The organism is Leptospira weilii serovar Ranarum str. ICFT, from assembly GCF_000332415.1.
GTDB classification, from domain to species: domain Bacteria; phylum Spirochaetota; class Leptospiria; order Leptospirales; family Leptospiraceae; genus Leptospira; species Leptospira weilii_A.
This window is the reverse complement of sequence record NZ_AOHC02000026.1, coordinates 1-115,343: the sequence shown is the minus strand read 5'-3', so window position 1 is coordinate 115,343 and position 115,343 is coordinate 1. Positions and strand designations below refer to the sequence as shown.

The following is a 115,343-nucleotide window of genomic DNA, read 5'->3' as shown; positions in this document are numbered from 1 at the left end:
ACGGCGAACGTCCCCGCTTCTTTTTGAACCTTATCGAAAATTCCCTCTTCGATATGCCCCGTAACGAGGATGGAAGGGATTCCGGGATATTTTTTATGCACCTTGATTAAGAACTCGTCTCCGTTCGTAATCGGCATCAGCCAGTCCGAAACGATTAAGACCACTTTCGTTCCGTTTGAAAACAACTCGTCTATCACTTCCAAACCTTCGATCGCGTCCTGGGCCGTTTCGAAAATAAACTCGTGACCGAGTTTATTTTTCAATTCCTGCACCAATGAAATCAAAATGATCGGTTCGTCGTCCACACAGAGGATCACGTTCGGTTCGTTTGTTAAATCCAATTCCGTATCTTCCCCTAACACGTGTTATGCGGCTCTAAGCCATACGCTGAATTTTGTTCGACCGGGTGCGGATTGGAACTCGATTTTGCCGCCGAAATTTTCGATGATTTTTTTACAAATGTCAAGTCCGAGCCCCATACCTTCTCCGTGTTTTTTGGTCGTAAAAAAAGGATCGAAAATTTTGTCTTGAATCGCTTCCGGAATTCCCGCTCCCGAGTCCGTCCAGGAAACCACGATCCAAGAGTCCCGTTCTTCCGTCGTAATTTCTATTTTTCCCTTGTAGTTCATGGATTGAAGGGCGTTGTTGAGAAGATTGATCCATACTTGATTCAATTTGTCCGCTTCGCCTAAACATCGTTTGTCGGTTCCGTAATTTTTTACGACCTCGATTCCGTAGTGCAATTTATGATGGTACAGTATGAGGATGTTTTCGATTTCGGTCCGAATGTCGACGGCGGAAAGTTCTCCGTCCGTGGTTTCCGTTTCCGGACGCAGATAACTCTTAAGAGCGCTTACGACTCTGGAAGCCTTATCCGTCGCGATTCCAATTACGTTGTTTACTCGAACGATGGTGATAAAGGAAGTTACCGCCGTGAGAATTTCGGCGATTTTTTCCGATTGTAATAAAGGAATCAAATCATCTCCTAATTTGTGTATACCCAGATCCGTTACCGTACGAGAGATCAGGTTCGGATTTTTAATTCCGGACTTTTCCAGATCGGCCGCCAACTCCCGCCAAATTCCTCGATTGGAAAGAATTGAAGATTCGGATATGTGTTTCAAACTTTCTTCCAAGATCGTAGTGAAACGTTCCGAATCTTCCGGGCTTAAACTCGAAAGTAAGGAAGGAACGTTTTTCAATTCGTGATTTACTACTTCCGATACGGTTCTTGAGGACGAAGAAATCGCACCGAGAGGAGTGTTCAACTCGTGGCTGACTCCGGCAGCTAACTGACCTAAGGCGGCTAATTTTTCGGAAAACACAAGCTGATTTTGAGTATCCCGGAGATTTCGCATTAATTTTTCGAGACTATCCACCGCGTTTACGAGATCCTCGTTTGATTTTGCAAGTTCCGCCGTTCTAGTCTTCACTTTTTGTTCCAAGTTTGCATTGAGTTCCAGGATCATGGTTTCGTTTTCTTTGTTTCTCGTATGATTGACGATGAAAATCGTTCCGAGTCCGATCAGAATCGCTACTGTGGAAAATAAGATCATGTCTGCGCCGCTTTCGGTTTTTTTGACCGGCATACCGATTTCGAGAATTCCCCTGACGTCTCCGACCTTCCAATCCTTTTTCGGAGATTCGGGATGTGTGTTGTGACATTGAATACAAGAGGTTTGCATTCGATCCGCAAGCGCGTATCGAACGTAAGGAATCGAATCGATCGTTTGAAACGTGTAGTAGGGAATTTCCGGGTCCTTTTGCAAACGGATCAGGGCTTCTTTTTGAAAATCGTCGAGACCTCCTTTTTTGCCTCGAGTGGGAAACGGATAGTCGCTGTATAACTCGACTCGGATTCCCGCAAATTGATGCGTTAGGTGTTCTCCGAATTCTTTCACGATCGTCGCCGGGAGAGGAATGCTTTTCGGTACGGTTTTGTATTTGTAAGTGACTTCCGTTCCTTCCTGTAACGCTTTGTTTACGATGTTATCCGAATAATAAATCCGAAGCGCCAACATCTGTTCGGCGACGGTTTTTACGTTTCGTATCGCGGTCGTATCCGTATTCTTTTTTTGATAGTAGAAGAGTAAAATTCCGAGGAGAAGGATCAGTAAGATGCAGCCCAAAAGAAAAGGTAGAAAGATACGAGTTTCTATTTTTAGAAAATTAAAGTTCATTCCCAGAAAGAACGGTTTTTTTGAACTCATGATTTCTGCCTATTTTTCTTTTACGATTCGATTCTACGACCGCAAACCAGCGTTTATATCCGATTGATTTCGTTTTAGCTTTTTTGTTAAAACGAATGGAAGTGCGAGTTCCAAAGAACTCTTATCCATTCAATAGACGAATAAAATTCAAAAAATGAATTCGCGTTTCAAGGGGTTAGGGGTTTCAAGTGGCTAGGAGTTAGGGATTAGGGATTAGGTTTTTAAATCAAAATCTATCCTGTTTTCCATCCGACCCTACTGTTTCAAGGGGTTAGGGATTAGGAACTAGGGGGTTAGGTTTTTAAATCAAAATCTATCCTGTTTTCCATCCGACCCACGTGTGTGTTTCAAGGGGTTAGGGATTAGGAATTAGGGGTTAGGTTTTTAAATCAAAATCTATCCTGTTTTCCATCCGACCCCACGTGTGTGGGGAATAGGGAACGTTTAGTTTGTTCTCTCCTATAGAACAACGGTTCAACCCCACGTGTGTGGGGAATAGTGCATAGTTTGGATTTGCAACTTTTCTAATCTCGGTTCAACCCCACGTGTGCGTTTTAGGGATTAGCAATTAGGAATTAGCGGTTAGGTTTTTAAATCAAAATCTATCCTGTTTTCCATCCGACCCCACGTGTGTGGGGAATAGACGTTCGAGTTGTGCGTCTCTAAACGTCGGCTCGGTTCAACCCCACGTGTGTGTTTTAGGGATTAGCAATTAGGAATTAGGGGTTAGGTTTTTAAATCAAAATCCATCCTATTTTCCATCTGACCCTACGTGTGTGGGGAATAGAACGAACCTCGATTTTTTTCGTGAGAGGTTTTCCATCTGACCCCACGTGTGTGGGGAATAGGACGCTTTAAAAATATATCTTTTTTTCGCTCACGGTTCAACCCCACGTGTGTGGGGAATAGGTTCGCTGCGTCGCGGATTAGAACGGACACGGCGGTTCAACCCCACGTGTGTGGGGAATAGGATCCCTCTGGTTTGATTAATTCCTCGGCCATCGGTTCAACCCCACGTGTGCGTTTTAGGGATTAGCAATTAGGAATTAGCGGTTAGGTTTTTAAATCAAAATCTATCCTGTTTTCCATCCGACCCCACGTGTGTGGGGAATAGACGTTCGAGTTGTGCGTCTCTAAACGTCGGCTCGGTTCAACCCCACGTGTGTGTTTCAAGGGGTTAGGGATTAGGAACTAGGGGTTAGGTTTTTAAATCAAAATCCATCCTGTTTTCCATCCGACCCTACGTGTGTGGGGAATAGTTTCACGAGATAGGAGCATAACGCACTTGTCGCGGTTCAACCCCACGTGTGTGTTTTAGGGATTAGCAATTAGGAATTAGCGGTTAGGTTTTTAAATCAAAATCTATCCTGTTTTCCATCCGACCCCACGTGTGTGGGGAATAGTTTTGGAGTGTCCATTTTTATAACCTCTGGGGCGGTTCAACCCCACGTGTGTGGGGAATAGTAGAACAGCAAGCCACAAACGAAGTTGGATTTCGGTTCAACCCCACGTGTGTGGGGAATAGCCCGAGACCATGCGTCTATCAGGTGAACATTTCGGTTCAACCCCACGTGTGCGTTTCAAGGGGTTAGCAATTAGGAATTAGTGGTTAGGTTTTTAAATCAAAATCTATCCTATTTTCCATCTGACCCCACGTGTGTGGGGAATAGGACGCGGTGCAGAGGGATATAACCATTAATCACGGTTCAACCCCACGTGTGTGGGGAATAGAAGATATTACACCCGAACTCGCTGAAGTAATCCGGTTCAACCCCACGTGTGTGGGGAATAGACCGATCGCCTTGATTTCCATCAGGAGCTTGACGGTTCAACCCCACGTGTGTGGGGAATAGCACTCACTAAATTTTTCCTTACAAATACTCGCCGGTTCAACCCCACGTGTGTGGGGAATAGTACGCATGGAACACACAAAGGCGCGTCACGCTCGGTTCAACCCCACGTGTGTGGGGAATAGATCAAACTACTGATAAGAAAACGAAACTTTCTCGGTTCAACCCCACGTGTGTGGGGAATAGCTTGCCGACTCGGATTCGGCTTCCGTTTTATTCGGTTCAACCCCACGTGTGTGTTTCAAGGGATTAGCAATTAGGAATTAGCAGTTAGGTTTTTAAATCAAAATCTATCCTATTTTCCATCTGACCCTACGTGTGTGTTTCAAGGGGTTAGGGATTAGGAACTAGGGGGTTAGGTTTTTAAATCAAAATCTATCCTATTTTCCATCTGACCCCACGGTTTCAAGGGGTTAGGGATTAGGAATTAGGGGTTAGGTTTTTAAATCAAAATCTATCCTGTTTTCCATCCGACCCCACGGTTTCAAGGGGTTAGGGATTAGGAATTAGGGGTTAGGTTTTTAAATCAAAATCTATCCTGTTTTCCATCCGACCCTACGTGTGTGTTTCAAGGGGTTAGGGATTAGGAATTAGGGGTTAGGTTTTTAAATCAAAATCCATCCTGTTTTCCATCCGACCCCACGGTTTCAAGGGGTTAGGGATTAGAAATTAGCGGTTAGGTTTTTAAATCAAAATCTATCCTGTTTTCCATCCGACCCTACGTGTGTGTTTCAAGGGATTAGGGGTTAGGAACTAGGGGTTAGGTTTTTAAATCAAAATCTATCCTATTTTCCATCTGACCCTACGTGTGTGGGGAATAGTTCCTGAATTTGTGGTTTAAGCCAATTTAAGACGGTTCAACCCCACGTGTGTGGGGAATAGTCGACTGGATCTGTAACACCAAAAACACAAGACGGTTCAACCCCACGTGTGTGGGGAATAGGTGCGCTGGATGCGGCGAATGCGGAGATCAAACGGTTCAACCCCACGTGTGTGGGGAATAGGGGCTTCGAAGGCAAACATAAACTAACCTTAGCGGTTCAACCCCACGTGTGTGGGGAATAGCCTATGATCGCACGAGTAGCTTTCCCTTCTACGGTTCAACCCCACGTGTGTGGGGAATAGAATCCGCGGATCGAGCGATTGTTCGGGCAATACGGTTCAACCCCACGTGTGTGGGGAATAGCAAGAAGTGCTCGACAAATCCAAGAACGTGTTCGGTTCAACCCCACGTGTGTGGGGAATAGAGCATGGATATAGAAATAGGAATCCGCGCGAGCGGTTCAACCCCACGTGTGTGGGGAATAGCAATCTTCTTACACAGCCGCAAGGGCAGCATTCGGTTCAACCCCACGTGTGTGGGGAATAGAAGCTCGCCTTTTTGCACGAATTGTGTTATCGCGGTTCAACCCCACGTGTGTGGGGAATAGAATGTCGGCATACTAAAAACGGGTTTACCAGTCGGTTCAACCCCACGTGTGTGGGGAATAGATTTTTGTAACCCTGGGAGGCAACATCAATTGCGGTTCAACCCCACGTGTGTGGGGAATAGCAGATATTCTTCTCCCGATTCGCGCCAACTACGGTTCAACCCCACGTGTACGTTTTAGGGATTAGCAATTAGGAATTAGCGGTTAGGTTTTTAAATCAAAATCTATCCTGTTTTCCATCCGACCCCACGGTTTCAAGGGGTTAGGGGTTAGGTTTTTAAATCAAAATCTATCCTATTTTCCATCTGACCCTACGTGTGTGGGGAATAGTTCCTGAATTTGTGGTTTAAGCCAATTTAATACGGTTCAACCCCCACGTGTGTGGGGAATAGCTATTACGGTGTTTTCTTGTATTTGTTTCAGACGGTTCAACCCCACGTGTGTGGGGAATAGAACGAGGTGAGCTACAGCGCGGAAGGATTTTCGGTTCAACCCCACGTGTGTGGGGAATAGAGGATCAAGTGGAGAGATGTGTAAAAGTCCGTCGGTTCAACCCCACGTGTGTGGGGAAAATAGGAGATAAGATTCGTTATAATTCGATTCAAGAGCGGTTCAACCCCACGTGTGTGGGGAATAGTTCCCGCGATTTCGTGATAAATTTCTTCGGCTCGGTTCAACCCCACGTGTGTGGGGAATAGCGGAGATTGCGCCGGAATCTTTCGCGGCCTTCGCGGTTCAACCCCACGTGTGTGGGGAATAGGGCAAGAACGTAGGCGGCGCTTCGGTTCATTATGGTTCAACCCCACGTGTGTGGGGAATAGTTTTTTAATCTGAGAATCGAGCTTTTTCCACTCGGTTCAACCCCACGTGTGTGGGGAATAGGAATGTTCGCGAACTTTCGTAGGATCACCGTCCGGTTCAACCCCACGTGTGTGGGGAATAGCGCGGGCCGCCTTCCCCGACCGGTTCAACCCCACGTGTGTGGGGAATAGTAAAACTACTTCCCCGTAGAGGACTTCTTCGCCGGTTCAACCCCACGTGTGTGGGGAATAGAAATCTTAGTGAACGTGAAAGAGCCTACGATGCGGTTCAACCCCACGTGTGTGGGGAATAGTAAGATTCACCGGTTCGAATTTGATCGCCCAGCGGTTCAACCCCACGTGTGTGGGGAATAGGCGGACATACGGCGGGCGCGCACGGTAAAAACGGTTCAACCCCACGTGTGTGGGGAATAGACCCGAAGACTTTCGACAATACCTTAAACGAACGGTTCAACCCCACGTGTGTGGGGAATAGTAACCAGTCCGGCCTCCCGGACTGACAAATCTCGGTTCAACCCCACGTGTGTGGGGAATAGGATTTCCTCACCACCTACTCCCAGAAATTCATCGGTTCAACCCCACGTGTGTGGGGAATAGTCTGGATTGCTGATGCAAGAGCTTGCAAGGTTCGGTTCAACCCCACGTGTGTGGGGAATAGCTAACGGAACGATTTATTTTATCGTAACAAAACGGTTCAACCCCACGTGTGTGGGGAATAGAAATGTCTGATACCGCGAATAGTGCAGGTTCACGGTTCAACCCCACGTGTGTGGGGAATAGTGATAGATTGCAATCCATTCGGAAGCATGTTTCGGTTCAACCCCACGTGTGTGGGGAATAGTGAAAAAGATAAACGTTTTGACCGGATGTTTCCGGTTCAACCCCACGTGTGTGGGGAATAGTAGGAAAAACCGGCAAAATTTTGTCATTCTGTCGGTTCAACCCCACGTGTGCGTTTTAGGGATTAGCAATTAGGAATTAGCGGTTAGGTTTTTAAATCAAAATCTATCCTGTTTTCCATCCGACCCCACGTGTGTGGGGAATAGTTTTCGACTTCCGATCTGGACATCCCCATAGTCGGTTCAACCCCACGTGTGGGGAATAGCCGGTTATCCAAGTGACCTCTACGCAGATCGTCGGTTCAACCCCACGTGGGTGGGGAATAGTTGTTGGAATAATCAGAATCGGCTTTTTTCCCGGTTCAACCCCACGTGTGTGGGGAATAGGAGGAAACAAAACAAGAACAGTCTTCTTCGATCGGTTCAACCCCACGTGTGTGGGGAATAGGAATAATCTGTGAAGCGCGCCGCGGTTTGATTTGGTTCAACCCCACGTGTGTGGGGAATAGCAGAATGGGTCTGGTTGGAAAATTCCCCACTGCGGTTCAACCCCACGTGTGTGGGGAATAGCAGAAAGGTTTGGTCAAAAATACGCAATCTGCCGGTTCAACCCCACGTGTGTGGGGAATAGTATTAACTATCGAACGGGGGTAAAAATTGGCACGGTTCAACCCCACGTGTGTGGGGAATAGGATCTCGGAGAAGGTGTTACTCGCATAGGATCCGGTTCAACCCCACGTGTGTGGGGAATAGTCAGACCCGCAGTTCGGAGCGGATTCAAATCACGGTTCAACCCCACGTGTGTGGGGAATAGTCGCAGCATCGTGAGCACTGCGGCGCCATTGGCGGTTCAACCCCACGTGTGTGGGGAATAGAACTTCCGAAACTTGGTTTCGGATCATTTGGACGGTTCAACCCCACGTGTGTGGGGAATAGAACGAGGTGAGCTACAGCGCGGAAGGATTTTCGGTTCAACCCCACGTGTGTGGGGAATAGTTGTGACCAATCCGATACGCACGGTTATTGTCCGGTTCAACCCCACGTGTGTGGGGAATAGTCTTTTAGGAGTATGATCATATTCCCCCCACTCGGTTCAACCCCACGTGTGTGGGGAATAGGCGCCCGTGAAAATGTCCACGCCATTCAAAACCGGTTCAACCCCACGTGTGTGGGGAATAGGCTTTCTGACAGCGAGTGCGACAACGGCAAATCGGTTCAACCCCACGTGTGTGGGGAATAGTTTTTATTCGACTGTTTGGAAGAATCAGCGTTCGGTTCAACCCCACGTGTGTGGGGAATAGTTCCTAAAATGAATCGAAAAGGTCCTATAATACGGTTCAACCCCACGTGTGTGGGGAATAGAACATCCTCATTCGGTCCGAAGCAAGCCGGATCGGTTCAACCCCACGTGTGTGGGGAATAGAATCGTTGGGTTATAATGCAAGGCGAAAACCACGGTTCAACCCCACGTGTGTGGGGAATAGTTCTAAGTTTACTTTTCGTTTCTGCATTTGGTCGGTTCAACCCCACGTGTGTGGGGAATAGGAGGTCAACTCTGATACTCAATCGTCTGAGAACGGTTCAACCCCACGTGTGTGGGGAATAGGCTAAAGACTTGTATAGTAAAATTGAATATTATGTCTAAGGAATATTGTCGTTTGATCCATTTTCCTTAGGAATGATTTTGTTTTTCGCAAAAAAAAATCGAAGTTTAGGAAGGGACAAGCGCCGTTATCGGGTTCCAAATCAAAACATACTTCGTTTCCCCGGTCCAAACAAGGAGCATCGACTGTCCAAAATTCTTTTAATACCCAATATGTAATGTTGGTTCCCGGACCTAATAAAAGAAGACGATTGTCTACCGAATTGGATAATTCTTGGAGATTTCGGTTTCGCATAACATGTATAAAATCGGGACTGAGAGATCGGAATATTAGAAAAAAATGTATTTCAAAATCGTTTTTATTTTTCAGAGATAATTCGAAAATTTCATCTTCGGATAAAATTTAACTCCGCCAAACAAACTTGCTTTTACTTTTTTACAAATCGAACCATAGGATTCATTTGGCAAAATATTAAATTAACGTGAATTCGGTATAAGAAAGTTTGGGCGAATCCGGCCTTGGCAGGCCGGACCGCGCTTTCAGCTATAGTCAATAAATTGCATGAAAGAAACGTTATACGATATATCGTCTTCAGTTTCAATTTATTGACTCCGCTTCAATCGCTTTCGCATTGGTTACGCAGAATTCAAGTTAAATTAAAAAATTATAATTTTCTACTTTGAAAGAGATAAAAATGAAATGTTCAAATTGCAACAAGATACAATCGACTATTATCTCAATTCTTACTTACGAAAAAAAACCGAATTTCTGTGTTCGGAATGTTAAATCCAAAGAATGCCGCAGCTAAACGATATTGCAAAAATTGACAAACAATTAACCGCATTACAAAAACAAGAAAACGAATTCGAGGAAATAGTACAAGTTTCCGAGGAGCCGGATCTAAGCCGATTCGGCACCGTGTCTTCGATGATGTTTACCCCTAAAAAACGATTGGATTCAATTCAACCAATTCATAAAAATCCAATAGATCAAAAGCAAAAACGATTCGATTCGTTTACCAAAAGAGAAAAGTTCATTTATCAACGGAACTACGGGAGGAAAATTATGAACTCGCCTCTAAACTACACGCCCCGTTGAATCCATTGGAAAATCAGAGTCTGCCCTAAAACTCAAAACAATCGCAGCGATTCTGATAAAATCGGATAATTTTGAAACAAGCTCTTAGACTCTCGCCAAAAGTAACATCCCGCAACCGAACGCCTTACCCGAACCGATCCCTTGGGCGTAGGCTCTTTTAAAGTCGCCCGGATTTGTGACTCGTAAAACGCCCGAAAAAGCGACCGTATGAATTTTGATATCGTGTATGATTCCGGCTTCGTCTTTTTTTTGCGTTATCTGAAACCGCGAAATTTCTTGACCGTGGGTAAACGCCGAATTCCAATAATCGGTTTCTCCCTTTTGATTTTTGACTTCAGTCTGAATGAGTTCGAAACCGGCGCTATAGTCCGCCGAGCGCGGATTGTTTCCCTGTCTTTTCAGCCATTCGATCTGCTCTTGTTCCTCATAAATTCCTACTTTTTTCATATTTTTTAACTGTTTCTTTTTCTTTTCCAAACGGAATGAGTCTTTCTTTTCTTGAGGAAGTGCGGCGACCAATTCTTCTAATTTTCTCTTACCTACCATATATTCCTTATGTTTGGCTCGGGAATATTCTTTGGGATAATCTTTGAGTTCCTCTTCAAAAAGCGCCCGATAGTTGAGAATTTTTTTAGTAGGATTTGCAATCAGAGAAAAACGGAAAATCGCACCTTCTTGAATAAAAGAATTCGGATCAATATTATCTTTTACTTGCGGAATACCTAATAAAACCGGTCGATCTGCAAACGCGTCGTTCCAGTCGGGTTTTATTTTAGAAAATACTAATATTCTAGGTTGGATCGACGTTTCATTTCGATTCAGATCGAATCTGTACAAAAAAGGGGCTTCTTGTTTTTGTGCCGGGTCGCTCGGGAAAGCTTTCCATAAATCTTTATGTACATTATAAGGGTTTCGGAGCCAGTCGGCGGTTTTTCGGGATTTGACGTTCAGCTCGAGTTTGGTCAGGAACATTTAGGTAGATCTCCTAATTTTTTAGAATCAAATTGCACGTATCTGGAAGCGAACTTTCTTTCGGCAAAAGAAGATATTAATTGATCCATCCTAATTGAGCCTTCCATTGTTTTCGCCTCTAACACATAACGAAATCTTTCCGGGATTTTAATTTTGTCTTTTTCATCACTCTCGATCGTTGGTAAATAGGGATATGCCGCCAATGCTTCTTCCAGTGATTTATTTTTGACCAAGCCATCTTTTAAATAAACTCCGGGTGAAGGCACAAATGCTTTTCTGCCTAAAGATAAAGTCCATACAGGATTTAAGAAAGAATGATGAATCTTTTCTAGTAAACTATCGTCTCCTTCCAAGCCGACTAAAAACATAGCATCGGCCAGATAATACCTCTTAGTCACAGCCGTACTATGAATTTTAGATTCGTCGGCGGAAATGATTTCTTGTGCCGTATGATAATCATAGCGCAGGATGCCCGGTTTATCAATACGAACCCCCATTCGTAATTTGGTAAGAGGTTCTAAATTTTTTTCCCAATCCGTTCTTTCAATACCTAACGACGCACTGACTAATCCAAGAACGCCGGACTTGGAAGGTTCTAAGTCCGTGTCTCTTTCATCAAAACGACTTCGTGTTCCCCAGGATTGTAAGGGACCGGCAAGTCTCAATAGAAGTGTCGACATTCTTATCCTCTTATATTTTTCTTAACTTCTGCAATGGTCTGTTGGATTAGATGATCAAGACTATCTACCGATGTCCCCACTTTTGATTTTGTATCATCGGCTAAATTGAGAATAAATGTTTTGCCTGCTTGCCCGTAAGCTTTGTCGAGTTTTTCCCACTTAGTTTCAAACCTGTTAATAGAGACCTCCGTTAAAGACTTATCCGTTAAATCGTTTTTCCCAATCGGTTTTTCAAAAGCATTAGCCAAATTTCGCGGATCGGCATTTTGACGAACGGTAAACACAACGTAGTCCGGATCATTATGCGCTGCGAATGTGTTTTGTTTGCCCGTAGGCTTTGATTTAACGAAAGCTTTTAGAAATGCTTCGATACCTCGAATCGGAAGGTCGTCGTCTTTTTCGTGGTTGAGATTGTAGAATAATTTATCGATATCAAGCGACGAATAACGGTAATAACACGATGAATTGAATTCGACCGTACCCATCATACCTGCGCCGCTGTCGTCTTGATTCAATTCATCGACTGCCGTAAAAAAATCAAACTCTCTTTTAATTGCGTTAGTTGAAATAGCGTGAGACACCTGGCAGGCCGCATTGTCTCGATCCGCATTCTCCGGTTTCAGTTCGGCAAGCATTCTACCAAAAAGGGCTATATCCACCGATCTTCTTGCCGATCCAATTACTTTACTAAATTCTTTCTTAATTTCAGCCGGGACTTCGGTTTTTCCCGCGTCTTTCTTTTTTTTCTTTAATTCTTCTTGTAACTCTTTTAAATCTTTTTTTAGTTTTTCTTTCTCTTTTTCATCTTCCGCATTTTCGCTTTCTTTTTTAATATCTTCAATTCTTTCTTCTACTTCTTGAATTTCATTCATAGCTTTTAGTTTTGTTTCGGAAGCAAACTCGGTCAATTGATCCTTATTTTCGTTACAAATCCTTGCAAATTCCCGGCCTTCGTTTTGAGAAATAAAAACAAGAGTTTTCGAAAGGTGGGGTTTTTTAGGATCGGATTTTAGAATACAATTAATCGCAAGTTGACCCATCGGAATCGCTTCTTCCCGCTTAAAAGAATAATTATCTACCAGACAGTCTTCAACGATTTTGGAAAGTCTTTTCGTTCGGGTAGCAAGTTCTTCCTTAGATAATAACTGAAACTCGCTTATATATTTTCTAACCGATCTTTTCCAAGATTGACTGCTTACTCGCCCTCGGAGGAATTCTCCGAACATTGTGTCCTTCGGTGCGCCCGTATCGTCCCTATTCAAATTTGCCGGTGCAAAGTTTTGTAATATATGAATCTCTAATAAATTTTTCATTCTCATCTCCTTTGATTATCTTATGATTCTGATTTTGTCATTGAAAAGTTTTTGTAAAAACTTCTACTCCATTTTTGTTGAACCCATTTATCCGTCCGGTTCCAATACTTGACGTGGTACAACAGTAAAGTCCAGTTGATTGATTTTCCCTTGAGTAGAGAAATCATTTGTCGAAGTCTATAAGCTAATTCTTCTTCGTCGCTCTCTAAAAGGTTAATGAATCTTTGTTCGATACTTTTGGATTCGTCGTTTTCTTTATACAGCTGAAAGATTGTAGCGCCTAAATTCCGTTTGGTTGAGAGGCTACCGTCTTCAATCTTGTGAAGTGCAAAAAGGCCGGCTACTAGGTAGTAAGCTTTTCTTTTCCATTCTCCTAAATTTTCAACAGCCCATTCAACGTAAGGATACGACTTCGGATAAGTAGTCAAATCGTAGGAAAGACTTCTTCTCAGTTCAGCCATTGCCTTTGTGTTTTCTTCGGAAAGCTTTTGTAACACTTTGATAAATTTTATTTCATTTTCAAATTTTTCCTCAGACATTTTCTTCTCCATTGATTAATTTGCTTAGATACAAACAATGTATGTCGATTGTTCGTTGGGCGATTGCTATCGCTTTCATCGAATCGACGTTAATACCAATGCTATCGCAAGTTTTTTGCCAAGAGATATTGACCGTCTCGATAAGTTTTTGTAACCACCAGTTTTCATTGTCCTCAGGAGTTAAATGGGTGAACTGCGAAAGGAAAGTTGAGAATTGAGATTCTAGCGTAGACCAATAAGTTATCGTAGATGGAAGTTTTTGGATAGTCGCTCTTAATTTAGTTATGAGCGGTTGTTCTTTAGGAGGCGGAGGATTTGATACTTTCTTCCATAAAAGATTTTTTTTATTTTCTTTTTCATCTTTTAATAAAGGCTCAGTTAATATCAATAAATCAAAGGTTGCCTTTTTAAGAAAGGAGAACGTTTTTTCCGAATCTATTAATATTTTATTGAGAGATTCGACATATCTGCGGTTCTTTATGATTATATTTGATATATTATAATGTTCGCTTCTGTATAATTCAATTTTTCCTTTATTTGAAACTTGACCATAAAATGATAATTTTATAGGTTCTTTACTTTGTATATCCGATACCAACTCGGATGAATGGTTTAATACTTTTGAGACTAAATCGCCGTTATTCGCTTGAGGGAGAATGGAGTTAAAGTCCCTCCATAACGCCTTATCTTTATTTAGGTTAATACTTATTAACCCTTTCTTAATGCTTTTTTTATAGGAAACCATCGGATCAAAGAGAATGTTCGTTTCTCTGTTAATTGAAATTCCGGAAGCATACAAAATATTTTTAATTATGATTCGATCATCGACTTTTTCAGGTAGGACTTTTATAGAACGGCTTATCCAAGTATATAAATTTGTGAATCCAAGAATGGATTCTTTGGCTCCCTGACAATCCTCTTTCTCTTCTCCTTTTTTTCCTTTTGTTATTGTGACTTTTCCTTTCATATATTTTAAATTCATTTTTTGACTATCTCGTTCCCAAACAGGCGTATCAATGTCCGCTTCTTTGTTATTGTAAGTCACAAGGTTTAGACAAAAGGTCTCATGTAAATCCTTTCCTTTAGAAATCATAATTGCGGAAGTAGCGGAAGGTGCGCTACCCTGAGAATATTGTATTTTACGGATGAGACCGCCTAAAGTGAAGTTCTGATGTTCTAAAATTTTCTTAACGATTAACGAGGGGGAGGCTATTTCTTCGCATTCCGCAAAATTCTTTCTATTATTATGATTATATAATGTACTCGTCGAACCGCTTCCGGATTCGGCGGTAAGAATGTGCCAATGTTTCATAAACTCATTCGGTAAATCCGCAACCTGATAGAACGGATACTTCGGATGAAACAAATCAAATCGATCTTTCCACTTTTCGAGATAGTCTAGGATTTCTTTTTCAGGAAATCCGTTTTCGAACCAATTTACATTTTGACTCACTTCCGTGGGACCTTTTAAGGCTCGGTGTAAAACGGCTAGCAGGAATCGGTATAACGAGGCGACAACCAAAGGAGAAGGATCTTCAATTTTTTTATAGTCCCTCGCTTTTAGAAGAGCGTCGGTTAAACTGACTTCTTTGATATCGCCGGATACTGTTTTTACTGGAATCCATTTTTCAGTGATTAGATTAAAGCTGAACATGAGTTCTCCTAAGTATTACTTTTATACACAATTCCAAGTTCTTTATGATAACTAATTTCTAACGAACCGATCGTAGTTTTATTATTTTCTAAGATTAATGGATAACAATTTCTAAGAAGTGCGTTTTCCTTCCAATTCTCGGGGATCTTTTTATTTGATATTTCTTTTACGATATCTTTTCTGCTTAAATTCAAAGAGCGCATAAATATTTTCTTAGCTAAATCAGATTGAATTTCAGAAATAAAATCGATTTCCGTTTTGTAATCTAAATGGATTTTATTTTCTTTCTGAAAAATCGGAATCACCGTTATACTCCGATCACCTTTTCGCGTCTTTGCGATAAATAGAGGATGAACGTTTAAATCATCGTCTTCTTCTTGTTTCAATTGTGGTGGAGTTTTCCAGGAACCGTCAAAAGGAGAACCGATGACCGTGTGAATGGCATTTGATTTGTCCTCGTCCGAAGTTTTATTCATTTTCTCTTTACTTTTTTCTAATTCATTTAAAAGTTCTTTGGGAACTTTGAATTCCAATGTTTCACCATAAACGGTTTCCACTAACGAATCTATTTCATCCGGTAAATGAATCGTTGTTTCGTTCTGCAAAATCCACCAAGTTTTCAAAAGGATGTGTCTTTCGTAAACGTAATCCCAATATAAAGGTTTTCCGAAACCAAGTGAGCCTATTTGAATGTTTAGTCCGGAAATATAAAGAGTCGGGATAGAATGTGAAAATCTATTCTCTCTTTTGTGTCTATGCAATCTACCGGCACGTTGTAAAATTAAATCGATGGGCGCAAGATCGGAAACCATTACATCGAAATCTATATCCAAACTTTGTTCAACTACCTGTGTTGCTATCAGTATCGCTTTCTTTGGTCTTTGTTCGAATGAATCCTTCCCGAAGTTTTTTAAAATATCGTTTTCTTTTCCTGTTCTTTCCTCTGCCGGAAATCGCGCGTGGAATAAAAATAGCTCGATATCGGATGATTTCATTTCACTTAAACATGAGTAGATATCCTGTGCTCGTTGAACTGTATTTACAATACACACGGCACAACCCCCGTCTCCGACAAGTTTTAATAAAAGGTCGGATAAATCGTTTATATCGGTAGGCGCCGATTTAAGTTGCAGTTCCATTTTTCGATCCGGGTTTTTGGGGATAGAGATGGAATGGGATTCGGTTTCTCCGTTATTCAGATAAGTTATTCTTGGATATTCCGCATAATTCATATTCTCCGCTCCGAAAGAGCGTAACAAAGAATCCTTTTTATTCTTTGGCAGCGTGGCGCTCATAAGAATAACAGAAGAACCTAATGCAAAAAACCATTCGATTAAAGCTTCAATTAGAGTTGAGGTGTACATATCGTAGGCGTGAATTTCGTCTAAAACAATTATCCGATTTCCTAAACCCCAAATTCTGACAAATTGATGTTTAACATTCATTACGGATAATAAAGCTTGGTCGACGGTGCCGACGCCGTAATCGGAAAGCAGCGCGCGTTTTTTATGAGTAAACCATTCCTCTGCCAAAACATTAGCCGACTTAGAATTTGTAGAATAAATACCTCTCATTTTTAATTTTGTGAAGTTATCATTTAAAAACGATGCGCCATGTAGCAGTTGTAGATCCAAAGGATGTGGATGTTTCATACTTTCTAAAAATTCCGAAACCCTCCTGAACATGGAATTGCCTGTGGCTTGTGTAGGAAGAGCAACATATAAACCTCTATGTTGGAGTTGCTCTTGTAATCTTAGATGTGCGTATAACGCAGCTTCCGTTTTTCCTTCGCCCATAGGAGCTTCGATCAAAATGAGAATCGGTTTTTTTACGTTATCTACGATAGTCGCCATTAGCGATTGGAGCGGACGAGGCGGAAAAGAAAAAACATCTTCAAATTTTATCGTCGTCTTTTGTAAAGAAACTCTGTTGTGCCAACCAATGGAGTCCAATGCCGTTTTGACTTTCTCTATTCGTGCATTCGCATAGTATTCACTTAAACTTTTATCCGAACTTCTATCGTACTTAAAATAGTCCGTATTGGAACCGATCCAGTCCGAAAAACAGGCTAACCCGGCTAATCGCATAAAACCGCCCGGATGTAAGGATTCAAGCGCCGGTATGGAATCCAAATTTACTTGGAACACATCCAATAAAGATTGAATTAAAACGTTTCTAATTTCCAGCCAGTTTGCTTCACCTTCTTCTTCAAGGGAAATTCCGCGTAGTTTATTTGCGTTTGTTCTATGACCATGATGGATACCGACGGCCTCCGCAATCAATTTAGCGGCTTCAAACTTCCAACCATAATTTAACAAAGTCTCTTTAAGTAATTTTACAGATAATTCACCATGTGAGATCGGAGATTTTGTTTTCCATCTTAGTAGAGTATTTTTACCGATTGTTAAATTTATTTTCTCCAGTTGAGGTAATCGTTCTTCAACTTTATACTGAAAAGCCGGAGTCGCTTTTCCTAAATCATGAAGGCCGACAAAAAATAGAATCCATCTTTTTGCATCTTCCCACGAAAGACAGTAATCCTCCGCATAAAGTTGTCGTGTTCTTTCCGGTTCTCGTTCTAAAACCTCTTCCGCCACCGCGGCGACATCCAACATATGATATGCCAAAGGATGCCAGTCGGATGCGTCGCGCCTCGCCGCTTTTCCCCAGAGTTGTAGATGCGGAAAAGAATTTGTCATACGATCTTTTGGAAGAAATCGTTTTTCATTGTGCTCATATTTTTCGTTTCTATCCTACGAACGGGCATTGCTTCAAAGAGGAATTTCCATTCTAACCTTTCTTTTATTCTTGAAATTTTCATTTATAAGATATTTCTTTTACCCATGCACGTATTGACGGTCGTGCGGACCGCCAATACAATTTTTCGCATATTCGTAAAAGCCAGGTGGTTACTCCATCTGGCTTTCTAACCACGCTTGTTTGTTGTCGTTTGATTCGAATCGATTCGTAATATAACGTGAGTTTGATGTAAGAAAATTTGGGCGAATCCAGCCCTTGCATGCCAGGGCTGGACCGCGCTTTTCGCTCCAATTCCTTCGGAATTTCCACTACAATCGCTTTCGCATTGGTTATACCGAACTCACGTTAATATACGGTTACACACGATGTGAATCCGAACGATACGATACTCGACGTTTTAACGTAAATTGACATTCCAGAACCATCTCCTCAATGACCTCTGAAGTTGCGTTCGGCGACGACCAGTTATCATTCGGATTGCAGGGCCCCAGGATTTCTCCATTGCTGCTGCCTTTTTTGGTTTTCGTAATTTTTTTGGTCATATGACCTCCATTGGACCAAATATATGGAGTAAGATTTCTTCGTCAATAAAAACAAAGAGTGTAGCTGTGCCAAAATTTTAATATTAATTTGAAAAATAAAAGAAGGCTGCTTCCATTGGATTGTTTTTTAAGTTGGGTTCAGGGAATCCGACAGGGTTGGGCAATATATTTTCCCTCATTTTAGGGGGGTTGGACCGAGTGTGGCTGTACCAGAAATGCTCGAAAACTCATTTTCCCCACATACGCGGGGTTTCTTTTGTCTGCCTGTCGGATGGTTCCCGGTTTTTTAATCATAGTTTTTTCACTGTAGTAAAATCTCATTCCATTTCCGTAATTCTTTCCGAGTGATATTGAACTTTGCAAAGAATCGGAGAATTGAAAAGTCACAATTTCCTTCCCCCGCAAATTCGCAGAAATATATTTAGAACATTAATAAAATTGCAAATCGACGTCGGCTCATTGACTTTTTCCGTCTTCCGTATATCGAGATTGAAATCGACTTGGATTGGATTTTACTGAAGGAAATAATTAAAAAATAGAATATATGAATTTTCGAAAAGTAAAAATTACGAATTTAGTAAATTCTACTATACTGATAGATTTAAAAATTTTTAGCGATTGAATCTTGCCGTTGGCTCAAAAGTAGGATTGGATTGAATAAAATCCGTTGCGAATTTATTTCAAGTTATAGGTTGATTCTCAAGTCATCGTTACTGTGAGCGCTTTCACAAAGGATCTCGTTGCAGGTCGCTCTGCGGGTCACAAATAACAATCGCTTTCGCATTGGTTACGCCGAACTCGCGTTAAATTAAATTGCAATCGGACGGAGGATCCCTGCAAACTAAAATTGGAGAATTATTTTTTAGCGAAGATGGAACTCTGCGTTTGCACTTTTGATTTGGAAAGTTTGCAGGGAGCTTTTCTACAATGTGCAATTCAAGTTTTGTGATAGTTCCCATATTTTACGGAAGAACTCAAGGTCTGTGATAGTTCTCACTTTTAAAGAACTTGTGGATAAGGTTATAACATCGCATTGAAAGCCGAAAGTTCTTAGGAATTTTTGCTACGGCGCTATCGGGGATTATGGAAGGAAAAAGAATATTAAGGATCGTACCAAGGGTTTTTACAATTCGGTCCTTCGTAGTAGGCGCAGGCAAGATTTTTAGAAAAATTTCCGAACATTTGAAACGGAAACGTAAGGACATCTAGAATCAAAGCGGGAGGAATCAGTAAAACAAGCCCGCCGTTGAATAAAAACCGAGAAGGATAATAAATTTTTTTTTCTTTCGTATGCAATTCAATCTCTCTGAGTTTTGAATTTTGATTCATAAATAAAGGAGTAAAGTCCGTAAGAAAAACGGGGCGAGCGCCGCCGTTCAAATTTACTTCTACAATCCTTTCCGAATTGAATGGTATTTTATTTAGTTTTCTGATCGGTTTTGAATTGGCGGAGTTAACGCCCGTCCATTGAAAGTTTCTTTTTTCTTGAGCGTAGAAAAATTCCGTAATGAGTTCTTCTCCCAGATAAACTAAGATGGATTGATTGTCCGATTCAAAATACGAAAACCTGTCAAAATTCTTGAGAATCTTTTCTTCGAACGATTTTTTTGAGTAGTAGGGATCGAAATGATAGTCGCTGAATATTAAGTTTCCTTCATTTCTTTTTGATGTTAGGTTTTCTAAAAAAGAATTTTGTAAATCCAGGTAATCGTATTTAGGCGAATATTTTTTTTGTAATTCTTTATCGTAAACGAGAAAATAACTTTTAAGAACGGATCTTATAATCGGAATCTTCTTGAATATTTTATCTTTCTCTAATTCGCAGGTATCTTTTAATTCTAAAACCTTATGTTCATAAGAATTTTCAAACGGATCCTGAAAACAATACGTTTTCGCAATCATTTCTCCGTTACAGAAATCGAACTCCGCATGCAGTATTAGAGTCGAATTTTGATAGGACCATTGACGCGGATTGAATCTACAAACTTCCGTTTCTTTCGTATCCGAAACAGAAGTTATCCTCTTGATAATTCCGTAACTAAAACAGGAATTGAAAATTAAAACCCAGAGGATCAAACGAAGTTTCATTCTTTCAAATTGCCAAATAAATTCATTGAATCAAGCTTTTTAAAGACGGAAGTTTTTTAAACGTACGAAATCGTAAATAGACTTGTTGAAAAAATTTACAATTTTTATTATCAAATCGTTTGAATGAAATAGGAATCGTAAAAAATTAATTTTCCGATAATTCTAAAGATGTTTAGAGTTTGTCCGCCAACCGTCCGATTTTATCGGAATGGCCGCGAATCTCTGCGATTGTTTTGAGTTTTGGGACAGGCTCTGATTTCATTCCAAGATTGGTTTTATTTTAAAAGTTCGTTTGAAAAATCAAATTGCGAAACCGACCGGGAATAAGATCGTGGTTTCGAGATTTTGTCGGAAACTCCGATTGCTAAAAGGACAGACGTAAAAAACGTTCGAGAGCGAATCTTTCTCTTCTCTTCAAATCTATAAAAGAATAACTTTTTTGGAGAAAAAAATGTTCAAGAAATTTTGTTTCCTAATCGCGATCCTCTTGATTCTACCGTTGTATGCGGAAGATATCGACCAGACCAATAAGATGATCGTAAAAGTTGTGGATCCCTCGCAACAAAAGGAAGGTGATAAGATACAGTTTGAAGCTCTATCGTTTAGCCATGGAGTATCCATGCCCCTTACTTCGGACGGACCTAGTTACCGTCCGGTTTACCAAGATTACACTCTTACAAAGTATTTGGATCTACACTCCGCCTATTGGATGGAACGTTGTGCGGGCGGCGGTTTGATTCCCGAAGTCATTTTAACCTACTATCGAAGAAATAAGGCTGCGACGAATTACAAAGCGATGGAGGTTCATCTCACGAACGTAATCGTGTCGAGCTTTAGCACAGGCGGGGGCGGCGATCAGCCGTTGGAAACGGTGACATTTAGTTTTGAATCGATTCGGTATTCGGTGAGCGTTCCATCCTCAACCGGAAAATTGGATACGAAAACGTTTGTAGGCAAGGTTCCGAAAAACTGAATCGGAATTAAGAACGAACTTCATCGAATGCGAGCGGGTTCCACTGGATTTGGATTCGCTCACTTCATCATACGAGACCGTACGAATTACAAAAATCTTTAACGGATCGATGAAATCGCTCGGGATATCCGAACCGGGATCGTTGCAAGTTGAGTCTCACGTTTATGAGAAATCGTTACGTCGTCTCTTCTCCGGAACTTTCCTCTTCGATCACTTCCGATTCTTTGAGAGAAAATTCCGCTTTACTTAATCCGCGTTTTCTTCTGTCCACGATCCAGTATAAATAAAGAATCACGGCAAACACACTCTGTAAAATGAACTGCGCGAGATGTACGGTCGTCGCATAGAACAAACCTTCGGAGGCTTTTCTACCCATGAGAACGAAGGAAGAAGTGACCGAAGCGTGAAACACACCCGCGCCCGAAGGAGCGGAAGGAACCATCACGCCGACCGCGCCCGCAAACATGATGAGTACGATCCCGGCGTAACTCATCTCAATGCCGACTAACTTGAGTAGAATTCCGTAACTGAGAGCGTATCCGATCGACCAAGTAAACGCGGTCAGAACGGCGGGAAGAATGAATCTTTTGAGAACTAAAAAACTTCCGAGGTCGCGGATATAATGCGAAAGTTTGTGCAAGAACCATTCTTTTTTACCGAAAAGACCCGCGGCCCAAGCAAGAATGGAAATGATCGTATCGTTTAAAAATCGAACGGCGATCAACCCTAAAAAAATTCCGGCGAGCACAAGAGAGGACACGATCAGGAAAGAATCGCTGCTTTCGTCCTTGATTCCCAAAAACATCAGAGCGCAGATTCCCGCGGAAAATATAAAAGAAAAATCCAATACTTTTTCGATAAAAAGCGCCGTAACGAGCGTGGGATATGGAAGCGACGATTCTTTTTTACAAAAGTATAAACGGAAGATGTCTCCGCCTCTCGCGGGAAGAAACATATTCGCTCCCACTCCGATAAAGGAGGAAAGGAGCGCATAACGGAAGCGGATTTGTTTTCCCATAAGAAGATGCCATCTCCAGGAAAAAAGGATCAAACCCCAAGCGGAAGAGAGACAAAACGGAATGAGATAGACGGGTTCCCAACGTTCCCGAATCCGTGCGAACTCGCTCAGATCCAATTTTGAAAATAAAAATCCGAGGGCGGCTACGCTGACTACGGTTCCGAATAAAATTCGTTTCAATGAAAAACTCCTGGTTCAACCCGGCGGCCAACGCAGTTGGCGTTCCGCTAAAAGATGAAAGTGAATGTGAAAGACGGTTTGTCCTCCGTTTTTTCCCGTGTTGTTCACGACCCTGTATCCGTTATCGGAAAATCCGAGATTCTTTGCGGTGTCTCTGATTTGAAGCAGAACGTTTCCGAGCAAAGAGGAATCTTCGTTTCCGATTTCGGCGAGAGACGTTATGTGTTTTTTGGGAATAAATACGATATGGACCGGAGCCTGAGGAGAAATATCATGAAACGCTAATATTTCATCGTTTTCAAACGCGATCTTAGAGGGGATTTCCTTACGGACGATCTTGCAGAAAATACAATTGTGTTCGCTCATTCTTGATTCTCCATACAAAACGCAGCCGCGCCTAACGTCCCGGAAACGTTACCTCCGGGCAGAATTTGTGTATAAGTTCTGAAAATCGGAAAGATGATTTCCCGGATTCTTTCTTTCAAAGGATTTCCGAAAAGATCCCAGGACTTTACAAGTCCGCCCGTGAACACGATCTTTTCGGGATTGATCGTATGGATCAGTCCTCTACAAAGTTGAGCGAGGGCTTCGATTCCTTCGTTTAACAAAGTCGAGGCGGCGGATTCTCCTTTTCGATTTTTATCAAAAAATTCTTCCGCGGAACTCAAACCGGTTCCCGTTTTTTCCCGGTATCGATTTAAAAATCCGCTCGCGCTAAAATACGCTTCGGTGCAACCTCTTTGTCCGCAGCCGCAGAGGGAACCGTTGGGAAGATACGTAACGTGTCCCGCTTCCATTCCGCTTCCTTTGTAACCCTGGAACAATTTTCCTTGATAGACCCAACCGCCTCCGAGTCCCGTTCCCAAAGTCAAAATCACCAAACTGGGAGATCCCTTTCCGAGACCGAAACGATATTCGCCTAACGCGGCGAGGTTCGCGTCGTTATTGTAATATACTGGAATTTGAAAGTTCCTTTTTAAAGGAGCGACTAACGCAACATTCTTGAGTAGGGGAAGATTGGCCGATTGGATCAAAATTCCGTTTTCGGAATCGATCGGTCCGGGGCTACCGATCCCAATCGCGGCGAGAGAAGAATCTTTCATCTCGACGACGATGTCACAAAGAGAATCCAAAAATTGTTGTTCGTTCGTTTCCACTCCCGTAGTCCGAGAAGCGCTTTTCAAAACGGTTCCGTCGGGATCTACGAGATTTGCTTTGATACTTCCGGCTCCGATATCGATTCCCAGATAGGATTTCACTTTACCACCCGGGTAAATTCTCCCTCTCTCATTTCATAGATCGTTTTTGCGTCGAATGCCAAATTCATATCATGAGTTACTAATAGAATCGTAAGTCCTCTCGAATTGAAATCGTAGAGTAGGTTGCGTACGAGTTCGCTGTTTTCCGGATCCAAATCCCCGGAAGGTTCGTCCGCGAGTAGAAGTTCGGGTTCGTTGATAAGCGACCTGGCGATCGCGGTCATCTGAATCTGACCGCCGGAAAGTTTACTCGGATAACTTTTGCGAATGGATTCGAGATGAAGACTTTGAATCAGGTATTCGCATTTTTCTTGATATTCTTTTTGACTGAATTTTCCCACGAGAAGCGCGGGGAGCAGAATATTTTCCTCGACGTCCAAGTGAGGAAGTAATTCCGAAAACTGAAAGATGAGACCGATGTTTCTCGCGCGGAAGTTTGCGAGTTCTCCGTTGCTCATATCGCTGACCTTGGTCGTGTCGAAGTAAACTTCTCCCGAGGTGCTGGAAAGCATTCCGGTGATCATGGAAAGTAATGTCGTTTTTCCGGAGCCGGAAGGACCTACGATCGCGACGTAGTCGGATTGATTCATGTCGAAGGAGACTCCGTTTACGGCCCTCGATTTTCCGTATTCTCGGGAAAGATCGTTGATGCGAAGAATCATTTTCCCCTCCGAATCGATCGGTACGGATCCAAATAGGTGAGAATCAAGGACAGAATCGATCCGATTCCGGAGATGAGAGCGATACAAATCGAAAACGCTTTCGCATAATCGAATAAACTCGAACCTTCGGCCACCCAGGGAGGAAAAAAAACGGTTGTGAGCATACTCAAGAAAAATCCGATTCCGTGTAAAATCCAGAGTTCGGCGACTAAAAGGCGAATCGTTCCGACTCGATTTCCCCCGACAGCCATCATAATTCCGGCATCCGAAGTTCTGAGGAGGGTTCTCGTAATCGCCATAAATATCAATCCGGCGGAGCTGAGCCATAAAACCAACTGAGGATAATTCCGGAAGAGTTCGATACTAGAAGAGTTGGAAGGGGCCTTATCCATCCTGAGTAGAAAGATCCCGAAAATCAGAAAAAAACAAAATAAAGCGGAAAATCCTATATGAAGTACACTGATCGTAATATCGCGTTTTACAATGGAGTACGCAAATCTGAAGTAGGTAAGTTTTCCCATCTGGTTTTTGTTTCTACAAAAGGATTGATTTTATCCTAAAATTGGATCCTGCCCGGACCAATTTCCAGGATTTTATCCATTTACCAACCGGAACCTGAAAGAAAAACAAAAAAAATGATCTTCGTCATTCTTGTTGCCATTGGAATCATTCTGATCGTTGCGTTTGGATCCTTTCTGATTCAGACCAAGAAAGACTCTTATGAAAAGGCCCTAGCCCTGGCCGCGATGGGAAATTACGTCGACGCCCGAGCGGTCATTCGGGATGTTTTGGACAATTCTCCCTCGAACGTCCGGGCCCATTATGTGATCGCAAAAATCTACGCGATGGAAGGGGATACGATCAACGAGGCCCGTCATCTTGAGAAAATCAAAAAGATCGGGACTTACGAAAAGGGAATCAACCAGGTCGCCGTTTCCAACCGAATCGCGGATATCTACTACCAACAGGATTTATTCGAAGAAGCTCTGTTTCATTATTTGGATACCGTTACGGTCGATCCGGAAAATCCGGAAGCCAACGTTCGAATCGGGTTTATGGCCCTAGGACAAAAAGAATTTATGATCGCGGATCGGTTCTTAGGTAAGATTGCGGACGATAAAATCAAAATCGCTTCCCTCTTTATCGGTAAGGGTGTGATCTCCGCGATTCTTAGAAAAGGAAACCCGGTCGAATTTTTTGCAAAGGCGTACGATCTCGATCCCTCTTCTCCGGTCGGAGGTTTTTTATACGCTCTCAGTTTGACAAGAGACGGTAAATACGACGAGGCCGTCAAGGTTGCAAACTCCGTTGCGGATCTGGTCGAAGACGATTACATACGTTATACGGTCTTTCAGTTTTTGATGTGTTGTTTTATCCTTCAAAAGAATTTGGGAGAAGGTCTCAAACACGCGAGACTTTGTATGGAGATGGCGAGGACCGGCGGTTGGAAACAGGAGATGATAGACTCCGACGTTCACTTTTCTCTTTTGGCGGTCAAACTCGGTAAACTCGAAGAAGCGAGCGAGTATCTCATCGAAGCGGAGTCCGAAAGAATCGACGACCAAAGAATTTTGGAACTTGCGAACTACAAATTCCAATTGGAAACCAAACGAACCGATCCGAATAAGGCGGCCCAGAATCATTTTTCCTTGGACGACGAGATCGCTAGGATTTTCGGGGAACTTTTTCCCGTGGAACGTTTTTATGAACTCTCCGGACTCAAGTCTTCCAAGTCCTTTCATATCAAGGGGATCTTGGACGATCAAGGGAATAAACTTCTTTCGGACGTTTCTAAAATCGGCGTCGGGGTTATGGATCACTTTCGTCAACTCAAAGGGGTCGAGTTCAAGAATCTCTGCGTTCGAATCGTGACGGCTCTGAATTATACCGTGAGTCGCGAGGTGCCCAACAAAGAAGGGGACGGTCTCAATCTTACGGGTCTGAACAAAGCGGACAAGGAAACTCGCGCTTTATTCAAATTTCGTAAATGGAAGGACGCGAAAATTTCGGATATTTTTCTTCGGGATACGATCGGTCAGTTGAATGAGTTGGGTGTGGATAAGGCTTTTATCATCGGCGACGCGGAGTTTACGGAAGGCGCCAAACGTTTTCTTACGGAGAATGTTTCCTTACTCAATGTGATCGGCGGTAAGGATCTGGAAGAACTTTTGAAAAAAACGCTTCGTCAGGAAACGAAAGGCGGGTAATGTTAGGGTTCAGTGGACAGAATTCAGAAGAATTTTCCTAATAGATGGATTAGACTTTATCAAAGCATGATTTTTCTCTTCTGTAAATTTTCTGAAATCTAATCCCTAAAACCTAACCACTAAAACGGACTGACGCAGAAAAACAAAACTTTGATTCGACTTTCGGATTGATTTTCAGAGATTGGGCGCGTTCCCTGTTTGAGAACCTGGAAATCCGAATGAACCTTCTTTGCAAACGATCCTTTTTCCGAAAAATATGCGGGATCTCCCTCGTTTTCGGACTGATTTTGACCTTTACCTGTAAATCGAGTTCGGAAAGGGAAATGTTCCTTACCGAAACGGACCTAAAATCCCCGGAAATTCGGGCCGGAAAGGTATTTCTTGCGGGTCACACGGGCGATCACTCCAAGGACACGCCCGAAATTCTACAATTGATCAAAACCTTGGTGGAAGATACGATCGGGAAGGATTTTTCCAAACTACCGGATCGGGTTTCTCCGAAAGACGGATTGTTATTGGATCTGAAAGGAATTTGGACCCGGGAAGAAATCAAAAAGGAACTCTCCCAAAAAGGAAATTATTTCGAGACGTATTTTTTCGATCGGGAACTTCTGAAAAAACAAAAGAACTCCGAAAACGTAAGAACGGTTCGGGATTTGTTTTTACTTTCGGGCGGGATCGAGGTCGAGTTTTATTATGAAAGTATGACGGAATGCGAATTGAAACTCGGATTTAAAAATAACATAGAACTGGGAAAGGAGCTTCTCAATCCATACTTTAAGAAAGTGCAGGGGAAATGGTATCTTCACAGAATGTTTTAAAAAATCCGAAAGAAGAATCGTTTTTTGAAAACGAATTCTTCTCTGAGCTAAAAATTTTTCCGAATTCGTATCGGAACGGGATCGGGACGCTCAAGTCCGGGGATCATTCCAAGTTTCGAATATTCTTTTTTGGAAAGTCCGAAAATTGCGACATCCGCAATCTTAGGTTCAAACCCGGAAGGTTCGTAAATGTACTTTTCCTATTCGGTTTTCTCGGATTTGTTTTCCCGCCTTCTCCGATTTATACGGAAGTGATTCCTCTGGAATCCGGGGCCGTCGAGGAAAAGAAAAAGTCGTTCAACGAAAAAAAATCGCAAGGAGACCGAACGCCGACCGGGTTCGACGAAAAGAATTCTTCGATTTTCCAAGAAGAGAAAACACAATCGTCGCAAACGCAAACACAATCGCAATCGTCGCAAACGCAAACGCAAACACAACCGTCGCAAACGCAAACACAATCGCAAAACACGACTAACGCGAATCCGATTTCCTTTACCGGAAAGATCATAGACTGGGACGTGGAAAAGCTGACGGAGTATGCGGTCGCAAACAATCCGCTTTATCTCGCGGAAAAACAAAATATGGGAATCGAAAGGGGAAAGGTGATCACCGCCTCTCTTTATAAAAACCCGGTCGTACAATTCCAACAGCAGTTTATCGGAGTACCGGGAGGAGGACCGTCCGATCCTAATTTTCTCGGCGCCAACAGATCGCAAGGCGGAAGTATGGAACTCGCTCCCGGGCTCTATCAGGATTTGGACATATACGGAGTGGTTTCTCTCAGGTCCAAGGTGGCGAAAAAATCATTCGAAGCGGTTTGGGTAGAATTCGATAATTTCGACAGGCTCTTTCGGCTCAGACTTAGACAGAACTATTGGGCTTATTTATTTCTTACTAATTTAGTAGATTATAATAAAGAATTTTACGAAAATTACAGCGACCTTTTGGAGCTTACGAAATTTCGGGTCGAAAAAGGGGACATCTCTCCTCTGGAATTTGAAAGACTTGAATTGGAAAGGATCCAGGTCGAAAAATTCTATCGGGACGCTCTCGTTCGCAGACAATTCGTGGAAAAGGAACTTCGAATACTTTCCGGAATCCGGGAGGCGGAAGGAATTTTCGCTTTTAAAACGGAAATGAAATTCAAGTCCTTGGAGGATCTCGGACTGAAATTGAAGGAGACGGCTCCCGTCAATCGTCCCGATATCGCCGCACTTGAGGAAAGAGTCAAAGAAAAGAAACTCAACATCGATCTCCAAAGAAGGGAAGCCCTCGGTTATTTACAAGTCGGGGGGGAATGGAGGATCAAGGGCAACGAACACTACGCGGGGGTTTTTGCGACGATCCCTCTTCCCGTAAACGACAGAGGTCAGGGAAAGGTTCTGTCCGCAAAGGAAGAATACAAGAAGTTCGAACTCGCTCTCGAAGCCAAAAAAAGGGAAGTCAACGAAGAGATAGAGGCTTCCAAAAAAGAACTTCTCGCAAGAGAGGAGCTTCTCGCAAAATACGAAAGAATCGATCTATTACAAAAAAATAAACAGTTGGAACAAAAGTCCAGGATCGCCTACGTGCGAGGCGCGTCCGATCAAGTAACCTTCCTACAGGCCGAAAAAAATTACCTTATAGTTCTCAGGGATTACTACGAAGTATTGTATCTTTATTACAACGCGGTCGAAATCTATAAGGCTGCGGTCGGAAAAAAAACGGAGAGGGATTAAACCCCGGAGATTCGTATGATCCATTTCATAAAACGATATAAAACCACATTCGTTCTTCTCGCGATTTTAAGCGCGGGATACTTCGGTTACAAAAAATTCTTTTCCAAAAAGCCGGACGAAAAAAAACAAACCGTCGTCGATAAAAAGAGGTTCAGCGTATCCGAAGAAATATTAAAAAGACATCCGTTGACGTTAGTCGAGCTTAAAGAGGTTTCCGCGTTCGACGAGGTCGCGCTTCCGGGAAGAATTTCCTACGATCCCGAAAGTATGGCGAGAGCCGGTTCCACCGTGGAAGCGAGAGTCAAAAAAGTTCTCGTGAGAGAGGGCGATCGAGTCAGCCAGGGTTCTCCGCTTGCGATTCTTTCCTCCGTGATGCTCGGAGAAGTCGAGGCTTCCTACGTAAAAGCGAGAGCCAGCTTGGAAGCATTGAAATTGCAGGCCGATCGCGCCAAAGAACTCTTCGATATGAAAGTGACTTCCGCGAAAGACTACGAGTTCGCGAACATGCAATACAAAACCGCTAAGACCGAAGTCGAAACGACCCGGATCAAACTCGAAAACTACGGACTCACTCCCGGAGAAATCGCGGGGATTGAAAGAGGCGTTTACGTTTCCTCCAATCTTGTTCTCCGAAGTCCGATCAACGGAGAAGTCACCGAAAGAAAAGCGGTGCAAGGACAACAGGTAACCAGAAACGAGGACTTGTTCACCATCGCCAATCTTACCAATCTGATGGTTTTGCTTGAAGTTTACGAAAAGGATATCGGTTCCATTTCGGAAGGTGCGGATGCGATCGTGTATCCTTTGGGAGATGAAAAATCTCCGGGGATACGAGGAGAGGTCGCGTATGTAGGAACGATTTTGGATAACGTCAAAAGGACCGCAAAACTGAGAATCATGGTTTCCAATCGAAACGGAAAGTTAAAACCCGGCCAGTCCGTGACCGCAAAGGTAAAAGGAATCGTCGCCAATTCGGGGGGAGAACCGAGACACACCGTTCCTCTCGAAGCCGTTCATGAGATAGAAGGAAAGTCCGTCGTGTTTCTTCAAAACGAAGACGGAAGTTTTGAAGCGACCGAAGTGATCACGGCGGATACCGTGGGAGAAGAGATCGTCATCAAGGCCGGTCTCAAAGAAGGGGCTAAGGTCGTTTCGAGAGGATCGTTCATTCTCAAAAGCGAATATTTGAAGTTGTGAAGTTAAACGCAATATAGCCGTTGCATAATATTAAAAATTTATTATGTCTTCCGCAAAAAAGATAAAGTATTGCGATGCTCTTGATTTTTTGCAAAATCATCTTCCGGAAGAATTTACGTTTGAGGAATCCAAAATTTCTACTGGAGGTCACTCCTAAACCCTAGTTCCTAACCCCTAACACCTCGAAGGGAACTCCTGCAAATTTTCTTTCAGGTTTTAGAACTTCCTCTATTTTAGAAACAGATGAAAGAGCCATCGTCGTTAAAACGATGCGCGCGATCTCGCTTCAATCCGATAAAAAACGGGTGGCTCCGAAGTTGATCCCGATCGAATTGAGGGCTTGGCCGCTGTAAGAATATCCCGTTAAGTTTTTTTGGTCGGGTCCGTAAGTTCCGTGGGTGATCGCCCAGTCCGTACCTTTACCGCCTTCGATTTGTTTTCCGGGAAGAAAGTAAGTGGCGCCAAAATCAAAACTCCAGGGTCCGGGCGAGTAACTAAAACCGCCTGCGATCACGTGATTGAGAGTCAACACGATACCCTGCGCTCCGTTCAAACCGTTACCGGAAACCACCGGAGAATTATAACTGTATCCCAAACGATAGATCCATTCCGGCGTGATTTTATGTTCGAGACCGATCAATGCGGCCCATTGATCCCTGTAATTCAAATGTGCGGTAACGTTTGAATTTCTTCCTTGCAGATTCGGATACCAAGGATCCGCCAAATCCTGCCGAATGTTTTTCAAATAAGAACCGTAATTCGTATAAACGAAATCGATCGCTACTTTTAGATTTTCAGGACCGATTGCAAATCCAAGGCCGTGTTTCTCCGGAGTACTGAACTGATAGGACACTCCCGTGGATCGATAACGAGGATCGTCTACGCCGAAAGTATAACTGCCGTCCAATGGAAAACTCGTTTTCGATTGGTATATGTAGGCGATTCTGAGCCAATCCGTAACCGTATAATTCGAACCTAAAATCCCACTCAGTGCGAGAGCGTTTTTTCTACTGTCATAACGAAATCCTTGGCCCGGAATCTCAAAGGTTCCCGAAGCGTCGTAATATTTTACGGTACGACTTTGAGTTCCGTAGTTCAACTCTAACGTAGCGCCTAAGGAAAGATCTCCAAACTTGACGGAAAAACCGTTCACTGCCTTTACGAAAGTCGCTTTGTTTTGGGTGGTTTCTTTGATTCTTTTACCGCTTCCTAAGGCTCCGGGTAGATTGAGTTCACTCCATTGGTTCACCGAATCTCCCGTGGGAGTATTCCGATCGATCTTTTCCGCGGCCCCGTCCACCGCCCCGGATATGTACGTCGCAAATCCATAATCGACTTTATCGGTCACCGGGAGTTTTACCGCAAAGTAGGGCGCGGGGCCTCCTCCGGATCTTGATTTGGAATTCGAGTAATCCAAACTCGGATCCGGATCCAGAAACCGATCTTTGAATTTCACTTGGCCGTAACTGGCTCCTAAACCGAATTCTATTTTTTTTCCTTTTGTTAGGTATAAATTTGCGGGATTGAGGGCGACGTCCATGGGAGAACCGCCTAACGCAAAGTTAACGCCCGCTAAACCTTCGTATCTTGCATTGATCGCGTTTCTGTTGTTACTGGCAACGGCCCAAAGCGAGTGTGAGTGAGTGAGAATTACCAATCCGAGGAAGGTAATTCGATTGAATACGGTTTTCATGGATCTCCTTGGAACTAGCCCTTTGTCGGATCATATGCTTTTTAACGTGAGTTCGATGGTTGAAAATTTGGGCGAATCCAGCCCCGGCGCTGCGATCCATAGAGAGCGGCGGCGCTCGGGTTTTTGGGCTGGACCGCGCTTTTCGCTCCAATTCCTTCGGAATTAAAACTCAATATTTCTCCCTATGGGTCGAAATATATAATCGCTTTCGCATTTGTTATACCGAACTCACGTTTTTCAGAGAGATTTAATCTCAATTAGAGCAGCTTTTTATCTGCTATAACAAACAATGAATAAGCATAAACAGAAAGTGCTTCTGCAAATCAACCTATATTTCTTATATTTGATTATTTTTGTATGCTATAATGGAAATTGATTGCATTTTGTCCTCTGCGTTCTCAGAATGTCCCTGATTTCTCGCTGGGAACGGTTCTTTCCGTCGGAGGAAAGTTGTAGGCGAGATTAGAAACGGAGAATCGAATGAGGAAAAATTTCCTGAAGTCAGTTACTTTTGTCGGGATCGCGTTTGTTTTTGCGATCAATGCTTGGAAGGAAGGTTGGATCGGAGCGCCTTCCCATCCTAAAGTGGATTCTGCAATACGAGCGGATTCGGCTGAAAAATCGTCTCGGGAAAAACAAATCTTATTCGGCGACTTACACGTACATACCACGTATTCCATGGATGCGTATGCGATCAGTTTACCGATGCTCAACGGAGAAGGAGCCCATCCGCCCAAGGACGCCTGCGACTTTGCAAGGTATTGTTCTTCTTTGGATTTTTGGTCCATCAACGATCACGCGGAAGGTTTAACTCCGAAACAATGGCAGGAAGAAAAAGATCTGATCCGCCGGTGTAATGCAAGCGCGGGGGATCCTAAAAATCCGGATTTGGTTTCCTTCTTAGGTTGGGAATGGACTCAGATGGGAACCACCGTACAGGATCACTACGGACATAGAAACGTAATCCTGAAAGACACAGAAGAAGACAAGGTTCCCGCAAGGCCGATCGCCGCGTCCGGTCCGTATACGGATCTTTTTTCGGGCCCTCCGTTTATTATGAGAAACGTTTTAAAAATCATAGCTCCCGGAGGAAATAGACAAGCCTATTACGATTTTGCGGATTTTGTAACCGATCGTCTTTCTTACAAACATTGTCCGTCCGGAGTTCCCGTAAAGGAATTGCCGAAGGATTGTACGGAATGGGCGGCGACTCCTTCCGAACTTTTTGAAAAATTACAACAATGGAATATACCTTCTTTGGTGATTCCACACGGAACCGTTTGGGGGTTTTATACTCCTCCCGGAATCACGTTCGATAAACAATTAAAAGGAAAAGATCATAACGAAGACCTGCAAAAGTTAGTCGAAATCTATTCCGGTCACGGTAACGCGGAAGAATACCGCCCTTGGCAGGAAGTCGGTTTTGATCCAAACGGAAAACCGGTTTGTAACGAACCTCACTTCGGTTATGAACCTTCCTGTTGGAGAGCGGGAGAAATCATCCGAAAAAGATGTTTTAAGGAAGGTGAATCTCCGAGAGAATGCGAGTTAAGAGCCGCACAGGCCAGAGAAAATCACGCGGTCGCCGGCGTTTCCGGTTTTGCAACCGTACCGGGAGCCGACTTGGATGATTGGGGAAATTCGGGACAATGCCCCGATTGTTTTTTACCCGCTTTCAATCACAGGCCCGGTAATTCCGTTCAATATGCATTAGCAATTACTAATTTTGATAATCCTCATAAACCTAGAAACTTTCGTTTCGGTTTTATCGGTTCGAGCGATTCCCACACCGCGAGGGCGGGCAACGGTTATAAGGAATACTGGAGAAAATCCCTGACCGAAACGGCGGGGCCTGAAAAACCGAACGCGTTCGGAATGATGGAACCCGCGAAAAACAGAAAGAAACCGGTCGCCTATTCCAAACCTTTTAGTCCGAAGGGTTTGACTCCTTTCGAAATCATGGATAACGAAAGACAGGCTTCTTTTTTTCTCACGGGAGGACTCGTCGCCGTACATTCCAACGGTAGAGACAGGGATTCCATCTGGGATTCTTTGAATCGAAAAGAAGTCTACGCAACATCGGGAGATAGAATTCTACTTTGGTTCGATTTAAAAAACGATTCGGGTAAAAAATCGGAAACCGTCGCTTCGATGGGTTCGGAGGTTCGTTTATCCAAAAATCCCACTTTCAAAGTTCGCGCGGTCGGAGCGTTCAAACAGAAACCGGGTTGTCCCGATAGCGGCATCTCCGGAATCGGAGCCGAACGTCTGCAAAGACTTTGTAAGGGGGAATGTTATCATCCTTCTTCCGAAAGAAAAAAGATCGTAAGAATAGAAGTGGTTCGTATTCTTCCTCAAATTTCTCCGAACGAACCCGTCGCGAAGTTGATTCAAGATCCTTGGAAGACCTTACCTTGTAAATCGGATCCCTCCGGTTGTGAGGCGGAATTTCAAGACACGAGTTATGCCGATTTGGGAAGAGACGCCGTTTATTACGTAAGAGCGATCGAAGAAAAGTCCCCCGCGATCAACGGAGGACAACTCCGATGCGAATACGACGATCAAGGACGTTGTATCAAAGTAAAACCTTGTTACGGAGACTATCGCACCGATCCGAATGACGACTGTTTGGCGAATGTGGAAGAGAGGGCTTGGTCTTCTCCCATCTATTTGATCGCGTCGAAACAAAAATAAGATGTTCACTTGGAAAGCCGGCAGTTTGGAGCCTAAATATTTTTTAGGAGCGGGGGCGTTTTTCGGTTTTTTACTAGCGTTAGTCGGTTTGTTGTTCCCCGAAAAGGAAATTTTTCTTTCCGACACGATCGCGGAAGTGAACGGAACATATATTAGCAAAGATGAATATTTTCGCGTTTTATCCGGTTATGCTTCCGACAGTAAAAATCCGATTACGGAGGAAGTGAGAGCCGGAATACTGGAAAGATTGATCGAAGAGGAATTATTGGTGCAAAGAGGATTGGAATTGGGTTTTGCGCAAAGGGATCGTTCGATCCGAGGTTCGATCGTTAGAACGGTCATTCAATCCGTACTTTCCGAAAACGTTTCCGAAAAACCGAACGTTGCCGAACTGAGGACTTATTTTCTATCCAATCGGGAAAAATTTCTAAAAACCTCCCGTTATAAAATAGTTGTGTACGAACAATCAAACGAGGAATCCGCCCGTCAAATTTCAAAACAATTGAAAGAAACCGGGAAAACGGAAGCGCCTAACGTGTCGGATATTCCGAATTCCTTATTACCCTTGCGTAAACTTCTAGACTATCTGGGTCCGGACTTAGTTGGAGCCTTAAAGGATTTAAAATCGGGAGAAGTATCCGATCCGATAAGGTTCGGAGAAAAATTCTTAATCGTCAAAGTACTCGCTCGACAACCGGGTCAAATTCCCGATTTCGATTCCGTAAGAGAAGAAGTCGAAGCGTCTTTTTTACAAGAGAACGGGGATCGGGCGCTTAGGGAATATTTGGATCGATTGAAAACAAAATCCAAAATCGAAAGAAATTTGCCGATTTCCGAGGAAGGACGAGGATGAAACGGTTAATTTATATCCTTATAATATTCCTTTTTTCGAATGAACTTTTTTCCCACAATAGAAGCGAATCCTTTTCCGTTTGGAAGGTCGCGGCCAATACCCTCGGCGGGGTTATAACGATTCCCGCAAGGGAAGCGACTCGTATTCCGTTCACGGACGGAGAAACGGGCGATTTATCCGATCATTTCGCTTCCTATATTCGATCCCACGTTTTCGTTCGTTCGGGAGACAAGGATTGTTCGCTTTCCGATCCTCCTCGTTCTCTTAGATCCAATTCCGCATTTCTGAAATTGGAGATCGTTTTCCGGTGCGAAAATTCCTCTCCGGATTTTATGATTTATACGGGGTTATTCGAATACGCTCCTTCTCATCTTCATTATTCTCGTTTGAGTTTGGAGGATGGAAACTTGGTCGAAAATTTATTTCAATCCAAAAGAACCGAATGGAATTTTCAAAACAAAGCGGCTTCTAAAATTTCCGGATTTTTTCCGTTCGTAACCGCGGGAATCGAACATATCGGCACCGGAATCGATCATATCGTCTTTTTACTGGCGATCCTATTGGCGAGTAAACATTGGAAGGAGGTTTTGGTTTCCATCACCGGTTTTACCCTCGGTCATAGTTTCACTCTTTCGATCGCGGTGTTGGGAAGAATCAAACCGGATATTGCCGGAATCGAAGCTTTCATCGGCCTTACCATACTGATCGTAGCCGCAGAATCGGTGTTAGTCGGAGAAAAACATCGCAATCGAATTTCAATCCTGATCGCGTCCGTTCCTTGGATCGTCGGATTACTCGCTTGGCGGGTTCGGATCCTTGAAGGTCACGTATTGTTTGCGTATTTCGGTATGTCCCTTTTTGCGGCGTGTTATCTATTTCTCAATCCGTATGTGACCGATTTGAAATCGAGAGGTTTGTATTCGGGAATCACAACTCTTGCCTTCGGTATGATTCACGGTTTCGGTTTTGCCGGATTTTTACTGGAAACCGGACTGGATCGGGATCGTTTATTGGCCCCGCTTTTCGGCTTCAATTTGGGAGTGGAAATCGGTCAAATGATTTTGGTCGGTTTCGCGCTTTCGATCGTTTGGTGCGTAAATCGGCGGTTGTTTCCCAAGATAAAACCCGAATTTCGAGAGATCGTCCCCTTATTTCTATTATTCCTGCTCGCGACGTTAGGAACGTATTGGTTTATACGACGCAGCTTTCAAATCGATTGATCCGGAATGAATTTCGAAACTTAATGTGGATTTGGATCGGGTTTTTAATATTAGGAATATTGAATTCGATTGGGGCGCAAGAACGGCATCAAGACAAAGAAGAAACGAAAAAGAAAGAAATCGTCGTAACGGGAAGGGCGGATTTTACGACCGCAAGTGCAGCCAGCGAAGGCGCCGTTCGATCCGAACAGATTCGGTCCAGACCGATTTCAAGAACGGGAGAGATTGCGGAATTTGTTCCCGGAATGATCGCCACTCAACACAGCGGATCCGGCAAAGCAAATCAATATTTTCTGCGCGGTTTTAACTTGGATCACGGAACCGATTTCGCTTCCAACGTAAACGGAATTCCGGTTAACAATCCTTCTCACGGACACGGTCAGGGTTATTCCGATATCGGCTTTCTCATCCCGGAACTTATAGAAGAGATCAAATTTAAAAAGGGAGTTTATTCGGCGGAGGAAGGGAACTTCTCTTCCGCGGGTTCCATGAATGTGTCTTATTTTCGTTCTCTCAAAAAAGGAATCGCTTCCTTAGAAGGAGGAACTTTCGGTTACGGAAGGACGGTCGTCGCAAAGTCGCATTCGATCGGTACCGGAAATTTACTCTACGCATTCGAAGGCGCGCATTCCGACGGACCTTGGACCGTTAAAGAAGATTATAAAAAAGTAAACGGAGTGTTGAGTTACGGCGGCGGAGACGAACAAAACGGATATCGTTTATTAGCAATGGGTTATAGAGGGAATTGGCATACGACTCATCAGATTCCGAAAAGAGCGATCGAAACAGGGATGTCTTGGTTGGAACCGGAGAAAGAAAGAATCGGAAGATTCGATACGATCGATCCGACAGACGGAGGCTCTACGAATCGGGTTTCTTTTTCGGGAGAGGCCAATCATACGGATAAAAATTCGCATGCAAAAATTCTAATCTATGGTTTGTATAACGATCTTTCCCTTTTTTCGAACACCACCTATTACCTTGAGGATCCGGAACGAGGGGATCAGATAGAACAAACGGACAAAAGAACCGTATCCGGTCTCAAGTCGAGTTATAAAATTCGATCCGCATGGAACGAGATCAAATTTGAAAATTCAGTCGGGATTCAGGTCCGAAGGGATTTTATCGACAACGCCCTTTATCATACGGAAAAAAGGGCGGAACTCGAAACCGTTCAATCGAATCGGATCATTGAAACCAATCTTTCCGTCTATTACGAAAATAGAATTCAATGGAATTCTAAAATCAGAACCGTACTTGGAATCAGGGCGGATCAATTTCAATTTCACGTCGACGATCGCAATTCGGAACAGAACGACCGAAAACGCGCTTCGATCGCAAATCCAAAAGCGGGAATGATTTTCGGGCCTTGGTTGAATACGGAACTTTACTTAAACGCAGGCAGAGGATTTCATACGAACGACGCAAGAGGACTTACGGAAAACAAACATTCTTTCACACCGATCGTAATGTCTCGCGGAGGAGAATTCGGAGTCAGAAACGTACTGTTAGAACGTTGGAAAACCGCATTGAGTTTATGGCAGTTGGATTTGGATTCCGAGCTCGTATTCGAAGGAGACGCAGCTACAACCGCAGCGAGCCGATCCAGTACAAGAAGAGGACTGGAATGGTCCAATCGTTTCGAACCGATTGAAAATCTGATCTTGGACGCGGACGTATCGATTTCAAGATCCAGATTCAGGGGGGACGAAAAAACCGGGAACTTCATCCCGGGCTCCATCGAACACGTTTACTCGGGTGGAATCACAATTAAGGAAACAAACGGTTTTTTCGGTTCGGTCCGAGGCAGATACTTCGGACCTCGGGCTTTGATAGAAGACAATAGCGTGAGGTCCTCTCCAACCGCCCTATTCAATCTGCAAGTCGGAAAAAAGTTCGACGAAGTATGGAGTATAACATTCGAAATATTGAATATTCAAAATGCAAGAGTGAGCGATATAGATTATTATTACGCTTCCCGATTAAAATCCGAAGCGGAGGCTCCGGACCAAGGAGGAACCAACGATATTCACACTCGACCTGCTTCTCCGCGATCGATTCGTCTTTCCGTCCGAGCCTTATTTTAACGCGAGTTCGGCTTAAGAAAATCCGGGCGAAATCCACTTTGGGTTTGCTCAAGCGCCCGGGCCGCGTTTGCAAAACTCCTTTTTACTATTTTTGTGTTGACTTAGCATTTATTCACTACTAAGTTGTTTAGTATGAAAGACCTGACAGACAAGCAACAGGCTGTCCTTACGTTTATAGCCGCCATCATCAAGGAACGCGGTTTCCCTCCTACAATTCGAGAAATCGGAGACGAGTTCGGAATTACCGCGAAAGGCGCCTACGATCATCTCAAAGCGATTGAAAAAAAGGGTTATCTCAAAACCGCTAAAAATCAATCCAGGGCCATAGAACTCATTCGTCAGAGCCCGATGGAATCTCTTCCCGTTCAGGCTACGAGTATTCCGGTCATAGGAAGGGTAGCGGCCGGTCTTCCGATCTTTGCCGAGGAAAATATCGAATCGTACATTCCGGTTCCGGACGAGATGGCAAAGGGGAACGTTCCCATGTATGCCCTTCGTGTTCAGGGAGATTCCATGATCGAAGTCGGGATCAACGACGGAGACATTGCGATCATCGAAAAGAGAGACATCGCTCGGAACGGAGAGATCGTAGTCGCTCTCATCGAAGACGAAGCGACTTTGAAAGTATATTACAAAGAGCAGGATCAGATTCGTCTTGAAGCGAGAAACCCGAAATACAAACCGATCAAAACTAAGAAAGCGACTGTGATGGGAAAGTTGATCGGTTTGTATCGAATTTACTGATTGACAGAGGAAGAAACTCGCCTGAAACTTCGGACAGAGTGTTCCCACGAAATTTCTTTCTTTTTATCATTCTTCTTTTCGTTTTCCAATGCAGCCCTTCTAAAAAAGAAATCACCGAAGGTGATTTAAAAAGGGTATTGGAAAGAATCAGCATCGCACGGATCAATGCCAATCTCAAAGCGTCTTCTGAAAAACCCGCACCCGACGATCTTGCATTTTTTCTGGAAGCCTGTTCCGTGTATCGATTGGATCCCGATCGTGTACTGGAGAGTTTGAAACAAAAAAGCCCCGCTTTGCACGAGGCATTGATCAAAAAATATGAAAAATAAAGAAAGAATGGTCTGGATCGGAATCGTTTCCTTTCTCAGCTTTGCGCTCATTCTTCCCACCGGAACCGTAAAAGGGATTTCAAAATCCGGAGAATCGTATCTTCAAATTTTTCACGAAGTATTGTCTTACATTCATTCCGATTACGTGGAATCCGTGGACGAGGAAAAACTCTATCTGGGAGCGATCCGCGGACTCATTTCCTCCTTGGGAGATCCACATTCCCGTTTTATGGACAAGGACGATTTTTCCCAACTCCAAGAGGAAACCCGGGGCAGTTTCGGCGGACTGGGAATGGAAGTTTCCTTTGCGGACGGGGCCATCGTCGTCATTTCTCCGATCGAAGATACACCCGCGATGAAAGCGGGAATTCTGCCTCAGGATAGAATCATAGAGATCGACGGAAAAAATACACACGACCTTTCTCTTTCCGATTCCATCAAACTGATGCGAGGTAAAGTCGGAACATCGGTTTCGATCAAACTCGAAAGAAAAAATCAGAAAGAACCGTTCGTTCTCACCTTAGTCAGGGAAATGATCAAGATCCGTTACGTTCGTTCTTCTTTTTTGGAAAAAGAAAAACTGGGATATATCAAACTCAATCAGTTCATGGGAAAGGATAACACCCTTTCCGAGTTTAAAAGAGAATTGAATTCCCTCAAAGAAAAAGGCGCCGAAGGACTTATCATAGATCTGAGAATGAATCCGGGCGGACTTCTCGATCTAGCGATCGCTCTTTCCGACTTATTTTTAAAACCGGATTTGGATATCGTATCCGTAAGGGGAAGAGGTGGGGAACTCGTGCGCGTTTTTCGTTCCACCGCCGGAAACGATAAGTTCACCAATCTTCCGTTAGTCGTTCTTATCAACGAAGGTTCCGCCAGCGCCTCCGAAATTTTTGCGGGGGCCATGCAGGATCACGGAAGGGGAAAAATTCTCGGGACGGTTTCTTTCGGAAAGGGTTCCGTTCAGAACATATATCCTCTTTCGCATAACACCGGAATTGCGCTCACGATTCAGAAGTATTTCACCCCGAGCGGAAAGTCCATTCACGGAAAAGGAATTCAACCCGACGTAATCGTAAAATCCGTAGAACCTACCGAGGACGATCGTTTTTACATCCGCAAAATGGCGGAAAAGAAAATGCTCGAAACCTTTCTTGCAAAAAATCCGAATTATTCCGAAGCGAGTTTCGCTCTTTTTGAAAAGTATCTTTCCGAAAAAGGAATCAAACTCACCACGGAAGTAGCCAGATTTTTATACAAAAGCAGAACCCGTCAGGAAGGACAAAACGCGATTTTGGATTTGGAACTCGACCCGCAACTTCGTAAGGCGATCGAAACCCTGAATACTTCCAAAGACGGAGAAAAGAAATCTTAAATCCATGATCGGAATGGGAATCGAAACCAGTTGCGACGAGACTTCTATCGGAATCGTCCGCGACGGAAGAGAGTTGCTCAGCCTCGGAATTTTCAGCCAGATCGATCTGCACAAACCTTACGGAGGGATCGTGCCGGAAATCGCGTCCCGAGCCCATTTGGAAAAAATCAATCTTCTCTTGGAAGAAACGATGGAAGAGGCCAAGATTCGGTTCGAAGATCTTTCTTACGTCGCGGTCACATCTTCCCCGGGTTTGACCGGGTCCTTGATGGTCGGGGCTCAGATGGCTCGTTGTATCCATATGGTGTACGGAACTCCGATTTTACCGGTTTGTCATCTACAGTCCCATTTTGCAGCGTTACATCTGGAGGGAGTTCCCACAGAATTTCCGGTTCTCGGTTTATTACTTTCCGGGGGAAATTCCGCCATTTATACATTAAAAGAATTCGGTAGAATGGAACTCGTCGGAGATACGATGGACGACGCTTTGGGAGAAGCCTTTGATAAGGTTGCGGGTCTTTTGGATCTTCCGTATCCGGGAGGGCCGCCTATAGAAGCGAAGGCGAAAGAATACGTTCCTTCCCCGAACGAAAAAGCGATTCTTCCTCCTCTCCTACGAAACCTTCCGCAGGATCAGGTTTCTTTTTCCTTCAGCGGACTCAAAACCGCCGTGATGGTTCTACTGGAAAAACAGAAGGAACTTTCCAAGGAACAAATTTGTTGGAATTTTCAGAATTCCGCGTTCGATCTCGTGGAAAGAAATTTGAAACGTGCCGTCGCAAAAACCGGAATCCGAAGGATCTTTGCGGCGGGCGGGGTGCTCGCAAATTCCACTCTCCAGGAACGATTGAAGTTTTGGGCCGAGAAAAATTCCGTGGAACTTTTTGCTCCCCGAAAAAAAATTTATTGTACCGATAACGGCGCCATGGTAGCTTCACTGGGATACTATTTGTTCCGAAAAGGTTACAAAAGAGACATCGATTTTACGGTCAGTCCGTCCAGACAGGAGATTTTTTTATGAAACTCAAACTCAGTTGGGTTCCTAACACTCTTACACTCGGAAATCTCACGATGGGATTTAGCGCGATGCTTATAGCGTCGGAAGCGGAATCCAGGGGAGGAAGCGAATTGCAGGCTTATACGCTTGCAGGTTTTTTTATATTGCTCGCCGCTCTTTGCGACGGATTGGACGGAATGGCTGCAAGGGCCTTGAACGCAACTTCCGAGTTGGGCGCGGACCTCGACAGTCTGGCGGATCTGACCGCGTTCGGAATCGCTCCCGGTTATTTGATGTATCAGATGGTTCTCTGCGAATATAAGATCGACGTTTTCGGAAAGGAAGATCTTTTTCCGATCGGAATGCTCGTCGCGGCGATTTTCCCGATCTGCGCCGCGTATCGACTTGCAAGATTCAACGTGGCGCACGACCCGAAATCTTTTACCGGATTGCCCTCTCCCGTTGCGGGAGTTACGGTCGGATTTTTTCCGATCTTTTTGAACGCGAGTTCCGCGCCTCATTGGATCACGATCGCAGCCTTCGTGTTGATCGCCGTATTGATGGTTTCCAACATACGTTATTCGAAACCGCAGGCGGCGATCCGATCCAAACTCAATCCGACCCGATTGTTTTTACTGCTCGCGGGGGGTACGATTTTACTCGCTCTCATCGGACTCAACCGTTGGCCTTGGCTCATCTACGGGCTGATTTTTTTCTATATCTTTTCCGGGATTATAACCTTCCTCATCCATCTGATCCAAGAATTTAGGGTGAAGTTGGACTAAAATTTCCGAAAAAGAGGGGATCGAACCCTAAAAGAAGGAATCGCGGCGGGAATTTCGAATAAAACCGGATTGAAAAAACCCTAAAAGACGGGATTCGAGTCCTGGTTCGTCTTTGAAAAACAAAGTCGCTCGGTTTTTCAGCGGAAAACGTCCTATAAAGAAAAAACTATAATTTTTGAATATTCAAAAAAATTAAAACGGAAATTGCGCTTGTAAGTTGATCCAGATCCCGTCGTTTTTATTTTCCTTTTTTCTGGAATGACTGACCGTAAAAGCGACGTAAGGCGATAACAACCTCAGACGAAACGAAGAAGGACGATCCGTAAAAATCAAACTCGTTTCGTCTCTCGCGGTCCTCGCTTCAAAAAGAGAGTCCGTTCGATTTCCTTCCTTCTGAAATAAAAAAGCGCCTTCGACATTCCAGGATTCGCTCAAACGAAAGGACCATTTTCCTTCGGTGATATTGTCCCCGTTGATTCTCCATTCTTGGCCCGCTTCGATCGTAAATCGTTTTCGATAGAGTCCGTAGTAAATTCCGCGACCGAGAGTTTCGTTCGTATAATTCCTAAGAGAAAGAAAAATCCCGCCCCAGGACGGATCGTAAATGATCGGAGCCTTGCCCGCGATGATCTCCTTCGGAGTGTTTTCGGAAAAACTCGGATTAACCGGTTGATCTCCCGAAAAACCCGAGTTGGTTTGTGCGGACTCTTTGGATCCGAAATCGGATTGTTTACTTTCGTTTTGCAAAGGACGATTCCAAGCGCGAATCCATTCCAGAGAAAAGGTCGAGTGGGAAACGATTCCCAAACGGGCGAGTTCCGCCTTACCTTTCAGTTCTCTTCGATCCGGATCGAGAGCGAAAATATCCTCGCTTTTACCGCGATAACCCGTGAGTTTCCATTCTGAATTTAGTTTTTCCGAAAAAACGGAAGTGTAGAAGGTTCCGTCCGTTTCTTTTTTTTCGCCGAAGGTTTGAATCCGGGAAACGATCGTAGGACCGGAAAGTGTGAACGCCCTCGATTGGAAGTTTACGGAAACGTAATGTTTTTTCATTTCGGGAGAATACGCGAATTCGAACAAATTCATCGGAGATACGAGATAGATTCCCGGTTTCCGTTTGGCCTCCTGTTCGGAAAAATACGTTCCCAAGGACCAATCGTTTCGTTTGAAAGCGAAGAACCCGGCTTTATGAATCGCCTGATCGATCTCCGGAAGAGCGGTATAAAAATCGTTGTCCCTTAAAAAATAAAAATTTTCCAAAGGACGAAACCGATGGCCGAAACTCGCCCTGAAAAACTTTTGATCGATTTTTCCGGATAAAAAAGGGGTTCCGTTTCTCGTTTCCGCAAAACCTGTCAAACAATTCGATTGAGAAACCTGATTTTTCAAAATCGAATCCCGCTCGGTCGAAACGATTTGTCGTTTTACGTCGATTGGAATTCGCGACCGAATCGAATGATCCGATAAAAATCCGGTTTGTTTTTCATCGTCTTGCCGCGGTTTATCGATCAAAGCCGTCCGGCTCGTTTCGTTTTTTATCTTACAATTCGAGGTTTTGAAAAACCAATTCTCTTTCGAAGTATGAAAATATCTAGATTCGTAAGTTTCGAACGTCGCTCCGATTCTGGATTCCACGCCGAAAAGCGAGGAGGTCCCCAAAAAAAAGATCAACTTTAGGAAGAACGTAAATTTAAAAGATAAGGAATATTCAAAAAAACTAATTTTATATGAGGTCGTAAAATACGGGGATTTGTTTTTGAGGCGTAGGTTTGAAAAAACGGTTTTCGTTTTGCTCCGTAATTTCTTTTCTAAAAACCGACTTTCAACCCCCGAAATTCGGATTTGTCCAAACCTTCTTACATCGAATTCACGTAAAATTAAACTCTTCCAAAATCGACTTTTCGGTTTCGTAAACCGAAAATAAGAACGCGCCAAAACCGCACATAACTTAGAGACCGCAAAGAACAACGCCGGAACGGAACTCATCGTTTCTCCTCGGAAGGAAACGAATTCACCCGCTTCGGTTTCGGATTTTTCTTTTTTAAAAGAACGAACAACTTGGTTTGTTCCTTTTCGGAAAGGGAATCGAAAAGATCCGAAAATTCCTCCCGGGAACGGGAACTTGCCCTATGGATTTTTAACGCGGAAGAAAGCGGAAAACCGGCGGATAACAATTCTTGAATGGAAAAAGAAAAGATCGTATAACGACGGATTGGCGAGGGGCCTTTCGTTTTGTCTTTCTCCCAGTCTTGAGAAGCGGAGAGATCGGATTTGTGTTTTGATTTTGTGTCGTCGGAACCTTTCGACGGATCCGAATTTTTGGATCCGAAGAACGAACGCGACTCGAAGTTGTTTGCGGATTCGAAGCGGGCGTTCGGCTCTAAACCGTCCTGGGAGACGTGATTCACTCCGAATTTTCCGGTTAAAAAAGATTCTTCTTCTCCGATTCGATTTCCGAAAAAGGAAGAGGAAAATTTTTCCCAGGAAATTCCGATTCCCAGAGTCCATTGATCCTCCGTTTGAGAACCGTTCCAAGTTCTCGTAACTCCTAAAAACAAACGAAACTCTTGGGAAAAGGGGGAATGAAGAAAGAAAGATGCGGTTTTGAAATTTTCTCCGGCCTTTCCGAAAACTTGGATCGTTTGTTTGTCCGGAATTTCCAGATAAACCCCGAAAACACACAGATCTTTTTCTCCTCTTTCCCAGCCTACAAAAAAGGAAGGACGAAGAAAATTCTCCCCGGAAAAAAAAGAACCCTGAAGACCCGCGTAGGTTCGATGAACGGCGGAAATCTCAGTCGGTACAACTCTGTGATTTTCATACAAAAAAGAGGTTTTCCAGAAATGTTTGCGGTCTCGTTTCCAAAACGGAAACTCAAACCAAGCTCCGTACGAAGGAGGAAAATTCTTTCGGGTTGTAAACAAACCTCCCCAAGAAAGTCCGGAGTTTTCTCGAACCGCAAAAAACGTCGGGTCGAGTTCGGATCTGTAAACTCCGGACTGATCCTCCGCATCCCAAGAACCAAAACTCAAAAGAAAAACGCAGAAACAAAACGGGACTTGAAACTTTCGGAAAGAATTTTCCGGTCTTAAAAAATTGAATTTGGATTTCCCCACTCCCGAAGCGGTTCGGAGAAATCGTTTCTCGGAGTGGAGATTTGAAAAAAAACGCAATTCTTTCGAAAAAAAATCCAAAACTCAAACTTTTTGTCCGGGGGAATCGTTACTATAAGGAACAGAAACGGAGAAAAACCGGGGATTTTAAATTCAAAAGATTCTCAGCCTAAAATTTATGATTTTTAAAAAAAGAATGGTTTTGGGTTGACATTTACTACTATTTTGATTAGTATATACATATCTGTTTAGTGAATTATCCTGTTATTTTATCTGTTTATGTCGTCTAATTTATTAAGAATGGAGAGAAGACTATGATCATTCGATCTCTGCAAGAATCAGCAAATTACCAGAGAAAACGTGGCGGTCTCGCCGGATCCGGTCCGAACTGGAAGGAACGGACTCGTGCCGGAGAATCGAATCTAAAATCCTTCGCGGATTATCTGGAAGAAGCGTTTGAAGGGGAAGTCGTTCAAAAAGGAATTTGGTTTTCAGATTCTCTTTCTGAGCTGAGTAAAAACAATCTGAAGCGGATTTGAAGTCTAGCGGAAAACTCTCTGAAAAGTTGAGTCCTTTTCCCGATCCCAGAACGCGGATCGCGTACGAAGCCGAGGCCCTGGAAGACTGGGAGCTTTTGGCTGTACTTCTGGGAAGAGGGAATCGGGCTCAACCGATCGAAGAACTTAGCCGCGAAATTTTGCACCAAAGCAAAGGATTGGGCGGCCTACTTCAAAAGCAGGTTGTCGATCTTCGTAAAATTCCAGGGGTAGGAAATGCCAAAGCGACTACCTTACTCGCTGCCATAGAAATCGCGAGACGTCTCAAATGGGAGGCTTTGAAAGGCAGGCGGTATTCTTCCGAACAACTTCTCAATTTTCTCGCTACCAGTTTAATCCCTAAGAACCGAGAATGTTTCGTTCTGATCACTCTTTCTCCGGAAGGTGCGGTTTTACGAGCCGAGATCGTTGCGGTGGGAGGTTTGGAGGAGGTGGGAGTTCAAACCAGAGATCTTTTGAAAATTATTTTAAACGACGCGGCTTCTTCCGTAATCATCGCACACAATCATCCCGAATCCAGTTCCAAACCCAGCGAAGAAGATCTTTGGATCTATGAAAACTTCGGAGGACTTTTGGAAACTCTCGGTCTGGAGCTTTTGGATCAATGGATTTTTGGAATTGACGGGATCTATTCTTGCAAGAAAGGTAAGGTTCTCCAGGCGAAAACGAAGTGTTGAAAAGTTTACCGATTCTTTGGATTTTAGTGAGGAGAGATTACGCCTTACAATTCGCAGGAAGCGTTCTCGGTATCTCTTGGATGCTCGTTCAAAATTTCAGCCTGATTTTGATCTACACCGTCGTCTTTTTATTCCTTCATTTAAAGGGAAATCCGGAATCGGCTTCGGATTTTATCGGATACGCATTCAGCGGACTTTTATTTTGGATCCCACTCCAGGAATACATGATCCGCGGAACCTCGATTCTTACGGAGAATCGGCAGTTGATCAAAAGATCCCCTCTGGGTCCGGAGATTTTTCTCTGGATTCCTTACGTTCAGATGCTCGTTCACTTTGCGGTGACCGCCGTTCCCGTTCTGATCGTTCTAATCGTTTTAAAAAAATTGAATGTATTTCTTTTTCCGCTTTCGATTTTTGTAATGTTTTCCGTCGGATATTTACTTTCTTTCATTCAAGGATATTTGGCGAGGGCAAACGTGATCCTGCGGGACATTACCCCTCTCATTCGGTTGATCTCTCAATTCTTTTTTTGGTCCCTACCGATCCTGTACTTGTCCACGGGTTTTTTACATTCCGTCAACGTTTGGAATCCCCTTAACTTTCCTCTCGAGTTGTTTCGGTTTTTTTTGTTAAACGACTTTGTTCCCGTTTTTCATTGGAAGGAATTTCTTCCATCCTTGGTTCTTTTTCCTTTGATCGGAACATTAAGTCGTTCTAAATTTCATTCCGTCATTTTGGATCATCTTTGAGTTTAAAAGTAGAAAATCTAAATAAGGTTTACGCCGGTTATAGCGGTCCTTTTCAAAGAATTTTAAACGTCCTTTCTCTCGGGTTTTTAGGAAACGACGTCAAATTCGACGCGCTTAAAAACGTAAGTTTTCAAGTTTCTTCGGGAGAAATCGTAGGTTTGATCGGAAGAAACGGGGCCGGAAAATCCACTCTTTTAAAAGTTCTCACCGGTGTGTCGTCTTACGCGTCCGGAAAAATTTTAAAAACGGGATCGTTGCGTTCCATCTTGGAACTCGGGGTGGGATTCAATCCCGAACTTTCGGGAGAGGAAAATCTCTATTACAACGGGCTCGTCTGGGGTCTGAGTCCGAACGAAATCCGATCCTCCATGAACGAAATTTTCGAATTCTCCGGTCTACAAGAATTTAAGAATATTCCAATTAAACAATATTCTTCCGGAATGGTGATGCGCCTCGGATTTGCGCTCGCCACTTTTTCGAGACCCGATATTCTCATCGTGGACGAGGCTCTCGCGGTGGGCGACGCGAGTTTTCAACAAAAATGTCTCCATCGTTTTCGTTCCTTCCAAGAACAAGGGACCATGACCTTGATCGTTAGTCACGATCTTGAACTTTTAAAATCCGTTTGTTCCCGGGTTTTGATTTTGGAAAAAGGAAAATTGGTTTTTGACGGAGATCCGGTGGATGGTTTTCGGGAATACATGCAAATTATCGCGGAAAGCGGACAGGAAACGATCCTTCCGTTTCAAAAAGATTCGATTGTGGAAAGTCTTTCCGTGGATTTAGATCTTATCGTATATTCAAAAAATTCACCGACCCAAGATTTACAACAAACTTCGGGCCGAACCGATCGGAACCCTGTAAGGGGTTTGAAATACAAGGACCCGACGAACCCACAAATTTTTCCAGTGGGTTCCGAAGTGGAAATTTCAGTTCACGTAATATTCAAAAAGGATATTCCGGATCTCACCGTAGGTTTTCACATCGACGACGCTCGGGGAATTCGCGCCTTCGGGACGAACACGTTTCATCTCGGACATTCCTTAAAAAACATTCTCGCGGGGGAATCCGTGTCGGCGATCTTTCGACTTCCTTTGAATTTTTCCGCGGGCCAATATTCTCTCGGCCTTGCCTTACACGAAGGCGACAATCACGCAGGAAAGAGTTATCTCTGGAAGGACGGAATTCTTTCCTTCGAACTGGAACGTCTGGATCTGCCTAAATTTGAGGGCGCGGCCTGGCTCCCGGTGCAATGTCACCTCAAAAAAGACGCCCCTTCCTGATTTATTTTTCTTTCTCAGCGCGGAAACGTCTGAATTCTGGTTCTCAATATGAAAGTTTGTGTGATCGGAAGCGGGTATGTAGGTCTTGTTGCGGGCGCTTGTTTTGCGGAGTACGGAAATCAAGTGATTTGTGTCGATAAGGACGAAACGAAAATCGCAAATCTTAAAAAAGGAATCATTCCTATCTACGAACCGGGTCTTTCCGAACTGGTCCTAAACAACTGGAAGGAAAAAAGGCTCGAGTTTACCGTTTCTCTGAGAGAAGGGGTGGAAAAGTCGGATCTCATTTTTATCGCTGTGGGAACTCCCACTTTACCGGACGGTTCTTCGGATCTTTCGGCGGTATTTGCAGTCGCCAAAGAAATCGGTAAATCGATCAACGGTTACAAGGTCGTGGTAGACAAGTCCACGGTTCCGGTCGGAACTGCGGCCCAGGTCAAAGCGATCATCGCAAACGAAACCAAGGAAGAATTCGACGTCGTTTCCAATCCCGAATTTTTGAAAGAGGGCGCCGCGATCGACGACTTTATGCGCCCCGAAAGAGTTGTGATCGGAGCCGAAACCCGAAAAGCCGGAGACTTGGTCGCACAACTCTACGCTCCTTTCGTTCTGAACGGAAATCCGATTCTTAGAATGGGAGTCGTTTCCGCCGAACTCACGAAATATGCGTGTAACGCGTTTCTCGCGACTAAGATTTCATTTTCCAACGAGATCGCCAATCTCTGCGAAGTCGTGGGCGCAAACTACGAAGACGTCCGTAAAGGGATGGGAACCGATTCCAGAATCGGTAGGCAGTTTTTATACGCGGGAATCGGTTACGGAGGTTCTTGTTTTCCAAAGGACGTTCGCGCTCTGATCAAAACCTCGGAAGACGAGGGCGCTCCTCTTCGGATCATTCGCAAAGTGGAAGAGGTTAACGAGGCGCAAAAACTCAGACTCTATGAGAAAATCGTTAAGTTCTACGGAGAGTCGAACCTTTCCGGAAAGACGTTCGCGGTTTGGGGACTTTCTTTCAAACCCGGCACCGACGATATGAGAGAGGCCCCTTCGATTCCTCTGCTGTTGAAATTACATGATAAAAACGTAAAATTACAGGTTTACGATCCGGTCTCCAAAGAAACCTCGAGCGTTTACTTTGAAGGTAAAGTGGAATACTCGGTCGACGCTTATTCCGCTTTGAAAGGCGCGGACGCTTTGTTGCTCTTAACCGAATGGAGAGAATTCAGAGAGCCCGATTTTTCAAAGATCAAGGGTCTTTTGAAAAACAAGGTGATCTTCGACGGAAGAAATCAATATTCCCCGGAGCTGCTGAAAAAAGAAGGGTTTCAATACTTTTCGATCGGTAAGCCGAGCCCCTGAAACGCGACCCTTAGAGAGCGTTTCACTTACTTCTGAGAACGATTCATTGCAATAGGTGCCATTCACTATGGATCATTCGGCAGGAAGCGAGGTTGAGTTTAGTCAAGCCTCTTCGCGCCGGAATCCTTTTTCGGAATGGTGCATAAGAAAAACAGAATATTCTAAAATTATAGTTAAAAATCGACTCCACTTTAAGAATTGATTTTTAATGTCGACGATCCTCTCCGGTCGTTTGTTTGAAAATTCAATCCCAGTCTAAAAAAGCGGATTTCGGATCGGGACCGGAATAGTTCCAATGTCCCATCTTCCTCCCGTTTCGAGTTTCGGTTTTACCGTAGAGGTGGAGGTGATAATAAGGATTTTCTAATGCGTTATTCCAAAGGGGAGAACCGGGTTTGTAATCTTCGCCTAAAATATTTTTCATCACAACCGATTTTGCCGGAATGTTTTCGGGCGCCGGAAGGTCGCAAAGAGTTCTCAACTGAAGGGAAAATTGGGAAAGAGTTCCCGAGTTTTGACTGAAATGCCCCGAGTTATGCGGTCTGGGAGCGAATTCGTTACAAAGAATTTCCTCGTCTTTGATGAAAAATTCAATCCCGAAAACCCCCACGTAATCGATCGTCTCCGCTAATTTTTTCGCGTAGTTTACGAGTTTGTCTCGAATCGTATCCGAAAAATTTCCGGGATAAAACGTGAGATCCAAAATATGATTCTTATGAATGTTTTCGGACGGAAGAAAGTTTAAAATTTTGCCGTCTTGAAATCTTGCAAGAATCACCGAAGCCTCGGAAGTGAACGGAAAAAATTCCTCAACGATATGATTGAGTTCCTTGAGAGAGGAAAACGCCGCAATCAGATCGTCTTTCGTTTTGCACTGAATTTGACCTTTTCCGTCGTAACCCATCGTGTTCGTTTTTAAGATACAAGGAAATCTCACGTTGGAAAGAACAGAAAGTTTATCCTCTTCCGTAAAAACGGGATAAAAATTTACGGTCGGAATTCCCGCTTTTTGAAAGGAAGTTTTTTCCTTCCATCGATTTTGTGCGATTCGGATACAATTCGGGGAAGGACGAACTTTGAGTCCGGTTCGTCTTGAGAAATTTTCTATCGTAGTAAGTGCAATTTCAGGAATATTCTCAAATTCGAATGTAAGGGCGTCTATGTTTTCCAAAAAAAAAGTCAGAGCGTTTTCGTCTTCGTATGCGGATACGTATTCCTTGGCCCCGGCTCCCGCAGCGGGAGAATTTTTTTCCGGAGAATAAACGGAAACCTCGTATCCGAAAGGGATCGCTTCCAAGCAGAACATTCTAGCGAGTTGTCCGCCCCCCATAACTCCGAGTCGAGAGCCGGGACGAAGAGATTTGTCGTCTTTCACAAAAGATCCTTGTTTTTGGAAAGAGCTTCCTCTCGAATTTGATTTCGATATTGTTCTAGTTTTTCGGAAAGTTTAGAATCCTGAAGGGAAAGAATTCTCGCCGCGAGGAGGCCGGCGTTTTTTGCACCCGCGGTTCCGATCGCAAGAGTTCCGACGGGAACTCCGCCGGGCATCTGAACGATGGACAGGAGACTGTCCAAGCCGTTTAACGTTTTGCTTGGAACGGGAACGCCTAAAACGGGAAGAGTGGTCATCGAGGCGACCATCCCGGGGAGATGAGCGGCTCCTCCGGCTCCCGCGATGATGACGGAATAACCGTTTTGTTTCGCCGATTTAGAAAATTCCAACATAAGCTCCGGCGATCTATGCGCGGAGACGATTTCTTTGTGCACCGATACGCCGAGTTCTTTCAAGATGGATTCGGCTTCTTTCATCGTTTCCCAGTCGGAATGACTTCCCATGATGATTGCAACTTTTGCGCTCAAGATTTTTCTCCTGCTAAAAGATGTTTCCTTCGATTCAAACCCTTGCAAGTATTAAACCGAAAGAGCGTTTACGAAACGTTCCAATTGAATTCCACGCGAAGCCTTCGCCAAAACGACGGAACCTTCCGGCACCGTTTGCAAAAATTTCCGAATCAGTTCTGCGAGTCCTTCTTCGGTCCCCGCAAAATGTTCACAAAACCGAGGAAGGATCGTTCGTTTCACAAATTCTTCCCGGATCCAAAAAGCGTCCGTTCCGAACGTAAAAAGTCCTTTCAGATTTTGAAATTCGGCGCATTTTTTTCCGAGTTTCTTATGAAACTCTTGGGAATGTTTTCCCAGCTCCCTCATGTCGCCTAACACCGCGTAGAACTCCTTTCCGTCCGCGAGTTGATCGGCAACTTCCAAAGAGGAAAGCATGGATTCGTAATTTGCGTTATACGTATCGTTGATGAGGGAATATTTTCCCTTTTTAAGATCCAATCTTTTATCGCCGGATCTAAAAGTGGAGATTCCTTCTTGGATCCATTCCGTGGGTGTGGAGATCGTTTCCAAACAAACGATTGCGACCGCCAAGTTTTCCAGAAGTTTATTTCCGGGAAGAACCCATTCGATTTCTTTTCCCTTATATTCCAATAAAAATCCGGAAGTTTTTTTTCGAAGAATCGAAAACGTATGTTTCGGATTTGCAAGAACCAACTTGCCTCCGTGTCGATGGAGTTTTCTTTTTAGTATTTTAGAATATTCTCCGGTACTTGGATAAAAGAGTTTCCCTCCCTTTACCAAACCTTCCGCCACTTCCGCCTTCGCCTTTGCGACGTTTTTTTGACTTCCTAAAAATTCGATATGAGCGGTTCCGATCGTGGTAATGACCGCAAAATCCGGTTTGGCAATTTGAGAGAGTCTTGAAATTTCCCCTTTGTGATTCATTCCGAGTTCGCATACCACGATTCGAGTTCGATCGGAGATTCTAAAAAGTGTGAACGGAAGTCCGATTTCGTTGTTATAATTTTTTTCCGTCACGACCAACGCGGATTCTTCCAGATTTTTTAGACAATTTCCCAGAAGTTCCTTTGTCGTTGTTTTTCCGCTGGAGCCGGTGACCGCAATTACGATCGGATCAAAACGAGATCTATGAAAGGCCGCGAGTTTTCCAAGCGCGACTAACGTGTCCTTTACGGGAATCGCTTTGGAATTCTCCTCTAAGTTAAAGTTGTTTCGGATCGGATGATCTTCCTCGACCAAAAAATAAGTCGCCCCTCGGGAAAGCGCGTCCCTGATAAATTCGTGTCCGTCCCTGTTGCCTCGAAGGGGAACAAAAAGAGAATTGTTTTCCGCCTCGGTGGAAGAGGTAGTAATCGTCGTAATCGACGGTTCCTTATTAAACCAGGTCTTCGACTGAGATCCCAATAGTTTACGGATCGTTTCCGGGTCGTAGGAGAAGGGCGCTTTCATGAGTCCAACTTGTAGGGAGAGAATGTTTTGAAAATTCTAAAATAAACGAATGCGCGTCGTAAAAAGTTTCTCTCAAAAGCCGAATCAAAAAGGTCGATTTAAAGTTGGATTTGTAAATCGACAATTCGCGTTTTAAATCGATTCGGGTTCGACCGGATTTGTCGGAATACCGCCTTGACAACCTCCATTCTTATATTTTTGATTCTATTAAAGCCGAAGAAAATATGACTGCGAGAAAACCGAATTCCCCGAAAAAAAATTTCCACCTAATCGATAAATGGTGGCAAAAGACCACGATTTATCAGATCTATCCTCGTTCCTTTGCCGATAGCAATCGGGACGGAATCGGGGATATTCCGGGTATCATTTCCAAGTTGGATTATCTTCGCGATCTCGGGTTCGAAACTTTATGGGTATCACCTTTGTACAAAAGCCCTCAGATGGATCACGGCTACGACGTTAGCGACTATTACTCGATCTCTCCCGAGTACGGAACCGTTAAGGATGCGGAAAAACTAATCAAGGAAGTTCATAAACGGGGAATGAAAATCGTTTTTGATATGGTGATGAACCACACTTCCATCGAACACGATTGGTTTAGACAATCCCGTTCGAGTAAAGATAATCCGAAGAGGGATTGGTACATTTGGAGGGACGGAAGAGGAAAGAATAAACCTCCCAATAACTGGAGTTCGTTCGTAACTCCCAAGGCTTGGCATTACGATCCCGATACCGATCAGTGGTATCTCGCGAGTTTTTTGGACTTTCAACCGGATTTGAATTACTACAACCCCGAAGTCAAAAAGGCGATGTTCGAGGTTCTACGTTTTTGGCTTAAGAAGGGAGTGGACGGATTTCGTTTGGATATCTTTCACGCGATTTACAAGGACAAACACTTTCGGGACAATCCGTTTCGATTTAAATACATCGTCTCGGAAAACGATCACGACGGTTATTTTCAGAGTAGGGTTCATACCGTAAATCATCCGAATAACTTCGCTTTTGCGAAAGAACTCAGGGCCGTTTTGGATGAGTTCGACGGGGATCGTTTTGCGGTCGGCGAGGTTGCCGGCGACGACCATATCATCAAACGCTATTTAGGCGAAAAAAAAGACGGCCTGAATCTCATCTTTCTATTTGAAACTCTTTTGTTAAAGTTCAAGACGAACTTTTTTAAGGGGATCGTCAAAAAAATGGAACAAGTGTATCCGTATCCGAACATTCCCACGTATGTTTTCGGCAATCACGATCAAAGGCGTTATATGATGAAAATCAATAACAATCTTGAAAAAGGGAAATTGATCGCGCTGTTTCAATTTACCGCAAGGGGAGTTCCGGTTACTTATTACGGGGAAGAAATCGGTATGACCAACGAGACGATCAAATTGACCGAGGCTCAAGATCCCCTCGCGAGAATCTATCGTTGGTTAGGCGACTGGCTTTCGGAATTACTCGGACTTGCGGACATTATCATCCGGGATAGGGCGAGGTCCCCGATGCAGTGGGATGATTCTCCGAATGCCGGTTTTACGACTCGGGAAGCGAAACCTTGGATTCGAGTGCACGGGAATTATAGGGAACGCAACGTATCGGTCGAGTCGGAGGATAGGGATTCTCTTTTGAATACGTATAAAGGTGTTCTCCACCTTCGAAACGAAAGTTCCGCGTTAAAAGAAGGAACTTTGACGTTGCTCGAAGAAAACGTTCCGAAGGATATGTTGGTTTATTTGAGAGAATTCGGTAAGGAACGTAAGCTCGTCGTTTTCAATTTCGGGAAAAAGAACAGGTTTTTCGTCAATCCGACCGATTGTAGAAAGTATTTTTTTTCCACGGTTTCTTTCGATCACAACGAATTTGATCGGTTTAAGGTTCCTCCTTGTTCCGGAGTTATATTAGGAAACGAATATATTCCAAAAATATAAAATTTGATTTTAACGCGAGTTCGACGGTTGAAATCTTGGGCGAATCGGAGACTCAGGTGCGTTCACCGATTTTCCCGAGCGACCGTAGAAGCGAAACGCTGAGTTGTTCGCTTGAACTAAAGCGCCGCTCCTGTCGAGCGAGGCATTCTAACTCTTATATCACTCTAAACTCAGCAGAACGGCTTCCTAAACTTATGGATCGTGAGATTGGTCGTGATTTTCCCAACTTCGTTGGGAGCAAAAGATAACGCTCCGCTATCTTTTTGCTATCTCACTCCCTCCTATGTTCCTTGTGTCAAGCCCCTCCGCTATTTTTTTTACATAAGACCATATTGAGCTAACTTACGATTCAGAACATTTTCGGGCATAGAGTCGAAGAGTTGCCCTGTTCGAATCATAGAAAAAAGAACTTCGATCATTTTACGTGAAGTAGCAATGATCGATTTCTTTGCTCCTTTTTTAGCATATAACCTTTCGTAGAACTCTTTAATCTTACCGCCATGCTGACAACGGACCAGGCTCCAAGCTGCTTGAACAATCACTCTTCGGATCGAATGACAACCGCGGGAAACAATTCTACCATATCGAACCGTATCTCCTGAGATGTCAACTCTGGGAACTAAACCAGCGTAGTAGGCGGCTTGTTTACCGGAAGAGAATCTTTTGCAGTCCCCCATGTAACTCATAATCGCCAGAGACGTAATCATCCCGATACCAGGCATGGACATGATCGTTTGAACGTAGACCTGATTGATTTTCAGAGCGCCTTTAATATCTTCTTCAATGAGTTTTAGATTTAGTTCGACTAAATCTAAAACTTTTAAGATTCGTTCCGCTTCCTTATGATATCATACTAGACACCTAGTATAAAGTTACAGAAGTTTCTCTGGATGCTTTTGTCCGTAAATGTTTTTTGGTGATCTCAGTCAGACCGGCTTGAGTGAATAAACTGTGAAGCCGATTCTTTCCTTGCGTTAGTTGTCTTGTCCAATTCTCATGCTCGGTACACAATCGACGATTGTCTTCCTCTTCGTCCGGAGAAACTCAACACAACGCATCCCTATGGGTCGCGTTGTGGGAATTGGAACAACCGGTAATTCTTCCTTTGGATAACGTTGAATGAGTTTAGCTATCTTAAGAGAATCTTCTTTATCAGTCTTTTTCAAAGATTGATAAATTGTTGCTAAGTCTCCGGGATTCAAAACAATTACTTGAACTCCTTTGTTTAGTATTGATTTTGCAATTCTAAAAGATTGAGATCCTGCTTCCAGGCCTACGATATCGTTCGACGTTAACCATTTTAATAAACCGTTAATTCCGCTTTCCGTTGTGCTGAATTGTCGACGTTCGAGCGAGTTCTCCGAATTGATTCGAACTACCTCTAAACTTTTTTTACCACAATCAATTCCTACATACTTGACTTCTTGACTGTTCATTTCTTTTCTCCTAAAATGACAGAGGCGGAAGGTCTTAACAAAGCCGGGTGATATCACCAGCACTCCTATTCGCGGTCGACTTTGTTTAAGCCGCCACACTTTGGTTTGCGGTGGCCGATTTAGATTCATCTATGGGTCGGGGTCTAAACCCCAAGGGAGCGATCAATCTGCCACCGGCCTTCTTGACTCCGTCGAATCAAGAATATCACACTTCGAACTGCCTTACGTCCAAGAATCATACTAATCTATGGGTCGTGAGATAGGTCGCAACATAATCGCTTTCGCATGGGTTATACCGAACTCACGATATTTTATGATAATTCCCGGAGTTCTTGTCGTAAAATCCCAGTCTGATATTTAGAATCCGTCCTAAAACATACAAGGAAATTTGGAGGAGTTCCTACGTTTTAGGAGTCAGGGGTTGATGACAAATTTTTTTAAGCGGGTACATCTTATAAATTGTACGGTTTTGCTCACAGAAAATTACCGATTTTGTCAATATCCGATATTGTGTTTTTAAATTTTTTTGTGGAATATCTTCTATGTTGCGTTTGTTTTATGTTCCGTTTTTTCTTTTTAGTTTATTGTCGTTCGATTGTTCGGATCGGAACTCAAACGCCTTCGAACCCGAAAAAGCAAAAGGAGGAATTTTAGATCTTTCTCAATGGGATTTTCAAAATCGTAAAACCCTCCCACTTGCGGGGGAATGGAAATTCTTTTGGAAACAATGGATAGATCCGAATTTTACGGATTTGACGACGGTTTCTAAAAATCGATTCGTTTTTGTAAACGCTCCGGCGGTTTGGAACGGGATTCCTTTTTACGAAGAAAAAATAGAAAGCCACGGTTTTGCTTCCTATGAACTTGATGTTCTTCTTCCCAAAGGAATTTCTAATTTAGCGCTTGCGATTCCGGACGAAGGCACTTCTTACAATCTGTTTGCAAACGGACAACTCATAGCAAATGCGGGAACCGTCGGAAACACTCCGGAATCTTCCAAGGCGAGATATAAACCTCAGATCGCGGTGCTTTCCGATTCGGAAAACATACGTTTGGTTCTTCACGTTTCCAATTTTCAAAATCGATGGGGAGGATATTGGTATCCGATTCGAATCGGAAATTTAAAAAATATTCTTTTGGAAAAGCAGATCCAAGAAGGAATCGATTTCGCCGTTTGTCTCTCTGCGGCGATCATGGGGATCTACAATCTTTTGTTTTTTCTGTTCAGAAAAAAAGATCCGGCCCCTCTTTGGTTTTCCATTTACTGTATCTTAACTTTAATCCGCACCCTTGCAACCGGAGAACGTTTGGGACATCTCTTTTTTCCCAGTCTTTCCTGGGAACTTTGGAATCGTTTGGAATACTCCTCCATCTATTTGGCTGGTCCGGCTTCATACGCTTTTTTTAATCGACTCTGTCCCACGAAATTTTGGGAAAGGTTCGGTATTTTTGTGAATCTTCCGTATTTTATTTTCGCGTCGATCGTTCTGATTTTTCCGAATCCAATTTATACCCTTACTCTTAATCCCGTTCTTTTTTACGCTTTTTTTGTGACCGTTCCCGGCTGGTTGATCTTACTCGTCTATGGAATTTATAAAAAATACGAAGGGGCTTGGATTTTATGTTTGAGTTATGTATGGGCATTCTTTTGCACCGAGCACGATATTCTTTATTCGATGGGCTTTTTCGAGAGTAGGTATCTGATTCAATTCGGGTTGATCGCGCTGATCGCTTCTTATTCAATCTTGATTTCGAAACGTTTTTCCAATTCTCTGAATCGATCCGAAAATCTTTCGGAGAAAATGAAAAGCCTCGTTTCCTCCACTCGTGAAATTATGACCTCTCCTTCGTTTACTTCCGCCGCACAAACCGCACTGGAAATTCTTTCTAAAAATGCGCAGGATCATTCCAAAATCTCTTCTTCCATTTTTAAAAAAAATGAAAACAAACGGATTTCCGATTTTTTTTCATACGGTTTGTTTCAAAATTTAAATTTATTTTATCAAAAAGATCGAGCTGCAAAAAACTATCCGGGTTTCGGGACGGATTCTTATACAAGTCGGGGTTTGTTTGTCTACTTGCCGGAAGCGAATTCATCCCGATGGAAACAATATTCCATCGATACGGAAAACGATCTGTGCATCCGGGAAGTTCCCTGTCTTCTTTCCAAAGAATCTTTGGAAATCGATCTCAATACTTTAGATTCTCCCACCGTTGCGGGAGATCGCCTTCTTTTACCCGTTCAAAACAATCGGGTGAGTTTTGTGATTTTGGATCTTCCGATCGGACATTTTTTAGATTCGGATTCGAACATGGATTGGGTGCAGGGGATCGCGTATGCGTTGGCTCTTTCCATACAAAATCTTATCAGGCAGGATCGCGAAAAACTCGCGATTATCGGAGAATTGTCCGCCGAGATCGCACACGATATAGGTCATCACGTGTTATTGATTCAAAAAGTACTGAAGAACTTGATTTCCGATAAAAGCGCAAGTACGGCAAGTACGGAATCGGATCTGGCACGCGCTAAAAAAGAAACGGACGCACTGGCAAATCTTTCCTTAGATATATTAGAATTTTCTAAAAAACGAATTATCCTGGACTTGAAATCGGTGGACATTCGGGAATATTTTCGGGAAATCCAGGAGGATTTGGAACTTTTTTTCGAAGGAACGGGAGTCAGTTTTTCCTGCGAAATTTCCGCGGAAGGACGAATACGTTTGGACCCTCATCGGATGCAAAGATTGATTTTAAATATCGCAAAAAACTCGATCGAAGCGGCGGGAGAAAGGGGAAACTTTTCTCTTCGGGTGGAAAAAGAAGCGGAAACACTTTATATGATTTTTAAGGACGACGGTCCCGGAGTCAGCGAAGAACTCAAAAAAGCATTTTATAATTCTATGATGGAAACGAAAAAACCGCAAGGATCCGGTCTCGGACTTTCTATCGTTCGAAAGATCGTAATTGCACACGGTGGAGAAGTTTTCATGGATTCCGAATTGGGACAGGGCAGTCGATTTACCGTTCTATTACCCTGTCCTTCTCTTTGAATGGAACTTTATTGAATTTTTATAGAACCACAATGCGAAAGCTAAAGTAACGTGAGTTCGGCGTAACCAATGCGAAGGCGATTCTTACTTCGACCAATCGAACGACCCATCGGGAGTGAGATTGAGTTAAACCTCGAACGACCCATCGGGAGTGAGATTGAGTTTCTTCAGAGCGAGCTATCGAACGACCTGGGTAACGAAAGTGGCACTGCTCCCTAAGGGTCGCAGCACCAGGGAGAAATCGTGAGTTAGCAAAAAAAACGCGAACCCTCATCCGTTTTTTCCGAAGAAAAAACGAATGAGGGTCGCTCAAATTCGAATCACATTTGTGTACTTTCTTAAAAGAAAAACGCTGCCGGTTTCTGAAAGAAATCGACGATTGATTCTTAATCGCAGATTTCCAAGGAACCGCTGTTGACTGCTATCGTATCCATTCCGAAGCCGCTCATTTTAGTGCCCCATCCTTTGGAATCATAGGTATACGTAAAGGCACCGTCTGCGGAAGTCGTAGGAATTTTACTACCGGCCGTATACGTATAAGTTATATTCCTTCCCGCGGAATTTGATTGAGGAAATCCGTTGGTATCATAATTGGAATAAGTTGTTACGGCCGGACTCGCCACCGAAACTAATTGATTCGAACTATCATAAGTATATGTAGTAGCGCCGCCGTCGCTGCTGGCCAATCCTCTTTGCGCGTGCGCATTTCCGGTTCCTGGCGGATCGATGACTCCTAATTTTGCTCCGGCTGCGGAAGCGTAGGTTCTTACGATCGAATTGCCGCCGTCCGACGGAACACAAGTATATACCTTTCCGGAAACGCTACAGTTGTAAGTTACAGTGGGTCCTCCGGCCGTAACCTCAACTTTCTGAGGTAGGTTAAAACAACTCACCTGCGCAGCAGTGGAAGTCGTCGGTGTCGAAGCGACCAATGCAAGGGCCCCAAGCGTCCCTGAATCGTCCGATTCCTCTTTTTTACAATCCATTCCGGAAAATAGAACCATCGTCAAATGGATTGACACAATTATTTTCTTCATTCAAATTACTCCCGAATACTTTCGAAATTTTATTTCGGATCTTCTTTTGAAGATTCCTGAATTCAGATTAACAAAGAAAAAAGTTTATGTCCATTTCGGGAAATACAGATAAATCGTAGAATTTCCGGTAAAATCCGAAGGTTTGAAATTTAAATACCTCTGAATTTAAGTTGAATCAGAATTCTTCCTAATTCTATAATATTCTCGATTTCTAATTTTCTAAATAGGGAAGCCCTGTGTGTTTCCACGGTTCTTATGCTCAATTCGAGCTTTTCCGCGATTTCACGGTTCATTTTTCCTTCAGCGAGAAGATTCAGGATTTCCTTTTCCCGTTTTGTAAGTCGGTCGATTTTACTTCCCAACTCTTGATCGACTTCCGTTGCGGGTCTGAAGTTTTGAATTTCTTCCGGGAAAACTTTTCCGCCGTTCAAGACGATTTTAATCGAGGAAAAAATGGTATTCATCGTTTCATTTTTAAGAAGGTAGCCGTCTGCGCCGAGGGCGAACGCTTTTTGGAGATAAGACCAGTCTCTGTGTACGGTCAAAAATACGATTTTCAGATTCGGAAATTTAAGTTTTAGGGTTTCCAGTTCTTGAATTCCATTCTCTTCTTGAAGTGAAATATCGCAGATCAGTAGATCGGCCTTTGTAAAAGGAATTTTACGAATCGCTTCCTTGATGGAATTCGCCGATCCCGCAAAACGAAATTCCGGATCCGATTCCACTTCCGCCTGCAAACCGGCGCGTACAACCGGATGATCATCGACTAAGAAAATTCCTTTTTTTGAAGATCCGGTCATGGTTTGAATTTATCCGTTTTGGAAGTTCTGTAAAATCAAATCAAAACTTCCATCCATAAGTGTACAACGGAATCGTAAAAATGGAATGCGAACCCCAGTGAATCGAAAAAACATTTTCATTTCAGCCGTTTGTTTTTCAACCCGACTAAAAGACGGAGAGGATTGACGCAAGCAAAAGATAAGAATCTATTTTTTTTTATCCTATCTACTGACTGCTCGAATACCGATCTCTATAAAATCGAGTACCGTTATTCTTATCGCAAAATACCGTTACAATACAATCTATTAGGTACTTTATTATAAGTTACGAGTAAATCTAGAACATTTCAAAGAATGCTTAAAAAATTGTAATCGGCGAGCTAAACCCGCCAATGAAATCGATGGTAAAAACGGAAACGCGAAGAAGATTTTAATAACGGAGAACGGCCCGAAAAACGGATGTTTGAATCTTGATTTATATTTTTATCTGAAAAATTCGACAGATCTTAGTTATCGGTTATTTTTGGCAACGGCAAGAATCATCTGATAAATCAGATTGCGGGTTTCTTGCGGAATATCGTCATAGAATGAAATCATCGTATCTTCCGCCTTATCATTTGAGATCTTGTTCCACAAGTAATCGCGTTTTTTCATTTTTTTGACGGTTCCGGAATTTTCATTCATGGATGAATTCACTTCGGCGCTGCCCTTCCCGCTAGTGAGCCAAAGACCGGAAATACCGTGTGTTTTTTCGATATCCGCCGCTAGTTTATCCAACAAAGGGCGCTTATCGTTGCAAATATAACTGATATAGTTTTGAGACTTACCGATCGAAGTCGCAAAGTCTTCATCATTCATTGCTAATATGTTTTTGATCGCATACCGGAGCCGTTTTCCAGGCGTGGAAAAGTCAATGTTTTCCAGAGGAATTGTAATAATTTTATTTGCCATGCCTTATACGTACTCAATATTTAAATAGAGATCCTTTTTTATAAATTTACTAAAATATCTAACTTATGCCCTTTTTATTACAACCTTTAAAATGATTTCGATTTGCCGAAATATAAGTTTTTTGAAGAATTTAAGTAAGTATTCATATCTTTGAGATTCGAGACCCGATAAAGCTCGTTCCCAAAATCCAATCTGTATACAAATGGACCGAGACGGGTTTTTATTTCCTATTGGGTTGGGAAAGTTGGTGGATTGCGAAATTTTTGGTCTCCCTGTCCGTAACCCCAAACCGAACGTGAACTCAAAGAAAAATCGTTATTTTAGCCCGAAAACTCGGAATCAAATTCAGTTTTTGATTGGATGCCGAGCCGTCGTTTTTTTATCGGTTTGTAAGGACTTTGGGGGGCTTCCTAAAATTATAATTATAAAATATAATGGAACCGTTATGTGGGGTTTGCGTTTGCGGTTTTCGATCTTAAAATTTGTATTGGTAACGGATAAGGATCGATGGTATCCTATTGAATCGATCGAGTTTAGGCAATGAATCATCCCAATGATATTCCCGAGGAAATTCTTTCCAAACTGCGCCTCTTATGCTTTGATTTTCCGGAAGTATATGAGGAACGAGCCTGGGTCGGAACGCGTTGGTGTGTGAAAAAGAAAAATTTTGCTCATATACTGATGCTTCGGGAAGGTTGGCCGCCAGCCTACGCGCAAGCGGTCGGAATGAATGGACCGGCCTATCTTTTGACGTTTCGATTTTCTTTACACAAAATCGATACTTCTCGATTCACACAATATCCTTTTTTTAACCCCGTATGGTGGCCGAATATCGCCGGGCTTGTAATAGACGACAAGGTTGATTGGGAGGAGGTGAACGAACTCTTGATTCAAAGTTATTGTGAGATCGCGCCGAAAAAATTAGCCGCTCTGGTGAAAGGCCGCTGATTTGATTGATTGTAAATTTTTTGAATTTCCAAAAGAAAAGACGAAAAACGGAGCGGATTTTATTTGATCTCCAAGTTTTCGATTCCCGATTCGGTAAAGATTTCTTCGTACTTCAAAATGAAAGGCGCTTCTTTTTCGATTCTTTCTTCGATTGCCATTCCTTTGATTTCGGATTCGTTATAAGTTCTCATAAAGTCTCTCGCCGCGAGTCTTTGAATGAGTTCATCCCAAAAAATACTGTCCTGATATTCGACTATAAGTTCGGAGATATCCGTCTTTTCTTCGAATTCCCTGGTAAGATAGTGAAGCTCCTCTTCGTTATCGTATGCTACAAGATGGGAAACTTCCAACGCCTTTGCATAAGACAAAACTTGTTGCTCCATGTCTTCGAAAATATCGTACGAATCCAATCGATCCGCCGTGGGTTCTTCTTCATCAAGAATGGAATGATATAAAAATCGAGTGATCGCTAAAGATTTAAGAAGCGCTTCGTATTGTTCCCGAGAAAGTTCGATATTCATTGCAATTCCCATTTCAGGAGGATACGCTCGGATTGCCAAATCTATTTCTCCATGAATTGGAGCGAATCTCGATTATATTCCGAGATTGAAATAGGAATGTCTCGTTTTCCATTTTGCGTTTAGCGCCACCTTTTCGAAGCCGCAACTTCCGATCCGAAACCGGAAAATCCCAATCGAAATTCTCAATTTTAATTCCGGAAAATTTCCTCGATTTTTTTGAGATTTAAAAGTTCGAAAGTCTTTTATTTCGACGGCGGGTTGGAATTCCAAACGAAATATCAGATTTTCTTAAATCAGTTTTAGAATTTTAAGGGAAACTCATTCGAGTGAGTCGTATTTTTCTAAATCCATTCGAAAAATACTTGATTTCTAAGACAAACTAAAAATAAACATGTAAGTAATTGCTTACTATTGGATATTCGGTATGCACCCTTTCCTTCCGATTTATGATCTGAATGAAAAAATAAAATTTCGTACCGGAAAAAATCGGTTTTATTTCGAACTAGAACGGGGTGTTTTTTGTTTTCTTTTTTCAGACAAAAATTGAGTGATTTTCATTTTTTCGTTTCCAGACCCGAATTCAGGCTTTTTTTCATTTCACTCGTGCCGTCCTTGATCTTATTTATGGATCTCGGGTTACGTTGGAAGGTTCTCAGTCAAATGGAGGCTTTACAATGGTATTATTATATTCTTTCTTTCCTATATTCTATTTTGATTTATTCCCTGATTCTTTTTTCCCTGGGTCGTCTTTTTTCGGCGTCAAAGAAAAAATCATATTGGATTGTTTTAATATTCTCGGCTTTCGGTTATTCGATTTGTATGGTCGGATCCTACGGATATTTTTTATACGCGGGAATCATGCCGAACTTCTTCGTCTTTTCCTATATCTTTCAAGAACCGTTCAACAGTTGGACCATTCTCAAGGGCGGGCTCACGATTTCGAGTTTGATCGGCTTCGTTTTTCTTTTTATCCTGTTATTTCTTAGTTTGAAAGTTGTGTCGGGCGGTTTTAAACCGGTTCGATTTAAGAAAAGTATCTATTCCGGACTTATTTTTGGAGTTCTGATTCTTACCGCTTTTTTTCACAACAACACTCGTTTTAACGATCAGATTTACGTTTCGGATACGAATTCGATTTCGTTTATCAATCGGAACATCTACAACCTTGTTACGGGAGACAGGCTGGGTTCTGCGGGACTTCAATCTAGAAATAAGCCGATTTTGAGCAAAAGTTCCAGTCCGTTTCGTAAAAACGTTCTGATCATCCTGAGCGAAAGCCTTCGTAGAAAGAGTATGGCTCTTTACGGTTACGAAAAGGATACGACTCCGTTTTTAAAACGTTGGACACAAAATGCTCCGAACGGATCGGTTGTGGTTTTTCAAAAGGCGTTTTCGAATTCAAGTTCCACTTTGATTTCTGTCCCGAGTTTGTTATCGGGAGTTTCGCCGATTCAACCCGTTTCCATGACTCATAGTTTTCCATTGTTTTGGGAATACGGAAAGGCTGCGGGTCTTTCCACCTTTTTCATTTCGAGCCACAGTTTTCGTTGGAATAATTTTTCCGGTTTTTTTAGGAACGCCGGGATCGATTTTTTATGGAATAAGGAAATCAGCGGACTACGAGTTTTTAACGACATCGGAGTCGACGATCGTAAAACGATAATCGAATTTCAAACTCATGTAAAACATCTCAAAAATAAGGGTCGTAACTTCGCCGGGGTTCTACATTTAAACACGAATCATTTTCCGTACATCATTCCCGAAGAATCGGCCCACTTTCCGATAGGCAAGGATACACGCGCGCCCTATGATAATTCGGTCCGTTATTTGGATCGTCTTTTGGAAAACGTATTCGATTTTTTGAATCAAGAAAACTTGACCGAAAATACTCTTGTGATTTTCACTTCCGATCACGGAGAGGCCCTTTTCGAACACGACTACATCGGTCATATAGAAAGTAATCATATAGAAACTTTGGCGATTCCTATGTTGATCTTTCTGCCGAATTCCCTGAAAAACCGCTTCCAGGATCGTTTGCAAAAAAATGCGGATAAAAACGTTTCCAATACGGATCTAATTCCGACCGTTGCGGAACTGTTAGGCGTTTCCAATCAACCCGAGGTGAAGAGTTATCTTTCGAAGTTGGAAGGTTGTTCCCTTCTTTCCGATCTTCCCGAAGACCGTCGTATTTTTATCGCGAATAACAACGAAACCTCCCTGTATCGAGTGGGAATGAGTTATATCAAAGGGAATTTGCATTATATGCTTCGTATCAATTCTTTTCCGCCGGACGAGGAAGCCTATAATATTCAAGAAGATCCGTATGAGAAAAAAAATCTCTGGCCCGGTTTGAACTTGGAGAAAAAACGGGAGATCCGCGGGCAATTGGAAGAATGTAGCCTTTGTCACGATCTTTATGCGGCTTCCGGAATTAAACTCTGACGATTTTTAAATCGAAATTTGCCGTATAGAAGAAACATTAAAGAATTATAATTTACTTTATAAAGTTTTCCTGATCTTATTTTAAGGCGGGTTTTTCGCCGTCGAGTTGCAGGGTTGGGAAAAACCGAAAAACGTTTGTTTTTAGATTAACGCGAGTTCGGTATAACAAATGCGAAAGCGATTGTAGTGGAAATTCCGAAGGAATTGGAACATTATGTTGCGACCGCAGGCAGCAACATTGAGTTCAAGCGCGGTCCAGCCCTTGTGTGCAAGGGCTGGATTCGCCCAGATTTTCTTATATCGAACTCACGTTAGATTAGAGTTGTATAAAAATTCAATAGTCGCGATTAACAAAACTGCGTCCGTTTCCATGGAACGGAAACAAATGGAGGATTAATTTTTCAACAACTCCATGTAGAATATCATCGGACAAACCCTAACGCGGGTTTGGTGAAAACCAATACAAAAGCGATGATTAGGTTGCGATTCCTAGAGAACCCACAAGTTGGCTTCGAGTGGCGAGGTTTTAGGGTTCAACTAAGGAGAAAAATCTTTTTTCAGTTCCGCGTCCGAGGGGAAAACGATATTCTGATTCAACAATTCGTAACTCAAGTTTAGATACGCCTTTGCCTTTTTACTCATTTCGTCGCAAACGGCGGGATCCTGATCGCAGAAATTGTTCTTTTCGCGGGGCGGATTGATATTGTAGGAAAGGTCTTCTTTCCCGTCGAAAAATCTTAAATAAAAAAGTTCGTTCTCTATCCAACCGAATAAATTCCCGTAAGCGAAGTAGGCGGTCTTAGTTCTTCCCGGAGCCAATAGATTTCTTCCCATCGCGGAAAATACCGCCCTTTTGCCGACAAGTCCTAAAATCGTAGGAATTACGTCCAGTTGGGAAGCGATAGTTTCGTCTAACGCAGGCGCGACTTTTCCGGGAGCGTAAATCAGAAAAGGAACGTTTCTATCCTCGTAATAATCCAAGTATCTGTGGTGGGTATGATCCGCAACGAAAACGAAAATCGTATTCTTGAAATATCCCGATTTCTCCGCCTGAACGATAAAGTTGTGAACGGCCCAATCCGCGTAATTGTAGACGTTTAGAAAATCGTAGTCTCTTGTGGAAGGATCGAAAATTTTGAATTTTTCCGAAGGGGTTCTGTAAGGATAGTGAGTCGTCAGCGTGAGGGCCAAGCCGAGAATCGGCTTTTTGGAGACGGAAATTCGTTCATGCAATAATTGTAATACGTCAGCGTCGTCGTATCCCCAGGCTCCTAGTTTGAATCTCCCGAGTTTTGTTATTTCCTTTTCTCCGAGTACGGTATCAAAACCCCAGTGAGGCATAAGAGTACTTTTGTTGTCGAAACTCAGGTCTCCTCCGGTTACAAAATAAGTATCGTAACCCATTCTTTTGAAAATGTTTCCGATTCCCGAAAAATTTCCGAGGACCTGATGGGTTCTTACCACGGTCAAACCGGGCCGGTCGGGAATGCCTGTAAGGATCGACATCATTCCGTTAGTCGTCCTTCCCCCCGACGCGATAAAACGATTGTAAAATCTTCCTTTTTTGACGAGTTGATTGAAATACGGAGTGATTTCCTTTCCTTCCACGAGTCCGTCGGAAATCGGTTTGATAAACTTTCCGGTCCAGTTTTCGAGTAGGATTAAAACTACGTTCGGGGGAGTTCCGGGATCGGTTTCCTTTTGAACTCGTAGGATCGGATATTTATCGCTGATAAATTCCGCACCCGGATAGGAAATTTCTTTTCGAACGACCGAGACCGCTTCTTCCGTTTCCAATTTTAAAAATTCGGGGATGGACCGGCTTTTTAAATCCATGATCGAAGTAAAAACCCCGTTGAGCGCGATGTTGTTTACGAAGTTGTTTCCGGAAACGATCGCGTTAGTCGCTCTTATCGGAGATTCTTGAATACCTCCTCGGATCGCTACGACCGCCGTGATCAAAACGACCACAATCTGAATGAATGTGGATTTCCAGGATTCCTTCTTATATCGGTACGGATTGTATTTCAAAAATAACCACGTGGATAAGGGGAGAAAGGTCAGCAAAAATACGATTCCTGTCAAAAACATAATCGTGTTTTGCTCCAGGGCCGATTTCAGAATTACACCTAAGTCTTTTCCGATGAATACGAACCCTTCATAACCGATATGTTTGTTCGCGTTTTCAAAATAAATGATGTCCGCGATCAGGTGCGCGATCATCCAAATTCCCAAAAGGATCGGCGTGTATCCCCAGAAAAAACGGTATAACTGAAATCGATTTAAGTACGGCAATACGGAAAGAAGGGCAAACGATCCCAAGATCATTCCGATCACTACGAGATCGAAACGAAATCCTAAAACGAACGCAAACGCAACTTCTTGGAAAGGAACCCCCTGAAGTCTGTACGAATAGACCGCAAGAAACGCGATCTTGTATAGGAGGAGAATGAGAGCGAAGTAGAGAACATAACCTAAGACGAGTTTTAAGTGGGCGGGGATACGTTGAAACATTCTGACTCTTTTCATGTATGATAGGCGGGAATTCGAACGACATTGAATTCTCAAAACATATAGTAGGCCGAAGTGGAAGCGGAGGCTCAAGTCAAAAATAAGGAAATTTTAAAGGCAATTTAGTTGCCGAAAAACAGAGAAGATCGTCGGAATCGAGAACGATCCAAGATTTCGTATGAGTTCCCGCGCTCCGAGATATGAGCAGTTCGGAATGAGTAGAATCCTGACCAACTCGCCGCTCCAAACGTTCATTTGGAAGACAATCTAAGAGCGGGAATGAATTGATTTCGGAAAAAATTTTATTTTTCCGAAAAGTCGGAACCAAAAAGGAATTTGGACCTTGACAGATTTCTCTTCCGAAAAATATTAAGTGAGTAATCACTCACTATGAATCTACCCATACAAGAAATGCAAGAAAGTATCGAGCTGGACTCGAATTGGCCGGAAGGACAAAAAAAAATCTTTTTGGCGGCGATTGAAATTTTCGCTCAAAAAGGTTTTTCCGCCACAACCACGGTGGAAATCGCCAAAAAGGCGGGAGTCGCGGAGGGCCTGATTTTCAAACACTTTAAGAGCAAAAAAGAACTGCTTCTAAGTTTGGTGTTGCCTATTTTGGAAAGTTTTTTTGCGCCGATCACGCTCAAAAGACTCGGGATAATTTTTTCCCAGGAGTTTTCGACCCTTGAACAATTTCTGATGGCGGTTTTCCGAGAGAGAATCACATTCATCGGAAAAAACAGGAATCTGGTTCGAATCGTTCTTCAGGAAGCTTTTATCACGACCGAAATTCGAGCGGTTTTGGAGCGGGTTTTTAAGGAAAGATTGGTGCCCTTGTTCCAAGAACGTCTTAAAAACTTTCAAGAAAGAGGGATGATTTCGGAGATGCCGATCGAGTCCGCGTTTCGTTTGATCGGAGTCAACCTGTCCGGATACGTTTTACTGACGGAAGTTTTTTACCAACCTATGGCCGAAGACGGCTGGGACCAGGAAGCGGAGTTGAATCGAACGATCGCGTTTATTGCAAACGGACTGGCTCCTAAAAAACAAGAGGTTTCGGTTTTAAAATCCCAACCTAAGAAAAAACCGCCGATTCGTAAAACAGCGGCCAAGGCTAAGAAGAAAAAAAAGAAATCTTAAAATCGAAACCTATTTTTATCAGGAGTTTGTATGAATGTTTTAATCGATAAAATAAAATCTTTGTTTGTGATATACCGATCCTTACGTCTACCGTTTCGAATTCTTTTGCCGCTTCTGCCTATTTTGATTTTGTTTTTATTCTTATCCATGAAGGGAAAAAATCAGGCCGAGGATGTCGCGGTCCTCGGTTCGATTGCGGAGAAGGCGTACGGACTTGGGACCGTTCATTCTTTGGATACGTTTCGATTCAGGGTCGGAGTTCCGACTAAGATCACTAAGGTTTTCGTTTTGGAAGGGGACGAAGTGGTTCCGGGTCAGGGTTTACTTCAGCTCGAAGGAATAACCGTCGTTCGTTCTCCGATTCACGGGATCGTTTCCGAAGTCGGTTATCACGAGGGCGAGGTCGCGTTTCAGAATTTTCTAGCGATCGAAGTTTTGGGAGTGGGTTCCAAATATCTCATCGTCGCGCTCGACGAACAAATTCTTCTTTCGGTTCGTAAAGGCCAAAACGTAATCGTTCGTTTTGAAGGAAAACAGAACGAGGTCGTTCAAGGGCGCGTTCAGGGAACTTTTTCGCACGCGGGACAGTTTTTTGCAAGAATTGAAGCGGCGCGTTTTCCGGAAGGTGTTCTTCCCGGAATGAGCGCGGACGTCGCGATCGAAATCGGAAATAGGGAAAACGTCGTTCTTATCCCGAGAAAATACGAAAAGAAACATAAAATTATAATATTCAGAAACGGTAAATCAATTCCGGTTTCCTTTAAGTCCGGACTGAAATCGGAGCGGTTTATAGAAGTAAAAGAAGGAGATATCCAAGCCGGAGACAAACTCTCGGAGGTTCCGTAATGTTGTTCATCGCAATCAGACAAATGTTCGCCAGGGGAAAACAAACTCTGACGACACTTTCCGGGATCGTTTTGGGTACGGCCGCCTTTATCATCATCTCCGGCGTTCTTCTCGGATTTAGGGGTTATCTCGTCGATCAGTTGATCAACGCGGACTGTCACGTTCGGATCAGCCCTAGACAGGAAATCATTCAGCCGGATTCTATGGACGATTTGTTTCCCGGAGAAAACGTATTTTGGCTTTCTCCTCCTTCCGGAAAACGCGGTTCCACTTATCTAAACAAAGCGACTCTCTGGTACGAACGATTGGAGCAGGACAAGGACGTGGAGGCGTATTCTCCGCAGGTGAGCGGCCGAGTATTTCTTTTTTCCGGTTCCAATCACGAAACCGGAAAGGTCATAGGAATCATTCCTTCCAGGCAGATTCGGATCACACCTCTCGCGGATTACGTCACGGAAGGAAGTGTGGAGTCCCTTTCCGCAGGAAATAGAATCGTCTTAGGAGACGGACTTGCGAAACTTCTCGGACTGGGACTGGGCAAAACGGTTTGGGTTTCTTCCGGTTTTCAGGAAAAAACTCCGTTTCGAATTTCGGGAATTTTTCGCTCGGGAAACAAGGCGCTCGACGATAGCGTCGCCTACGGACTGTTATCCGAAGTTCAACTTTTGACCGCTCAACCTGGAATGATCACGGATATCGCCGTTCGTCTAAAGGACGTAAACCTTTCTTTTCAGAAAGCGGAAGAATGGAAAAAAATGGGAGACGAAAAAGTTTTAAGCTGGCAGGAAGCGAACACCAGTTTTTTTGCCATCTTTAAACTCCAGGACGCGATCCGCTATTCCATGACAGCCGCGATTTTGACGGTTGCCGGATTTGGAATATACAATATATTGAATGTGATTATCAATCAGAAAAAAAGGGAAATCGCGATTCTTCGTTCCATCGGTTATAGACCCAACGAAGTGTTGATGATTTTTTTATTACAGGGGGTGATTTTGGGCGTTTCCGGAGGAGTGATCGGGTTGTTGGTCGGATTTTTGATTTGTTTAAGAATCGAAACGCTTCCGTTTACCAATCCTCTTTTTTCGGCCAAAGCTTCGACGATGGTGGTCTCTTTTGCGCCCGCGATTTACGCGCAGGCGTTCGCACAATCCATGTTTGCGACTTTGATCGCGAGTTGGATTCCCGCAAGATCCGCCGGAAAACTTTCACCAATCGAAATCATACGAGGAGAATAGGATGCAAAGTCGTATCGGAATCTCCGTAAACGGTCTTAGAAAAACTTTCGGTATTTCGGAAATCATCAAAGGAGTCAGCCTGGATATCGAGGACGGGGACTATGTTTCTCTTACGGGAAAGTCCGGCTCCGGTAAAAGCACTCTTTTGTATATGATCAGTTCCTTGGATCCTCCGAGTTCCGGTTCGATCGAAATCGACGGGAAGGATATCTATCAAATGGACGAAGAGGAAATCCACGAGTTTAGAAATAAAAAAATGGGATTTATCTTTCAGTTTCATTATCTATTGCCCGAGTTCACCGCGCTCGAAAACGTTTTGATGCCCGCAAGAAAGGCGGGGCTTTTAAAGGAATGTCAGGGTTATGCGGAACATCTTTTGGAAGAATTCGATCTGACGGATAGGATGGACTATCGGATCAATCGTTTATCCGGAGGTCAGGCGCAGAGGGTTGCGATCGCACGCGCGCTCGTGATGAATCCGAAATACATCTTTGCGGACGAACCCACTGGAGCCTTGGATTCGACGAATAGCAAGGCGGTTATGAACATTCTCGAAAAGGTCAATCGGGAAATCAAAACGACGATTCTTGTGGTTACGCACGACTCCGACTTCGCTTCCAAGACGAAAAGACAAATTCATCTTGTGGACGGCCGGATCTTATCTTTAAAAGAGTTCGAATCGCTCGAAAAAAAAGGAAAAAGAACGCATTGAATCTTTGAGAACGAAAATTTTCGGATAGGCTTCACAAGTCCCGTCTTTCATTCTACGTTTTATGCGTTGGAAATTTCCCAAGTTTAAATCGGGTCAGTCGAAAAGATGGGAGTATCTGCTTCCGACTGGATCTTCCAAGGAAACCGAACAGATCGCAAAGAAGATTATCTCGGACTCTTATCTTCCCAAAACACAGGTTCCGTTTTTGAAAATTCAACCCGGAAAAATTTTGCTCGAAAATGCGAACTTTAGACAGGCGCTTGAACTTTTGGTAAGAATTCCGTGGGTCAGGGATTTTCGACTGAACTTAGGAATGTATCCGTTCAAAAAATCCTTTTCCTTCGAAGAATTGGAAACCGCTTTACGAAAATCGAATATTCTTCCGGAAAAGTGGGATCTTCGTTTTCGTTCTCAGATCAAAGGACAAACCCAATGGACTTCCGAAGATCTCGATCGGCTTTGGGAATCGAACGTTCCTTTGTCTTCGTCCGAAAACGGAACCACGGAACTCAGCGCTCTTCTTGTGGAAGACGAGATCATTTTGAATGTCAGTCTTTCCGGGGAACCTCTCAATCAAAGGGGAAGTTTTAAACCTCTTTCCAAGTCCGCTCCGATTCGGGAAGACCTTGCAAGATTTCTAATACAGAGAATGCATAAAATTCTTCCCAACCCGGACGGAATTTTCGTTCCGTTTGCGGGAACCGGAACCTTCGTACGCGAGTCTTTGGATTCGATTTTGGGAGTCGGTTTTCCTCATTATTCGAGAAGTTATTTATTTCAGGACATGGAGGAATTTCCGAGCGCGACCTGGGATTTTTTAAAAAAGAAAACCCTAAAAAATTCCCTTGAGAATCCGATCGGAATCTGGTGGAACGAGCTCAACAAAGAAACGTTTGAATATACGGAAAATAGAATGAAAGTATATCAAGATTTTCTAAATCGATCCGGGTTTTCGGATTCCTTTCGTTTTGTTCAAAACGAAGGCGATTTTTTCTCGTTTTCTCCGAAGGACGTCTGGAACGCCTCGGGAAAACGCAGGCGGGTTTGGATGCTTCTCAATCCGCCCTACGGCCTTAGGTTGGAAACGGGTTCTTCGAGCGGCTTTTATAAAAAATTGGGAGAACGTCTGAAACATTGGTGGGAACTCCCCTGCGAAATCAGCGGTTTGGTTCTTTGTCCGGACGAGGACTCTTGGTCCGTTTTGATTCGTAATATGGGAATCACAACGGATACGATCCATGTCACCCATGGGGGATTGGATTTGAGGGTCGTTTATTTTTAAATCTTCCATCCAATGCGGTAGTTCCCGCAGAAACCTGTACGGTTGTAGAGGAAAAACGTTCTACAAAGTCGTTTCCTTTTGATTTTTTTGAAGCCGCAGTTCCGATAAACAAGAACAGAACGATCGTTCTGTTTGAACGCCTCAAAACGCGGAAAACTCCCTTGACCCGGTATTTGAACAAAATACTTTAGCCGCTAAAGAACCCGAATAGGAAAGAATTATGATCGATTTAAAAGGTAAAAACGCCGTAGTCACCGGAGCCGCGAGAGGAATCGGAAAATCTACGGCTTTGACTCTTGCAAAGGCGGGAGCGAATATCGTGATCGCAGACTTAAACGAAGAATCCAGCAAAACAACCGCGGAAGAAATTGCAAAACAAACCGGTATAAAAGCGATCGGAATCGGAACGAACGTGGCCGACTCGGATTCTGCGGCAAAAGCGATCCAAGCCTGTGTGGATACATTCGGATCCGTAGACATTCTTGTAAACAACGCAGGGATAACCAAAGACACTCTTCTTATGAGAATGAAAAAAGAACAGTGGGACGCGGTGATCGCCGTAAACCTCACCGGAACTTTCAATTGTACACAAGCCGCTATCAAATTTATGATGAAAAATCCGAACGGGGGATCCATCATCAATCTTTCTTCCATCGCCGGAGTGAACGGAAACATCGGACAAACCAATTATTCCGCGTCCAAAGCGGGAGTGATCGGTTTTACAAAGGCGGTCGCGTTGGAAATGGCTTCTCGCAAGGTTCGTTGTAACGCGATCGCTCCCGGTTTTATCGCCACTGAAATGACCGAAGCGATTCCTGAAAAGATCAGAACCGCCATGGTTGCGGCGATTCCTCTGAAAAGAGCCGGACAACCGGAGGATATCGCCAACACCATCGCATTCTTAGCTTCGGATATTTCCTCTTTCATTACGGGTCAAGTCATCGAAGTGAACGGCGGCGGTTTTCTGCCGGGTGCGCAGGCGTAAGGTTCAAGTTTAAGAATCTAAAAAAATTCTTTCCTTCTTTCGAGAAGGAAAGAATCGAATTTGCTCTTATTTTCTTAATTCGTTCGAAAATAATCCGATGGATCATCGTTTTGTTTCTGATTCGCCCGGATTGAACTCACGTTAAGGATCCTTTTTGAATTTTCTTTTTCGAAATGGAACTTTAGGAAAGAATCATCGGAATCGATTTCAATGAAACATCCGTTATGAATCATAAAAATTTAACTTTCATTCGCGAAATGTTTTTTTCCTAAAGTCTGAATTGTAGGGAAACAATTTACAAAATTTTTCCCGCGTTGTATCCGATCGCTTTCAATCGATAAAACCGATTTGAAAAACAAAAGCGAATATCGATTTAAAGGAGTTTTTTTCCGAAAAAAAGTATATTGGCTTGCCAAATATTTTCGGAATTAAATCTATAAAATTCGGTGGATTTTATATCCGCCTGTCTAAATCTAACAAAAAATCATCATACCACCTAAATGTGGTACGGAGGAAACAATGGCAGACTTTGAAAAAGTTAAATCTATCATCGTAGAACAACTTGGAGTGGATGAATCTGAAGTTACACCTGAGGCTCACTTTATAGACGACCTCGGTGCGGATTCACTGGACACAGTTGAATTAGTGATGGCTCTCGAAGAAGAATTCGGTATCGAAATCTCCGACGAAGACGCTGAGAAAATTCAAACCGTCGGTGACGTAACCAAATTCATCGACCAACTCAAGTCCTAATCGTTTGAGACTTTCCGGGTTCTTCACGGAACTCGGAATTCTTTTTTCCCTCCTTTGATCTTTAAGAAAACACAACCTTCTCTGAAAAACCCGGAACGGGTCCAAAGTCTTCAAAAACTTTCCAAAAAAATCGGAATCAAGTTTTCAAAAATAGAATATTATAATACCGCATTTATCCACAGTTCTTATAAAAACGAAAACCCGGAGATCTTGGAAGACAACGAACGTCTTGAATTTTTAGGCGATTCGGTCTTGGGTCTTGTGGCTGCTCGTTCCCTTTTTCAAAAATATCCGAAAGCGAGCGAGGGAGAATTGTCTAGAATCAAATCCAGAATCGTTTCCACTCCCATTTTAAACTCGATCGCCGAAAAACTCGAACTCGGGGAATATCTTCTTATGGGAAAGGGTGAAAAAAAATCTCAAGGGAAAGGCCGTCGCAAACTTCCGGCCAATCTTTTCGAGTCGCTTATCGGCGCGATTTATTTGGATCAAGGATTTGAGGTCGCCGAAAAATTCATCGTTCAATACTTATCGGAATTTGCGGAAAATCCGGAAAAGGAAGAATCCGTCAGGGACTATAAGACACAACTTCAGGAATATTCCCAAAAACATTTCAAGGTTCTACCCGTATACCGTATTCAGGGAGAATCCGGTCCGGATCACTCGAAGGTCTTTCAAGTAGGCGTTCGGATCCGGGATCAATGGGAGGCCAGCGGCTCGGGGGTCAGTAAAAAGGCCGCGGAACAAAACGCGGCCAAAGAACTTTACAATCGGATCCGGAAAGGAAACAAGAACCTTCTCCGCTGAAATGGCGCAGCTTCTCTATGGATTGCTGGACATGCCCGAACTTTCTCTATGAATTTATGTTTCTTAACGTATTTGGAAGGATGAGAAGAAAACGTTCCTTTCCAAATCAAGATTTCTTGTCTCCAAGGACGACAATCTAAATAGAATGGATTTTTTCTTTAAAAAAAAAGGGCTGCGGGTCAGGGTCGCGGCTCTGATCGAAAATTCTCAAAATGAAATTCTTCTCATTCAACAAAAGAAAAAGGATTCTTACTACTGGCTTTTGCCCGGTGGAGGAATCGAATTCGGTGAAAGCGCGGAAGACGCCCTCAAAAGGGAACTCAAAGAAGAACTTTCTCTTGATATGAAATCGGCTTCTTTTTTACTCTTAAACGAGTCCATTGAACCCGGCGGAAAAAGACATCTCATTCAACTCGTTTTTTCGGTGAACGTCAAAAAGGAAGTTCCGGAACTCAATCTGAACGAAAAGGCGATCACCGGATTCGGTTATTTTTCTCCGGCGGCGGTTCGTGAAATGGATCTTAGGCCCGATATAAAATCCTTTCTTTTGTTTGGTGATTTTAAACCCGCGCCGTTTATCAAAAGCATCTGGGTATCTGAAAAAAAATGAGTCTTATCGAAACCGTTTCAGTGAACACGGAACACAAGTCCGTTCCGGTTCATCTTCATTCGGACTTTGGAGGTTTGTCGGAAGAGATCGCAAAACTTCCGGGAATCACTTCCGTTTTTTTAATCACGGAAAGATCGATTCATTCCCTCTATTCCAAATATTTGGAAAAGGAATTATCCTCTTTCGGAATTCCCGTTCGAGAGATTTATATCAAGGGCGGAGAAAAATCGAAACATATCAATCGAACCGGAGACGTATACAATCAACTCATTGAATACGGCGCCGATCGTAAGTCCGTAATTCTCGCGTTCGGCGGCGGGGTCGTGGGCGACTTTGCGGGTTTTATCGCTTCCACTTACTTGAGAGGAATTCGATTCGTTCAGATTCCCACCACACTTCTTGCCTGTGTGGATTCTTCCGTGGGCGGTAAGGTTGCGGTTAACGCGGATTTCGGTAAAAACATGATCGGTTCTTTTTATCAACCCGAGTTCGTTTTCGCCCCTTTGTTCGTTTTGTCCACTCTTTCCGATCGGGAATGGAGATGCGGTCAGGCGGAGATCGTCAAACACGCTCTTCTTTCCGGCGGCGATTACTGGGAAAAAGTAAAGAATCATTCATTCAAAGATTTGAATGTGAATTCTACCGTTCTTTCTTACTTGATCGCGGAGTCGGTCCGCTTTAAGGCGAACGTTGTTTCCAACGACGAAAAGGAAACGGGACTTCGTAAAATCCTAAATCTCGGTCATACCACAGCTCACGCGATCGAATCCGTCACGAAGTATAAAAAATATTCCCACGGGGAAGCGGTCGCAATCGGTCTTGTGACGGCGCTTTTGATCAGCGAACAAAAATCGGGACTCGATCCGATCACGACGCGGGAAACGATCGAAACTCTGAAAAATTACGAACTTCCGTTTCGGATGAAATTAAAATCCAAGGAAATCGCAAAACACATGCTTCACGATAAGAAAAACGTGGGCGGTTCGATTCGTTTTGTCCTTTTGGAAAAACCGGGTTTTCCCGTTTTCGATATTCCCGTGGAATCGGAAGAAATCATATTAGCGATTCGTAAACAAAAAGGTCTTTGATGGAATTCGTAGTCAATTTTTTCGAAAGCATCAATCCGTTCCTTCTTTTGAGGACGAAAGAGAGAAGTCTTTCCGAAGAGTTGATCCTCATCGTCTATTTTATCATTTTTCTGATCCTTTCCTATAAAGTCATCATCATCGTTCTCGATTTTTTCAAACCTACGGTGGACGTTACGTCCCGTTACAATCGTAGAAAGATGGCCCGAATGTCCTTTGTCGCCTTCGGTTTGATTACACTTTTGCCCGTCGTCTTTTCGGGGCTTTCGTACCTTCCTACCGTGATGGGTTTGGCCGGAGCTGGGATCGTAATTTCCTTGAAGGACATCACTCTCAACTTCGTGGGATGGTTTTTTATCCACGGGGGCAACGGTTTCGAAGTGGGCGATCGTATCGAGATCGAAGGGGTTCGAGGAGACGTCATCAATATCGGAATGAATCGTTTTACTCTGATGGAAATTTCGTCCGATCCTAAGTCCGATCAATCCACGAACCGTCTCGTTCATTTTCCGAATCACTTTGTCATTCTTCGTCAGGTGATCGTCGTTAAGGACAAGATGAATTACGTCTGGGACGAGATGAGAATCAAAATTCCCTACGATTCCGATTTTGAAAAAGCCGAAGAACTTTTGAACGGTATTATCCGCAACAACGCGATCATCGATCAGGGGGAAATCGACTACACTCTTCAGGAACTTTCCAAAAATTATCTGGTTCGTCTCGGGAAAACGACCCCCATCGTTTATCTTTCTTTGGAAGAAGGGGGGAATTCTTTTTTCCCTGCGGTATCTAACACACGTTAGGGGAAGGCGGGATATGAAGACCAAAATTTCCCATCAGATTCTGAAAGAGTTTAAACATTTTCCGGGCATTCGGATTTTGTGATGTTTGAACGTGTGTTCGGCGGTTGCAACATACAATCGCTTTCGCATGGGATATACCTAACTCACGTTAAATTAACGAATTCATTTTCGATTTGAAAAAACCCAATTTAAACCTAATAAATTATGTTTGTTGCATATACCCTTCAGAGTTTCTTATGTGATAAGGGACCGATCCGACTTTAAACATCGTAGTCGCTCGAAGTGATAAAATATTTTATTCGAATATTCTAAAATACAAGTATACAATATGGTTTTGTAATTATTTTGGACTATTCCGCGGCTCGGTCCTTAGAAAAAATTCTGAAAAATTCATAAAACTCAAGCGTTAAAATCCTTATCGGAAATCAATTCCGAAAAATTCAAAAATTATAATTGAGGAAAACGGAATGAAACAAATGTTTTTATGCCTAACTATCGTTTATACATTGTTAGGTTGTACAAAAAATCAAATCCTTGTATAAACGGATTTTTGTGGATTTGCTGGATGTTTCGGGAAAAAAACTTCAGCTTTCAGTTCTTACTTTATACAGGATACCGGATATCACTCCTAAATACCGAGTCAGCACGGTATGTACAACTGAGAACGATTTCCCGATTTCCGTTTCCGATTATCCTCAGGGAATTTTTACAGTTCGTTTCCAAGTTCCGCCCTCGGTTAAATTCAAACGATATGAAGTTTAAATTTAAAATCGAATATTTTGAAAACTGTTCCTTGGGCGCAGGCACTTCAAAGAACATGGAAGTTATAAGAGACGTCAAAAGATCTTCATAATCCGGAAGCTCCGATTCCCGTAAACGCCGCTGCCTCTCTAGATACGATCAAAATTCACATCGTACGATTTGGAGATACCCAATATACAACGACAAGTTCTTTGGCTAACTGGGAAAACATTCTCACTTCCGAATTTTATGAAGCGACCAAAAAATACTTCAAGCTGGAAATCCAAGGCATCCAATCGCTTTCGATGATTCAACCGAGTATCAACGGTTGAAAACCGGTACAACTCAAAACCGAAAACGCCGGGAAAAACTCCTTTGAACCTGAACAATCCGAATGAACGGCTTCTAACGACGATGTTGTATTACGAACCAAACCAATCGCCGGATCTGTTAAAAGTTTACACACCCCGCCAAAACGGGGAAGACGTTACTGTGTATCTTTCCGATTTTTTTATGATCTCCGGTACGCCCGCAATGTCCATTTCTGAATCCGGTTATGCGTTTATTCCGATTACGGATATTTATTTTGACGATTATTACGGAAATTCAGACGTTTTTTTAAAACGACGAACGGAGTCACTACCTATCATTTCAATCCTTCCGAGTATAGAGCCTGTAACGGGTGCAGTCTTACGGTTGCAAACGCCGCACAATACGTTCAAGTGATGAAACAACAAAATCTATATTAGAGTTGTTGAAAAATTAATTCTCCATTTGTTTCCGTTTCATTGAAATGGGCGATCGAAGCGGTTTTGTTAATTGCGACTGTTGAATTTTTCAACAACTCTATTATAATTCTCAGAACGTGACCCTACACGAGTTGGGACATACGTCTTGGCATCACAAGATGGGTGGAATCCGAGCGGATGACTTTCCGAAATCAAGCAGGCCCTTCAGTGAGTCTTATCAAGGATCGCAGCTACTAGGAAATATATACTCAGACTCGTCGATACATTACTTTAGAAATGATGAATATATGGCTGGTTTTAGAAATAGAGACACGCTTGACCAGACGTACGGGGACATTTTAATCGAAAGGTTGCTTTCGAGATACGGTGTGAACTATCGTAATTATAAATACGTCTTCGTTCCACAAATGGGGCATAACGCGAATTTCGGGGGATCGATCAAGCGGATGCGTATTGTAATTTGGATTCCAAAAAATCGGAAAAACTTCTTTCTTTGGGAGCGGATTATAAGGCGATGTTCGTAGGTGATACGCGTTGCGCTTCGGTTAGTCCGAATGCGGGAGACGGTCCAATGGATTGGGTGTTTCGATCTCTCCAAGAACATAGGCGTTCCGACGAAACCGTCATCGGTACAACCGATTCGGCGGGACTTTTCACATTTCCCTTACAAAACTTTTTTGATGGAAATTATACGATCTGGACGGGGCTGGATCAAACTTGGAGAAATAGAATTGTCAGCGGTCAACAAACTAACTGTCTCAATTGGACTTCTTCCAGCGTCGGAGAATCGGGTGCATTTGGACATACAAATTGGAAATACGCCAGTTCCATTTTTGCAGCTCAGGACGCCTGTTCAAAGTTAGTTTTGCCCGATCATACGGATCCGTACAACTGGAAAGATTATCCCGCCAGCATTCTGTGTGTGGAACAATAAGAGTTTGTCCCAAAACCGTCCGATTGTATCGGGATGGCCGCAAATCTCTGCGATTGTTTTGAGGTTTGCGACCGGCTCTAAGTTTTTTGGATGGTTCTTTCCATCTTTGAGATGGCTCCTAAGATGTTGGTACGGAGGCAGATTTTAAAGTAAGATTATTTTTAGTATTGGTTGGCGCCATATTCTCTTTGCACAGCGCCGCGTTTTTCGTTTATATTCTTCCGCTTTTCGGAATTTTTAAACCTTCGTTTTCATCGATCGGTCTCTTGGTTTCCTGTTTATTATGGGGAGTTGCGATATTACATTTCGACGCGTTCCATATAAAATTGAAAATCATCGAGGGACAGGAAGTTCCGCTCATTAACAAGGTCGCGTCCGGAGGTTTTTTACGGCTCTTGTCGAAAATGGATCCGATGAGATTCATCCAAAAAAGTCTGAAAACAAAATCGGCGATCACGGAACGAATTTTGATTCAGGACTACGAACTTGCCTCCAATTCCGAAGAGTTGCCCTTGGAAAAAAGAGTTCAAATGTTTTCCAGAAAGTTCGGAAAGTATTTTAAGTAAGATTGATTTTGTCCGACACTCGATCGCATTTTTATAATGAACCTACTTTTCAGGGATCCGTGAAAGGGCGTTGACTCGTAATTATATAATAAATACATAATATGTTTTGCATTAAAAAAGTATTTTGTAATCAAGATTAACAGTACTCGATTTTATAGAGATAAGTAGGACGAAAGATTTTATTTCGTCATTTCGTCCAGAAGTTTACACTCCGGAATTTCCTCTTTTTCAATCTTCTTCTCCTTAATGTAACCTACGATATGGCCGGGAACCGAAGCGGTTAAACCGACTAGTCCACCCGCGGAGCTGAAAATCGGTCCCGCAGAGTAGGTGGCGTAAGCGGGGTATAACGTCCTATAGGCGATCAATTCGTTCTTCAGATCGCATTTATATCGGAGATATCTCAGAGCATCGTCCGAGGCGCGCGCTTCCGGATACAACGGGCCTACAATCGGAACCGCATAACCGAGGCTATAAAAAGATTTATGTTTTCTGAGTGCAAAGTCTTTTGCGTGTCCGCCTTCGTGAAGAACAACCGATGGAATATCGCTGTAGAGATTGATCGTATTGGAATACGGATTGTAGTGATCTCCCGTAAAAAGTCCCGCAAAAAGCCTTCCCGGAATGATAACTCCGGATAACCAGTTGAGGATTCCGAGTGTGTATTTTAAAATCGGATGAACGTTATCCGATCTCCAAAGTTGAACGAGATCGTCGATCGGCGCATATTGATTGAAACGGATCTTAACGTCTTTGAGATTATTTTCGACGATATAATCCTTTAGGTAATTTTTGGTTTCTTCGGAAAAACGATGGTTGCTCATCTTTTTATTCCAGAGAATGAGTTTGGATAAAACCCCGAAAACATTTCCCAGAAAATCCAAAAACCAATACGGTTCTCCTTCTTCAAATTGCGGATTTTCCGCGTTAAAGTAATTTTGGCTGGGATAATACGGTTTCGCGTGAACGTATTTTTTTTCTATGGAATAGGTGCATCCGAAAGAAAAAACGAACGATGTGAGAAGAATCAAAACGCCCGGGAATTTTAGTACGGAATTCATAAACATTTACTGTAAGTTTTGCGGCGAATCGGGCTCGAAAGGTTTTTCCAGAACGGACTTTAGTTTTTCTGAAAATTCCAATAGGGCCGTTCTTCCAAGTTGATTGAGTTGGTCCTCTCGATTTCCTCGAAAACCGAGATAAGGCATGTAGATCAACCATCCCAAAATCGTAACCGTAGCCAAAGTGAAATGACAATCGGTTACGTTGGAATCGATGGAATCGTTGTATTGAAAATCCAAAACGTTTTCGTTTTTTTTAAGATCCAAAACTTCCACCTTCAGTTTCACTTCCGTTTTGCTCCCGAAAAAACAACGGTCTTCCGTTTTGAGTTCAAAATCATTGATATGGATCTTATATTTTTCATCGGTTTTATAATCTTCCTGATTGAAATCCAGTTCTCTCGCAATTACGGTTCCTACGGAGCCGTATTCGTTTTCCAATTTTTCGGGCGCAAGAAAGAAAAGTGACGCTTTTCGGATCGCGAACGTTTCCTTCCGAAGTGTCGGGGATTCGAACACTTCAAAATGGGGATTGGGATGTGGGATCGTATCTAAGTTGCCCGGGTCGTTTGTGTCCGTGGAGTTTCCTTTTTTAGGAACGTAAACCCGGATCGAGATACAACTCGTACAACAAAAAAGGAAAAACGAAACGATGGAAATCAAGATCAATTCTCTCAACGGTAACGGTCTTCGTCTTTGGAAGGGGGTTCGAGTATGTTCCATATTTAAAATATTATAAAATTTGAATGTTTGACTTCGATGATAGCTAAAACCGGTTTTTTCATATTTAATGTTTTTATTAACGGACTCACAGGATCCCTTGTATCGTTTCGAAACATACGTCTCTATTTTGGGATTTTGTCGAATTGGAAAAAGTAAAACCAAGTGATAAGAGGACGCTTAAAAAACTGAATGCGCTTCCCTTGACTTTTCCGAGAGTTTTTCTTCTCCGGAAAGATAGAGAAGATTGGATTACGATAGGATCGGAAAAACAAGTTATTGGAGATAAAAATAGAAATAAAAAGGCAAAGCGAAATTTCATAGGGCATACTCATCTAAATTTTTTGTATCTCTTCTTATTATAGTTAAGTGTTTTTTAGTTAGAGAGTGGACGAACTTTGTTAGCCTGTTGTGAACAATGAAAAGTTTTTATAAGTCAAAATAATAAGAAATTAAAATGGGTATTCTGTGTATACCAGTTTTTTTGTTTCAAATTTTAACGATCTTTTCTGCATAGAGTTGTTGAAAAATTAATTCTTCGTTGTTTCTACTTCATCGGAAATGGACGATTGAAGCAGTTTTGTTAATCGCGACTATTGAATTTTTCAACAACTCTATTCATTCTTCTAACCATTTTGCATTTGATTCGTGAGAAATTTGGATTTTCATTAAAAACAACAGGAAGAGGTCGTTTTGAGAAGATTCAAGGATTTTAAACGCAATTTTTTATGGAAAAATGATAAGAAAAAACCTACTAGTCCCGGCAAAGATATTCCGTGAATTTTGGCGTAAAACCGCGTTTAGATGCAGAATTCCTGACGCCCTTATTAACGTGAGTTCGTTATAACGAATACGAAAGCGATCGAAGCGAGATCAACAAATTGGAATAACAATAAAACTTGTTTTAAGAGTAACCCCCTCAATTTGTTGATCAGAGCAGAAATTAAGAAACTTAAATCTCGCTAAACGAGGTAGGTTCCAGTCCGGTTCTTGGAATCCAAAGGACTGGCTGGGTTAGATTCGCCCCACTTTCAACCGCCGAAATTCACGTTAAATAGTATTTCAGTAATATAAAAATAATATTGATATTTTTGGCAGGATTTTTAGATTTGCTAAAAATTGTTTTAAGAATATATAAATTATATCACTTTTTTAAACAAAAAAGATTTTTTAAAAAGCTTAAAGCAAAAGGAGTATTTTTTGAAAAAGACACTGATTTCGTTTTTAATGGCGACAACTTTCTATGGATTTCTTTCTAATTGCTCTTCCGCGCCCGACTATCGCGGATTGAATAATTCCGCAAAATACTTGGTTACGGAAGCCGAAACCTTAATTAAAGAAGGAAAGACGTACGAAGCCGCTAATCTTTTATGGCAAGTTCTTCAAATTAATCCTGAAGATAAAAAAGTGAAGTCGCTTTTTGATTCCCTTTCTGTAGACGTCAAAAACAGCTTCACCGAGCCTAAAATTTTCGGATATAACAAAGCGCACAGAGTTCCAGTGGATCCTTCCTTGGGAGAAAGCATCTTATGGTACATTCCGGATCGTATTCTGGATCTTTATGATATTGTTTCCTTTAACTTAAATTATGGGCCTCAAATTGGATTCGGACTTTGGGTAACCAGAGCTGCTCAGGTTGTAGCTTTTACCGGTGCGAACGCAGGTTTCGGTTGGTATCAAAAAAGACAACTTGGTGGGCATGCCGAATCCAGTGCAGAAATTGTGATTGGCCCGTTTGGCGCTTCCGTAATTGCGGCTTCTAAAGTCGGAACGGGAGGAATTGAATCTACTACACGTGCTATCTTCTTTCACACTCCATACCATCCTCTTTATCAAGAATACAGAGACTATTGGGGTTACGGATTCAAATTAGGTGTCATTATAGCCGGGTTTGAAGTTGAAGCACATTTGGTTGAAATTGCCGATTTCTTTTTGGGAATTTTTACATTCGATTTTTTAAATGATGACTTCGCGAAATCTTCTCGATTTAAATACACCGATTTTCAAAAGCAAAATTTAAAAACTTTTGCAAATATCGCTGCCGATTTGGATCAAAAACAAAAAGAGGAATATCAAAAACAATATCCAACAGTTGAGGACAGCGCACCGACGTCCGGCACTTCTGTAGATCCAAAAGCGACTACAAAAAAGAAAAATTGAAGAGTAAACAGTTCTTCGATTTGTGATTCGTTTGAACCACAGGGATGATTCTCCTTGTGGTTTTTGTCTTAAAACCATGAAACATATTCTTAAAGTTTTTCCATTTCTGTTCGGTTTCTTATATTTCCATTGTATATTCTCTACGATTCCCCACATCGTTCCACTGGTGGAGAGTTCCGACTCAAAGCCTCAGTCTGTTTCCTCAAATAGAAAAGAGAGAATTATGTTTTTAATTCAAGGAGCCGCTTGTATGGAACTTTGTAAGGAAACGGATACGAGTGCCCTGTGCGCGAAAAAAAATTCGGATCAAACTCAGGCTTGTAAGGTGTTTGCACCGGGCTGGTATCCGGTTGAGTTTGCTCGTGAGGAAAACTATTTTCGGGTATCTAGTCTCTATCCCGATCGGAAAAAAACATTTATCTATAACATTCCCACATATCTGTTGCAGTCTTATCCGAAAGACGGCGAACAGCAGCAATACTATAATCCAGTCGAATCGCTTGCCCAATTACATTCTCAGAATAAAAAAGGACTTTTGGCAGATACGCTAATCATCAAACTCAATGCCTACGATAGGGAAATGTCCGTTTCCGGGTATTTTTCGATCGGTTCTTTATTGTTGATTCCCGGTTATTTTGAGGAGCGTTTTTATTTTACCGCTTCACATTACGATTCGAACGGGAAAGAAACACAAGTTTCCGTTTTACCTTTGGTCCAAAGAAATTGGCTTGGTTGGCTATTCTTTCTGTGGGGGCCTATCGTATCAAGCGGAGATAAACAACTAATAGGCGAGTTATTTCGTTTTATTTCGAATAAAAATTAAAGCGAAAAAAGTCTTATTTTCCTCGGGATAATGAAATACCATCTTTCGGTATGATCTTATGTAATTCTTCGTTAGGAAAATGGATTTGTTCTGGAAAGTTGATCTTATCTGTTGTATTCGACTCTATGCCCGAGAATGTTTTGAATCGGAAATTAGCTCTTCATGGTCTTATGTAAAAAAAATAGCGGAGCGTCATCTTTTGCTCCCAACGACGTTGGGAAAATCGCGACCCGTAGATTAGTATGATTCTTGGACGTAAGACAGTTCGAAGTGTGATATTCTTGATTCTACGGAGTCAAGAAGGCCGGTGGCAGACGGGTCGTTCGATTAACTCAACGCAGAGCTTTCCTAAACTCAATCTCACTTCCTGGTGCTGCGACCCTTAGGGAGCAGTGCCACTTTAGTTACTATGGGTCGCGTTGGGGAAACTCATGCAACGACTCCCTATGGGTCGCGTTGGGGAAACTCATGCAACGACTCCCTATGGGTCGCGTTGGGGAAACTCATGCAACGACTCCCTATGGGTCGCGTTGGGGAAACTCATGCAACGACTCCCTATGGGTCGCGTTGCAGGTCGAAATATGAAGATCAACAAAATGATTGATCGCTCTAAAAACGAAATTCTTTTTGCGGCGGGCGCCAGGGGATTGGGATTTCCGTCCAAGATCGGATTTTTGGACGTTGTCGATCCTTTTGCGAGAAAAAGATGTATCCGTCATTTGCAAACGCGTTTTGCGTTTCAAATATATTCATAAATTATAATATATTAAGCTTGAATCAAATCGACACCCGTCTTTGACAAGGAACTTTGTAAACGTTTTTCTAATTTTGACAAGACGTCGTTGTTACTTGTTCCGATCCACATCCTTCGCAAAAGAACCGTTTGGCGATAACTTTCAATCCTAGGAATATTCAGACAAATCGCGATCCTTAAGAGATGTTTTTTTCCTCATTCCAGTTTGTCCTGTTTGGGGACCGGCTTTGACTCGATTTTGAAAGTGATCCTTCTATCGTATCAAATTTCCTGCCGAGTATTCCTAAAGGGGCGTGGGGAATTCTGCATCTAAAGGGCGGATTTGCGCTAAAATTCACGGTATCTTAATAAAGATAGGATTCAGTAATTCCGTATTTTCAGAGGATCGGTTCTATCTTAAAGATTTTGATGTTTAAGAGACATTTCGATGTGTTTGAAATTTTTCAGATAAAAAATAATAAAAAGAAAATGAGTAATTCAATCGTTTTCTTTCGTCGTACACGAGTGAACATTCTTTCAGCGAATTCAAAAGTAAACCTTTGTATAGACTGGAGATAAGCTTTATGTTTAGAACATCTCTAAAGTTTTTAAAATTTGACATTGCTTTAGCCAAAAGTTAACTTACTTTATAAACTTACACAGGCAAAAAGTGATTCACTTTTTAAAAAACTTGACTGAGTATATACTAAGGCTACGATGAAACGCTTTAAATTTTATGAAAACAATATATATATCCATTCAGAGACTGGGAATACGAAAAAAATTAATGCTTCTTTTTGGTTCGGTGCTGATACCGATTGCCGCTTTGGTGGCTTTGGCGCTGATCAACACGAAAGATAGAATCGAGGATATCGAAACGATTTATGAGGATAGGGTAATTCCTCTGAAACAATTGAAGAGGATATCGGATTTTTACGCGATTTATATCGTGGACTGTGTTCACAAAGTAAGAAGCGGAACGTTTACTCCGGAAGAAGGAGTGACTAACTTGGATAAGGCGACTAACGGAATTCAAGAAGAGTGGACCGCATACATCGGGACTCGTCTTGTTCCCGAAGAGGAAAACATCATCAAGGAATTGAATCCTCTTTTTCTGGCGTCGAACGCGACGGTAGCCGAAGCCAGGGAGCTTATGGTAACCAAAAACTTTCAGGAATTAGGGGTTTTTGCGGATACTCGTTTGTATCCTAAAATCGATCCGGTAACCGCAAAGATCGAGGAACTGATTCAGGTTCAATTGAGAATTACGGATGTGCTTTATATCAAAGCCGAAAAGGAATTCACTTACAGTTGGTTTCTCTTTATCCTCCTCTCCGGGGTGACATTGACTTATATTTTTCTGATTGCGTTGTTTTACTCGATTCAATTGGTCAAGGGACTCAATACGGTGAGCAATGCGGTCAAAAACGCGGATTTTTCTCATCCTGTGACGGTTGAAGAAGACGATAGAAAAAAAGACGAACTTTATCTTCTTCATTTGGCCTTCCGTTTGTTCCAGATCAAAGTTAAAGAAATGTTCGATACGATCATGAGCTTTTCCGAAAGTATCGTCGCTTCCTCCGAACAACTTTCTCAATCCGCGGATCACCTTTCTTCGAACGCACAATCCGAGTCGGCTTCTATCGAACAAATTTCCGCGTCCGTGGAAGAGATCAGTTCCGGAATGGAATACGTAAACCGAAACGCCGAAACTCAGTACGCTCTGATTTCTTCGTTTAACGGAGAAATGCGGGAACTCGAGGGGATGATCAATGAAGTCGGGGGCGCGGTGAAGAATTCCTTGGAAAAAATTTCCGAGATGTATGTGAAAACCGGTTCCGGCAAAACGACGATGGGTGATCTTTCGGAAAGTATGGAAAAGATCGAAAGCAGTTCGGTCGAGATGCAATCAATCACGGCGATTATCAAGGAAATATCCGAAAAAGTGAATTTACTGGCGCTCAATGCAGCGATCGAAGCGGCAAGAGCCGGGGAACACGGTAGGGGATTTGCAGTGGTGGCGAGCGAGATTACGAGACTGGCCGAACAAACGGATTCGAGCGCGATGACGATCGAAGAACTCATCAAAACGAGCAACGCGGAAATCGAAACCGGAAGAAAAATCGTTGAAAACTCCGTGACCGTTTACGCCGAAATTTTAAGCGGACTCGAACATTTGAAGGAATCTTCCAATCGGATCGTGGCTACGATGGAACTCCAACAGGAGAAAAAGGAAAAGATTCGTTCCGGAGTCGATCAGGTTGATACGAAGTCGGAAGATATTCGTAATTCCGTTAAGGAACAAAAGATTGCCATCAACGAAACGGCAAACGCGGTTTCCAATATTTCCATTACGGTTCAAAACAGCGCCGCAAATTCGGAGGAAATTGCAGGAAGTGCGATCAGTCTTTTACAGATTGCAAAAAATCTTCAGGAGATGATGAGCTTTCTAAAAAGCTGAACGGAATACTAGGGGTCGGGGTTTAGAATTCAGTTATTTTTTCCTAATAGGGCGATTAGACTTTAACAAAACGTGAGTTCGGTATAACCCATGCGAAAGCGATTCTATGTTGCATGAGTTTCCCCAACGCGCCCTATCGAACGACCCATCGGGAGTGAGATTGAGTTTAGGGAGTCGTTCTGCTTGAGTTTAGAGTGATGTAAGTGTTAGAATGCCCCGCTGCTCGACAGGAGCAACACTTTAGTGCAAGCGCGGCCCAGCCCCAAAACCGGAGCCGCTCTCTATGGATCGCAGCGCCGTGGCTGGATTCGCCCAAATTTTCAACCGTCGTACTCACGTTAACAAAGGCTGATTTTCCTCTTCTGTAAATTTCCTGAACTCTGATCCCTAAAATCTATCCACTAGCACTAGTACGTTCCCACATCATTTTTTAGAATTAAAAAAAAATTAGAATCATTCTAAAAAATATTTGCTTCTCCGGAATGGATCGCTACTATGGAAGGGTCTAAATTTCAAAAGTAAATTCAAAAAGGAGAATTAAAAATGCCTCAGGTTACATCTTTAGCGCCGGATTTTAAGGCAGAAGCCGTTCTTGGAAAAGAAATCAAGGAAATCAAACTTTCAGACTACAAAGGAAAATGGGTAGTATTGTTCTTTTACCCTCTAGACTTCACCTTCGTTTGCCCGACAGAGATCATAGAATACGATAACAAACTTGCGGAATTCAAAAAACTCGGTGCGGAAGTTTTGGGAGTTTCCGTGGATTCGGCCTTTACCCATTTAGCTTGGAAAAATACTCCTAAAAAAGAAGGTGGAATCGGAGATATCAAATTTCCTTTGATTGCGGATCTTACAAAGTCCATTTCAAGGGATTATAATGTTCTAACGGACGGGGGAGTGGCTCTGAGAGGAACCTTTATCATCGACCCTGCCGGTTTGATCCGTCAAGCGACGATTAACGACCTTCCTGTGGGAAGAAATATCGACGAAGCGATCCGCCTGATCAAAGCTTTTCAATTTGTTGAAAAATACGGTGAAGTTTGTCCGGCCAATTGGGACGAAGGAAAAAAAACCATGAAAGCGGACCCGGAAAAATCCAAGGATTACTTCTCGGCTGTGAACTGATTTTTTTCTGTCCGCAGATGTAAGTCTGCGGAAGTAGGCTATGCAGTGAACTCAAACGCTTTTTCCTGAACCCGGAAATGGCTCCCTATGGGTGTGATTTCGGTCGTGATTTTCCCAACTTCGTTGGGAGCAAAAGATAACGCTCCGCTATCTTTTTGCTATCTCACTCCCTGGTGCTGCGACCCTTAGGGAGCAGTGCCACTTTAGTTACCTGGGTGAGATAGGTCGTGATTTTCCCAACTTCGTTGGGAGCAAAAGATGACGCTCCGCTATCTTTTTGCTATCTCACTCCTGAACTCGGAAATGGCTCCCTATGGGTGTGATTTCGGTCGTGATTTTCCCAACTTCGTTGGGAGCAAAAGATAACGCTCCGCTATCTTTTTGCTATCTCACTCCCTATGGGTCGTGAGATATGTCTAATTTCAGAGGGAATAAAAAATGGAACAAGTCCTGGAAAAAGAATCCGTTCATGAAGACCGTTATTACCGTCCCGATAATTTTCCGAAGGGTCTCACTCGTAAGGTCGTAGAATCCATTTCTCATATCAAGAGCGAGCCGGGTTGGCTTACGGAATTCCGCCTCAAAGCCTTTGAAGTTTATCAACAAAAGCCCATGCCGACCTGGGGTTTTTTCCCCAACTTCAACGTAGATATCGACTCTTATACGCATTATATAGGTTCCAATCAGCAAAAGAAAAAATCCTGGGACGAAGTGGATCCCGAGGTTCTCAAATCTTTCGAACGCCTCGGAATCCCGGAACACGAGCGTAAATATCTCGCAGGAATCGAAGCGATGAACGATTCCGAAACGGTTTACGCTAACGTGAAAAAAGAATTAACCGAACTCGGAATCCTGTTTTGCGACATCGATACGGCGATCCGCGAATATCCGGACATAGTAAGAAAATATCTCGGAACGGTTGTGAGCGTCGGAGATAATAAATTCTCCGCACTCAACAGTTGCGTTTTTTCCGGAGGTTCTTTTGCGTTTGTTCCCAAAGGGGTGAAAACTCCTATGCCTCTGCAAGCCTATTTCAAAGTTACCGCCGCTTCCTCGGGTCAGTATGAAAGGACTCTTTTGATCGCGGACGAGGGCGCCGAGATCGAATACTCGGAAGGTTGTTCTTCGGTTCAAGATAAGGGCACTAACTTTCACACGGCGGTTGTGGAACTCATCGCTCATAAAAACGCAAAGATCTTTTATACCACGATCCAAAACTGGAAGAAGAATATGTACAACTGGACCGTCAAACGCGGTTTATGTCATGAAAGAGGACATATCACTTGGACGGACGTGAATATCGGCGCGAACACGGTCAAATATCCGGGAATCATCCTTCAAGGGGACCATTCCACCGGTGACGTCCTTTCCCTCGCATTTGCCGGCGGAGGGCAGATCCAAGACACAGGCGCAAGAATCGTTCATGTCGGTAAAAACACTCGAAGTAATATATTAGCAAAAGGTGTTTCTCTTGACGGAGGAATCAATTCTTATCGAGGTCTCGTCAAGTTCACCGCCGGATCGGAAAATTCTTATTCTCACGTAAAATGCGACGGTCTGATGATGGACGACCGTTCCCAGTCCCACGCGTATCCTTATAACGACGTTTCCGGTCAAAACGGATCCCTAAACTACGAAGCAACCGTTTCCAGGATCGACGAAGATCAGCTCTTTTATCTTCAATCCAGAGGTTTGTCCGAAGACGATGCGAAACTTCTGATCATCAACGGATTCTGCGAGGGTGTGACCAAACACCTGAACGTGGAATATTCCGTGGAAATGACTCGTTTGATTCGTATGATCCTTGAAGACGGCCACGTGATTCAAGAAAACAACGGCTCCGTAGTGAGTTGATTTTCGAAATTTAGATCATTAAAATATTTGAATGTTTGAATGATCTAAAAAATCAAGTTTTATAAATTTACATTTTAACGATTTTGTTCGTCGTACAACGTCGTAGTGTTCCGATATTTTCGGGGTTGTAGTAACATCGAATGTAAGCGCCCGGTATGGAATGCAGGAGTTCCCACATTTTAGGCCGGTCATCCGACAACTTATTTTTAGGTCATGTAAAGTCCTGAGATTTAAAACCTACCCACTGAACCCGCCTTTGCGTTGATTGTTTCGTATAAAACGCGGAGTTTAGGCCCGAAGAATGCGGAAGTTTTTTGGGATAAGCTCTCGTTAGGACTCGAAAAATTCCGGATTTCGGAGTAAAATGATTTTTTGTTTTCTGCGATCTCTTTAAGATTTAGTCGTCTTTTATTATAACCACAACCCATGAAAGCTTTGGATTCAGATCTACTCAATTCCGAATTCTTTCGACAGATTTTCGAAACCAGTCGAGACGGAATCGTCATTGCAAACTTAGACGGTTCCTTTTTGGAAGCGAACCCGGCCTTTCAAGTTCTAATGGGTTTTACTCTTGAAGAACTTCGAAAAAACAATTTCTGGTTTTTGATTCCCACGGATTGGGACAAAAAAACATTTGAAGAGAATCTTTTATCTTCCGGTTATTCTCAAGAGTTTGAAAAAGAATATTTTCGCAAAGACGGAAGTATCATCGCAATTTCCGTAAAAGCCTACGTGATCCGAGACGAGTACAAAAATCCTTCCGCGATTTGGGGAATGATCAGAGACATCTCGGAACAAAAACGAAACGAAGAAGTTCGCAAACAACTCTACGACGAGATCAAGGAAGGTTGGGAAGCGCTTCGAAGGATTTTCGTATTAAATCCTTTTCCGATGGCGATTTCCGAAATCGATACGGGTAAACTATTGGAAGTGAACCGTAAATTCGCCGAACAAATCGAATACGATCCGGATAAACTGATCGGAAAAACGATGACCGAACTGGGAGTTTGGTTTTCATCTCAGGTTCGGGAAACGATCCTCACGACTATGAAACGAGACGGTTTTGTGGACGGCATCGAAATCCCGTTTAGAACCACTAAGGGCGCCGAATTTTGGGGACTTTTTTCCGCGCAGCCGATCGAGTACAAGGGACGAACCGCTCTTTTGAGTATCACGGTTCCGATGACCGATAGGATCAAGGAAGAAAAGGAAAAACAAAAACTACTCGACGAGGTCCGAGAGAAAGAGGATATCCTGAGCCAGATTTTTCGTCTGAACCCTTCCGCAATTACATTATCAACTTTGAATGGAATTCTTTTGGAAGTAAACGACCGCTTTTTGGAATATACCGGGAAATCTAGGGAAGAAGTACTTTTCAAATCGGTGATCGATCTCGGAGTTTATTACGATCTGAAGGAGCGGGAAAAAATAATCGAATTGCTTCAAAGGGACGGAATTGTTCGTAACCTCGAAATCGGAATGAAAACCGCGGATGGAAAAGTAAAACCCATTCTTTTTTCGGCGAGATTCGTAGAATCGTTCGGTGAAAGGAAAATTCTCGCGATCGGCCACGATATCACCGAAATCAAAGCTTATGCGCTAAAGTTGGAAAACCTCGCGGACGAATTGGCGAAAAGTAAGGATCTATTTCAGAAATTATTCCAACTGACTCCTTCCGCTCTCGTTGTCACCGATTGGGAAAACCGTACGATCCTAGACGTAAACGAACGGTTTTTGGAAATGGCGAAAATGAAACGCGAGGACGTGATCGGTAAAACAACTCCCGAAATTCATATCTGGGATAAAACTCCGAATTTCAGAACCGAGGTCTACGAACTTCTTTCCCAAAAAAAGGAAGTCAAAAATTTAGAGACCGTTTATCTGGCTTTGGACGGAACCGTCGTTCCGATCCTTTATTCCGCGAGGATCATAGAACTCGACGGAAGAAAACAAGTGGTCTCCTTGGCGACGGATATCACCGAAAAGAAAAAATCGGATGAGGAAAGAAGAAAACTCTACGAAGAACTGAGTCTTAGCAAAGATCTTTTTGAAATGATTTTCGAAATGAATCCGGATACGATCACTCTCAACGATCTTAAGAACGGAAGGTATATTCAAGTAAACGAACACTTTTCGGAAATGCTCCAATATTCCAAAGAAGAAGTAATCGGTAAAATACCCTTAGAACTGGGAATCTGGAACGACCCCAAAGACAGGGAAAACGTGATGGAGGTCTTGGGTAAAGAGGGAATTATCAGAGATTACGAAGTGCAGTTTAAAAAGAAAAACGGAGAGGTCGTCGACGCTCTGTTTTCCGCCAGGCGCATAAACATAGGCGATAACCAGATTACGATCGCTATTGCAAGGGACATTACGCAGAAAAAAGCGGCCGTCAGAGAAAGAGAAGAACAGTCGAGTCGGATCGCCTTACACGCGCAGGCGCTTATGGAAATGGCAACCGATCCGGAATTCGCATCCGGTAATTTCGAATCGGGCGCGAAAAAAATCGTAATCATGGTTTCGGGAGTTGCGGACTGCGATCGTGCTTCGATTTGGATTTTCGACAAAGACGATCCTAACACCTTGACCCTTGCTGTCGGCTGGGACCGAAACACTCAGACTTATTTAGAAAAATTGAATATGACTCTCACGAGTTATCCTAAATATTTTGAAGCCATTCAAAGCGATCGATTTGTGGACGCCGCGGACGTAATTAACGATCCGAGGACTTTCGAGTTTGCCGACACCTATAGCAAACCCTTTGGGATCAGTTCCCTATTGGACGCGCCTTTTTTTCTCCGAGGTAAGATCAAAGGAGTGGTTTGTCTTGAACACAGAGGAGAGCCGAGGCGTTGGAAGGGTTACGAAAAACAATTTGTGGTAACGGTCGCCGAACAAGTGACACAACTTCTTTTAAACGCGGAGAGAAAAGAAGCCAAGGAAGAATTGGAAAAGGCCGTAAAGGTCAGAACCTCGGAATTGGCCGAAGCTCTTGAAAATCTGCAAAAAACTCAGGAACAGTTGATTCAATCGGAAAAAATGGCCGCGTTAGGACAACTCGTGGCCGGGATAGCGCACGAGATCAACAATCCGTTAGGCGCCATCTCGGCTCTCAGCGGAGAATTGAGGGCCTACTTGAATTCGTCCGCGGAGAGGATGGAAAAATTGGGTCACGAATTTTCCTTGGTGGGAGCCGAATTTGTTCATAATCTTTCCGAATTGATTCGAAAAGGAATCGAAAGCAAGGAAGGTATTCTTTCCAGGGAGAATAAGAAAGCCGCCTTGAATTCCATGAAGACTAAATTGACCGTGTTGGGTTACGAAAATGTGCACGACATTGCGGATCGGCTTTTGGATAACGGACTTCCTTCCGCGTTGGAGGAATTTCCATCGTTGTTTATGGATCCTGAATATTATCCTTTGGTTAAGTTTGCTTTGGAAGAGATTCATACGTATAAAAACATACTCTCGATCCGATTGGCTGTGGATAGAACTTCTAAAATCGTTTACGCTTTGAAAAGTTACGCTCATATCGATACGGAGGAAAATAGGGGAAAGGCGCTCACCGATCTTGCGGAAAACATAGAGACCGTTTTGACGATCTATCATAACAAAATCAAAGGAGGAGTGGATGTGGAACTGGATTTTCAAAATCGCCCCATGATCTCCGCCTATCCGGACGACCTCGTTCAAGTTTGGACAAATATAATATACAATTCTTTGCAAGCGATGCGCTTTAAGGGAAAGATCCGAATTTCAATTCAGGATCAGAAGGACGAGGTTCGGGTTTCGATCCAGGACAACGGTCCCGGGATTCCTCCGGAAGTGCGGGAAAAAATCTTCGATCCTTTTTTTACAACCAAAGGTCCCGGAGAAGGGAGCGGCTTGGGTTTGGACATCTCTCGCAGGATCGTAAAAAAACACGAAGGAAGAATCGAACTCGAATCGGAACCGGGTAAAACGATTTTTCACGTGTTTCTCCCTAAGGGGTGATCTTTTGCGGGATGCGAATCCCCGATCGGAATTTCGGAACCCTTTCGTTTTAACTCGAAACTTTTTGTGCGCCTCCCGTAAATTCCCTTAACACGGACGTCGCAAAAAGAGAAGAATCGGAAATTTTCGAATCAATAAAAAGTTGAATTCCGAATGATGTCGGTTTTTATGATCTGATGGAAAATAAAATACTCGGTTGGTTTTTCATTCTCGGGATCGCCCTTCTTGGTTTCGGTTTATTTTTTCCCGAGAAAACGAATTCGGCCCCGAGCGCGGCGGCCGCCAAAACTTCGCAGATCGAAGAAATCGGAAAAGGCGTCCTATCTTGGATCGAAGAAATCAAAACGAGTTCGGCGACTTCGAATCCGGTTCCTTCCTCCGATACGAAGGAGCCGGATCCGAACGAAATTTTTAACGAAGCTTATAAAGCGAACGAAAGGGGGGACTATCTCCTATCGATCGAAGAATATTCCAAATATTTGATATTGGTTCCGGGCGACGCTTCCGGTTATTACAATCGAGGTCTGGCAAATTACACTTTGAAACGCTACGACGAGGCCGTAAAAGATTTCAACAAAGCGGTGGAAATCGATCCGAACAAAACTTCCGCTTTTCTTTATAAAGGTTACGGAAACGAGATGATCGACGATTGTAAACAAGCGATCCAGGACTTTCAAAAAGCGATTTCACTCGGTGAAAACAAAAACGCGGAACTTTACGGTCACAAGGCGCGTTGCGAGAATCATTATGAGGATTATTCCGAGGCTCTTGACGACGCTCGAAAAGCGGTGAACCTGGATAAAAAAAACGCTTATGCTTTTTTTGAATTGGCTTACGCTCAGTACGGTTTGCGGAAATATTCGGAGTCGGCTCTGAGTTATACGAAAGTGTTACAATTCAATCCGAACGACGAGGTCGCGTTTCATAACAGAGGGCTTGCTTATGTTTTTTTAAAGAAAACCCCGTCGGCGTGTAAGGATTTTCAAAAATCTCTGGAGTTGGGATACGCGGACTCCAAAAATCGATTGAATGAATATTGTAAGTAATTTCAAAATTCGGAATATTATTATTTTAAAGAATTCTAAAATTCTAAGTTTAAGGCTCTAGAATTAAAAATTTTGAATTCGTTTTGTTTTCTAAAACGCGCGGGGCCGGCCCGTTCGACGCAACAAGCCGAAACGATTCGTCCTTTGAACCCAACGTAATTTATCTCCGTGTACGTCCGCGTCGATTCGCTCTAAAATTTTTGCGGAACTCAAATAAGCGGAATTGTATTCGAGATCGACAACGACCCATTCCTTCCATTCTCGATTTTCCCGAATCGGATACGCCGGATTTTTTAAAGAGACAAAGGGAGAAAGATGAAACCCCGCGGAGACGGAATTTCCGGCGGGGATTTGTTTCAGAAGATTTTTCAACTCAGTCGCCAAATCGGGCTTAGATTCGAATACGATCGGATATTCGGCTTCCTTGGAATTCCTATAGATCGAAACGGAAAAACTAAGAATGAGAACGATTAAAAGTTTTTTTTCCTTGGACAAGGAAGATGAAAATTTCGTTTCGGAATTGTCGGTTCGATTTTGAATCCATTCGACTCCGGTCCTTAAGAATAAAATCAAAAAGGGTACGAGTGGATATATGTAATAGCTGTATAAATCCCGGACCCAAGGATGAATCGATAATCGAAACACGGAATACAAACCTAAAAAGGGAAATAATAACCAACCCCCGGTCAGGTTCCAAAACCCCCATTCCAAACTTAAATCCCGGATTCCTTTCCAATACTGAAATCTACTTTCCGGATTTTGAATGTAATCCAAAACGGCGGAGGCGGGGTTTTCGATTCCCGTTCCCCAGTATTCCTTCCAATTTTTTTCCGCTGAATTTCCGGTTAGGTCGCTTAAGATCGGAAACATAAGAAAATAATAAAATACGCAAGTAATAAAAACGGAAATCCATTCCTTTTTTCTTTTGTTGTCCGTGGCAATCATGCCGACGGCCAACGCGGCCAGGTAGATCGCGACGTCCTCCTTGATCCCTAAAAAGAAACAGAGGCTTGCGGCGGTAATCCAATGGTTTCGTTTTTGAATTCCGATCAATACGCATAAACAAAGGACCGGAACCAGAACTTCGAAGTGCAGGGAATGGTTCAACCGATAAAAACCGGACGATCCCGACCAAAGGAGCGAGGCGCAGAGGGCCAGTTCTTCGGAGACTTTACATTCTCTTAAATAATAATACAAAAGAGGGATCGTCATCGAGGCGAAAAAAAACACCCCGACTCCGAACCCGAGTTCGGAACCGAACAGAATCGGAAAGGGAGTCAAAAGTAAAATTCCGGGCGTCATGTGATGAGAGAGAAAGTTCGCATTTTCCGCCGGTCCGTAGTATTGAGTTTGAAAAATGTTTCCGTCGATCGTCGGAACGATCATTCTGAGTTGGGCCGTATAATCGAAATCGCCTAAGAAAAAAGAATCCAACGCGGTTTTTGTGTAAAAAATTCCTTCCGCAAAAACGAACAAGGACCAATACGAAACGAGAAGAAGGGGCGAAACGTGGATAGACGAGAGGGATTTTTTTTTCCATATCCAAAAAAAAATCGCACCACAAAGGAGGATTCCCGCTAAGACGATTCCTCCGATTCCATTGCTTCCGATCCGATATTGAATCGGAAGATAGAATATAAAGAAGGGTAATAAGAATACGCGTAAGAACATATCGCTTTTATCCAAAGTTCATTTTTGATTTCTAATTTCTTCCGAAAAAAGTCGACTCGTATTTTTTGAGTGAGCGTTCCTATAATTTTAAAACGAAGTGTTCGGTTGCAATCGGCGATACAACTCTTCATCGTACTATTGGAACTTCCACTCAATCCAAAGATGACAATCAATCGGAAGTGATCTTAAAAATAAACTCAAATGTTATCGATGGCATTTCGAGATTCGATGGAAAGTTTTTGAGACGTTTCTTTCCGATACGATTTTCTCTCCAATGGGCAAAAATTTATTTACAATCCTTTGGTGTTCTTAGAAATTTTCGCAACTTGCAGTCGATCTGAATTTCAATTTTACGAGAAAAATCAAGCTGCAAAGTTTCCCGCCCAAAATCAAAAGGAGAAAATTAATGGCGTTTGAAAGTCCGGACGGAATGTCCTCAACGGAAAGTGTAGGTTTCTTATCCCAAATGGGAAATTCATTCAAGAGTATTCTTACCGGAATCGTCTTGTTACCCGTGTCGTTTATCATTATCTACAACGTGGAAACCTGCGAACAAGCGAGCGCAGCTTTGAAAAACGCGGTTCCCGCAGGACAGGCTAAGGAAGGTCAACCTTCGTATGTCACAGGAACTCTCAAAGCGAGTCCTCTGAGCGGACAATTCGTGAAAAGCGGTCCTTACATTTCTTATTCCGTAAGCTCCGAAGTGTATGCTTGGGACGAAGAGGTAAAAACGGAAGGTTCCGGTAGCAATAAAAAAGAAGTCAGAAAATGCGTGTTGGAATGGACTTCTTCCCCCGAAAATCCTTCGAGTTTTAAACTTTCCGGATGTCGCGCGAAAGCGTATCATAGAAAATCCGTAAAGGATCAATCCGATTCCGCATCGGGAGCCGCGATTCTTGCGGACGGTAAAAATTATTCCGTCAATCTCTCGGACGTGGACTTCGCCTCTCAGGTTTCCTCTCGGAATGCGAACGAAGACGAGATTTTTTCGAACGGATTCGTTTATGCCGACGGTTATCTCCACAGCTCCAAGTCTTGCGTCGAATCCGAAAAAGAAGGTTGTGAAAGAGTGAAGATTTCCGTAACTCCGATTCCGAATGGAGATATGACTTTTATCGGAGACGTAAACGGGCGGAGAGTGGATCAGTTCGTTTCCGCGGAAGGAAATAAATTCTTGAACGCGAGTGTGGGCGGTTTTGCGGAAACGATGGCGGATATCAAGTCGGACGACAACACCATGAAATGGGTAGGAAGGGTGGTCGGATTTATCGCGATGTTCAGCAGTTTCACTCTGATGGCCGGACCTCTGACTTCTCTTCTGAGTTTTATCCCTTTTGTGGGAGATTTGGGAGGAGGTTTGATCAAGGTGGTTCTCGGTGTCATCGCTTTCGTGATTACGGCGATCACCATTCTTCTCATTAAATTTTGGTATGTCTGGTTGATCATACTTTTAGGCGCGATCGGCTACGGGATTTACAAGAAAAAATACGCTTCTCAAAGCGCAAAAGCCTGATCCACATCGGTCGTTTTTATTTTGTATTCGGGAGAAGATCGACGGAAGCCGATCTTCTCTTTTTAGAGTTTGCTCCAAAAACCGAAAAGATAGACGCCGTTCAAGATGGATTGGAGGAGGATATTTTAAAAGTACTAAATATTCTGTTATTTATATATTCAAAAAATAGAATTCAATATGTCTCTTTGAAAATTTTATCGGTCGGTTATCGGAGGGAAAACTTTCGCACTTGTTCCAAGTTTAGACCTAAAACGGGATAAAAAACAAATGCGAAATGGAAACGGACGATTATCTCCAATAAGAAAGAATCATCGCGACCGACTGGAGCGCTATGAAGTTGTAACCCGCGCCGATGCTAAAAAATTTCCAGGATCTACCTTCAAAGGCCACGTTATTGAGCAACATAGGAACATAGAATCCGAGCCAAGTATAAAATCCCGAAAAGAATCCGTAGACGTATGCGGGACTGTCCTCTCCTGCGTGCCAGGAAGAAGCTTTCCACACGTTCGTTGTGTAAAACAGAACGTAAGCCGTTAGAACAGAACCGATTACCATCATTCCCATGGATTTCAGAACTTCCTTTTGCTCCGGTTTGAAGTCCGCGGGAATTCCCATCTCCTTCATCCATAGTTTTCCAAAGACGGGTCCGTACCATAGGGATCCAATGATAAAGTTTACGACAACTGCGGCCAATACGGCCAAGTAGTTGATGTTCAATTCGGGGTGCATAAAAAACTCCTTCTTTTTGAGAGTGTATGTTTCGCGTAGATTCGAACGAGTGTCAAGTGGATTCTCATGCAGGAAAGGAGGAAGGCACGGCTTTGTAACGAACCTAAGCCGCAAAAAAAACCGGCTTGCGCCGGGTCAACGGACGTTGGTTTTCGTTAAAGAGAAACTATTGTTTGCCGTAGGTTTCGTCCTTGGGAACGTCTTCCGGAGGAATCCAGCCTTCCGGAGTGTGACAGGAAAGGCAGTTTTTTAAAGAAGGATTTTTTTTCAGTCTCGTTTCAAAACCCGGAAGGGTCTTCAACTTCTTTATAATTCCATCATATTCCACTTTTTTCATATCCGGATTATTGGAGGAGACGATCGTTCCCTTTCCTTTTTCCTGAAGGATTTCTTTTCCCTCGAAACCGGAAACGATAACCTTACCTTCACAGGTGCAAAAGGAAGAATCCCTTGTTGAAAGGTCGTACAAAACCGAGAACGAGGTTCCTCTAACTCCCGCCGTCGAATTCGGGGTCGCAACGTCGAATTTTTTTCCCTTGAGATTTACGATCTTAAACCAAACAAAACCTTGATCGACTTCGAGCCGACCGTTTTTGGTTTCTCCGTAAAAACTTGCAAGTCTGATCTTAGTGTTTTGTTGGATCTTAAATTCGGAGCCTTTGTAGAGGATTGTAATTCTAGAACCGTTACCGGTGGAGATCAGATCCCCTTCGTCCACGAAATCGTTCGACTTCAGAGGATTCCAGGAGTTCTTGCCCGATTTTTGAACATGAGCTTTTCCTAATAAAAAACTCACTTGGGCATTTTCCGTTTTCGATTCCTGGCTCAGTAGTACGATCGAACTTCCCGTTATAAAAAGAGAAATCAAAATCGATACGATCTTTATACTTTGGTTCATAACAATCTCCTAATTTAAAATTCCATTGTGGTTCTCAAAAGTATCTGTCTGTCCAATGCGGAATAGGAGACGATTCCCAGGTTTGCGCCGCCGTCCCATTGTCTTAAATATTCCTTTTCGGTTTTTTCGTTTCCGAGCGGATCGATGTAGACTTTTTGTCCGACCCCGTTCGTGTCGTAGTTTTTGTTTTCAATATAACCGATCGCCATTTTAAACTGTGGATTGACGACCCACTCAAAAAAAACGCTGATCCTTCGAAACGAACTTTTGCTCGAGTATCCGTTCGTTCCGGTTTCAGGCAAAATGTTTTGAATCGGAGTTGCGAGGCTTGCGTTCGAGGTTCCGAATCCTGGAATGAATTCTTTTTGAACCGTGTCCGTAACACCGACCACTCCGTTGATTCCGGTTCCTTGTTCGATTCTTCCTAGGAAATTGAAGTTACCGAATCCGACGGAAAACCAGGCATACAACGCTTTTCCGAAACCGTCCTTACCGAATACAACCGGAGCCGCAAAGGGTTGCAGTCGATCCCTGATTTCTCCGCTGTTTCGTTTTTTGAAAAAACCTCCGAGACCCAGATTCCATTTTACGGAGCCGTTCCAGATAAAGTCGGTTTCGGAACCCGCGGTGTCGGATTGTAAACTTTGGGTTTGTCTGGATAGGGCGGTGTTAGGATTCAGATCGTTCGGGAGACAGGTTGTTTTTCCTTCGAAACATTCGTTTCCTCCGGCGCCGATTGCGTTTTCCTTTCTGTAAAAAAGATGAAAGCCTGCTTTTCCTTTTTCGCCTAACTGCGGTTCGACGGAAAGCCTCGAAGAAACGTCCAGTCCCGCGGAGTTGGTGTTTTGTGTTTCTCTATAACCCTCGCCGTTACCGACCATAAGATGGGAACTTACGAAGGACCATTTGCCTACGACGCTCAGTCCTATGTCTGCGGGTTGCGGAGCAAAGCCGAGAGATTCCAGAGGGCCTCGGTCGATGTATCTCCATTTCCAGTAGTTGCTCCATTGAGTATAAGTATGAGGAAGTTCTTGAATTCCGAAACCCAGAGTGTAACTTCCCAATGAAGTATCCAAGTTCTTTTTGACGCTCGCTCTACGAACGTTCAAGACATACGGATTTTGTTTGGTTCCGGTGTCCGATCGCGTATCCGATGTTAGCTGGTTATTTCGAATCAGTTCTCCCCAGAGTTCCGCTTGGATTCCGGTTTGTTCGAACGTCTTCGAGATCATAAGAAGGGTCCAAGGTGTGGAAAAACCGGTTTTATCGTTCGGGGCCGCGTTGGAAGTTCCCGAGGCGCCGTCCCGAATCCGCGCGCCGTACGAGGGGGAAATTACGGCTTTGACGTCCAGACCGTAGTAGGCGTCCGGCTCGTCTTTTTTTGCGGTCACAACCGGTTCCGAGTACATCGACCGAGCCAAAAATAAGAACAGTAGCGACATCGTACAAATTCGAAATATTCTCATGTTTTCCCCGAACGGTTACTAAGTAGGAAAAAAATAATTTCGTCAATTTTTTATTCGATTTCAAGAATATTCTTTTTTCTTAAAAAACGATTTAATACGGATCTCTATAAAATCGAGTAGCGCTAACTTTTATCGCAAAATACTGTTTTAACGCAAAAAATTAGGTATTTTATGATAGGGTTATGGGTATCCCTAACCGCTAAACGTTGCAGTTCCTACGTTTCAAGTGGTTAGGTTGACCTTTTTTTGAGAACTTTTTTTAGGATGTTACGGGTTCAAAAATAAAAATGGAATTTTCAGATAGTTTTTTGATTTTTTGGGAATTTGATTTCTAAAACGCGGGAAAGTTTTGAGTGAATCATCGGATATATTTTAAATTTAGAATATAATAATAATTTTAATCTTTAAACCAATGTTTTTTACGAAACCAATAAATCATCGCGGGGGGAATGAGAGAGGCCGAAAGAATCGTAAAATACAAAAACGGAACGTTGTCGTAGGGAATCGCGGTGAAGTTCATCCCGAAAAAACCGGTGAGAAATGTGAGCGGCATAAAAATCAAACTGATCAGAGTCAGTCGTTTAACAACATCGTTGGTTCTTTGCGAAATCACGGAAAAATACGCGTCCATCGTGTTCCCGAGGAGATCCCGATCCAAATCGATCGTTTCATAGAGCCTACTCAAATGATCGTATACGTCCCGAAAATAAATCTGAATCTTAGGACTTAAAAAATTATTATCTCTTCGGATCAAACTGTTTACGATTTCTCTTTGAGGGGAAAGGACTCTTCGAATCCGAGTGAGATTTCGTTTCAGAAAAAGGATTCCGGCGATGGTTTGATTGCTGTCTTGATTGACGAGGATCTGCGATTCGATCCGAACGATCTCTTCGCTCATCTTATCCAAAATCGGAAAATTGGAATCCACCGTCTGATCGAAAAGCATATAAAGAATCTGATCCGTTCCTCTAGAAAGCGGGTTTCCCTGTGTCATACAACGTGTCCTAAGTTGTTCGATTAAGGGTTCTTCCTTTTGATGAACGGTGACGACGAACTTTTCGTTGAAAAAAATATGGATCTCGTTGCTCCTCAGGATTTTCTTTTCGGTGTCGTATTGAAACCGATGGAGAACGATGAAAAGATACAAACCGTATTCTTCCAGTTTAGGTCTTTGATTTTTATTGATACAATCCTCGATTGCGAGCGGATGGAAATTACATTCTCTCGCGAGAAAGTCCATGTCTTCTCCTTCGGTCGAATCCAAATCGATCCAGACCAAACCCTTTGAGCAAAGCCATTCCAATTCGCCAAGATCGGCGGGTTTGTCTTTGGCGTCTTGAAACATTTGGCAAGGATTCGCTACCGATTTATCTTGGTTTCCTTCCGGAAAAAATTCCGTGAATAAGATTCGTTTCAAAGAGAGAGTCTCCGTCGGTTTAAATTATTTCATCCAGAATGTCTGGCAAGGAATTTACCATATCGCTAAACTCAGCGCGTCGCTCGAACATAACCGGCGCTCCGCTATCTTCAGCTAATTCGCTCTCTATGGATCGCTCTTTCTCAACTTCGTTGAGAGCTTTCGATGTACGCTCCGCTATCTTCAGCTAATTCGCTCTCTATGGATCGCTCTTTCTCAACTTCGTTGAGAGCTTTCGATGTACGCTCCGCTATCTTCAGCTAATTCGCTCTCTATGGATCGCTCTTTCTCAACTTCGTTGAGAGCTTTCGATGTACGCTCCGCTATCTTCAGCTAATTCGCTCTCTATGGATCGCGAATTATGTATTTTTCAGAGTATGAACGAGGTAGTTGCGAAAATCGTCGAGGGAGAATTCTTTTTTGTTTGTGAGATAGTTGATCATATAACCGATCGCGGTGGACGCGAGGTTTTTAATTTCAAACTCGTTGTAATTCGGTTTGATGGCGCGGATTGTCTTTTTGGAAGTTTCAAAAAAGATCATATTGACGAGGTGAATGTTTCTTCGTTTTAATCGATGGATCTTGGGTTGGAGCATCAGATTCCAATAGAGTCTGAGGTAATCTTCGTTTTCCTTAACAAGACTGATGAGACTTTCGGAAACGTTTACGATCAGATCTTCTCGGCTCGGATTTGTAACCACTTCGTCCGTCAGATAACGTTTTAGAATTTTATCATGCGATTCAATGATTCCTTCTAAAATCGCCTCTTTCGAATCGAAATAACGATAGGCGAGTCCGAGGGAAACGCTCGCCTTCGAAGCGACCTGTCTCATCGTCGTTCCGTGGTAACCCTGCTCGGAAAAAAGTTTGAGAGAAGTTTTTAGGATTAGATCCCGAGTATCTTTCGCCATTCTTATCGGATGGAGTAGAGAACTTTTCTGGCTCCGATTCTTTCCCTATTTGTTTCCATTCTGTTTTTGTAAGAGAATGCCTTTTCCGGTTTTAAGACGGAAAATAAATCGTAGAGTTCGATCTCGAAAAACAACATCGCTTCGGCCACTTCTTCCGGACTTTTTTTCAAAGACTCCTGAACGTTTACGACTACGTGTCTCGAATTGATGAGGTCCGGGCCGATCACTTCCGCGATTTTTCTGAAATTGGATTTCGTGATCGTTCCACCGACGGAAGTTTTTTTCCCTCTTTCTCTGGAAAGATAGACGATGTTTTTCGTGACTCTCATCACTTCTTCGTCGTCCGGAATCAGACCCATGGAAGCCGAAAGATCGGAACGGGCGGCGGTGACTTGATTCAAGTCTTCAAACGAACGAGAATCCGTGATTTCCATCAGATTCTTATAACCCGTGATGGTTTCCAGATTGATCGACTTGGAAACCTTGCCGTAGTTCACGGGAGTGAGCATACTTTTTAATGTCTGAATAAAATTTTTGAGTGCGTAAGAGGATTCGATCATAGGAGCGCAGATTCCTTCGATCTCCTCTTTGACAAGCATACGAATATCCGTCCTCGCCTCGGGACCTCCGATCTTCACGGTCACAGGGATCAAGTCCCTTGCCGCCAAATGGAGAATTCGGATTTCATCCGCATCCATGTCCTCGGTTTCGGTTCCGCCTTTCAGTCCGCAGATCGGATACTGATCGGTGAGAGAAACGAGGGTCCTTCTGAGTTCGATGAGTTTGCGGTCTATCTGCTCTTTCACAAACAAAGTATCGGCGATTTTTGAAAAACCGATAGAATTTTTAACGCAGGATTGACAGGGGAGAGAAGATTCTTTTTGCTTTCCCTATGAACTCCGAGGTAAAAACAAAAGATTCGTCCTCCGAGGAAGAATCTCCAATCAGCTCTACATTTTCCTTTATTCTGATCGTGATCCTGGTATTTGCATTCAAATCCTCGGTTTTAGACGCGAATAATATTCCTTCCGGGTCGATGATTCCCACCTTAAAAATCGGTGATTTTCTGTTCGTTAACAAGATGCGGTATTCCATTCGAATGCCTTTTACAGAGTCGGAACTCTTCCGGATCGACGATCCAAAACGAGGAGACATCGTAACCTTTGCCCCGCCGCTTCGGGCCTTGAGCCTCGGAGACAGCCGGGACGGATTTTTCGCAAAACGTTATGTGAAACGAGTGGTCGGTCTTCCGGGCGACACGATTCGAATTACTTCCAAATTTCTTTCCACAAAAAAAGGAAACGTGAACTATTCGATGGTCGAATACAAGGAAAAAGGATCCAACACGTTCCAAGGTTACGATCCTGTGGAAGTGGAAGAGGGGAATCTTTTGGGAGATTTGGACAATCTCTATGCGCCTACGAGATCCTTGTTTTTGGAAAAGAAACCCGGCTTTGAACACTACGTTCTGGAAGGTTACGAAGAAGATCGTAAACGGCTCGACGGGTACGAATGTAATTTTTCGATCGGTTGTCAGATTCCAGAAAATCAGTATATGGTCGTAGGCGATAACCGAGACGACTCTCACGATTCCCGTGCCTGGGGTTTTGTCAAAAGAGAGGACATACTCGGAAAAGCTCTTGTGATTTATTTTTCCATCAACTGGAAGGACAACGTCTGCGAGTATAAAAACGGGAAGGAACTTTCCGAAAAGGGTCCGGAGTTTGCGGAACGTTATCAAGGCGAGGAACTCGTAAAGAATTGTCATCCTTCGGAGATCGGCCTGGTTCGGGAAGAAAGCAAAGCGGGTTGGATCGAACGCACTCTTCGGTATAGAATTTGGAGAATGGAAGTTCGTTGGAATCGGATCGGAACGATTCTGCGTTAGTCGCCATGTCTGATAAGAATGTAGAACCCTCGGATAAGGATCCTTCCGATAAGGACTCCGGATTTCAGAAAGATTCCAACCCCAAGGAGAAAGAATTTTCTCCTTGGGAATTTGCGGGTTTAGGAATGGAATTCGGTGTGATCGTAGTCGGTTCGGTGTATTTCGGAAACTATCTGGATACGAAGTTACATTCCTCACCGTTCGGACTTTTGGGCGCCTGTCTGCTCGGTTTTTCCTACGGGATTTACTACATCATCTACAGAACTACATTGAAAAAGTAAGAGTGGTGATCTCATGCGAATCCGTTGGGGATTTGCTGGATCGAGTTAGGCGGAATCGAAACGAGATCGATTGGATTGAGATTGTACCGAACAAAGTGTTGGTCGGTAATACGTCCGTGGATTTTGGGATCGAAATAGTGGTCGGTCCTGCGTCGCTTGAGCGCATGATCTCGGCTATTTCGAAAGATTCTGTTTTTCTAAAGTAGAATTCTTGAATGGTTTTGATAAACAGTTCGCTGTAAATTTCCTTTGCAAAAGGTGTAATGTTCGTTTGGATGGAATCTTTCGTTCGAACATCCGTTCATCGTTTCAAAAAAAATCCATTTCCGTAAAAAACGGAGAAAGTTTTCCCAATCCCTTTGGTTGTTCCTTCGATCGTTTCGCCTTTATGAATTTGCAATCTATTCAACTTCTATTCTGCTTTTTGGGGATGTTATTCTTCCAGAATTGCGCTCTACTGTTCCCGATGGAAAGGGCTTCTGAACGCTGGCTTGCGTCCGTTCATAAAATCGAACGTTCGTCCGGACAGGAGCGAAAACTTGCGGAAAAAGAATATGCAGAGAATTTAGAAAGTTTTCAAAAAGAAGATTCTCAGGAAATCAAGGGATCTCTTAGAGATTATATTCTTACGGAAACCGCGTCCCGATTTCATTCTCATATTGTTCAAAAAGAATGGGCCGCCGCCGTGTTTGTCGCGCGTCTTTACGCAGAAACGATTCCGTTTCTTGGAATTGGAGATCCTACTTTAAAAGGAACCAAAAGTGGGAATCTTTATTCTGCGAGAGAATATTTTACCGCCGACCTGATTATTTATACAACCGAGAGCAAGGATTCTCAATTTCTTTCTTTGATCCAACAGATGATTCCAAATCCGATCGGTGACGCGAGACTCGCGTTCAATCTTTCCTGTTTGTATGCTCTCAGTGGAAAAAAACAGGAAATGCTTCAGTTTATGAAGATTGCTCTCTTTCTGGGAAAACAGACCGTTGACTTTGAAAAGGATTCCGACTTCAATGCGTTTCGTTCTGATCCGGATTTTATCAAAATGATCTGGGACGGCCCCGCGCTGGATCCTTCGCTGATTCCACCCGCCAAGTAAATGTAGGAACTCATACAAGCGGATGACTAAGGTAAATTGTGGGAACTCATACAAGCGGATGACTAAGGTAAATTGTGGGAACTCATACAAGCGGATGCCAAGGTAAATTGTGGGAACTCATACAAGCGGATGACTAAGGTAAATTGTGGGAACTCATACAAGCGGATGCCAAGGTAAAATGTAGGAACTCCTTCGTTTTCCGTTAACTTTTATTTGGATAAGAATGCAAACTAAATCAATCTTGAATCTGAAACATACATTCTTTGTGCGCGCTGCTTTGGTCGTTACCTTCCTTATTTTTTCGGGGAACTGTTCCTATTCTGAAAGGGCTGAGGAAAGTTTACGGAATTATTTGCTTGTTAAGACCGCGTTGCAATTCAATGAACACATCTCCAATAATCAATGGTCCGAGGCTGCAACTGTCGCTCATTTATATTCGCTCACGATCCCGATTCTTGGAATTGGGAATACTCAATTGACCGGGGTTAAAAGTGGGAACACCTATTCTTCCGCAAGAGAGTTTTTTGCAGCGGATCTCATTGCCTATACCGGGATCACAAAGGATTTTGGGCTTTTGTTTCTCGGGAATCAAATGATTCCAAATGATGTCACCGATTCCAGGTTACCTTTCAATCTTGCCTGCCTTTACTCAATCCAAGGAGATAAAGAAGAGGCGCTTCACTATACAACGATTGCACTTCGTTTGGGAAAATCTCCTCGGGACTTCTTAACGGATCCAGATTTTGACAGATTTAAAAAGGACGCAGATTTTATCCGAATTATGAGGGGAGGGTCCGTTTCGTCTTCCTCTTTGAATCCTTCCAAGTAGGAACTCCTCCCTTTCTAATTTAGAACTGAAACTCGCCGTTCTACTTTGAAATTTGTGGGAACTCATACAAACTGCAGACTCTTATATACAATGTCGGAACTCCTGCTCGAAGTAACATTTTCTCTACGTAATCTTGTTTTCGGAAGAATGTAGGAACTGCTACTGTTCGGTCTCTGTTTAACTTTCCAGAAAACGTAGGAACTCCTTCGTTTAAATCTGAACTTTGTTTGTTGGAATCTGATCGTTTTTGTATATCTCGAAATCGTATAAAATTTGGAAACGTTGTGGGAGATCCTACAGTTTCAATTTCGAACTGAAACTCGCCGTTCTACTTTGAAATTTGTGGGAACTCATACAAACTGCAGACTCTTATATACAATGTCGGAACTCAGACTTTTCGAATTCGAAACTGAAAATCACCGTTCTACTGACAAAAACGTAGGAACTCACACAAAAATCCCAACACCTCTGTTTGATTTCTCACCCGAAAACGTAGGAACTCCTTCGTTTTCAGTTTCCAGGATCAAATTTGAATAGGCTTTTTGCGCTCTTTACTTCTTCTTTGAACGGAAGGGTCGTCCCCCCAAAAGGAAACGTCATCGAATGAGTTGGAAGAAATATCTCCTAGGACTTACGATCCTGATTCTCGTCTTAGCTTCAACGTATCAGATCTTTTATCCGGAGAGGAAATTTCTTTCCGGAAGTATTCTCGCGTTGTTTTTACTCTTTCCGTTTTATCTTCTTAAGATGTTTACGATTCTAAAATTTCCCGAAAAAGGAGTAGGAATGCAGATGGGGATAATGGCAGCCTCTTTCTTTTGCAATGGAATTGCCCTTTGGGCAGCAGTTTCACAGAACGATAGTTCTGATTTTATAATCGGTTTTTTGATTGCCCATTTCAGTCACTTTCTAATAGTTGTATTCGCGAGCTGAGTCTTCCGGAATCTCGTAAAAATAAAAAGAAACCCGGAGTATCCGCCAATTCTGTGCAAGTGGTTCGTAATTCGATACGATCCGATTTTTTGATTCGAAAAAATGTATCTAAACCAGACTTCTTTTATGACAAAAAAGTACATCTTCTTTGCGTTCTTAGTCGTATTTTTACCGTTTCAAGTATTTGCATCGGAGGAAGTTTCTCACGAAACTTTCGATTTAAACGAAGTTATCGTCCATCACTTGATGGACAACGCCGAGTTCCCGTTTAACGTAGGTGGGGTGAAGGTTTTCGAAGGGGAGCCTGGTTTTGATTCTACCGCCGCCACGATCTTTACGGATTCTGAAACCGGAAAACGTTTCCATTTCGTAGGCGGATTCGACATGCACATCACCAAACGTGTAACGATGATGTGGATCGTAGCCTTTCTTCTTTTTATCATCTTCATCCCTGCGGCTCGTATCATCGCAAAAAATCCGCTGAAAGTTCAGTCTCGTTTTGCAAACACAGTGGAAGTTTTCGTAAATTTTCTCCGCAAGGACATCGTAGACGAAAGTATGCACGGACACGGTCACGGATACTACCACTACATATTCACATTGTTCTTTTTCATTTTATTCTGTAACTTGATGGGACTGGTTCCATCGGTGGGGGAAATTCTCGTCGTCGGAAAAGAATACGTAGCAATCGGTGCGACAAAGATCGGACTCATCGCACCGGTTCCTGAAACGTTGATCGCGGCCCACGGCGGCGGACACGGGCACGAGGTTCCTTGGGTCGCAAAGATTTGGAGTGGAATCACCGTAACCGGAGATATTTCCGTTACGATGACGCTCGCACTCCTTACGATGTTCCTCATTTATACGGCGGGTTTTGTCCATCAAGGACCTAAGTTCATCTGGCATTCCGTTCCCAACGGGGTTCCTCTTCCGTTGTATTTGATCATGTGGCCTTTGGAGTTCATCGTATCTCCGATGGCAAAAACATTCGCGCTAACGGTGCGTCTTTTGGCGAACATGACCGCGGGACACGTTATCATTCTCGCTCTGATGGGTTTTATCTTTCAGTTTCAATCTTGGGGAATTGTGCCGGTTTCTATCATCGGTTCCGGATTGATTTATGTTCTGGAAATCTTTGTGGCTTTTCTCCAGGCATACATTTTCGTACTGCTTACTTCCTTATTCGTGGGACTAAGCATGCATAGGCATTGATTGTAGAATATTGCAGTTAAACACGTAAATACAGGAGGCAATGAGCAATATGGAATTTGGATTAGGATATATTGGTGTAGGAATCGCAGCGGGAGTTACAATTCTCGGAGCAGCTCTCGGGATCGGAAGAATCGGTGGTTCCGCTACGGAAGGGATCTCCAGACAACCGGAAGCGGGCGCTAAAATTCAAACCGCAATGATTATCGCTGCGGCTTTGATCGAAGGTGCGGCCTTGTTCGCTCTCGTGATCGCTTTTCAAGCGGCGGGAACTCTGAACGCAGGTCTGAAAGCTACCGTTGAATTTCAAACAAAAGCTGCAGCGCCGGCTACCGAAGAAAAAGGAAAGTAACACTTGGTACTCTTAGCTGCTAAGGGATTAAGCCTCCTAGATGTAAACCCGGGTCTGGTAGTCTGGACTCTGGTTACCTTTCTGGTCGTAGTCTTAGTTCTGAAAAAGTTTGCCTGGGATGTAATTCTGAAAGCTCTCGACGAAAGAGCCGAGACCGTACGGAACGACATCGAAAAGGCCTCAGAACTCCGTTCGGAGGCGGAAGCCCTCTTAAAGGATTACGAAGCTAGGTTGAACTCTGCGAAGGACGAAGCCAACGCAATCGTTGCGGAAGCGAAATCCGATGCTTTGAAACTGAAGGACAAACTTCTGGAAGAAACGAACCAAGAAGTGAGATATCAGAGGGATCAGGCAGTGAAAGAGATCGAACTCGCGAAAGGAAAGGCGCTGGAACAATTGAAGACTCAGTTCGTAGATATGACGATCACGGTCGCAAGCAAGGTTCTGGAAAAACAACTCAAAGCCGAAGATTACAAAACTTTTATCGAAACCGAGTTGGATAAACTGGGGAAACTGAGCGCATAAACCAATGAACGATTCCGGTGTTTCAAAAACATACGCGTCCGCACTTTTAGGAGCTACAAACGTTCCGGAAGAAGTGGAACAAGAACTCGGCGATTTAGTTCGGCTCTTTTTCGAAGAGGAAAAGATCAGGAATTTTTTTCTTTCTCCGACGGTATCCGTCGAGGAAAAGGAGAACGTTTTGGGAAAAAATCTCCGGGGAAAAATTTTGGACGTAACTCTAAACTTTCTCGGAGTACTTTTAAACAAAGGAAGATTCATCAACCTTCCCGAAATTCAAAGGCAGTTCACCGTAGAGCTGGATAAGAAAAAGGGAAGAGTTCGCGCCCAAGTAAGAAGTTATCCTTCTTTAGAACCCGCTCAAATTACTAAACTCGGATCCATTCTTTCGGAAAAATTCAAGTCGGAATTCATTCTGGAAGTTTCGGAAGATAAAACTCTTCTGGGCGGATTTGTAGTACAATTCAACGACTTAAAAATCGAAAAGTCCATCGCTTCCCAGCTCGGGGAAATCAAGAAAGCCATATACTAGGTGT

The 115,343-nt window shown here is 43.1% G+C and carries 85 protein-coding genes, 4 pseudogenes and 4 CRISPR repeat arrays (1 of these 93 running past the window's edge); of the genes and pseudogenes, 54 read left to right on the top strand and 35 right to left on the bottom strand.

Annotated features, from left to right (window positions below):
• From LEP1GSC060_RS08360 to LEP1GSC060_RS08310, 9 genes are all read right to left on the bottom strand, one after another.
• Positions 1-341, bottom strand: partial view of a response regulator gene (locus tag LEP1GSC060_RS08360; protein ID WP_003001055.1) — the 5' portion only. The gene continues 73 nt to the left of window position 1, outside the view; 341 of the gene's 414 nt are visible here — the first part of the coding sequence; its start codon is at positions 339-341; its stop codon lies beyond the left edge, outside the window.
• A gap of 24 nt (positions 342-365) precedes the next feature.
• Entirely contained in the window at positions 366-2,210 is a 1,845-nt protein-coding gene (locus tag LEP1GSC060_RS08355; protein ID WP_036095856.1) for an ATP-binding protein, read from the bottom strand.
• 1,640 nt (positions 2,211-3,850) lie between these two features.
• Positions 3,851-4,246: a CRISPR direct-repeat array (repeat unit 29 nt; unit sequence CGGTTCAACCCCACGTGTGTGGGGAATAG).
• 666 nt (positions 4,247-4,912) lie between these two features.
• Positions 4,913-5,612: a CRISPR direct-repeat array (repeat unit 29 nt; unit sequence CGGTTCAACCCCACGTGTGTGGGGAATAG).
• Positions 5,613-5,852: 240 nt separating this feature from the next.
• A CRISPR array of direct repeats spans positions 5,853-7,213; the repeat unit is 29 nt; unit sequence CGGTTCAACCCCACGTGTGTGGGGAATAG.
• Positions 7,214-7,447: 234 nt separating this feature from the next.
• A CRISPR array of direct repeats spans positions 7,448-8,756; the repeat unit is 29 nt; unit sequence CGGTTCAACCCCACGTGTGTGGGGAATAG.
• Between the two features lie 1,180 nt (positions 8,757-9,936).
• Positions 9,937-10,824, bottom strand: coding sequence for a type I-E CRISPR-associated protein Cas6/Cse3/CasE (cas6e, locus tag LEP1GSC060_RS08340; protein WP_003000880.1), 888 nt, complete (start codon positions 10,822-10,824; stop codon positions 9,937-9,939).
• Positions 10,815-11,504 (bottom strand): type I-E CRISPR-associated protein Cas5/CasD, encoded by a 690-nt coding sequence (cas5e, locus tag LEP1GSC060_RS08335; protein WP_003001000.1) that lies wholly within the window; start codon positions 11,502-11,504, stop codon positions 10,815-10,817. The genes cas6e and cas5e overlap by 10 nt, the downstream gene beginning before the upstream one ends.
• 2 nt (positions 11,505-11,506) lie before the next feature.
• Positions 11,507-12,817 carry a type I-E CRISPR-associated protein Cas7/Cse4/CasC gene (gene cas7e / locus LEP1GSC060_RS08330; protein ID WP_003000772.1) on the bottom strand — a complete coding sequence of 437 codons (1,311 nt, stop codon included), beginning with the start codon at positions 12,815-12,817 and terminating at the stop codon, positions 11,507-11,509.
• A 20-nt stretch (positions 12,818-12,837) separates the two neighbouring features.
• On the bottom strand, positions 12,838-13,356 hold the full coding sequence (gene casB / locus LEP1GSC060_RS08325) for a type I-E CRISPR-associated protein Cse2/CasB (RefSeq protein WP_003001109.1): 519 nt from the start codon (positions 13,354-13,356) through the stop codon (positions 12,838-12,840).
• Positions 13,349-15,010, bottom strand: coding sequence for a type I-E CRISPR-associated protein Cse1/CasA (casA, locus tag LEP1GSC060_RS08320; protein WP_003000823.1), 1,662 nt, complete (start codon positions 15,008-15,010; stop codon positions 13,349-13,351). The genes casB and casA overlap by 8 nt, the downstream gene beginning before the upstream one ends.
• Before the next feature lie 8 nt (positions 15,011-15,018).
• On the bottom strand, positions 15,019-17,709 hold the full coding sequence (locus LEP1GSC060_RS08315) for a CRISPR-associated helicase/endonuclease Cas3 (RefSeq protein ID WP_003001266.1): 2,691 nt from the start codon (positions 17,707-17,709) through the stop codon (positions 15,019-15,021).
• Between the two features lie 1,704 nt (positions 17,710-19,413).
• Positions 19,414-20,400, bottom strand: a complete 987-nt coding sequence (locus LEP1GSC060_RS08310; RefSeq protein ID WP_003001052.1) for a hypothetical protein — start codon at positions 20,398-20,400, stop codon at positions 19,414-19,416.
• 451 nt (positions 20,401-20,851) lie between these two features.
• On the opposite strand from LEP1GSC060_RS08310, the gene LEP1GSC060_RS08305 reads away from it, so the two are divergent.
• Entirely contained in the window at positions 20,852-21,373 is a 522-nt protein-coding gene (locus LEP1GSC060_RS08305; RefSeq protein WP_003000842.1) for a type VI secretion system tube protein Hcp, read from the top strand.
• 175 nt (positions 21,374-21,548) lie between these two features.
• Here the strand turns inward: LEP1GSC060_RS08305 and LEP1GSC060_RS08300 are convergent, their stop codons facing one another.
• Genes LEP1GSC060_RS08300 through LEP1GSC060_RS08280 form a run of 5 tightly spaced genes read right to left on the bottom strand, consistent with a single transcriptional unit; the run spans position 21,549 to position 25,013 of the window.
• A complete protein-coding gene (locus tag LEP1GSC060_RS08300) occupies positions 21,549-22,571 on the bottom strand; it encodes a lysylphosphatidylglycerol synthase transmembrane domain-containing protein (protein ID WP_003000927.1) in 1,023 nt (340 codons plus the stop codon).
• 15 nt (positions 22,572-22,586) lie between these two features.
• Entirely contained in the window at positions 22,587-22,937 is a 351-nt protein-coding gene (locus tag LEP1GSC060_RS08295; protein WP_003000883.1) for a histidine triad nucleotide-binding protein, read from the bottom strand.
• Positions 22,934-23,830, bottom strand: coding sequence for an ROK family protein (locus LEP1GSC060_RS08290; RefSeq protein WP_003000794.1), 897 nt, complete (start codon positions 23,828-23,830; stop codon positions 22,934-22,936). Before LEP1GSC060_RS08290 ends, LEP1GSC060_RS08295 begins: the two co-directional genes overlap by 4 nt.
• Entirely contained in the window at positions 23,827-24,492 is a 666-nt protein-coding gene (locus tag LEP1GSC060_RS08285; RefSeq protein WP_003000984.1) for an ABC transporter ATP-binding protein, read from the bottom strand. The genes LEP1GSC060_RS08290 and LEP1GSC060_RS08285 overlap by 4 nt, the downstream gene beginning before the upstream one ends.
• A complete protein-coding gene (locus LEP1GSC060_RS08280) occupies positions 24,489-25,013 on the bottom strand; it encodes a hypothetical protein (protein ID WP_003000851.1) in 525 nt (174 codons plus the stop codon). The genes LEP1GSC060_RS08285 and LEP1GSC060_RS08280 overlap by 4 nt, the downstream gene beginning before the upstream one ends.
• Before the next feature lie 114 nt (positions 25,014-25,127).
• Between LEP1GSC060_RS08280 and LEP1GSC060_RS08275 the strand changes: the two genes are divergently transcribed.
• The 4 genes from LEP1GSC060_RS08275 to LEP1GSC060_RS08260 all read left to right on the top strand — a co-directional run bounded on the left by LEP1GSC060_RS08275 (position 25,128) and on the right by LEP1GSC060_RS08260 (position 30,435).
• Complete coding sequence (locus LEP1GSC060_RS08275; protein ID WP_003001106.1) at positions 25,128-26,699, top strand: tetratricopeptide repeat protein; 1,572 nt, start codon at positions 25,128-25,130, stop codon at positions 26,697-26,699.
• 218 nt (positions 26,700-26,917) lie between these two features.
• On the top strand, positions 26,918-27,520 hold the full coding sequence (locus LEP1GSC060_RS08270) for a hypothetical protein (RefSeq protein WP_003000932.1): 603 nt from the start codon (positions 26,918-26,920) through the stop codon (positions 27,518-27,520).
• Positions 27,496-29,238, top strand: a complete 1,743-nt coding sequence (locus tag LEP1GSC060_RS08265; protein WP_003001315.1) for a TolC family protein — start codon at positions 27,496-27,498, stop codon at positions 29,236-29,238. Before LEP1GSC060_RS08270 ends, LEP1GSC060_RS08265 begins: the two co-directional genes overlap by 25 nt.
• Before the next feature lie 15 nt (positions 29,239-29,253).
• Positions 29,254-30,435, top strand: a complete 1,182-nt coding sequence (locus LEP1GSC060_RS08260; RefSeq protein WP_003000956.1) for an efflux RND transporter periplasmic adaptor subunit — start codon at positions 29,254-29,256, stop codon at positions 30,433-30,435.
• Positions 30,436-30,721: 286 nt separating this feature from the next.
• Here LEP1GSC060_RS08260 and LEP1GSC060_RS08255 read toward each other — a convergent pair whose 3' ends face one another.
• Positions 30,722-32,128 carry an OmpP1/FadL family transporter gene (locus LEP1GSC060_RS08255; protein WP_003001309.1) on the bottom strand — a complete coding sequence of 469 codons (1,407 nt, stop codon included), beginning with the start codon at positions 32,126-32,128 and terminating at the stop codon, positions 30,722-30,724.
• A 480-nt stretch (positions 32,129-32,608) separates the two neighbouring features.
• On the opposite strand from LEP1GSC060_RS08255, the gene LEP1GSC060_RS08250 reads away from it, so the two are divergent.
• The 9 genes from LEP1GSC060_RS08250 (at position 32,609) to pssA (ending at position 43,215) form a co-directional block, all read left to right on the top strand.
• Positions 32,609-34,822, top strand: coding sequence for a DUF3604 domain-containing protein (locus tag LEP1GSC060_RS08250; protein ID WP_003000798.1), 2,214 nt, complete (start codon positions 32,609-32,611; stop codon positions 34,820-34,822).
• 1 nt (position 34,823) lies between these two features.
• A complete protein-coding gene (locus LEP1GSC060_RS08245; protein ID WP_003000900.1) occupies positions 34,824-35,675 on the top strand; it encodes a peptidyl-prolyl cis-trans isomerase in 852 nt (283 codons plus the stop codon).
• Positions 35,672-36,895, top strand: coding sequence for a HupE/UreJ family protein (locus LEP1GSC060_RS08240; protein ID WP_003001057.1), 1,224 nt, complete (start codon positions 35,672-35,674; stop codon positions 36,893-36,895). The genes LEP1GSC060_RS08245 and LEP1GSC060_RS08240 overlap by 4 nt, the downstream gene beginning before the upstream one ends.
• Positions 36,896-36,918: 23 nt before the next feature.
• Entirely contained in the window at positions 36,919-38,982 is a 2,064-nt protein-coding gene (locus tag LEP1GSC060_RS08235) for a TonB-dependent receptor (RefSeq protein WP_155119651.1), read from the top strand.
• Between the two features lie 132 nt (positions 38,983-39,114).
• A complete protein-coding gene (gene lexA / locus LEP1GSC060_RS08230) occupies positions 39,115-39,726 on the top strand; it encodes a transcriptional repressor LexA (protein WP_003001094.1) in 612 nt (203 codons plus the stop codon).
• Positions 39,727-39,764: 38 nt separating this feature from the next.
• Positions 39,765-40,055 carry an LA_1448 family UV-C exposure upregulated protein gene (locus LEP1GSC060_RS08225; RefSeq protein ID WP_003000991.1) on the top strand — a complete coding sequence of 97 codons (291 nt, stop codon included), beginning with the start codon at positions 39,765-39,767 and terminating at the stop codon, positions 40,053-40,055.
• A complete protein-coding gene (locus LEP1GSC060_RS08220) occupies positions 40,045-41,433 on the top strand; it encodes a S41 family peptidase (protein WP_003001132.1) in 1,389 nt (462 codons plus the stop codon). The genes LEP1GSC060_RS08225 and LEP1GSC060_RS08220 overlap by 11 nt, the downstream gene beginning before the upstream one ends.
• A 4-nt stretch (positions 41,434-41,437) precedes the next feature.
• A complete protein-coding gene (gene tsaD / locus LEP1GSC060_RS08215) occupies positions 41,438-42,454 on the top strand; it encodes a tRNA (adenosine(37)-N6)-threonylcarbamoyltransferase complex transferase subunit TsaD (protein WP_003000763.1) in 1,017 nt (338 codons plus the stop codon).
• A complete protein-coding gene (pssA, locus tag LEP1GSC060_RS08210) occupies positions 42,451-43,215 on the top strand; it encodes a CDP-diacylglycerol--serine O-phosphatidyltransferase (RefSeq protein ID WP_003001048.1) in 765 nt (254 codons plus the stop codon). Before tsaD ends, pssA begins: the two co-directional genes overlap by 4 nt.
• 192 nt (positions 43,216-43,407) lie before the next feature.
• Here the strand turns inward: pssA and LEP1GSC060_RS08205 are convergent, their stop codons facing one another.
• Together LEP1GSC060_RS08205 and LEP1GSC060_RS08200 are read right to left on the bottom strand one after the other, a co-directional pair.
• Positions 43,408-45,201, bottom strand: coding sequence for a hypothetical protein (locus LEP1GSC060_RS08205; RefSeq protein WP_003001248.1), 1,794 nt, complete (start codon positions 45,199-45,201; stop codon positions 43,408-43,410).
• Positions 45,198-46,331 carry a hypothetical protein gene (locus tag LEP1GSC060_RS08200; protein ID WP_036095911.1) on the bottom strand — a complete coding sequence of 378 codons (1,134 nt, stop codon included), beginning with the start codon at positions 46,329-46,331 and terminating at the stop codon, positions 45,198-45,200. Before LEP1GSC060_RS08200 ends, LEP1GSC060_RS08205 begins: the two co-directional genes overlap by 4 nt.
• A gap of 311 nt (positions 46,332-46,642) precedes the next feature.
• Here LEP1GSC060_RS08200 and LEP1GSC060_RS08195 point away from each other — a divergent pair, with 311 nt between their 5' ends.
• From LEP1GSC060_RS08195 to LEP1GSC060_RS08175, 5 genes are read left to right on the top strand one after another with little or no spacing between them, the layout of a single operon-like run.
• The gene (locus tag LEP1GSC060_RS08195) at positions 46,643-46,867 is read left to right on the top strand and encodes an LIC12298 family protein (RefSeq protein ID WP_003000958.1); all 225 of its coding nucleotides are present in this window, start codon (positions 46,643-46,645) and stop codon (positions 46,865-46,867) included.
• Positions 46,864-47,562 carry a JAB domain-containing protein gene (locus LEP1GSC060_RS08190; RefSeq protein ID WP_003001182.1) on the top strand — a complete coding sequence of 233 codons (699 nt, stop codon included), beginning with the start codon at positions 46,864-46,866 and terminating at the stop codon, positions 47,560-47,562. The genes LEP1GSC060_RS08195 and LEP1GSC060_RS08190 overlap by 4 nt, the downstream gene beginning before the upstream one ends.
• Positions 47,556-48,311 carry an ABC transporter permease gene (locus LEP1GSC060_RS08185; protein ID WP_003000964.1) on the top strand — a complete coding sequence of 252 codons (756 nt, stop codon included), beginning with the start codon at positions 47,556-47,558 and terminating at the stop codon, positions 48,309-48,311. Before LEP1GSC060_RS08190 ends, LEP1GSC060_RS08185 begins: the two co-directional genes overlap by 7 nt.
• The gene (locus tag LEP1GSC060_RS08180) at positions 48,308-49,594 is read left to right on the top strand and encodes an ABC transporter ATP-binding protein (RefSeq protein WP_003001168.1); all 1,287 of its coding nucleotides are present in this window, start codon (positions 48,308-48,310) and stop codon (positions 49,592-49,594) included. Before LEP1GSC060_RS08185 ends, LEP1GSC060_RS08180 begins: the two co-directional genes overlap by 4 nt.
• Positions 49,595-49,642: 48 nt before the next feature.
• Positions 49,643-50,953, top strand: coding sequence for a UDP-glucose dehydrogenase family protein (locus LEP1GSC060_RS08175; RefSeq protein ID WP_003000777.1), 1,311 nt, complete (start codon positions 49,643-49,645; stop codon positions 50,951-50,953).
• 244 nt (positions 50,954-51,197) lie between these two features.
• Here the strand turns inward: LEP1GSC060_RS08175 and LEP1GSC060_RS08170 are convergent, their stop codons facing one another.
• Genes LEP1GSC060_RS08170 through LEP1GSC060_RS08160 form a run of 3 tightly spaced genes read right to left on the bottom strand, consistent with a single transcriptional unit; the run spans position 51,198 to position 54,265 of the window.
• Positions 51,198-52,283: a 5-(carboxyamino)imidazole ribonucleotide synthase gene (locus LEP1GSC060_RS08170; protein ID WP_080634539.1), complete on the bottom strand. Its 1,086-nt coding sequence runs from the start codon at positions 52,281-52,283 to the stop codon at positions 51,198-51,200.
• Positions 52,284-52,324: 41 nt separating this feature from the next.
• A complete protein-coding gene (gene purE / locus LEP1GSC060_RS08165) occupies positions 52,325-52,813 on the bottom strand; it encodes a 5-(carboxyamino)imidazole ribonucleotide mutase (RefSeq protein ID WP_003001155.1) in 489 nt (162 codons plus the stop codon).
• Positions 52,814-52,864: 51 nt separating this feature from the next.
• Positions 52,865-54,265, bottom strand: coding sequence for a UDP-N-acetylmuramoyl-tripeptide--D-alanyl-D-alanine ligase (locus LEP1GSC060_RS08160; RefSeq protein ID WP_036095848.1), 1,401 nt, complete (start codon positions 54,263-54,265; stop codon positions 52,865-52,867).
• Positions 54,266-54,489: 224 nt separating this feature from the next.
• Here LEP1GSC060_RS08160 and LEP1GSC060_RS08150 point away from each other — a divergent pair, with 224 nt between their 5' ends.
• On the top strand, positions 54,490-56,187 hold the full coding sequence (locus LEP1GSC060_RS08150) for a glycoside hydrolase family 13 protein (protein ID WP_003000805.1): 1,698 nt from the start codon (positions 54,490-54,492) through the stop codon (positions 56,185-56,187).
• A 317-nt stretch (positions 56,188-56,504) separates the two neighbouring features.
• On the opposite strand, the pseudogene LEP1GSC060_RS19380 reads toward LEP1GSC060_RS08150, so the two are convergent.
• Positions 56,505-57,623 (bottom strand): annotated as a pseudogene (locus LEP1GSC060_RS19380) (IS110 family RNA-guided transposase).
• 542 nt (positions 57,624-58,165) lie between these two features.
• Here LEP1GSC060_RS19380 and LEP1GSC060_RS08135 point away from each other — a divergent pair.
• Complete coding sequence (locus tag LEP1GSC060_RS08135) at positions 58,166-60,673, top strand: sensor histidine kinase (RefSeq protein ID WP_003001036.1); 2,508 nt, start codon at positions 58,166-58,168, stop codon at positions 60,671-60,673.
• Between the two features lie 386 nt (positions 60,674-61,059).
• Here LEP1GSC060_RS08135 and LEP1GSC060_RS08130 read toward each other — a convergent pair whose 3' ends face one another.
• From LEP1GSC060_RS08130 to LEP1GSC060_RS08120, 3 genes are all read right to left on the bottom strand, one after another.
• On the bottom strand, positions 61,060-61,710 hold the full coding sequence (locus LEP1GSC060_RS08130; protein ID WP_036095844.1) for a hypothetical protein: 651 nt from the start codon (positions 61,708-61,710) through the stop codon (positions 61,060-61,062).
• A 149-nt stretch (positions 61,711-61,859) separates the two neighbouring features.
• A complete protein-coding gene (locus LEP1GSC060_RS08125) occupies positions 61,860-62,510 on the bottom strand; it encodes a response regulator (RefSeq protein ID WP_003001091.1) in 651 nt (216 codons plus the stop codon).
• A 489-nt stretch (positions 62,511-62,999) separates the two neighbouring features.
• Positions 63,000-63,440 (bottom strand): helix-turn-helix domain-containing protein, encoded by a 441-nt coding sequence (locus tag LEP1GSC060_RS08120; RefSeq protein WP_003000997.1) that lies wholly within the window; start codon positions 63,438-63,440, stop codon positions 63,000-63,002.
• Positions 63,441-63,980: 540 nt separating this feature from the next.
• On the opposite strand from LEP1GSC060_RS08120, the gene LEP1GSC060_RS08110 reads away from it, so the two are divergent.
• Positions 63,981-64,388 (top strand): MmcQ/YjbR family DNA-binding protein, encoded by a 408-nt coding sequence (locus LEP1GSC060_RS08110; protein WP_003000769.1) that lies wholly within the window; start codon positions 63,981-63,983, stop codon positions 64,386-64,388.
• A gap of 59 nt (positions 64,389-64,447) precedes the next feature.
• Here LEP1GSC060_RS08110 and LEP1GSC060_RS08105 read toward each other — a convergent pair whose 3' ends face one another.
• Positions 64,448-64,948, bottom strand: coding sequence for a hypothetical protein (locus LEP1GSC060_RS08105; protein ID WP_003001320.1), 501 nt, complete (start codon positions 64,946-64,948; stop codon positions 64,448-64,450).
• 480 nt (positions 64,949-65,428) lie between these two features.
• Between LEP1GSC060_RS08105 and LEP1GSC060_RS08095 the strand changes: the two genes are divergently transcribed.
• The gene (locus LEP1GSC060_RS08095) at positions 65,429-67,351 is read left to right on the top strand and encodes a phosphoethanolamine transferase family protein (protein ID WP_003000995.1); all 1,923 of its coding nucleotides are present in this window, start codon (positions 65,429-65,431) and stop codon (positions 67,349-67,351) included.
• Between the two features lie 537 nt (positions 67,352-67,888).
• Here LEP1GSC060_RS08095 and LEP1GSC060_RS08090 read toward each other — a convergent pair.
• Positions 67,889-69,865: an LTA synthase family protein gene (locus LEP1GSC060_RS08090; protein WP_003001301.1), complete on the bottom strand. Its 1,977-nt coding sequence runs from the start codon at positions 69,863-69,865 to the stop codon at positions 67,889-67,891.
• A 387-nt stretch (positions 69,866-70,252) separates the two neighbouring features.
• Between LEP1GSC060_RS08090 and LEP1GSC060_RS08080 the strand changes: the two genes are divergently transcribed.
• The 13 genes and pseudogenes from LEP1GSC060_RS08080 to LEP1GSC060_RS08015 form a co-directional block, all read left to right on the top strand.
• Positions 70,253-71,002 carry a TetR/AcrR family transcriptional regulator gene (locus LEP1GSC060_RS08080; RefSeq protein WP_036095839.1) on the top strand — a complete coding sequence of 250 codons (750 nt, stop codon included), beginning with the start codon at positions 70,253-70,255 and terminating at the stop codon, positions 71,000-71,002.
• Positions 71,003-71,032: 30 nt separating this feature from the next.
• Positions 71,033-71,848, top strand: coding sequence for a hypothetical protein (locus LEP1GSC060_RS08075; RefSeq protein WP_003001165.1), 816 nt, complete (start codon positions 71,033-71,035; stop codon positions 71,846-71,848).
• Positions 71,848-73,086: an ABC transporter permease gene (locus tag LEP1GSC060_RS08070; RefSeq protein WP_003000843.1), complete on the top strand. Its 1,239-nt coding sequence runs from the start codon at positions 71,848-71,850 to the stop codon at positions 73,084-73,086. Before LEP1GSC060_RS08075 ends, LEP1GSC060_RS08070 begins: the two co-directional genes overlap by 1 nt.
• A 1-nt stretch (position 73,087) precedes the next feature.
• Positions 73,088-73,798, top strand: coding sequence for an ABC transporter ATP-binding protein (locus tag LEP1GSC060_RS08065; protein WP_003001152.1), 711 nt, complete (start codon positions 73,088-73,090; stop codon positions 73,796-73,798).
• Between the two features lie 61 nt (positions 73,799-73,859).
• Positions 73,860-75,080 carry a hypothetical protein gene (locus LEP1GSC060_RS08060; protein ID WP_003000922.1) on the top strand — a complete coding sequence of 407 codons (1,221 nt, stop codon included), beginning with the start codon at positions 73,860-73,862 and terminating at the stop codon, positions 75,078-75,080.
• 220 nt (positions 75,081-75,300) lie between these two features.
• On the top strand, positions 75,301-76,065 hold the full coding sequence (gene fabG / locus LEP1GSC060_RS08055) for a 3-oxoacyl-[acyl-carrier-protein] reductase (protein ID WP_003000971.1): 765 nt from the start codon (positions 75,301-75,303) through the stop codon (positions 76,063-76,065).
• Positions 76,066-76,584: 519 nt separating this feature from the next.
• Positions 76,585-76,818, top strand: a complete 234-nt coding sequence (locus tag LEP1GSC060_RS08050; RefSeq protein ID WP_003001255.1) for an acyl carrier protein — start codon at positions 76,585-76,587, stop codon at positions 76,816-76,818.
• Between the two features lie 54 nt (positions 76,819-76,872).
• A complete protein-coding gene (rnc, locus tag LEP1GSC060_RS08045) occupies positions 76,873-77,625 on the top strand; it encodes a ribonuclease III (protein ID WP_003000839.1) in 753 nt (250 codons plus the stop codon).
• A 145-nt stretch (positions 77,626-77,770) separates the two neighbouring features.
• Complete coding sequence (locus LEP1GSC060_RS08040) at positions 77,771-78,235, top strand: NUDIX domain-containing protein (protein WP_003001198.1); 465 nt, start codon at positions 77,771-77,773, stop codon at positions 78,233-78,235.
• The gene (gene aroB, locus LEP1GSC060_RS08035; RefSeq protein ID WP_003000950.1) at positions 78,232-79,323 is read left to right on the top strand and encodes a 3-dehydroquinate synthase; all 1,092 of its coding nucleotides are present in this window, start codon (positions 78,232-78,234) and stop codon (positions 79,321-79,323) included. The genes LEP1GSC060_RS08040 and aroB overlap by 4 nt, the downstream gene beginning before the upstream one ends.
• Positions 79,323-80,205 (top strand): annotated as a pseudogene (locus tag LEP1GSC060_RS08030) (mechanosensitive ion channel domain-containing protein). The gene aroB and the pseudogene LEP1GSC060_RS08030 overlap by 1 nt, the downstream one beginning before the upstream one ends.
• Positions 80,206-81,709: 1,504 nt before the next feature.
• Positions 81,710-82,547: pseudogene (locus LEP1GSC060_RS08020) on the top strand (DUF1554 domain-containing protein); the annotation flags it as partial.
• Positions 82,548-82,628: 81 nt separating this feature from the next.
• Positions 82,629-83,113 (top strand): annotated as a pseudogene (locus tag LEP1GSC060_RS08015) (LIC10906 family membrane protein); the annotation flags it as partial.
• A gap of 179 nt (positions 83,114-83,292) precedes the next feature.
• Here the strand turns inward: LEP1GSC060_RS08015 and LEP1GSC060_RS08010 are convergent.
• A complete protein-coding gene (locus LEP1GSC060_RS08010) occupies positions 83,293-84,174 on the bottom strand; it encodes a lipoprotein (RefSeq protein WP_036095903.1) in 882 nt (293 codons plus the stop codon).
• A 6-nt stretch (positions 84,175-84,180) separates the two neighbouring features.
• A complete protein-coding gene (locus tag LEP1GSC060_RS08005; RefSeq protein WP_051061418.1) occupies positions 84,181-84,897 on the bottom strand; it encodes a hypothetical protein in 717 nt (238 codons plus the stop codon).
• Positions 84,898-86,121: 1,224 nt separating this feature from the next.
• On the opposite strand from LEP1GSC060_RS08005, the gene LEP1GSC060_RS08000 reads away from it, so the two are divergent.
• From LEP1GSC060_RS08000 to LEP1GSC060_RS07965, 8 genes are all read left to right on the top strand, one after another.
• Positions 86,122-87,054: a hypothetical protein gene (locus tag LEP1GSC060_RS08000; RefSeq protein WP_338041957.1), complete on the top strand. Its 933-nt coding sequence runs from the start codon at positions 86,122-86,124 to the stop codon at positions 87,052-87,054.
• A 76-nt stretch (positions 87,055-87,130) separates the two neighbouring features.
• Positions 87,131-87,877, top strand: a complete 747-nt coding sequence (locus LEP1GSC060_RS07995; RefSeq protein ID WP_003000864.1) for a hypothetical protein — start codon at positions 87,131-87,133, stop codon at positions 87,875-87,877.
• Positions 87,878-88,458: 581 nt separating this feature from the next.
• Entirely contained in the window at positions 88,459-88,632 is a 174-nt protein-coding gene (locus tag LEP1GSC060_RS19935) for a hypothetical protein (RefSeq protein ID WP_003001177.1), read from the top strand.
• A gap of 765 nt (positions 88,633-89,397) precedes the next feature.
• Positions 89,398-91,071, top strand: a complete 1,674-nt coding sequence (locus tag LEP1GSC060_RS07990) for a methyl-accepting chemotaxis protein (protein WP_003001140.1) — start codon at positions 89,398-89,400, stop codon at positions 91,069-91,071.
• A gap of 543 nt (positions 91,072-91,614) precedes the next feature.
• The gene (locus tag LEP1GSC060_RS07985; protein WP_003001290.1) at positions 91,615-92,196 is read left to right on the top strand and encodes a peroxiredoxin; all 582 of its coding nucleotides are present in this window, start codon (positions 91,615-91,617) and stop codon (positions 92,194-92,196) included.
• 438 nt (positions 92,197-92,634) lie between these two features.
• Entirely contained in the window at positions 92,635-94,050 is a 1,416-nt protein-coding gene (gene sufB / locus LEP1GSC060_RS07980; protein ID WP_003001006.1) for a Fe-S cluster assembly protein SufB, read from the top strand.
• Positions 94,051-94,476: 426 nt separating this feature from the next.
• On the top strand, positions 94,477-98,043 hold the full coding sequence (locus LEP1GSC060_RS07970; protein ID WP_003000915.1) for a PAS domain S-box protein: 3,567 nt from the start codon (positions 94,477-94,479) through the stop codon (positions 98,041-98,043).
• A 176-nt stretch (positions 98,044-98,219) separates the two neighbouring features.
• Complete coding sequence (locus LEP1GSC060_RS07965; RefSeq protein ID WP_003001218.1) at positions 98,220-99,089, top strand: tetratricopeptide repeat protein; 870 nt, start codon at positions 98,220-98,222, stop codon at positions 99,087-99,089.
• A 90-nt stretch (positions 99,090-99,179) separates the two neighbouring features.
• On the opposite strand, the gene LEP1GSC060_RS07960 is transcribed toward LEP1GSC060_RS07965, so the two are convergent.
• Entirely contained in the window at positions 99,180-100,760 is a 1,581-nt protein-coding gene (locus tag LEP1GSC060_RS07960) for a DUF2079 domain-containing protein (protein WP_003001008.1), read from the bottom strand.
• A gap of 406 nt (positions 100,761-101,166) precedes the next feature.
• On the opposite strand from LEP1GSC060_RS07960, the gene LEP1GSC060_RS07950 reads away from it, so the two are divergent.
• Positions 101,167-102,273, top strand: coding sequence for a TMEM43 family protein (locus LEP1GSC060_RS07950; protein ID WP_036095834.1), 1,107 nt, complete (start codon positions 101,167-101,169; stop codon positions 102,271-102,273).
• A 288-nt stretch (positions 102,274-102,561) separates the two neighbouring features.
• On the opposite strand, the gene LEP1GSC060_RS07945 is transcribed toward LEP1GSC060_RS07950, so the two are convergent.
• The 6 genes from LEP1GSC060_RS07945 to LEP1GSC060_RS07920 all read right to left on the bottom strand — a co-directional run bounded on the left by LEP1GSC060_RS07945 (position 102,562) and on the right by LEP1GSC060_RS07920 (position 108,500).
• Positions 102,562-103,002: a DUF1761 domain-containing protein gene (locus tag LEP1GSC060_RS07945; protein ID WP_003001042.1), complete on the bottom strand. Its 441-nt coding sequence runs from the start codon at positions 103,000-103,002 to the stop codon at positions 102,562-102,564.
• 166 nt (positions 103,003-103,168) lie between these two features.
• Positions 103,169-103,900, bottom strand: coding sequence for a FecR family protein (locus LEP1GSC060_RS07940; RefSeq protein WP_003000903.1), 732 nt, complete (start codon positions 103,898-103,900; stop codon positions 103,169-103,171).
• A 14-nt stretch (positions 103,901-103,914) separates the two neighbouring features.
• Positions 103,915-105,366, bottom strand: coding sequence for a hypothetical protein (locus LEP1GSC060_RS07935; protein WP_036095832.1), 1,452 nt, complete (start codon positions 105,364-105,366; stop codon positions 103,915-103,917).
• A gap of 397 nt (positions 105,367-105,763) precedes the next feature.
• Positions 105,764-106,783, bottom strand: coding sequence for a magnesium/cobalt transporter CorA (corA, locus tag LEP1GSC060_RS07930; protein WP_003001031.1), 1,020 nt, complete (start codon positions 106,781-106,783; stop codon positions 105,764-105,766).
• 359 nt (positions 106,784-107,142) lie between these two features.
• Positions 107,143-107,694 (bottom strand): TetR/AcrR family transcriptional regulator, encoded by a 552-nt coding sequence (locus LEP1GSC060_RS07925; RefSeq protein ID WP_003001033.1) that lies wholly within the window; start codon positions 107,692-107,694, stop codon positions 107,143-107,145.
• A 2-nt stretch (positions 107,695-107,696) separates the two neighbouring features.
• Entirely contained in the window at positions 107,697-108,500 is an 804-nt protein-coding gene (locus tag LEP1GSC060_RS07920; protein WP_003001293.1) for a hypothetical protein, read from the bottom strand.
• An 86-nt stretch (positions 108,501-108,586) separates the two neighbouring features.
• Here LEP1GSC060_RS07920 and lepB point away from each other — a divergent pair, with 86 nt between their 5' ends.
• The 9 genes from lepB (at position 108,587) to atpH (ending at position 115,339) form a co-directional block, all read left to right on the top strand.
• The gene (lepB, locus tag LEP1GSC060_RS07915) at positions 108,587-109,582 is read left to right on the top strand and encodes a signal peptidase I (RefSeq protein WP_003000989.1); all 996 of its coding nucleotides are present in this window, start codon (positions 108,587-108,589) and stop codon (positions 109,580-109,582) included.
• Between the two features lie 5 nt (positions 109,583-109,587).
• Entirely contained in the window at positions 109,588-109,863 is a 276-nt protein-coding gene (locus tag LEP1GSC060_RS07910) for an AtpZ/AtpI family protein (RefSeq protein WP_036095829.1), read from the top strand.
• Positions 109,864-110,251: 388 nt separating this feature from the next.
• Entirely contained in the window at positions 110,252-110,962 is a 711-nt protein-coding gene (locus LEP1GSC060_RS07900) for a TPR end-of-group domain-containing protein (RefSeq protein ID WP_230458313.1), read from the top strand.
• A 223-nt stretch (positions 110,963-111,185) separates the two neighbouring features.
• Positions 111,186-111,791, top strand: coding sequence for a TPR end-of-group domain-containing protein (locus tag LEP1GSC060_RS07895; RefSeq protein ID WP_036095823.1), 606 nt, complete (start codon positions 111,186-111,188; stop codon positions 111,789-111,791).
• A 603-nt stretch (positions 111,792-112,394) separates the two neighbouring features.
• Positions 112,395-112,724 carry a hypothetical protein gene (locus LEP1GSC060_RS07890; protein WP_003001296.1) on the top strand — a complete coding sequence of 110 codons (330 nt, stop codon included), beginning with the start codon at positions 112,395-112,397 and terminating at the stop codon, positions 112,722-112,724.
• 102 nt (positions 112,725-112,826) lie between these two features.
• Positions 112,827-113,936, top strand: coding sequence for a F0F1 ATP synthase subunit A (gene atpB / locus LEP1GSC060_RS07885; protein WP_003000891.1), 1,110 nt, complete (start codon positions 112,827-112,829; stop codon positions 113,934-113,936).
• Between the two features lie 49 nt (positions 113,937-113,985).
• Entirely contained in the window at positions 113,986-114,285 is a 300-nt protein-coding gene (atpE, locus tag LEP1GSC060_RS07880) for an ATP synthase F0 subunit C (protein ID WP_003001195.1), read from the top strand.
• 3 nt (positions 114,286-114,288) lie between these two features.
• A complete protein-coding gene (locus LEP1GSC060_RS07875) occupies positions 114,289-114,810 on the top strand; it encodes a F0F1 ATP synthase subunit B (RefSeq protein WP_003000986.1) in 522 nt (173 codons plus the stop codon).
• Positions 114,811-114,814: 4 nt separating this feature from the next.
• Positions 114,815-115,339 carry an ATP synthase F1 subunit delta gene (atpH, locus tag LEP1GSC060_RS07870; RefSeq protein WP_003001323.1) on the top strand — a complete coding sequence of 175 codons (525 nt, stop codon included), beginning with the start codon at positions 114,815-114,817 and terminating at the stop codon, positions 115,337-115,339.
• Positions 115,340-115,343: the final 4 nt, after the last annotated feature.

Coding starts and splice junctions, on each gene's coding strand:
- LEP1GSC060_RS08355 (WP_036095856.1), bottom strand. CDS start 2,210: ATGAGTTCAAAAAAACCGTTCTTTCTGGGAATGAACTTTAATTTTCTA.
- cas6e (WP_003000880.1), bottom strand. CDS start 10,824: ATGTTCCTGACCAAACTCGAGCTGAACGTCAAATCCCGAAAAACCGCC.
- cas5e (WP_003001000.1), bottom strand. CDS start 11,504: ATGTCGACACTTCTATTGAGACTTGCCGGTCCCTTACAATCCTGGGGA.
- cas7e (WP_003000772.1), bottom strand. CDS start 12,817: ATGAAAAATTTATTAGAGATTCATATATTACAAAACTTTGCACCGGCA.
- casB (WP_003001109.1), bottom strand. CDS start 13,356: ATGTCTGAGGAAAAATTTGAAAATGAAATAAAATTTATCAAAGTGTTA.
- casA (WP_003000823.1), bottom strand. CDS start 15,010: ATGTTCAGCTTTAATCTAATCACTGAAAAATGGATTCCAGTAAAAACA.
- LEP1GSC060_RS08315 (WP_003001266.1), bottom strand. CDS start 17,709: ATGACAAATTCTTTTCCGCATCTACAACTCTGGGGAAAAGCGGCGAGG.
- LEP1GSC060_RS08310 (WP_003001052.1), bottom strand. CDS start 20,400: ATGAAACTTCGTTTGATCCTCTGGGTTTTAATTTTCAATTCCTGTTTT.
- LEP1GSC060_RS08305 (WP_003000842.1), top strand. CDS start 20,852: ATGTTCAAGAAATTTTGTTTCCTAATCGCGATCCTCTTGATTCTACCG.
- LEP1GSC060_RS08295 (WP_003000883.1), bottom strand. CDS start 22,937: ATGAGCGAACACAATTGTATTTTCTGCAAGATCGTCCGTAAGGAAATC.
- LEP1GSC060_RS08285 (WP_003000984.1), bottom strand. CDS start 24,492: ATGATTCTTCGCATCAACGATCTTTCCCGAGAATACGGAAAATCGAGG.
- LEP1GSC060_RS08280 (WP_003000851.1), bottom strand. CDS start 25,013: ATGGGAAAACTTACCTACTTCAGATTTGCGTACTCCATTGTAAAACGC.
- LEP1GSC060_RS08275 (WP_003001106.1), top strand. CDS start 25,128: ATGATCTTCGTCATTCTTGTTGCCATTGGAATCATTCTGATCGTTGCG.
- LEP1GSC060_RS08270 (WP_003000932.1), top strand. CDS start 26,918: ATGAACCTTCTTTGCAAACGATCCTTTTTCCGAAAAATATGCGGGATC.
- LEP1GSC060_RS08265 (WP_003001315.1), top strand. CDS start 27,496: ATGGTATCTTCACAGAATGTTTTAAAAAATCCGAAAGAAGAATCGTTT.
- LEP1GSC060_RS08260 (WP_003000956.1), top strand. CDS start 29,254: ATGATCCATTTCATAAAACGATATAAAACCACATTCGTTCTTCTCGCG.
- LEP1GSC060_RS08255 (WP_003001309.1), bottom strand. CDS start 32,128: ATGAAAACCGTATTCAATCGAATTACCTTCCTCGGATTGGTAATTCTC.
- LEP1GSC060_RS08250 (WP_003000798.1), top strand. CDS start 32,609: ATGAGGAAAAATTTCCTGAAGTCAGTTACTTTTGTCGGGATCGCGTTT.
- LEP1GSC060_RS08245 (WP_003000900.1), top strand. CDS start 34,824: ATGTTCACTTGGAAAGCCGGCAGTTTGGAGCCTAAATATTTTTTAGGA.
- LEP1GSC060_RS08240 (WP_003001057.1), top strand. CDS start 35,672: ATGAAACGGTTAATTTATATCCTTATAATATTCCTTTTTTCGAATGAA.
- LEP1GSC060_RS08235 (WP_155119651.1), top strand. CDS start 36,919: ATGTGGATTTGGATCGGGTTTTTAATATTAGGAATATTGAATTCGATT.
- lexA (WP_003001094.1), top strand. CDS start 39,115: ATGAAAGACCTGACAGACAAGCAACAGGCTGTCCTTACGTTTATAGCC.
- LEP1GSC060_RS08220 (WP_003001132.1), top strand. CDS start 40,045: ATGAAAAATAAAGAAAGAATGGTCTGGATCGGAATCGTTTCCTTTCTC.
- tsaD (WP_003000763.1), top strand. CDS start 41,438: ATGATCGGAATGGGAATCGAAACCAGTTGCGACGAGACTTCTATCGGA.
- pssA (WP_003001048.1), top strand. CDS start 42,451: ATGAAACTCAAACTCAGTTGGGTTCCTAACACTCTTACACTCGGAAAT.
- LEP1GSC060_RS08205 (WP_003001248.1), bottom strand. CDS start 45,201: ATGAGTTCCGTTCCGGCGTTGTTCTTTGCGGTCTCTAAGTTATGTGCG.
- LEP1GSC060_RS08195 (WP_003000958.1), top strand. CDS start 46,643: ATGATCATTCGATCTCTGCAAGAATCAGCAAATTACCAGAGAAAACGT.
- LEP1GSC060_RS08175 (WP_003000777.1), top strand. CDS start 49,643: ATGAAAGTTTGTGTGATCGGAAGCGGGTATGTAGGTCTTGTTGCGGGC.
- LEP1GSC060_RS08170 (WP_080634539.1), bottom strand. CDS start 52,283: ATGGGGGGCGGACAACTCGCTAGAATGTTCTGCTTGGAAGCGATCCCT.
- LEP1GSC060_RS08160 (WP_036095848.1), bottom strand. CDS start 54,265: ATGAAAGCGCCCTTCTCCTACGACCCGGAAACGATCCGTAAACTATTG.
- LEP1GSC060_RS08150 (WP_003000805.1), top strand. CDS start 54,490: ATGACTGCGAGAAAACCGAATTCCCCGAAAAAAAATTTCCACCTAATC.
- LEP1GSC060_RS08135 (WP_003001036.1), top strand. CDS start 58,166: ATGTTGCGTTTGTTTTATGTTCCGTTTTTTCTTTTTAGTTTATTGTCG.
- LEP1GSC060_RS08130 (WP_036095844.1), bottom strand. CDS start 61,710: ATGAAGAAAATAATTGTGTCAATCCATTTGACGATGGTTCTATTTTCC.
- LEP1GSC060_RS08125 (WP_003001091.1), bottom strand. CDS start 62,510: ATGACCGGATCTTCAAAAAAAGGAATTTTCTTAGTCGATGATCATCCG.
- LEP1GSC060_RS08120 (WP_003000997.1), bottom strand. CDS start 63,440: ATGGCAAATAAAATTATTACAATTCCTCTGGAAAACATTGACTTTTCC.
- LEP1GSC060_RS08110 (WP_003000769.1), top strand. CDS start 63,981: ATGAATCATCCCAATGATATTCCCGAGGAAATTCTTTCCAAACTGCGC.
- LEP1GSC060_RS08090 (WP_003001301.1), bottom strand. CDS start 69,865: ATGTTTCAACGTATCCCCGCCCACTTAAAACTCGTCTTAGGTTATGTT.
- LEP1GSC060_RS08080 (WP_036095839.1), top strand. CDS start 70,253: ATGAATCTACCCATACAAGAAATGCAAGAAAGTATCGAGCTGGACTCG.
- LEP1GSC060_RS08075 (WP_003001165.1), top strand. CDS start 71,033: ATGAATGTTTTAATCGATAAAATAAAATCTTTGTTTGTGATATACCGA.
- LEP1GSC060_RS08070 (WP_003000843.1), top strand. CDS start 71,848: ATGTTGTTCATCGCAATCAGACAAATGTTCGCCAGGGGAAAACAAACT.
- LEP1GSC060_RS08065 (WP_003001152.1), top strand. CDS start 73,088: ATGCAAAGTCGTATCGGAATCTCCGTAAACGGTCTTAGAAAAACTTTC.
- LEP1GSC060_RS08060 (WP_003000922.1), top strand. CDS start 73,860: ATGCGTTGGAAATTTCCCAAGTTTAAATCGGGTCAGTCGAAAAGATGG.
- fabG (WP_003000971.1), top strand. CDS start 75,301: ATGATCGATTTAAAAGGTAAAAACGCCGTAGTCACCGGAGCCGCGAGA.
- LEP1GSC060_RS08050 (WP_003001255.1), top strand. CDS start 76,585: ATGGCAGACTTTGAAAAAGTTAAATCTATCATCGTAGAACAACTTGGA.
- LEP1GSC060_RS08040 (WP_003001198.1), top strand. CDS start 77,771: ATGGATTTTTTCTTTAAAAAAAAAGGGCTGCGGGTCAGGGTCGCGGCT.
- aroB (WP_003000950.1), top strand. CDS start 78,232: ATGAGTCTTATCGAAACCGTTTCAGTGAACACGGAACACAAGTCCGTT.
- LEP1GSC060_RS08010 (WP_036095903.1), bottom strand. CDS start 84,174: ATGAATTCCGTACTAAAATTCCCGGGCGTTTTGATTCTTCTCACATCG.
- LEP1GSC060_RS08005 (WP_051061418.1), bottom strand. CDS start 84,897: ATGGAACATACTCGAACCCCCTTCCAAAGACGAAGACCGTTACCGTTG.
- LEP1GSC060_RS08000 (WP_338041957.1), top strand. CDS start 86,122: ATGGCGACAACTTTCTATGGATTTCTTTCTAATTGCTCTTCCGCGCCC.
- LEP1GSC060_RS07995 (WP_003000864.1), top strand. CDS start 87,131: ATGAAACATATTCTTAAAGTTTTTCCATTTCTGTTCGGTTTCTTATAT.
- LEP1GSC060_RS19935 (WP_003001177.1), top strand. CDS start 88,459: ATGAAGATCAACAAAATGATTGATCGCTCTAAAAACGAAATTCTTTTT.
- LEP1GSC060_RS07990 (WP_003001140.1), top strand. CDS start 89,398: ATGCTTCTTTTTGGTTCGGTGCTGATACCGATTGCCGCTTTGGTGGCT.
- LEP1GSC060_RS07985 (WP_003001290.1), top strand. CDS start 91,615: ATGCCTCAGGTTACATCTTTAGCGCCGGATTTTAAGGCAGAAGCCGTT.
- sufB (WP_003001006.1), top strand. CDS start 92,635: ATGGAACAAGTCCTGGAAAAAGAATCCGTTCATGAAGACCGTTATTAC.
- LEP1GSC060_RS07970 (WP_003000915.1), top strand. CDS start 94,477: ATGAAAGCTTTGGATTCAGATCTACTCAATTCCGAATTCTTTCGACAG.
- LEP1GSC060_RS07965 (WP_003001218.1), top strand. CDS start 98,220: ATGGAAAATAAAATACTCGGTTGGTTTTTCATTCTCGGGATCGCCCTT.
- LEP1GSC060_RS07960 (WP_003001008.1), bottom strand. CDS start 100,760: ATGTTCTTACGCGTATTCTTATTACCCTTCTTTATATTCTATCTTCCG.
- LEP1GSC060_RS07950 (WP_036095834.1), top strand. CDS start 101,167: ATGGCGTTTGAAAGTCCGGACGGAATGTCCTCAACGGAAAGTGTAGGT.
- LEP1GSC060_RS07945 (WP_003001042.1), bottom strand. CDS start 103,002: ATGCACCCCGAATTGAACATCAACTACTTGGCCGTATTGGCCGCAGTT.
- LEP1GSC060_RS07940 (WP_003000903.1), bottom strand. CDS start 103,900: ATGAACCAAAGTATAAAGATCGTATCGATTTTGATTTCTCTTTTTATA.
- LEP1GSC060_RS07935 (WP_036095832.1), bottom strand. CDS start 105,366: ATGAGAATATTTCGAATTTGTACGATGTCGCTACTGTTCTTATTTTTG.
- LEP1GSC060_RS07925 (WP_003001033.1), bottom strand. CDS start 107,694: ATGGCGAAAGATACTCGGGATCTAATCCTAAAAACTTCTCTCAAACTT.
- lepB (WP_003000989.1), top strand. CDS start 108,587: ATGAACTCCGAGGTAAAAACAAAAGATTCGTCCTCCGAGGAAGAATCT.
- LEP1GSC060_RS07910 (WP_036095829.1), top strand. CDS start 109,588: ATGTCTGATAAGAATGTAGAACCCTCGGATAAGGATCCTTCCGATAAG.
- LEP1GSC060_RS07900 (WP_230458313.1), top strand. CDS start 110,252: ATGAATTTGCAATCTATTCAACTTCTATTCTGCTTTTTGGGGATGTTA.
- LEP1GSC060_RS07895 (WP_036095823.1), top strand. CDS start 111,186: ATGCAAACTAAATCAATCTTGAATCTGAAACATACATTCTTTGTGCGC.
- LEP1GSC060_RS07890 (WP_003001296.1), top strand. CDS start 112,395: ATGAGTTGGAAGAAATATCTCCTAGGACTTACGATCCTGATTCTCGTC.
- atpB (WP_003000891.1), top strand. CDS start 112,827: ATGTATCTAAACCAGACTTCTTTTATGACAAAAAAGTACATCTTCTTT.
- atpE (WP_003001195.1), top strand. CDS start 113,986: ATGGAATTTGGATTAGGATATATTGGTGTAGGAATCGCAGCGGGAGTT.
- atpH (WP_003001323.1), top strand. CDS start 114,815: ATGAACGATTCCGGTGTTTCAAAAACATACGCGTCCGCACTTTTAGGA.